This is a genomic window from Arthrobacter sp. UYEF21 (assembly GCF_040546085.1).
GTDB lineage: Bacteria > Actinomycetota > Actinomycetes > Actinomycetales > Micrococcaceae > Arthrobacter.
On sequence record NZ_JBEPNF010000008.1, the window covers coordinates 1 to 115,343 of the forward strand.

Here is a 115,343-nt window from a genome sequence, read left to right on the forward strand (position 1 = left end):
GGCATCCTCCGCGAGCTCCAACACCTCGTCGCCGCACGGACCGGATACTGCCCCTACTGCCACCCACGAGGCCCAACCTAACTAAGTACTACTAGGTAGCCCAAAAGATGGCGGCCTGGACCGAGAAAGGATTCCCGGGCGCCTACATCTTTCCCCTGGCGGGCGTCGTCCTCATCGCCGTCGCCGCCCGTAGCCAGGCTCATCATCCGGCTCGCCCTGATCCCGGCCGCTGCCCGCACCGCCGTGGCGCAGTCTGGGCGCTGGGCCTGTCCTCCTCCGCTGCGCAGTTGCAGGCCACGGCGGCGTCCCTCCCGCCCGCCTTGCTGGAGATCACCGGCGTGCTGGACTTCGGCACCACTATCTTCACCTGGCGATCCTGACGGAACTGACCACCGTGATCGCGCATTTCTCTGCACCCCAGGGCGGTGCGATCCGCACCGCAGAGGATCTCGGCGTCGAACTCGACGACGAACCCGTCGCAGCGGCACCGCAACGGGTCCCTGCTGGTGTTCCTGATCCTGGGCCTCGTGCTGCACGGAACTCCGCGGAACTTCCTGCAGGCGGTCAACAAGGCCGTCCCCCGACCGCCGGAATCCTGGTTCAGTTCCCGCTCTCCGCCATGGCAGCCATCCTGACCAGGGCCACCGGCAACGGCGGCATGACCCTGTCCTCACACCTGGCCGAGTTTTTCTCGGACATCGGCGGTGGCGGCGCGTTCGCCGTCGTCATCGCCTTGTATACGGCCCTGCTAGGCCTGCTTGTGCCCTCCGACGGCGGCAAATGGCTCGTCGAGGCGCCGTATGTCATGCAGTTAGCCACCGATGTCCAGATGAACCTTGGCCGGACCGTGCAGATCTACAACATCGCCGAGGCGCTGCCCAATCTGGGCAACCCGTTCTTTATGCTGCCGCTCCTGGCGGTGCTGAGGCTGCGCGCCCGTGACCTGATGGGATTCACGTTCCTGCAGTTTGTCTTGCACCTGCCGGTGGTGCGGCTGCTCGTGTGGCTGCTCGGGATGACGTTCAACTTCGTGCCACCTGTGCTCCCAGCCGGAACGGCCGTGCCGTAGCAGGACTTAACTGGATAGCGCCAAGTCGTTTTAAGGGTTCAAACGACTTGGCGCTACTCAGATGCGGACGGCTGGGCCGCCTGGGCCCGACAGGTCAGTCCGAGACGACCAGCGTGTCGGCCCCCTGCTGGCGGGCCGTGCCGCTTTCCAGCAAGGGCTCGACGGCGGCGCGCAGGGCCGTCATCGAATCGTCCAGTTCCAGCATGACCGGGTGCTGGTACGCGAGAAGCGCGAGGAGGTCGCGGACCGCGGCTGCGGCGTCGTCGGCGTCCAGTGCGGGTTCGTGGCCCACAAAGACGTCCGTCGCCTGATGCCCTTGGGCGGATGCGGTGGCCGCCGTCGGGTCCTGGGCCGGCTGGGCGTAGCTCACTGCAAACGCCCGGATGCGGCCCTTTTTGCTGGGCGCAACCCCGGCGCCAAAAGCGGATTCCGGCTCAGCACGCAACACAATGGCACCGTGCGCGCCGGTGAGGTCGTCCAGGAACAGCTTCTGCACCTGCCCCACCGACAACACGCCCGGCGAATCCCAGCCGTGGATGGACGTGTAGTACCGCCCCACCAGGTCGGTCAGCTCAACAGAGCCCGTGGCGAGGTCCATGACCACATCGGAACCGGCGTTCTCATCGTTCGCCGGCCGGCCGCCATCGTCCTTGCCAGGGAACACCGGCAGCTTCAGCGCGCCGGGGTCCACCACAACCAGCCGGGAGCGCTGGATGGGCGAGAGCCCGAACGACTCGGCAAACGCCGCGCCAGGGCTGCCGGGCTGCACCTTCGCGCGGAGCCTGGCAACGCCCGACGGCGCCCGCTCGGCTTCGCGGCGCAGCATGGTCAGGAGCGTGGCACCGATGCCGGAGCGCCGGTGGTCGCGCGCCACCTCAATGTACGCCCACAGCCGTTCGGGGTGCAGCGAGGCTTCGTAGACCACGCCGGCCGCTACCGGAATGCCGACGCCGTCGATCACGTCCTCGGCCACGATGGTTCGCCGCCACGGGGTCCCGTCGTTGCCGGCAGACGAGACGGTCAGGGCCCCGCGGAACTGCCGGGCCTGCTCGGTCTCCGTGCCGCCCCAGATTTCGAGCAGCGCCAGGTCATCGCCGTCGCGCCATTCGCGGTATTCGATGGCCATTCTCAGGCGCCGATCAGGCGGGCGGCCAGGTAGCCTTCCACCTTGTCCAGCGAGACGCGTTCCTGGCTCATCGTGTCCCGCTCACGGATGGTCACGGCCTGGTCCTCGAGGGTGTCGAAGTCCACGGTGATGCAGAACGGGGTGCCGATCTCATCCTGGCGGCGGTAGCGGCGGCCGATCGCGCCGGCGTCGTCGAAGTCGATGTTCCAGTTCTTGCGCAGCTTGGCGCCCAGGTCCTTGGCCTTCGGTGACAGGTCCTCGTTGCGGCTCAGCGGCAGGACGGCGGCCTTGACCGGGGCCAGGCGCGGATCAAGTTTCAGCACAGTGCGGACATCGACGCCGCCCTTGGCGTTGGGTGCCTCGTCCTCGGTGTAAGCATCCACGAGGAAGGCCATGAACGATCGAGTCAGGCCGGCGGCCGGCTCGATCACGTACGGGGTGTAGCGCTCATTGGTGGCCTGGTTGAAGTAGCTCAGGTCCTGGCCGGACGCCTTGGAATGCGTGGAGAGGTCAAAGTCGGTGCGGTTGGCGATGCCCTCCAGCTCGCCCCATTCCGAACCCTGGAAACCGAAGCGGTATTCGATGTCGGTGGTGCCCTTGGAGTAGTGGCTGAGCTTTTCCAGCGGGTGCTCGAAGAAACGCAGGTTGTCCTCGCGGATGCCCAGGCCGGTGTACCAGGACATGCGCTCCTTCATCCAGTACTGGTGCCACTCTTCGTCCGTGCCGGGCTCGACGAAGAACTCCATTTCCATCTGCTCGAACTCGCGGGTGCGGAAGATGAAGTTGCCCGGGGTGATCTCGTTCCGGAAGGACTTGCCGATCTGGCCGATGCCGAACGGCGGCTTTTTCCGGGACGTGGTGAGGACGTTGTTGAAGTTCACAAAAATGCCCTGGGCCGTTTCCGGACGCAGGTAGTGCATGCCTTCCTCGCTGGCCACCGGGCCGAGGAAGGTCTTGAGGAGGCCGGAAAATTCCTGCGGTGCGGTCCATTCGCCACGGGTGCCGCAGTTGGCGCAGGCGATGTCCTTCAGGCCGTTTTCGGCGGGGCGGCCCTTCTTTTCCTCATACTCTTCCTCAAGGTGGTCTGCACGGTAGCGCTTGTGGCAGGAGAGGCACTCCACCAGGGGGTCGGAGAAGACCTCAACGTGGCCGGAGGCTTCCCATACCTGGCGGGGCAGGATGACGGACGAGTCCAGGCCAACCACATCTTCGCGGCCGCGGACCATGGACTGCCACCACTGGCGCTTGATGTTTTCCTTCAGCTCGGCACCCAGGGGCCCGTAGTCCCAGGCAGAACGCGAACCACCGTAGATCTCACCGGCCTGGAACACGAAACCCCTCCGCTTGGAGAGGGAAATGACCTGGTCGAGTACGGACTTTGGTGCCATGGTGGAACTCCAATTTTCTACAGGGCCGCTGGGTGCGGTCCGCGGTTTATCTGGCCCCGATGCACGGGTGTGCAATCCCGCTGACTGCGGGCGGGGCGAATGAACGAAACAAGGGGCTGGGAACGGTGCTGGGAACAAGGTGCAGCGGACTGCGTGTCCTAGCCTACCGGCCACTGCGCCGGGAAAGCGCTACCGGCGGAAGGCACCCCGGGGCCAAGGCAGGGTGGCCAAGATAATAGCGCCCAGCGTCAGCAGGGTGCCCAGGACGGTGGTCAACTCCACGACAGTCCCCGGCGCCGGCACCAGGAGGTCCAAGCCCAGCGAACCCAGAAGTTGCCCCGCGATCATGCCCAGCCCTGTGACCAGCACTCCCAGGCTGCGGACCAGCAGCGCACCCAGGCCAATAAAGATGCAGCCCATGGGCCCGCCCAGGTAGTACCACCATTCGGCCGGCAACGGATTGCCCGGTCCGAGCAACGCCACTTTGATGCCCAAGGCAATCCACAGCAACACCGCACCGGCGACGAAGTTGACCAGTGTGGCCGCAATGGGCGAGCGGTAATGGACCGTGGCCGTCCCGTTCATGGCCTGCTGGAAACTCATGAGGAACCCTGCCAGGACGGGGAGGATCAGCGGCAGGACCAACTCCGGGCCGCCTGCGCCGTTCAGCGAGGTGCCGTCCAGGGAGGTGCCAGTGCCGCCCTGCAAGCCGGAGCCGGCCAGCCGCGGCGAAACAGCCCATGCCACCGCGGCCACGGTCAGCACGCAGCCCACCACCCGCATCGCGGTCACAGCCCGTTTGCCGGCAGGTCCGATGCCCAGCCGGTCCACTAGCAGGCCACTCAGCGTCTGGCCGGTCACCACTGCCACCGTAAACAGGGCCACGCCCAGGACGCCGACGGTGAAGGACTGTGCGAACACAAAAAAGGCACCGATCCCGCCGGCCAGGACATATACGGGCGGGAAGGCCCGGCTCCGAACCGCCGGCAGGATCCTCGCAAGCCCGGCGCGGCCACTGGGCATGACCAGGGAGATCACGATCATCAGCACCAGGCCGGTGCTGAACCCCACAACAGCCGCGGCGATGCCGTCGTTGAGCCTTGCCCCCAGGGCGCCGTTGATGCGCCCTTGGACGGGAATGGCCAGTCCCGCCCCGACTGCCAGCGGAAGGCCGGCGAGCAGTGGCAGCCGTGGGGTGTGGGTCATTGAATTCACCTTACGTCAGGCATTATTGCTGGTATGAGCAACCAGGACATTGAAGAGATCCCCATCCGTGACAGCATGATCCGCCTCGGCCAGCTCCTGAAGCTCGCCAGCCTGGTGGAGGACGGCGTGGAAGCCGCCGAGCTCATCAAGAACGGACTCGTCAAGGTCAACGGCGAGATCGACGAACGGCGCGGCCGCCAGCTGCACAACGGCGATACCGTGACGGTAAATGGCCAGACGGTCAGGGTCAGCGCTCCCGAAGCCTGACACCCGCACTCGCGACAACAACAACGGCGCGGCCAGCGCCACTTAGCCGCGGGCCGCCGTCGTCCGTTGCTTGTGGTGTCTGTTACTTGTTCAGCACCTCGTGGGTCAGGAACTCGGAGACGTGCCCGATCTCCTGCTGGTTGATGCCGTGCCACATCCCGGTATAGAGCACCTTGGTGAGCTTGACGTGCCCACGGACCCAGCCCATGGTGTATTCGATCTTGTCCGGAGTGATCACCGGATCCTGCTGGTCGCGGCCCCAGAACAGAGGGACGGATCCGTCCAGTTCGCTGTCCCGGAACGCGGGATCGCCGTCGGCATCAATCACAAAGCCGGAAAGCCCGACGACGGCGGCGTAGTCGGTGGGCCGCTGCCGGAGCAGCGTGGTGGCCATGGCCATGCCCATGGAAAAGCCCAGCAGGGTCACGGACGGGTGGTGGGCCTTGACGGAGTCGATCCAGCCCTGCACGTAGCCGGCCGCCTCCTTGACGGCGTCCAGGGTGTAATCGATCGAGGCCGTCAGCGGGAACCACATGAAGCCCGGACCAGTGGGCAGCGGCGCCCTGAGCGAGGCAACCACAATTTCCTCGGGCAGCAGATCCGCCAGGCTCAGCAGGTCCTGTTCGTTGGCGCCATAGCCGTGGAGCAGCACCAGCAGCGGCCGTCCGGAGCGCTGGTCCTCGGGCCGGGACCACATAACAACAGGGGCGGGAAATACTTGGGCGTCAGTCATGGTTTCCATTCTTACAGTTACCCGCCGGTAACTACCTACGGTGGCGTAGCTTACGGACGAAGGGGCAGGATAGGACGGTGAGTGACGCGAGAGCCCTGCAGAATCCGCACACGGTTACGGAATCCCACCCGTGGAGCCGCTATGTAGCCATGGGAGATTCCTTTACGGAGGGCATCGGGGACCCCGAACCTTCGAGCCCCGGCGGATACCGCGGCTGGGCTGACCGCGTAGCCGAGGAACTGGGCCGCGGCCAGGACGATTTTGCCTATGCCAACCTGGCCGTCCGCGGCCGGCTCCTGCAGCAGATCGTGGACCAGCAACTCGCCGCGTGCCTGGCTCTCAAGCCGGACCTCGTGACCCTTTCCGCCGGCGGAAACGACCTCATCAGGCCCGGCGGCGACCCCGACGCCCTCGCGGAAAAGCTCGATTCGGTGGTCCAGATCCTGGCGATGGGCGGCGCCACGGTGGTGCTGTTCAACGGCCCGGACACGGGTTCCTCTGTTTTGGGGCGGATCCGCAGCAAAGTGGCCATCTACAACGAGAACCTCCGCACCGTGGCGGCACGCCACGACGCCATCATTGCCGACATGTGGTCGCTCAAACAGCTGAATGATCCGCAGATGTGGGACGAGGACCGCCTGCATTTTTCACCGCTGGGGCACCACACCATCGCCGCCATGGTGCTGGACTCGCTCAATGTGAACCACACGCTGGAGCCGCTTCTGCCCAAGTCAATGCCACAGCGCACGTGGCGCGAAGCCCGGTCCGGGGATTTGGTGTGGGCCCGCACGCACTTTGTCCCGTGGGTGGTGCGGCGGCTGCGCAACCGCTCCTCCGGCGACGGCATTACCGCAAAACGCCCGACGCCGGGGCCGGTGTTCGGTCCGGGCGTCCCCTTGGGTTCCGGTGAGGGTCCGCTGGGCACCACCGACGTCCGCCGCTAGCCGCCGGCGCGGCGCCCGGCCCCACTCGGCGGATCGACCTGATCCAGTGCTACGACGAATACGTGATGGGCTATTCCGCCGCCGGGCATTATCTGGGCGGCATCGCTCCCGCGTTCCCGTGGACGGTGCGCCGATGCACGTGGTCCTGCTGAAAAGGCGGCTGGCCGGTTTCTGGCGGCACATCCTCTGTCCCGGTCGCTGCGAGCTGGACATCCGTGTGTTCGACGCGCCCGATCGGGCCCCTTCGCGGCACGACGCGGGGCAAAGCCGTGGAGCGTGCGGTGCAGTGCGCCGTGGACCGGGACGGGGCTTTCCTGGGAATCCGGGCCGTCTGGGTGGCTCCGGAGACTTAGGCTGGCCGGGGCTTAAGCTGGAAGGACACATATGAGAGGCGCTACACCGTGAACAGCTTGTTTTTCTGGATCATCATCCTGTCGTTCGTGATTCCGATTGCGATGCGGATGTACCGGAAATCTGTCAACAAACGGAATCAGGGGCAGGGGTTCTCCGGCGGCTACCCCGGTCAGTTTCCCGGACAGCAAAACCGGCAGCCCCGCGATGGCTACACGCAGCAGGATTACATGAGCGGCGGCTACCGCGAGATCATGAGCCCGCAGCCCCTGCCGCCGAGCCAGCCACTCCCGCCGATACAGCCTGTTCCGCCCGCCGACCAGCAGTTCCCCGGCCAGCAGTTCCCGCCGTACGGTCAGCCGCAACAGTATGGGGAGCCCCAGAACGGGCAGCAGCGCAGTGCAGAAACACCCAAGGCCCCCTCTGCCCCGGCGACTCCCCCGCCGCCGTCGGCCCCGCAGGGCTACCGCGCCCGGAAGCTAGCCGAGCTGGACCAGCAGTACAGCAATGGTGAACTGGCCATGGAGGAATACATGAAGCGCCGCTCCGACATCATGAACGGCTGATCCCCGCCCAGAACCTCGGCGGCAGGGAACCTCCGCCCTGAACCAGAACGGGCCCTAAACCTGGAACCCGTCCTAGACCAGGAACACGCTCCGCAGCTGGTTGCCGAGCTGGCCGATCTCGGTCAGGAAGCCGTCGTGGCCGATCGGAGCCTCGATGACATGGACGTCCACCTCGCCGGGGAGCGCGTCGGCCAGTTCGCGGGACTGCGACGGAAAGTACAACCGGTCGCTGTCCACGGCCGCCACGAAGAACCTGGCGGTGGCGCGGCCAAGAGCCTCGTCCAGGGAGCCCCGGCCGCGGCTGACATCGTGGCTCATCAATGCATCGGTGAGCGCGATGTAACTGTTGGCGTCAAAGCGGCTCACCAGCTTTTTCCCTTGGTGGTCCAGGTAGCTTTCCACCTGATAGCGCCCGCGCTCCCCCAACGCTGCGGCCCGAAGCGGTGATTCGGGAAGCTGCGCTGAGCGTCCGAAACGGCCGTCGAGTTCCTCTGCCGAACGGTAAGTGATGTGGGCGATGCGGCGGGCCAGCGCCAGGCCGTCCTGGGGCAACGGTCCGCCGTAGTAGTCGCCGTCGTTAAAGTTGATGTCCTGCCGGATGGCGAGGGTCTGCGCCTGGGCGAACGCGATCTGTTCGGCCGTACTCGCCGCCCCGACCGAGATCACAGCGCAGCGCTGCACCCGTTCCGGGAAGCTGACCGCCCACTCCAGCGCACGCGCGCCGCCCAACGAGCCGCCCAGCACGGCAAACCAGCTGTGAATGCCCAACTGGTCAGCCAGCCGCGCCTCAGCCTCCGTGGTGTCACGCAGCGTCACCAACGGAAAACGGGATCCCCATGGCTTTCCATCAGGGGCTTCCGACGACGGGCCGGTGGAGCCGTAGCAGCCGCCCACAATGTTGATGGAGACCACAAAGAAACGGTCAGTGTCCACCGGCGCACCGGGTCCGGCCAGCTGCTCCCACCAGCCGGGCTCGTCGCTGTCGCCGCGCGTCACGTGCGTGCTGCCGGTCAGAGCATGCTCAATCAGGACGGCATTGGAGCCGTCCGCGTTCAGCGTTCCCCACGTTTCGTATGCCAGAGTGACGTCCGGCAGGTTGCCGCCGGCTTCGAGCTGCAGGCCGCCAATGCTGGCGTAGCGGACCACGCCGTTTCCGGGAGCCGCAGTTCGGGAGATGGTGATCGTCATGGAAAGGACCTCTTCTACGCGCTTGCCCGCCGTCATTTGACCGGCTGGCCAGGTCCTCACCCGGGGCACCCCGCCACGGAAGAGGGTTGCCGGCCAGCAAGCCGGGGCTGTCGCTGACACTCATGACCTGCTTCGAGTGTACGAAACAGCCCCGGCCTCTGGCTAAGAGTGTGACTGGTTGTGACTTCGCGGGGCTTCCTGGCTCAGCTGACGGCCGCGCCCTTGGCCGCCCGGAACCCTGCTTCGAGGTCGGCGATGATGTCATCAATGTGTTCGATGCCCACCGATAGACGCACCAGCCCCGGTGTCACACCGGCGATGGCCTGCTGCTCGGGTGGGAGCTGGCTGTGCGTGGTGGACGCCGGGTGGATGACCAGCGAGCGGACGTCCCCGATGTTGGCCACGTGCGAGTGGAGATCCAGGGCGTCCACGAAGCGCTTGCCTGCTTCCGCCCCGCCGGCCAGGGTGAATCCAACCACGGCACCGGTGCCCTTGGGACCGTACTTGCGGCCCCGTTCGTACCAGGGGCTGGACGGCAGACCCGCATAGGCGACCGATTCGACGTCGTCCCTTGCCTCCAGCCAGCGCGCAACGTCGACTGCGTTGGCCACGTGCCGTTCCACCCGCAGGCTCAGCGTCTCCAGCCCCTGGGCAATCAGGAAGGCGTTGAACGGGGACACCGCCGAGCCGAGGTCACGAAGCAGCTGGACCCGCGCCTTCAGGATGTAGGACAGGTTGGCGCCGAGCGCCCCTCCGGCCCCGAGATCCCGGGCGTACACGAGCCCGTTGTACGTCGGATCCGGAGTGTTGAAGCCGGGGAACCGTTCCGGGTCCTTGCCGAAGTCGAAATTGCCGGAGTCCACGATCACGCCGGCGATGGCAGAGCCGTGCCCGCCCAGGTACTTGGTCGCCGAATGGAGCACAATGTCTGCGCCCCATTCGAGCGGGCGGATCAGGTAAGGCGTGGACAGGGTGTTGTCCACGATCAGCGGCACGCCGGCATCGTGGGCGGCCTGCGACACGCCCTCGATGTCCAGCACGTCCTGTCGCGGATTGGAGACCACCTCGGCAAAGAAGAGCTTGGTGTTGGGCTGCACGGCGTCCCGCCACTGCTCCAGGTTGTCCGGGTCCGCCACAAACGTCACGGAGATGCCGAACTTCTTCAGGGTGTGCGCCAGGAGATTGTAAGTACCGCCGTAGAGGCTGGGGCTGGCCACCACATGGTCCCCGGCCTCGGCAATGTTCAGGATGGCAAAGGTTTCCGCCGCCTGTCCGGAACTCAGCAGAAGGGCCGCCAGCCCGCCCTCCAGGCTGGCAATACGCTGCTCCACGGCATCCTGCGTGGGGTTGCCGATGCGTGTGTAGATCGGCGCGAGCTCCGCGAGGGCAAACCGGTTGGCGGCGCTTTCCGCGCTGGGGAAGACGAACGACGTCGTCTGGTAAATCGGGAGGGCACGGGCGCCTGTGGCGCTGTCCGGCTCCTGGCCAGCATGGATCTGGCGGGTTTCGAAAGACCATCCGTTCGACATTCAGGGCTCCTTTGACGAGATATGGCACTGCGCATGTGCGTTCAGTGTAGGAAGGCTTCCGGGCCGGTAACAGGATTGTGACGAAGGTGGTCAGGGGCGGTTTTCAGGGTTGTTGTGCGCGGGTGTCGATGGGCTGCCGAAACACAAAACCTGGTAAGGCAACCCTTAGCTGAGAGGCGCATCACAAAGTGCCAAGATGATGGCATGCGCATGGATCACGTCTCTTACGCCTGTGAACAAGATGGCCTCGTTGCCACCACCGAACGTATTTCGTCCGCCCTCGGCGTTGAAGCCGTGAAGGGTGGAGTGCACCCCCGTTTCGGAACCCGAAACATGATCATTCCCCTCGCCGACCACAAATACCTGGAAGTTGTAGAGGTTCTGAACCACCCGGCTTCGGACAAGGCTCCCTTCGGGCAGGCTGTCCGGGCACGGTCCGAAGCCGGCGGCGGCTGGATGGGATGGTGCGTCGAAGTGGACGACCTCGCCCCGTTCGAAGACCGCCTGGGCCGGGCCGCCGTCAACGGCAACCGCAAGTTCCCGGACGGTCGTGAGCTGGCCTGGAAGCAGATCGGCATCCTGGGCCTGATCGCGGACCCGCAGGTTCCCTACATGCTCAAGTGGGAGGGCGACCCCTCCCTCCACCCGTCCAACGCCTATGAGAGCAACGTCAAGATGAGCTGCCTGACTATCGCCGGGTCCGCCGAGCGAGTGACGGCTTGGCTGGGTGAACCGGTAGAGAAGCCGTTGGAGGACGTGGCAGTCGAGTGGGTTGCACCGAAGGGAACCCCAGGCATCCTGTCCGTGACGTTCGAAACTGCCACCGGAGCCGTCACCATCTGACGGTCCGTTTCCGACCAATATCCGATCCCCCGGGCAGCGCTGCCCGGATCACATCTTCGGCCGCCATCAGCGCGTGACAACGACGTCACCTGCCGACGGCGGCCGAATCGCTTTAACGGAACCCAGCCGCGTCACCCCAAGCCAACAGCCCGGCCGAACAAGCTAAAGCCCACAAAAGCCACAATGTCCAGCACCGCATGGGCGATGACCAGCGGCATCACCCGCTTCGTCCTGGTATAAAGCCAAGCGAACACCACCCCCATAACGACGTTGCCGAAGAACGGCCCGAATCCCTGGTACAGGTGATAGGTGCCGCGGAGCAGGGAACTGGTAAAAATTGCCAGCGGTATGCTCCAGCCGAACTTGCCGAAGCGGTCCAGGAGGTAGCCCACCACTATGACTTCCTCCACCACGGCATGCCGCAGGGCGGAGAGGATCAGCACGGGAATGGTCCACCAGTGGGCGTCGAGTGCGCTGGGAATGATGGCGGTAGTGATTCCCAGCGCCCGGCCCGCGGCATAGAGGCCCAGCGATGGAATCCCGATCAGTGCTGCGAGGCCAAGGCCCTGCAACAGGTCACGGCCCGGCCTGGCGAAATTGAATCCGAGCTTCTGGAAGGCCGAACTGCCGTGCGTGCTCACGCCCGCGCCCGCGCCCGACTGCCGTTGGTCCGTGAGGAAGTAGATAACCAGGAGCACGGGTACCAGGGCAAAGATAATATCCAGCAACTGGTACGTGAGGTCGAAGTATTCGCGGGAACTCCGCGACTGGTTCAGCGTGGAGGTTCCCTCCGCAAGCGGGGCCCGCGACATCTTGTCCAGCAGTTGAACCACTGAGTACACGGCGGACTGCCCCAGGGACAGTCCAAGCACAATCCAGACTTCGATACGCAGCCGACGGCGCGAGGGAACCAACATGGTTCCATCTTGCCGGGTTAACACCCACTTATGCTTGGGGCTTATGAGCGCGCCAGGAAAAATCATCATGGTCAGGCACGGCCAGTCCACGGCCAACGTCGATACGTCCATCTACAACAGGGTCCCGGACTATCGGATTCCACTGACTCCCCTCGGCCTGGAGCAGGCCACAGCGGCCGGCGAACGGATCCGCCGTGAGCTGGAAGGCAGGCAGGTCTGCGTGTATGTTTCGCCTTACCTGCGGGCATACCAGACCCTCGAGGCACTCAACCTGGGTAACCTGACCGAGCGGGTGATCGAGGAACCGCGCCTCCGCGAACAGGACTGGGCCAATTTCCAGATCAGCGGCGAGATCGAGGACCAAAAGGAGCTCCGCAACGCCTACGGGCATTTCTTCTACCGGTTCCGGGAGGGCGAATCCGGCTCAGACGTCTACGACCGGATCTCATCCTTCATGGAGACGCTCTACCGCCATTGGTCCAAACCGGATTACGCACCGAACACACTGTTGGTAACCCACGGACTGACCATGCGGCTATTCTGCATGCGCTGGTTCCACTGGTCGGTGGAGTACTTCGAATCGCTTAACAACCCGAACAACTCCGAGGTCCGGACCCTGGTGCGCACCGAACTCGATAAGTATGAACTGGATATGCCGTTCACCCAGTGGGTGGACCGCCGGGTGGACGCGACCGTCCTGGATGCGCCGCCGCTGATCTATTAGAGCTGATGATGGGCCGGGCCGCCTGTGGTTCAGGACACCGGCCAGCACATATTAGTGCGGCGCCACGATCACTTCCGTGCCGTTGGCTTCGAACGCTGCCTTGTCCTCGGCGGAGATACCGTGGTCCGTAATCAGCCGGTTGAAGGCGTAGCCGTCCATCGTGGCGAAAGCCCGGACTCCCACCTTGGAGGAATCCGCCAGCACGTAGGACACCCGGGCCCGGCTGGCCAGCAGGGCGTTCACTGACGCCTCGCCCTCACCGGTGTTGGTGGGGCCTACCTCCGGGTCGATACCGTTTACGCCGATGAACGCGATGTCCAGGACCACCTTCTGCATGATGATGTCCGTGTAGGGGCCCACCAGCTCGTAGGAGCGCGGGTTGAGGATGCCGCCGGTCACCATGACTTTAATGTTGGGCCGGACAGCCAGCTGCGAAGCGATATTGATGGCGTTGGTGACCACCGTCAGCGTGGACTGGTTGGCCGGGGCGTTGAGGTCTTCGCGGGTTGCCAGGATCTGCGCCAGTGCGGTGCTGGTGGTGCCGCCGCAGAGCCCGATCACGGCGCCCGGCGGAATCAGTGCCGAAGCGGCCTGGGCTATCTGTTCCTTGGCCTCGGCGTGGTCGTCGCGGTTGTATCGCCCGGGCAGGTCATATGCCAGCGCCCCGATGGTGGCGCCGCCCCTGGTCCGGGTCAGCAGCCGCCGGTTGGCCAGGCTGTCCAGGTCCCGCCGCGCCGTGGCCGGTGAGACGCCCAGCTGTGTGACGATCTCCTCCACCTCCACCTGGCCGGTCTTGGCGAGGATATCCAGGATGGCCGTCAGACGGTCAGTGCGGGTCATAGGGGCCTTTCAGAGTCAACCAATCACCAAAATGTGACGTTTATTGATCATAACAGAGGCAAACGATCACATTAAGTCACTGTGGTGGCTGTTGACCTGGGCGCTACGCAACTATCGTGCCCGTGCGCCGGCCCGCCACACAGCGTACGTGAGGGGCATGCCCGGACGGTAGGCGAGATGCGTGGCAGACGGGGCGTTCAGCATCTGCAGGTCCGCACGGTGCCCCACGGCGAGGGATCCCACCGCACGTTCGCCGTCGGCGTCGTTCCCTGCCTCCCGGTGCAGTGCGAGTGCGCCGCCGTATGTAGCGGCACGCACCGCCTCGTGGACACTGAGACGCATCTGCAGCACCGCGGTCGTCACACAGAAGGCCATGGAACTGGTGTAGGACGTGCCCGGGTTGGCGTTGGAGGCCAGCGCCACCTGCACGCCGGCATCCAGCAGCTCACGCCCAGGGGCCAGCGGCTGCCGGGTGGACAGGTCGCAGGCAGGCAGGCACGTGGCCACGGTCCCCCGTTCGCCAATCCCCGTTCCCTGATTCCAACCGGACCAGCTGTCCGCGAGCGCTGCGACATCCCCGGCCGACAAGTAATTCACGTGGTCCACGCTCGCCGCCCCCAGCTCCACCGCCAGCCGGACGCCGGGGCCGGCACCGAGCTGGTTGCCATGGACCCGGATCCCCAGTCCGGCAGCCCGGCAGGCTTCAAGGACCCGGCGGGATTGGTCAGCGTTGAAGGCACCTTCCTCGCAGAACACATCCGCCCATCGGACGTAGGGCCGGACGGCGGCCAGCATGGGGCCGCAGACGAGGCCTGTGTAGGCTTCAGCATCGGTGCCCGCGGGCACCAGGTGGGCGCCCAGGAATGTGACTTCGTCGGCCACGGTGGAAGCGATCCTTGCGCTGCGCGCCTCATGCTCAACATCCAGCCCGTACCCGGTCTTGGTTTCGAGGTAGGTGGTGCCTTGGGAGACGGCCTCAGACACGCGGGCCATGGCCAGCTTGGTGAGGTCGTAGTCGGACGTCCACCGGGTGGCGTCCACGGTCACGGCGATGCCGCCCGCAGAGTAGGGCTCCCCCGCCATCCGGGCTTCAAACTCCGCGGTGCGGTCCCCGGCGAAGACAAGGTGAGTGTGGGAATCCACCCAGCCGGGCAGCACGGCCCGGCCGCCGGCATCCACGGCATCATCGGCCGACGGGGCGTCCGCCGCGGCACCAAGCCAGGCGATCCGCTCACCCTCGATCACCACGGCGGCATTTTTCAGGACCCGGTGCTCCAGGTCCTGGGTCATCAGCTCGGCGATATTGGTGATCAGGGTACTCATGGAACCATTCTTCAGCGCCGGATGGACCAGCGCGTGGCGGCCAGCGCCTCCGCTGTCCGGGATTCCGGACGGGTGCGGGTATCCGGCGCGGCGGCGGGTTGTGCACTCCGCCCTGCGTCCTGCACTGCCTCCTGCCCTGCACGCTGCCTTGAATCCTGCCCGGTCCCCTGCCCTGCCAGGATCTGGGCGGCAGCGAGCTCGGCCATCGCTGCCGAGGTCTGAAAACCGTAACCGCCCTGTCCGGCGAGCCAGTAGAACCCGGGAGCCTCGGCGTCGAAGCCTGCCACCGGAATGCCGTCGGCCGCCTCGGTCCGGAGCCCCGTCCACGCGGTCCGGACACCGCTGATCCCGAGCGTGGTCAGCTGGTTGAGCTTGACGATGAGGCGCTCGATGTCGCCGGGCCGCGGCCGGGCGTCCTCAGGGCCGCTGGGCACCGCTTCCGACGGCGAGATCAGCACCCCGCCGCCTTCGCGGCGGAAGTAGAACGAGTTATCTGCTGCCGCGACCATGGGGCTGTCATCAGGGAGGGAACGTTCGACGTCGACAATGGCCGCAGTGCGCCGGTACGGCTGCAGCCCGAGCTTCTCCACCCCGCTGATGACGGCGAGTTCGTCGGCCCAGGCGCCGGCGGCGTTGACCAGGACGCCGGCTTGGAAGGCTTCCTGGCCAGCGCCGACCTCCCAGCCGGACCCCAGCCGCTGGCCGGAATACACCCGGGCGCCGGTGATGATGTCGGCGCCGGCGGCTTCCGCCCGCTGCCGGTGGTCAGCCAGCAGCAGCGGGGCGTCGCAGCCGAAGGATCCGGTGTCCAGACCGGCGGCGGTAAACGATTCCGGCACGAGGGCGGGACACAGTTCCAACGCCCTCGCATGTGTAACGGGCTTCATCTGGCCGCTGGCCTCGGCCCGGACGGATCCCTCGGTGCCGATGAGCATAAAACTGCGGGGCGACAGGACCGGCGTGGGCAGTTCTGCGTCCCGTGCCGCCATCAGAGCCAGCGTTCGAAGCGTCAATTCCTGGACAACTTCCGGCCCGTAACTGGGGATGAGCTGGCGGGCGGAGCGGGAGGACGTGTGGTACGCCAGCTCCTGCTCCGCTTCCACCAAAGCAACGCTGCAGCTGCCGGCGAGCGCCGACGCCAGCGACAGACCCGCTATGCCGCCGCCGACGATCAGGACGTCGTAATGTGCTGTCATGGCTCCATCCTTGCAGAGTTGCAGGGCCGCCGCGCCAGGCTTGACCCTGCACTGCAGGAGTCAGCGCACCACTGCGGCACGGCTGGCGACGAAGGCACCGACGCAGGCTTCGACGTCGTCCGCTGAATGCGAGGCCGAGAGCTGCACACGGATCCGGGCGGCGCCGCGCGGGACCACCGGGAAACTGAACGCGGTGACAAAAACACCATGCTGGAGCATCTGGTCCGCCACCTTGGCAGCCATCACGGCATCGCCGAACATGACGGGGACAATGGCGTGTTCGCCGGCCAGGAGGTCGAAGCCCTCCTGGGTCATCCGGCGGCGGAACAGCCCGGCGTTGTCGAACAGCCTGGTCCGCAGGTCCCCGGAATTCTCCACCAGGTCCAGCGCTTTGATAGTCGCGGCCACGATGGCGGGGGCGAGGGAGTTGGAGAACAGGTACGGCCGGGCCTTCTGCCGGAGCATGGCCACCACTTCGCTGCGGCCAGACACGTACCCGCCCGAGGCGCCGCCCAGCGCCTTGCCAAAGGTTCCGGTGTAAATGTCCACGCGGTGCGACACGCCGGCGTGCTCCGGAGTACCCGCTCCGGTGGCACCCATGAATCCGACAGCGTGGGAGTCATCCACCATCACCAGGGCGTCATACTTGTCCGCGAGGTCGCAAATGGCTACCAACGGCGCCAGGTAGCCGTCCATGGAGAACACGCCGTCGGTGACGATGATCTTGCGGCGGGCATCTTTCGCCTCAACAAGCTTGGCCTCGAGGTCCGCCATGTCCTGGTTGGCGTAGCGGAACCGCTGGGCCTTGCAGAGCCGGATGCCGTCGATGATGGAGGCGTGGTTCAGGGCGTCGGAGATGATGGCGTCTTCCGGCCCGAAAAGGGATTCGAACACGCCTCCGTTCGCATCAAAGCAGCTGGAGAACAGAATGGTGTCCTCCGTCCCGAGGAACCTGGAAACCCGGGCTTCCAGTTCCAGGTGCAGGTCCTGGGTGCCGCAGATGAAGCGAACGCTGGCCATGCCGAAGCCACGGGTGTCCATGGCGTCTTTGGCTGCGGCGATGATGTCCGGGTGGTCGGCGAGGCCAAGGTAATTGTTGGCGCAAAAGTTCAGGACGTCTGCGCCTGCCTCACCGATCTGGCCCGCCGTGACGTGGCTGGATTGTGGGGAGTTGATGCTGCGTTCGGTTTTGAACAGCCCGGCGGTGCGGATGTCGTCCAGCTCGGCCTGCAGCTGCTCCTTGGTGGAGGTGTACATGGTGCTCCTTAGAGTTCGGTCCAGTCGAGGACAACTTTTCCGCCGACGCCGGCGCGGGCAATATCGAAGCCCTTTTCCCACTCCAGGGCGGGGAGCCTGTCCGTCACCACGGCCGAGATGCCGGCATGCAGCACCGGGTTGGACGAGAGCATGGCGCTCATGGCGTACCAGGTCTCGTACATTTCCCGGCCGTAGATGCCTTTCAGGGTCAGCATGTGTGTGACCACCTTGCCCCAATCGATGGTGATGTCCTGGCTGGGCAGGCCGAGCATGGCAATGCGTCCGCCGTGGTTCATGTTGTCGATCATCTCAGGCAGCGCGGTGGGGTGGCCGGACATTTCCATGCCGATGTCAAAACCTTCACGCATGCCCAACTCACGCTGCGCGTCTTTGACGCGGGTGCTGGAGACATCGATTGCCAGGTCCACGCCCAGTTGGCGGGCAAGGTCCAGCCGTGGCTGGGACACGTCCGTGATGGCGATCTTGCGCGCCCCGGCGTGCCGGGCCACGGCGATGGCCATGAGGCCGATGGGACCTGCTCCGGTGATGAGCACATCCTCGCCCACCAGCGGGAAGCTGAGTGCGGTGTGCACGGCGTTGCCGAACGGATCGAAAATTGCGCCGAGCTCCGGGGTGACGGAAGGATCGTGGTGCACCCAGACATTGGTCTCGGGGATGACCACGAACTCGGCGAAGGCGCCGTCCCGCTGCACGCCGACGCTGACGGTGTGGATGCACATTTGGCGGCGTCCAGCGCGGCAGTTGCGGCAGATCCCGCAGACCACGTGGCCCTCGCCGGAGACGCGGTCCCCTACCTTGACGTCCCGCACATCCTCACCTGTTGCCACCACTTCGCCGTAGAATTCGTGGCCCGCGATCAGCGGTGCCTCGATCATTCCCTGGGCCCAGGCATCCCACGACTGGATATGCAGGTCCGTGCCGCAGATGCCGGTGGTCATTACCCGGATCTTGACGTCGTTGGGACCGGCTTCGGGCTCCGGCCGGTCAACGAGCTCGAACCCGGCGTGTGGTCCGGATTTATAAAGGGCCTTCATTGGCTTCCTGACTGTTGGTGGCCGCCCCGCTTCGCGCGGGACGGCGATCTACCTTCATTAGAGCCAGTCCAAAGCATTAGCACAAGCAGTATTTTCTCAATCGACGATAAAGCAAAACCTAATGCTTAGACTGGGTGGATGGAAATTCATCAGCTGGAAATCCTTCGGGAGCTAGGTGCCTTGGGCAGTGTGAAGGCAGTGGCCGAAACGCTGATGGTGACCCCGTCCGCCGTGTCCCAGCAGCTGTCCCTGCTGCAGCGCAACGTGGAGGTCCCGCTGACCCGGAAGGAGGGGCGGAACCTGGTGCTCACAGCGGCCGGCCAGGTGCTTGCCGACGCCGGGGCCGCCGTCGTCAGCGCCATGGCGGATGCCCGCACGGCGATCGGCGCGTATCACGGCTCACCGGTGGCGCCGGTGACGCTCAGCGGATTCCACAGCGCCGGCCAGGCGCTGTTTGCCCCGCTCGCACGGCTCCTGGACGCGCCCGGCCAGCCCAGGATCCAGCTCTCCGACGAGGACGTGGCGCAGCAGGACTTCCCGGCTCTGACTGCGCGCTACGACCTGGTGCTGGCGCACCGGATGGACCACAGTCCGCGGTGGCCGGAGGAACGGGTGGCGGTGATTCCGCTGGCGCATGAACCGCTGGACGTCGCTCTCCCGGCCTACCACCGTCTGGCCGGTCAAGGCACCGTCACAGCGGCCGACGTCGTGGGCGAACCTTGGGTGACCAGCCACACCGGTTACTCCCCCGCCGACGTGCTGTCCGCCGTCGCGGCCGTCTCCAGTAAGGAACTGAACATCGTGCACCGGATCAACGACTACTCCACGGTCGCCGCACTGGTGGCGGCCGGTGGCGTGGTGGGCCTGTTGCCGCGGCATACCGCGCGGCCGGTACTCAATCCGGCGATCGTGTTGCGGCCGCTCGAGGGCATTAGCACGCGGCGGCGGATCGACATCCTGGCCCGCCCGGAGAACCTGAAGCGCCGGTCGGTGATGATTGTGTGCGAGGCCCTGCAGTCAATCATGACCGGGCTGGTGGAGGACAGTTGACCGCACGGGCGGCCGCTCCAACTGGGTAGCAGCACATGTCGTTATGAGCGCTCAAAACGACATCTGCTGCTACCTACTTGGGGAGGGTAGCTAGCGCTGGCCGTGCCCCTTCGCGTGGCCTTTGCCCAGGCCCAGTCCCTTCCCGTGGCCTTTCCCGAGCCCCATCCCGTTCCGGAGGCCGGTTCCGGCGCCTTCAACGATCTGGCGGGCGGCGACGTCGTTGCCGCTCTTCACGCCGGAGACGCGGACCGACTCCCCCGTGGCGATTTCCCCGATGGCGGCCTCTACGGGCCCGAGCCGTTTGCCGTCGTTGCTCTTTGCCGGTGCGCCGTCCGCAGCAGGGGCAGGGAACTTCACGATCTTAGTGTCAGCGTTGACCGCGTAGCTCTGCGAAAAGCCGTCCTCGCTCTTCACGGTGACAGAGGTTCCAGTGACGGATTCCACCGTGCCCTGCTGGGTCAGGTGCGTTTCGAACGTCCCGTCCGCCTTCTTGACCACACTCTCGCTGTGCAGATGCTGTGGACGCTGGGCTTTGTCCGCCTTGTCTTTGTCCGCTTTGCCCGATTGGCCCGATTGGCCCGGGGCAGAATCCGACGGAGACGGCGAGGCAGACGGCGTGTCGGTGGCGGACCAGGCGATCGCGGTGCCCGCGCCGGTCAGCGCCAGCGCCACCACGCCGGCCAGTATTGCCTTGCGCAGCCTCAGCGGCTCCCGAACTGACATGACCAGACCTCCCACGGCACGCGCAGGGCACCGGCGCCCTGGACCCTCAGTGTAGAACCGGGGCGCCGTGCTGAACACGGGTACTTTGCAGCGGCAGTAAACGAGTACTTAAACGCCAAACTGGGTCGCAGTTAACGTCGTCAAAAGGGGTTTTCGCGACATTAACTGCGACCCAGTTGGGTTAGGCCGTGGGGTTTAGCCTTCGACGCCGAGGCGCTCCAGGATCAGCTCGCGGACGCGGGCCGCGTCGGCCTGCCCGCGGGTGGCTTTCATGACCCCGCCCACGATCGCGCCGATGGCCTGGACCTTGCCGCCGCGGATCTTGTCCGCGACGTCGGGCTGCGCGGCCAGGGCGGCGTCGATGGCTTCCAGCAGGGGGCCATCGTCGGAGACCACGGCGAGGCCGCGCTGTTCCACGATCTCCGCCGGGGTGCCTTCGCCGGCGAGCACGCCGTCCAGGACTTCGGCCGCCATCTTGTTGTTGATCTTGCCGGCTTCCACCATTTTGTTCAGTTCCACAATGGTTTCCGGCTTGACGCCCAGCTGGCCGGGGTCCACGTCGGCGTTCTTGGCGCGGCCCACGATCTCGCCCATCCACCACTTGCGGGCCACGGTGGCCGTGGCGCCAGCGGCAATGGTTTCCTCGATCTCGTCCATGACACCGGCGTTGACCACGTCGCGGAATTCGAGGTCCGAATAGCCCCAGTCGGCCTGCAGTCGCTTGCGGCGCTCGGCCGGCGGCTCGGGCAGGGTGGCACGCAGTTCCTCCACCCATTCGCGGGAAGCGACGATCGGCACCAGGTCCGGCTCCGGGAAGTAGCGGTAGTCGTCCGCGTCGGACTTTGCCCGGCCCGACGTTGTCGTACGGGTGTCCTCGTGCCAGTGGCGCGTTTCCTGGATGACCGGCTCGCCGGAGTCCAGGACGGCAGCGTGCCTGCGGATCTCATAGTTGACGGCGTGTTCGACGGCTCGCAGCGAGTTCACGTTCTTGGTCTCGGAACGGATGCCGAAGCGTTCGCGGCCGTGCGGTCGGAGCGAGACGTTGGCGTCGCAGCGCACGTTGCCGCGTTCCATCTTCGCGTCGGACACGCCAAGGTTCTTGACGATCTCCCGAACAGCGGCCACATACGCCTTGGCCAGCTCGGGAGCGCGGGAACCGGCCCCTTCGATGGGCTTGGTGACGATTTCCACCAGCGGCACGCCGGAACGGTTGTAGTCCACCAGCGAGAAGTCGGCACCCTGGATGCGGCCGGCAGACCCGCCCATATGTGTCAGCTTGCCGGCGTCCTCTTCCATGTGGGCACGCTCGATCTCGACCCGGAAGATGGTGCCGTCCGAGAGTTCGATGTCCAGGTAGCCGTCGTACGCGATCGGGTCTTCATACTGTGACGTCTGGAAGTTCTTGGGGGTGTCCGGGTAAAAGTACTGCTTCCGGGCAAACGTGCAGGACTCGGCGATCTTGCAGTTGAGCGCCAGGCCGATCTTGATCGAGGACTCGATGGCTGTCTTGTTCACCACCGGCAGCACGCCCGGCATGCCGAGGTCCACCTCGTTGACGTTGGTGTTCGGCTCATCGCCAAAAACGTTGGGCGCGGAGGAGAACATCTTGGTCCTGGTGTTGAGTTCCACGTGGACCTCGAACCCCAGGACGGGATCGTACTTCTCCATGGCCTCTTCGAAGCTCAGGGTTGCGTCGGTGCTCACTATTTTGCCTCCTGGGTTTCGATCATCGGTAATTGAGCCTGCCGAAATCCAACACGCTCAACCAGCGAAGGCGCCTGGGCCAGCAGCGGGCCACCCCATTTGGCTTCGAGGAGGGATTCCAGGACAGCGCCCACCCGGTAGAGGCGGGCGTCCTGGCGAGCCGGGGCCAGGAGCTGGATGCCGACGGGCAGGCCGTCCTCGTCCGCAAGGCCGCCCGGCAGGGTCAGGCCCGGGACGCCGGCCAGGTTGGCGGGGATGGTGGCGACGTCATTGAGGTACATGGCCAGCGGGTCGTTGAGCTTCTCGCCCAGTTTGAACGCCGTAGTGGGGGCCGTGGGCGAGATCAGCACATCGGCCTGTGCGAACGCGGCGTCGAAGTCGCGCTGGACCAGCGTGCGCACCTTTTGTGCCGAGCCGTAGTAGGCGTCGTAGTAGCCGGCGCTCAGGGCGTAGGTGCCAAGGATGATGCGGCGCTTGACTTCGTCGCCGAAGCCGGCGGCGCGGGTAGCTGCCATCACGCGTTCGATGGTCAGGGGCCCGTCCTCGGGCAGGACGCGCAGGCCGTAGCGGACGCCGTCGAACTTTGCCAGGTTGGAGGAGGCCTCCGACGGCATGATCAGGTAGTAGGCGCCGAGGGCGTACTGGAAGTTGGGGCAGGAGACCTCAACGATTTCCGCGCCCGCTTCCTTGAGCAGTTCCAGGGAGTCGTTGAAACGGTTTTCGACGCCGGCCTGGTAGCCCTCGCCGTGGAGTTCCTTGATGATGCCGATGCGCAGGCCCTCTACGTTGCCCACGCGGGCAGCGGCCACCAGGTCTTCCAGCGGGTCCGGCAGGGAGGTGGAATCGAACGGATCGTGCCCGCCGATGACCTGGTGCAGGAGCGCCGAGTCCAGCACGGTCCGGGAGACCGGGCCGATCTGGTCCAGGGAGGAGGCCATGGCGATGGCGCCGTAGCGGGAGACGCTGCCGTAGGTGGGCTTGACGCCCACGGTGCCGGTGACGGCGCCGGGCTGGCGGATGGACCCGCCGGTGTCCGTGCCGAGAGCAAGCGGCGCTTCGAACGCGGCGACGGCGGCTGCCGAGCCACCGCCGGAACCGCCCGGGATCCGGTCCAGGTCCCAGGGGTTGCGCGTGGGGCCGTATGCGGAGTGCTCCGTGGATGAACCCATGGCGAACTCGTCCAGGTTGGTTTTGCCCAGGATGGGCATTTTGGCGGCGCGGAGCCGTTTGACCACGGTGGCGTCATAGGGGCTGTGCCAGCCCTCGAGGATTTTAGACCCTGCCGTGGTGGGCTGGCCGATGGTGACGATGAGGTCCTTGACCGCAATGGGCACGCCGGCGAGTTCGTGGAGTTCCTCAGCTGCGGCGCCGCCGGCGGCGCGGATGGCGTCCACTTCGGCGGCGACGGCGAGGGCCTCTTCCGTGTTGACGTGCAGGAACGCGTGCACGCCGCGTTCGCCGCCGTCGACCGCTGCGATCCGGTTAAGGAACGCCTGGGTGACCTCGACGGAGGTGACCTCGCCGGCGCGAAGCTTCGCCGCCAGCTGGGCGGCGGAGAGGCGGATGAGTTCGTTGTTGTCAGTCATGGTTATGCCTCATCCAGGATTGCCGGGACCTTGAAACGGTTCTCATCAGAATCCGGAGCTCCCGAGAGTGCCTGCTCCGCGGTGAGCGTGTGGCCCACAACGTCCTCGCGGAACACGTTGGTCAGCGGGATCGGGTGGGAGGTTGCCGGGACGTCATCACCGGCGGCTTCACTCACGGACTTCACTGACTCAACGATGACGGCGAGTTCGCCGGCCATCCTGTCCAGCTCTTCAGCACTCATCTCGATGTGAGCGAGCTGCGCGAGGTGCGCAACGTCGTCACGGTTGATCGCAGCCATGGATCTCCCCTGCAAGTTCGGATTGTTTTCCGAACCAGTCTAGTGGGGAAACGTCAGTGCCCGTCTGACGACCCCCAGCGGGCGTCAGACGGGCACCTCGGTGCCGTGGTCCCGGTCACGTGGACCGGCCACAGGCAGCATAAGACTAACCGATACCGATGGCTCCGGTCAGCATTCCCACTGCCAACATGACGAGGGCGACCACAGCGGCGCGCCACAGGACCTTCTTATGATGGTGGCCAGGTCCACTTTGGCCAGGGGGGACCAGGAGCAGGATGGCGGGAACCAGCGGGCTCTGCATGTGGAACGGCTGTCCGGTGATCAAGGCGCGGGCCATCTCGGCGCTGCTGACGCCGTAGTGCGCAGCGGTCTCGCCCAGGACCGGCAGCACGCCGGAGTAGAAGGCGTCGTTGCTCATGGAGAACGGCATGGGGATGCTGAGTACACCGGTGATGACGGCCAGAAACGGGCCCATGTCCGACGGGATGATCTGGACCAGCCACGCCGACGTGGCCTCGACCATGCCGGTGCCCTTCGGGACGCCGGGGAGGACGGCCGCGGCCATGACCATTGCACGACGACGGCGGGACGCTGCTCATCGTCGTCGCCGACTCCGGCGACGGGCTGGCCCCGGGACGGACACCGAGGCCTTCTTCGCCGATGACTTTAACTACACCGCCGCAGCCAGGCGGTGCTGGTCTGGAGGGGGTGGCCTGGACGGGGGTGGCCTGGACGGGGGTGGCCTGGACGGGGAGGTAGCCACCCTGGTAGGGGTTTCCCGGGCCACGGCCCGGCGATACCTGTCCTCGCTGGCCGATGACGGCGCCGTCGACATCCAACTCCGATACGGGACCACCGGCCGCCCTGAAGACCGCTACGGGCGGCCAACTTCCTAACAAACCGTCGGCGGGCCAAGAGCGCCTTTAGGACACGCCAGACGGGGACAGGTATCTGGAAGCGTGCGTCTAAGCGAGGAACGTGCGAGCACGCGGAGGATGCGTGTCCCCGCGTAGCGTGCCTGCTAGCTGACGCTCTTCTGGGCGACGAGCTCGATCTCCACCAGCATTTTCGGGTCCAGGAACGGCAGGACGTGCACCAGCGACAAGGTGGGGCGGATGTCGCCGAAGACCTCGCCGTGGGCGCGGCCGGCTTCTTCCCACTTGCTGATATCCGTCAGGTACAGCTTGGACTGCACTACGTCGTCGAAGCTGAAACCGGCGTCGGCCAGGACAGTGCCAAGCTTCTGGAGGATGAACTGGGTCTGGGTATAGAAGTCCTCGCCCACGATGCCGTCTTCACCGCTGGCGGCAGTCGCCGAAATGTAGAGGGTATTGTCCACCTGGACGGCCCGGGAGTAGCCGAGGGACTGTTCCCAAACAGAGCCCGTGCCGAATGTTTTGCGCATAGTGGGCCTTTCAGTGCTGGAATGAGTCGGCACCACTTTATGGCTGCTGGACGTCGAGCCGGTAAACCATCAGCTTTATGTCGGTGCCCGGGATCAGCCAGTCGCGTTCCCTGACCCGCCGGAAGCCGGTCTTCCGGTACAGGCCATGGGCGCTCTCCCACGTCTTGCCGGTCGTCAGAGCCACTCCGTTTATCCCGTCCAGCGATCTTGCGTGCGCGATGATGGCTTCCACCATGGCCTGCCCTGCCCCGCTGCGCTGCACGGCAGGGTCCACCACCAGCATCCGGAATTCCACCTCATCATCGAGCGCTATGTCGGCGTACTGTTCGCCCGCGAGCGCCAGCGTCACAGAACCCACCACCTGCCCGTTGCGCTCGGCAACCCAGATTGTGGCCTTCGAAGCACGCGCAGCGACGTCCTGGATCTGCTGCATGTACGGGTGGTCCGCACTGTCGAAGTACCCCGCTGCGAGGTAGGAGTCCCGGGTAATCCTGGCGATGGCGTTAAAGTCTGCCTCAACGGCGGGTCTGATGGTTATTGACTGCTGCACCTGACAATGCTAGTTCCGCTGCAGGGTTACAGCGGAAACTTTCCCGAAAGCTCCAGGGTTGCAGCGCAGGTCCAGGCCGCCAGCCTGTCCGCATCGGTGGGGCCGCCGTCGAGGGGACTGTCCAGGCGGGGACGCCGCACCCAGCAGCCCGCTTCCTCCGCGATGAGCGCACCGGCAGAGAAGTCATGTTCGTTGAGGCCCCGTTCGCCGTAGGCGTCGTGGGTTCCATCAGCTACCAGGCAGAGGTCCAGCGCGGCCGAACCCAACCGCCTGACGTCGGCGAATCCTTCCATCAGGTCGCCGAGCAGCGCGGCCTGTTCGGTGCGGATCGCGGGATCGTAGCTGAAACCGGTGGCCAGGATCTGGCCGGCGCGGCCCGCTACGGGGCCCTCCAGCCGTGTCAGCCGGCCGCGCTCTTCCAGCCAGGCGCCTTGGCCGCGGGCAGCGTAATAGGTGCGGCCCAGCGCCGGTGCGTTGACGACGCCGGCCAGCCAGACGCCGTCGGAATCCGCCACTGCCACGGAAGTGGCGTAGTAAACGATGTTCCGGATGAAGTTCGTGGTGCCGTCCAGCGGGTCGATGGACCAGCGGTAGCCGCTGGGGGAAGCCGGCCGGGTGGTCCCGTGTTCCTCCCCCGTAATGGTGTCCTGCGGCCGGGCAGCGGTGATGGCTTGCCGGACTGCATCTTCCGCAGCGACGTCAAAGGCGGTGACCCAGTCACCGGCGTCACCCTTGTTGCTGACGTCCAGGGCATCGCCATTGCGCGATGCCAGCACTTCAGCGCCCGCGGCCGCCGCCTGTTTGGCCACCTTCAGCAGTTCCGAGGTGATGTCCGGGTGATTCATTCGGTTGCACTCTCCGCATCATCAGCACCCGGAGCCGTGGCCGGACCGTTCGCCAGAAGCTCCCGGAAACCGTCCTCGTCCAGCACGGGAATTCCCAGCTGCTCGGCCTTATCGAGCTTGGTGCCCGCGTTCTCGCCGGCCACCACATAGCTCGTGTTTTTGGAGACCGAGCCCGCGGCTTTGCCACCCCGGATGAGGATAGCTTCCTTCGCCTCGTCCCTGCTGAACGTGGGCAGCGAGCCGGTGACCACAATGATCAGCCCCTCCAAGGTCCGTGGCGTGGACTCATCACGTTCGTCTTCCATCCGGACCCCGGCAGCAGCCCAGCGGTCGATGATTTCCAGGTGCCAGTCCTCGGCGAACCATTCCTTGAGCGCGGCAGCGATGGTGGGCCCAACGCCATCCACGTGGGCCAGGTCTTCCTCCGAGGCCTTCCGGATGTTCTCCATGCTGCCGAAGGCCGTGGCCAGGGCCCGTGACGCCCGGGGACCCACGTGCCGGATTGATAACGCCACCAGCACCCGCCACAGTGGCTGGGTCTTGGCTTTGGTCAGTTCGTTGAACAGCTTGGTGGTGGTTGCCGTGGGCTTGGACGGCGTCTTGGCGGTGGCTCGAGTCCAGAAGTATGGGACCAGATCCCACGTCCCGGTGCCCTCGCCCTTGACGCGCTTCTCCCGCCAGACCTTCACGTCTGCCAGCTTGTTCCGCAGTTCCTCCAGTCCCGAGTCCGCAGCCAGTTCAAACAGTTCGGACTCACTTCCCAGGATGCCGTCGCCGGCGGGTTCCACCCTTCCACAGTTGGTGGCCGGATCCACACCCGGACCAGAGGTCAAAGCGATGGCGGCTTCCCCGCCGAGGGCTTCGATATCGAACCCCCCGCGGCCGGCCAGGTGGAAGACCCGCTCCCGCAGCTGCGCTGGGCAGGACCGGGCATTGGGGCAGCGGATGTCCACGTCCCCCTCCTTGCCGGGAGCAAGCGGGGTTCCGCACGAGGGGCATTCAGTGGGCATCACAAAGTCCCGCACCGGCGGTTGCTGCTGGGCGCGCAGGGCCAGCACCGGGCCAACAATCTCGGGGATGACGTCGCCGGCCTTGCGCAGCACAACAATGTCGCCGATCTTCACGCCCTTGGCCTTGACGACGTCCTGGTTGTGCAGCGTGGCCATCCCCACCGTGGACCCGGCGACTTTCACTGGTTCCATCACGCCGAACGGGGTCACCCGGCCGGTCCGCCCCACGTTGACAGCGATGTCCAGCAGTTTGGTGTGCACTTCTTCCGGCGGGTATTTGTACGCCACAGCCCACCGCGGCACACGAGTGGTGTAGCCGAGGGCGCGCTGGGTGGCGAGCTCGTCAACCTTGACCACAATGCCGTCGATCTCGTGCATGAGGCTGTGCCGTTTGTCGCCGTACCGCTTGATGAACGCCAGCACTTCCGGGAGGCTCCCGAGGACCTCGAAGTAGGGGCTGACGGGCAGACCCCATTTTTCCAGCACGGCATAGGTCTGGGACTGGCTGAGGGTTTCCAGTCCGACACGCGCACCGATGCCATGGACGAACATGCGAAGCGGACGTTTTGCCGTCTCTGCGGGGTCCTTCTGCCGGAGGGAACCGGCGGCGGCGTTCCTGGGATTGGCAAGCGGCGCCTTGCCGGCCTCGATCAGTGCCTCATTGAATTCCGCGAATGCCTTGGACGGGATGAAGACCTCGCCCCGGACCTCCATCTCCGGCGGGAAGCCGCTGCCGGTCAGTTCCTGCGGGATTTCCTTGATGGTCAGCACATTATGCGTGATGTCTTCGCCGGTGGTTCCGTCACCCCTGGTCGCGGCCCGGACCAGTTTGCCGTCGCGGTACAACAGGTTCACTGCCAGGCCGTCGATCTTGAGTTCGGTGAGCCATGCGGGCCGGGCAGTGTCCCCCAGTTTGGCAATGCCGGCCTCGGCTTTGGTGAGCCACGCCTGCAGCTCCTCCAGGGAAAAGACGTCCTCGAGGCTGTACATGCGTTGCAGATGTTCGACGGCGGCGAACGCGGCTGAGACTTCGCCGCCCACTTCCTGTGTGGGCGAGTCATTGGCAACGAGTTCCGGGTGCAGGGCCTCGATCTCTTCCAGGCGCTGGAACAGTTCGTCGAATTCCGCGTCCGAGACCAGGGGTTCGTCCTCCTGGTAATACGCGAACCGGTATTTCCTGACGAGGTCGGCCAGGTTCTCGTATTCTTCGCGGACGGACCCCGAAGGGACGGCGTCCGGTTCAGTCAAGGCGTCATTACTGGCGGCTGTTTCCCCCGCGGGGCCCGGTGCTGTGCTCACAGACCTATCTTGCCCTACGCCCCCGACATCGTGCCCACACACGGGGTCGTCGCCCCCGATCGCTCGCTGATCAACCAAGACCCGGATGCCAGAGGGCCCGGGCACTTGTGGTGTCCGGGCCCTCAGTCAAGCGGGTCAGTCAAGCGGTGCTGGCTAGCGTGAAGCCTGGTCCTGCTCGTTGGCGTTCTTGGTGGCCTTCTGGCCGGCATCCTTCAGCGCCTGGATGACCTGGTTCAGCGCACTGGTGTGGGTGCCTGACCATTCGCTGCGGAAGTTCTTCGCGTCCGGGCCTTCCCAGGTGGTGCTGTCCAGAAGGCGGGACAGGTTGGACCTCTGCTGCTCGATCTCCGAAGCACCGGCCTGCAGCTTCGTGCCAAGAGTCCTGAGCTGCTCTACATCTGCGCCCCAAATCGCCATCAGTTTCTCCTCATGCGTCGTTGGATCCGATCCAGATCGGCATCCCCAGCGGCCCCCGGCTGATCCGGAAGATCCATTACCTGAAACCTATCCCGGCCCCGGAAACCCGTCGATGGGCACCGCTGCCCATGCCGGACAGCATTTCGGTGGTTTCAGCGTGCCGAACCTGGCGCCCGACAAACTCGATCACCAAAGGGCTCACCGTCGAGTCAATGCGACGCGAGGCGGTTCCGGCCCCACCAGGCGAACGCCAGGCCGGAGATTCCCACCAGCAGCACCCCCGCCACGATGGCCAGCAGCCCAGGACTTCCGAACAGCCCTGAGTCATCGTTCCGCGAAACGGCGGCTGCCTGGGTGTGCTTTGCCGATCTCGTGACTGGTTTATCCCAGTTCGACTCAGTGGACGGGCTCGCGGTAGTCGCTGATGGTTCCGCGGTGGTGGTGGCGGCGTCCGGCGTCGGTGTCTCCTCAAGTGCAGGAACCGTGGGCTCCGGGGCGACGGCGGGAACGGGAGCGGGTGCCGGCGCTGCTGGAATGGCGGGAAATGTGGGGGCCGGGGCGGGCGCTGAAGGCGGCGGGGAAGGAGTGTCCGGCGGCGGGACACTCGGCTTCCGCTTGCCCGGTTCGTCCGGCTGTGCGCTCCCGGACGGACAGTTCAGGATGCACAATCCCGGGGTCACGCCGCCGTCGTCTGCCCGAGCCGGGACCGCCGCCGACAGGCCAACGGTGAGCGCCAGCACCGCTGTGGCCACCGCAGAGGTGACGTGGCGGAGCACGGAAGAGGATCGGATCATGTTTGCCTTTACGGAGGGCGCGCGGCACCTTTCCGCGGCGAACTAGTGGTTCCCGTAGTCTCCTACAACGCGCCGCGGGCCCGCAAATCCTCGGTTTTACGGGCCCGCGGCGATGGCTGGACTCAGTCCCTGTTTTCAGGCGGCAAAGCGATCTGCAGCTTGCGCGCCTTGCCGCGTCCCACGATGTAGCCGCGGCCCGGGATGAACTCCGGGCTGACACGGCCCAGCGAGGTGCTCAGCAGGCTGTCCCCTTCGATGTCCCCCGGGTTCAGCAGCAGCCCGCGGCGGCCTGATTTGAACGGCTGTGAGAGTGACCAGGCAGAGGACCAGGTTGATGTTTCGGATTCGCCGATAACCCACTGGTCAGCCTTGATGGACGCCGTCACGAGCTGCGACATGCCCGATTCCGCCGCCGTGTCCGTGAACTCGGTCAGGCCTTCAACGAAGATGGCCACCTTGCCGGGATTGCCGATGGAGTGCTCCACCAGGTCTTCCACCACTTCGGCAAGGTCGTCCGCCCCTACCACGGAGCGGTTCCACAGTGGCAGGGATGCCACTGCGGACCGGCGCGAGCCGATGTACACGAGTTCGGTATCCGGGTTGGTGCGGCGCAGCGCGTAGGCCAGGCTGACAAGCGCCACCGTGCGCCCTGCTCCCGGAGGCCCTGCCAGAAGCAGCGGGCCTTGGGCCGTGATCTCCGCAGGCAGGAGGGTTTCGTCGTCGACGCCGATGACAGGGAGGTCCGGGCTGCCGGCGGGCAGCAGGTCCAGGTCCACCTGCTCCGGGAGCCGCTGGATCTTTGGCGCCTGTTCCAGCCCCTGCCGCAGCATGGCCTGGCTGAGCCTGTGGACCTCGCGGGCCTGCAGGGCGAGGTTGGAGTTCCCGCCCAGGACGGCCAACTGTACTTCGAGGCCACCCAACAAGCCGCGCCCGGGGGGTGAGGAGGCACTGAGCACATCCTTGGGGACGTCCATGGACAGGTAGTCGTCTTCGGAGGACAGCCGCAGGACCAGCCGGCGCTGGATGGAGGCCAGCAATGACGCCGGCACGGAGTTGGGCCGGTCACCGGTGATGACCAGGTGGATGCCCAGGGGGCGCCCGTCCGTGGCCAGCTGCAGGAAGATGTCCCACAACGGAGACAGGCGGCTGTATTCGTACGTCTCGCGGAAAGCCGACATGCCATCGAGCAGGACAAAGATACGCTTCTCGTCGGGGCGGTCCGCCAGGGTCCGGTATTCGCCAATGGTGGAGGCCCGGACCTCGGCGAAGCGGGCAGACCGTTCATCGGCGATATCGCTGAGCAGGCGCAGCAGCCGGCCGACCCGTTCCACGTCGTCGCCGTCGATGACGTCGCCCACGTGCGGGAGCCCGTCCAGCATCTTGAGCCCGGCGGATCCGCAATCAATGCCGTAGATGTGCACGGGACCACCACGGGGCGTGACGGCGGCGGCAATCGCGATTCCGCGCAGGGCGGCGGACTTGCCGGAGCCGCCGGTGCCGTAGATGGCCATGTTGCCGTCTTTGTCCGGTTCGTAGAACACGGTGGGCTGGTCCTGGCGGGTGGGATCATCCGCTACGCCCAGGAGCAGCCGCTCGTCGGTCCGCGGGTTAGGCAGCTTGGAGAAGTCGTAGGTGGTGGCGAGCTCGTCAAGCCACGGCTTGCGCGGCGGCCGGATGGCCAGCGATTCGGCTGCACGGACAATGTTGGTGGTCATCCTGGCGATGTCGTTGGGACCGGCAGGAGCTTCCTTGACGGGTTTCTCCGGGGCGGGCGCCTCCCAGCTTTGCCCGGACCCGAACGCCATTTCCACAATGTCGATCTGCGGGCGCTGGGGCTTTTCGGTAGTCCAGCCGCCGGCGTAGCCGGTCTGGAACCCCTGGATGCGGCCAGGTCCGGTCTTCGCGGCGCCGCGTCCCGGAATGGTGGGATCGAAGTAGGCTGCGTCAGGCACCCCCAGGATGTCGGTGGCATCGTCGTCATCGGCCATTCGCAGGGCCACCCGGAGGTTCGTGTTGGCCCGCAGGCTGTCCTTGATGACCCCCGCCGGACGCTGCGTGGCCAGGATCAGGTGCAGGCCCAGGGAGCGGCCGCGGGCGGCCACGTCCACCACGCCGTCCACAAACTCCGGCACCTCGGTGGCCAGCGCCGCGAACTCATCAACGATGATGACCAGGTACGGCGGAGCCTCGGGATCGGCTTCGCGCTGGAGCGCCAGCAGGTCCTTCGCCTTCTTCCGGTTCAGCAGGTGCTCCCGGTAGTGCAGCTCCGCCCGGAGGGACGTCAGCGCGCGGCGGACCAGGTGCTGGGAGAGGTCGGTGACCAGACCCACGGTGTGGGGCAGGTTGAGGCAGTCGGCGAACGCGGCCCCGCCTTTATAGTCCACAAACAGGAAGCTCACCCGGTCCGGGCTGTAGGCCGCGGCCATGCCCATGACCCAGGACTGGAGGAACTCGGATTTGCCGGCACCGGTGGTACCGCCCACCAGCGCGTGCGGGCCCTCGTTCTTCAGGTCCAGATAGAGGGGCTCAATGCCCTTCGAACCCACCAGCGCGCGGAGGGTTCCGTTGTCCTTCCGGTTGGGCACGGCTGAGGCATGGACGGAATTGTTCTCTTCCCAGCGCTCCGCGACGGCCTGCGGGTTGTCCAGGAAGTCCTTGCCGATCAGGGTGGCGTAGGAGACCGCTCGCGGCAGGTCCGAATCGTCAGTGACCGGCTTGCCAACGTCCACCACGGGCGCCAGCATCCTTGCCAGCTGGGCAGCAAGTTCGGCGTCAAGGCTTTCGCAGCTGACAGGATAGGTGTGCCGGCCCAGCCGAACCTGACCGGTGGTGGTGCCGTTTTCACCGTCCACCACCATAAAGTCGCGGCAGGCGGCCGGGAGGGCCTGGATGTCGGTGGCAACCCACATCACGTGGACGCCGGAATCCGGGCCGCGTTCGGTGAGGCGGGTCAGCCTGCCGCGGTCAACCGGGGCGTCGTCCTCGACGATGGCCAGCACCGCCGGCAGCACCGGGGCGGGAAGCTCGTGTTTGGCGGGGTCGATGGTCCCCCTCGGCTCCGGGGCGGAACGCTTGGCCATCGCCTCGCGGGCGTCGACAAGGTCCTCAAGCCGGGCAAGGAGTGTGGAGCCGCCGGCGGAACCGGCGGCCAGGTGGTCGCCGGGAAGGGGGCTGTGGCCGGAACCGACGTGGGGCAGCCATTGCAGCCAGTCCCAGCGCTGCCGGGACTGCGCCGAGGTGATGGCCGTGACTACGGCTTCCGCGGGCGAATGGAGCCCAACGAACTGCAGCACCATGCCGCGGGCCACATCGTCGACGAGACCGCGTGCCCCGGCCACGCCGAAGGCCCCGGCCGTGCGCAGCTGGGAGACCACGGGCACGCCTTCGATGTCCCGGAACTGTTTCAGGCAGTCCTGGATCTCGCGCATGTATTCGGCTGCGGTGTCGTTGTTGTTGGGTTCCTCGAACATGATGCGGGACGGGCTGGTGCCGAGCCCGAACCGCAAGCCGAGGAAGCCGAGGTGCTCGGGGCGGTGGGTCCACAGCAGCGGGCCCAGCTTGTAGATGGAGTCCACGGTGTCGCTGACCGAGGGCGCTTCCTGCAGTCGGACTGCACGTTCCACATGCTGCAGTTCGGTGATGTCCTGCCGGAAAGCGGCCATGGACTCCCGGAACTGCTTGAGCTGCTCCTTCTGCTGCCGCCTGGTCTGCATTTTGTGGTCCACGTAGTGGCCCACAATGAACAGCGGCATCATCATCATGAAGATCACGGAGAGCATGTTCCGGGTGACCGCGAACATGATGCCGCCCATCAGGAGCGGTGCCATCAGCATGATGTACGGGAACGCTTGGTGGTCCGGCCGTTTGGGACCCGCCGGGGGCACCCGCTTGGGCGCGTCAAAGCGGGGAACCACCCGTGGGGAGCGGTTGAAATCAACAAGGGGCGACGTCGGCGCTGCCGCCTGCTTGTGTCCCAGCGGCACCACCGTGACGGTGGTCTCCCCCAGGGTGACGGTGTCCGAGGAGTTCAGGGTGGCCCGGGTGACGGGAAGGCCATCCATGAGGAGGCCGTTGGCGGAGTTGGTGTCCACGATCTCCACGCTCTCGCCCACCGTGATGCGGGCGTGGCGTTTGGAGGTCAGGGGGTCCGAAAGCCGGATGTCCACGTCCCGGTCCCGGCCGATGTAGCTGGTGCCGGAGGGCAGCGAAAACTCCTGCCCGACGTCGGGCCCTGACAGGATCCGCAGGGTGGCGGCGGCGGGGCCGCGGTTGGCGCCGGGGGCGTTGAAGTGGTCGCTGACCTCAGCCAGCGAAACCACGGATCCCGGGCGCAGTCCCGACTCCAGCAGGTTGTCCGTCCGGGTCAGGACGTTGCCGCGCATCCCACCGCCCACAAATGCCTCGTCGATGCGCAATGAGAGGTTCCCCGGCGCCATGGAGCCCTTCCTGTCGGGGTCGGCCACCCACAATTGCGTGGCGATGTCCGCCACGGTGGCCAGGCCGTCGACCGTGACGGCCAGGTCCTTGGTTTCCGCCGGATCCCGGCGGAGTGTCAGCCTGATCCTCATCCTTCGTCCACGCCCCTCATCTTTTTCAAAAGGTACAAGTCCTCGGCGGTCACCAGATGGGTGGTGACCGCGTGTTCGACGAGGCGGGCGCGCCGGTTGGTGGCCAGTTTTCCGCCGCCGCCGCGCAGTCCCATGACACCGACGCGGTCAAGCTTGTCGCAGACGTTGTCCAGCTTCCGGTTGAACCTCGTGAGTGCCCAGCCCAGGGTCTTGGCTGCGGCCGCCGACGACGGGATGGCACTGAACCCGGTCCCTTCGCGCCGCAGCATCGGCTCGGCGAGCGCCACGATGAGGGCCTTCTGGGAGTCGGTGAAAACGACAGGGCCGATCGTGGTGTCGCCGTTGCTGTCGTCTTCCCGTGATTGCTGCCGGAAGGACGGTGTCTTGAGGTGGACAGCGAACTCGTACGTGGTGGGACCGGCAGTGAAGATGATGTTCGTGTGGCTGAACACCAACGGAATGCGTGCCCCCGGCGACAGCCAGGCCTGCATGCCGCCCGAGCCGTCGGCCACCGTGGCGGAAAGCATCCTGCCGACGTTGCTCAGCCACCAGATCCCGTCGTACCGGGCCACCTGCAGGAACTGACGGTGAAGGTAGGGGTTGTCGTCCACCTCAAGATCGCCTTCGCGGCCGATGTTGAAGATTTCCTCATCGGACGGTTCGTACCATTCACCACAGAAATCTATTGCTAGATCCCCCATTTTCCGTGCCTCCTCGCCGGGCGCTGCCCGCGTTCACTGTCGTTTCCGGTATGCCGTGCCGTCACTGGCGGAGGCAGGCGATCGAGTCTTCTTTCAGGGGCGAGAAGGCGCCGTCGCTGCGCACGAGCATTACTTGAATGCAGGTGGGTTCCGCGGGGTTCAGGGCCATTTGGGCCGTTGGCGCCGTTGTGGACTGGTACTCGCCGCTTCCGCCCACGGCATAGACCCGCCATTTATAGAAGTCGCCGGACTTTGGCTGCGGGTTGGTCCAGGTGAACGTTGCCTTGCCGGAAGAGTTAACCGCCCCGGCCAGGGCCGCGACGTCGGGGACACTCCCGTTGTCCAGGGCGTCCGCCGGGGGCTTGGAGACCTGTCCGGTTTCGGCGGCCTTCGGCTCCGGTGCCGACGACGCCAGCACGATGCCCACAATGATGGCCAGCACCAGCAGCGTCCCGCCGGCGAAGGCGAGCCACAGGTTCCTTTTTCCGTGGTCCTGGACAGCCTCGGGGGCACTTTCCTCTACCGCGGCAGGCCTGCTGACCGTCGAGTCGATCCCGGGTTCTGCCCGGCCCGGGAGGCGGCCGGCCTGCTGTGCTGCCTGGGGGCCTGCAGTCTGGGCTGGCTGGAGCCGTGGGCGCTGGACAGTGGCGTCGGGTGCGGAGCCGTAGTCGGCGGGCGGCGCACTGCCGCGGAGCATCGTGGCATCGGCCCACTCCCCCGCGGGGCCGCTGGCCTGCCAGCCTCCGGCCGGGCCGCCGCTCTGTTGTCCGTCCGTCGGGCCGGAGAACAGATTTCCCGGAACCTGGGGCCGGGGCGCGGAATCCGCACCTGCGGCCGGGGGGAATGCACCAGCGGGAAACCCCGACGGCGGGGTTCCGGTTCCGGTGCCCCGGGGCCGAGTGCGTGCCGGGAAGGTGGGGGCGCTGCCGGTCCGCTCCGGATCGATGGCTGCAATGCTCCGGACCCGGGTCTCCTCGAAGCCGTCATCCGGGTGGCTGTCATCGTGGTGCGGCTCTTCGAGCACTTCAAAGGGCGTGACCGACAGGTTCAGTTCGGCCTGGATCCGCTGCAGGGCCAGGGCGAAGGCATGGGCCGAAGAGTACCTGGACGCGGCGGGTTTGGCCATGGCCGTGGAAAGCGCACGTTCCAGTGATGCCGGAACGTCGTCCCGGCCCAGGCGCGGCAGCGGAGCGCTGGTGATGCGTGAGATCAGTTCACGCTGGGAATTGTCCGTACCGGGCATCACGAACGGGGACCGTCCCGCAAGGAGTGTGTACAGTGTGGCGCCCAGCGCCCAGACGTCCACCATGACGCCGTCGACCGGGCCCCCGGTGAACTGTTCCGGCGGCGACCACGGGATGGACATGCCCGCGTCATCATCGGTGTCGCCACCCAGGGTGCCGGAGATCCCGAAGTCCGTCAGGGCCGGCCGGTTGTAGTCGGTCACCAGGATGTTGGCGGGCTTGATGTCACGGTGGGCGATGCCGGCGCGGTGGGCAGTTTCGACGGCGGAGGCCACCTGGATGCCCACGGCGAGGACCTCGTCGACGCTGAAGCGCTGGCGGCGGTAGCGGACGTCCAGGCTGGGCCGGGAGCAGTACTCCATGGCCAAGTAGGAGTGCCCGGCCTCGGTCACCTCAGCCTCGAAGATCGTCACAATATACGGGTGCGACGAAAGCTGGGCCATCAGGTTTGCCTCGGACTCGAAGCGCCGCCGGGCGCCCTCGGTCTTCAGGTCCGAGAGGAGGACCTTAACGGCCACCTTCCGCCGGGGGCGGTCCTGCTCATAGAGGTAAACGTCGGAGAACCCGCCCGAGCCGAGCATGCTGATGTAGGTAAACCCCGGAATGTGGGGCGGCGGCGCAACCGGCCGTTTGGAACTCAAAGAATCTCCTCAAAACGCAGCGAGATGTCGTCACCCAGTTCCGCGATATCGCCGTCGAGCAGGATGGCCGTCTCGTTCTGGGCCAGGCGCCGGGGCTGCTGTCCCCCGCGGACCAGGACGGTGCCGTTCGTGGCCTTCAGGTCGCACAGCATCACGTGCCAGCCCTCGAGCCGGACTTCGACGTGCGAGCGGGAAATGTCTGCGCTGGGGCTGGACACCTGGACGAGCCGTGGCATCACACCGCCCTGCACCCGGGACACGGATGGCTGGCGACCGATCACCAGCGACTGGTCAAGGTCCACCAGTTCCCCCGTGGACACGCGCATCCTGCCCAGCCGTGGCCGGGCCACCTGGACAGCGTCGGAGGGAAGCGGCAAGCTGCAGGCAGCACATTGGGCGTGGGTGGGCGGGTTGGCATGGCCGCGGTTGCAGACCCGGGCCAGCACCAGTGGTCCCGCGTCCGGCTCCGGCTCCTGTTCCGGGGCGGGGTGCGCTGCCATTCCGGCGAGATCGCTCTTCATGACGGTGTGGCCGTCATGGTCACCGTCGGGGCCGTCAGGCTCGGCGGCTGAATCCAGCGCAGGAGCTACCGGCGCAGGAACTGGTACCGGTGGCAGGAACGACGGCGGAACCTGGGTGGCCGGCGCGCTCCCCGACCCCTTCCGCCACGGGACAGAGTCGATCAGGCCGGTGGGCGGCACGGCTGCCTGCACCGGCGCGTGCGGTACAGGGGTCAGCTCGTCCGGCGCGTGCAGCGCGGCGTCCGGCAACCCCGGAGCTTCCCCTCGGGCGCTGGCTTCTGCTCGGGCGTCGGCTTCTGGTCCGGCGTCAGTTGCAGGGGCAGCGGCATGAGGCGATGCGCCGGCGTCGGCTTCCTCCGGCTCGTCGCGAACGGCGGCGTCCTCGATGCGACGGACCACAGTCTTCTCCCAGAGGTGGTCGTAGCCGCCCGTTAGTTCGTGCGCGGGCACCTGGTCGGCAGGGGACGCGGGGTCAATGTCAGCTGAAGGCTTGGACGGTGCCTCCTGCACAGGCTCGGCCTCCCGCTGCGGTCCAGGTGTTTCCGCGGCATAGCTGGATTCATCCTCCAGGAGCCCTATGACGGTCTCGGCCGAGACCTCGGGGGGGCTCTCCGGTTCCCGGTCACGTACCGGATCCAACACCACGTCAGCGTCCGTTCCCGGCTCAGTGTGGGGTGCCAGTTCGCCTTCAAGTTCAGCCTCCGGTTCAACATCCGGCTCAACGGCCTCTTCCCGTACGACGGCGCTAACCGCAGCCGCCGCCCCTGCCGGTTCGCTGGTCCGTGCCCCGCCCGGTTCAATCGCCGGCGCCCCAGCCGGTTGAGCGGTCAGCGTGACGGTCAGCGACTGCACCAGAACCACGCCCTCGGTGAGCGGCAGCACGGGCCCTAGTTGGGTGTCGCCTGCGACAGCCAGGCGGTACCACTCGGGCAGGTCGAGGCGCCGCTCCGTCCAGGTGGTGACGTCCCGCCCGTTCAGTTCCACCGGGCCGGCGGCCAACTGCACGGTCAGGTCCAGGTCACCGCGGAGGAAGACCCGGAGCGCGTCACGGTAGTCCACGATGCCAAATGACGGGATCTGCGCCAGGGAAACCCCGAAGCTGCTGGTGACGGCATGCAGCACCTCGTGCACTTCCGGAGCATCCTCGAGCAGGTCCCAGATCGACTGGACGAGGGCCGGCGGCGTCCCGGGTCCCAAGAAGACGGCCGTACGGGAGCGGAGGAGGCCCAGCCAGGGACCCGCGGTGTAGTTCGCGGTGGCCATCTCAGTTCTCCCCACGTTCGTCTTCCCCGGCAGCCGGCCGGCTGGCGTCCACAATCTGGGCCCTGGGCAGCGTGGCCTCTTCCGCGTCAGCGGAAGGGCGGGGGGCGGTGGTGGCCATGCCGGCGTCGTTCATCAAGTTCTTTGCATCCACCACAATGACGGTGACGTTATCCCGTCCGCCGTTGCGCAGTGCTGCCTGGATCAGCGCATCCACGGCGTCCTGGGGGTGGCCCACCGTGCTGAGGATGCGGTGGATGTGCTCGTCCGTCAGCTCGGCGTTGAGGCCGTCGGAGCAGACAAGGATCCGGTCGCCTTCTTCAACCGGCAGCAGCCAGTAGTCCGCCTCAGTCTCATCGCCGGTGCCCAACGCACGGGTGACTACGTGGCGGCGCGGGTGGACTGTGGCCTGCTCCGGTGTGATCTCACCGGCATCCACGAGTTCCTGGACCTCCGAGTGGTCCACGCTGACCTGGGCAAAATGCCCCTGGCTCAGACGGTACGTCCGGGAATCACCGATATTCATGACCAGCCAGTACGGCATGCCCATCTGCTCCACCACCACAGCGCCCGTCAAGGTGGTCCCGGCCCGGGCACCGGCCACTGCCCTGATGGAATTGTCGGCACGGAGCAGGTACTGCTGGAGTACGGCCGCCGTGACGCTGCGCTCTCCGCTGGCCACCTGCGGCATCGCGGCCAGCGCACGCACGCACATGCCGCTGGCGATCTCGCCGGCCTCGTGTCCGCCCATGCCGTCAGCCACTGCGAAGACAGGGTCCGAGGCGATGAAGGAGTCCTCGTTGAGCTCCCGGCGCAGTCCGCGGTCCGTGCCGTAGCCGTAACTCAGGCTGATGGCGGATCCGTTTTCTGCGTTCGGGGAATCACTGGCGGGGTGAGAGTTCATGCCTGTCCTAGGTGGAAGGAGCGGTCACCAAAGTGGACAGTGGATCCCGGGCTGACAAAGGCGGGCACGCCCGGCTGCAGTGGCGTGCGCCGGCCATCCGGCGTGGTGACGGCGCTGCCGTTGGTGGAGTTTCGGTCCGTCACCCAGATGCCCGCACCGTCGGTCAGCAGGTGAAGGTGGGTCTTGGAAATCGAGCGGCCCGGGTCGGTGATGGCCAGGAGCTGGGCCTGCTGCTCGCCTGTTTGGCCCACGGGGTTCCGGCCCACCAGGACGATGCGGTCGACCTGGAAGTCCCGGCCGTCGTCGAGCTTTATCCGCAGTACCGCGACCGGCGCCGCGTAGGCCGCACCGCCCCGCATCTGGGTGCGGTCGAGGTCATCGTCGGGATGTGCTGTACCTGGGTCGGGAAGGGTTGCCACCGGAGTCTCCGGCACCTGGAACGAAGTGGTAGCAGGAGGAGAAAACGACGGCGGTGCATACGGCTGCTGCGCGGCATACGGCTGAGCGGCGTAAGGCTGTGCCGCGGCCTGCTGTGCCGGGGCCGTGGGTGCCGGGGGTGCCGCGTACGGCAGGGCTGCGCCGGCTACGGGTGAAGCGACCGGCTGGACGGGCGGCAGGTCCAGGGGCGCGAAACTGTACGGGCCCTGGATCCCGCCGGAGGTGATGGGGTTGCGGCCGGCGTTGACGTCGAACACGAGGGCTTTGGCTGCGGAATCGTGCCAGCCGCGCTTGCCGTTGCGGTCCCACGTGTTTGAGACCACCACCAGGACAGCCCACACCGCACCGACCAGAAGCAGTGGGCCAAGAATAAACAGGGCGGTGTCGAACCACTTGACAATAACGACGAGCACTGCGGCCATGAGCGCGAGGATGATGCCGGCACCCGTGATGAGGCCGCGCAGGAAGACGCCTCCGGCGCCTGGTGCGTAGCCATCCTTGTCAGTGCTGCGGATCCCCATGACCCGATTACCGATGGTCGCACCGGAGCGGCCCTCCATGCCCAGCAGGACCACCAGGTAGACCAGCGTCAGCCCCATGCCGATGCTGCCGAAGAGGACCAGGGAGGCGGTGTTGTAGATGATGAATCCGCCGCTGAGGGTACGGGTGATTCCCGCGAAGCCGATGGTGAAGGACACCACCAGGACTGCGACGGGTGCAAGCCAGTCCAGCACTGCGGCGCCGAGTCTTTTGCCGGCCGTGGCCGGAACCAGCTCAAGATTGGCTGCCATTCCCGTTCCTCCCCCTGGAGCCGTTTGTACTACCGGGATAGTACCGGGAATCCGTGCTGCGTGCGCCGCAGCACTTTCCATCATGGCCCGCTGTGCGTGGTCCACGTTGCGTCCGCTGCGGGCAGATCTGTTGGGGAGCGGCGCGCCGCAGGCCGTACAGAACGTGGCGCCGCCGCGAATCAGTTGCTGGCACCGTTGGCAGCGCTCGGCCTCGTTCATCATGATTCAGTGTGGTTCTTCCTGCCGGGGTTCCTCAGAACGGTGGACTCATCAGCCTCGGGGGCGGCCGTGGTCGCGCCTGTTCCAGTGCCCGGCGTCGCGGGACCTGCGCCGCCGGGGAGGTCTGGGCCGGTCTCCACCCTACCGGTGGCCGGCGGCCGTCCCGCCGAACCCTTGCCGGACCGGAGCGACGGCGGCAGCAGGCCCAGCCTGGCGCTGCGCAGTTTGAGCGCAGTGCGGCCATCTGCCAGCAGCGACCGGGGCGAGAACCGGGCCCGCTGGCGGCGCCAGAAACCTACGGTCCCGGTCATCTCCTTCAGCGAGCCGTCCACGATGGTCCAGTATTCGCGGACATCTTCTTCGCTGGGCTGGCCGGCCCCGAAGATGGACGCGTCCGCCCGATGCGCCAGCATGGTGGTGGTGGGCCCTGTGACAGGGAATGCCTCGGCAACTACCGCGGCACTTTCGCGCCGGGTTGACCGCGTATCGATTCCGGCGCCCATGTCCGTGGCAAGGCTCAGGACCTCGTTCCAGCCACCGCCAACCCGCTGCGCAGGGTGCCCCTCGGTGAAACGCGCTTTCCTGCGTCGTGATTTGAGCAGCGCGATGAGCAGCAGCGGCAACGCGAGGATGGCCAGCGGAATCAGGGCAACGCCCAGGGCACCGAGCAGGGCCCCCCAGAACAGCCACGGGTTGTTCTTCTTTTCGTCCGCGTCAAGCGCATCCGGCGAAGAATCCGTGGGCAGGTCCACGGGTTCCTGCGGCGGGGGCGGCGGCTGCAGAACCTGGGGCTTGGGCTTGGACTTGTTTTCCGGGTCCGGCGGGATGGGGATGTTGTCCTTGGGCGGTGTGGGATCGAAGCTGACCCAGCCCACCCGGTCGAAGGCCACCTCAACCCAGGCGTGGACGTCCTTGCCGGTGATTTTGACTTCCCCGGCGCCGTTTTCCGGGCTGGTCGGATCAGGGTAGAAGCCCATGACCACGCGCGACGGGATACCCAGGTGGCGGAGCATCAGGGACATGGACACGGCATACTGTTCGTCGTCGCCAAGCATCTGCTTGGCGGTCAGCAGGGTCCGGATCCGCGACGAGCTGTGGCCGGACACGCTGGGCAACTGGCCCTCAGTGACCAGCCCGTTGCTGAAGGCGCCGGTCTTCTGGAAATGCGCCTCGATCTGCCGCACCCGGTCAATCGGGGTGGGCGCATCAGCCGAGAGGTCATTGGCCTGGGAGCCCACCACCGGCGGTACCTCGACGGCATCCGGGAGGCTGATATTCGCGAAGTCATACTGGGTGAGCTGGCCGTGCTCAAGCTTGACCGGATCGGATACCTGGACGCTGTAGGAATCACCCTCGGACAGGCCCTGGGTGGTGACGGCGGTGTCCGTTCCTGCATTGAAATAGAGGCCTGACGCGGCCGTTGCAGCACTCCGGTCAAAGCTCAGGCCGGTGGTCTTCCGGCCGCCCGGGACGAAGTATCCCCGGTAGTCCTCAATGGTGATGTCGATGGCGTAATCGTTCGTGGGCACCACCCTGGAGGTATCCGCCAGGGTGTTAATGGACTCGGTGTCGCCCACCTTGCTGAAGCTGCCGGAGCCGTTGGGGTCCATGTTGTAGTTGGTGCCGTTGAAGGCATCCAGGGCGCCCAGCCGGACCCTGCCGTCGCGCGGCAGTCCCTTGACCACGAAGAGGGTGTCATCCTTCTGGTCTTTGACGAAGGTCCGGAAGCTTGCCAAGGGTGTGATGTAGTCCTTGGGATCGAAGGGCGGGACCACCACGTTGCGGAGGACCTTGCGGTCGCCGCCGGCGGTCACTAACGGCGCAGCCACTGCTGTGACGGCAACGCTGGCCGCAATGACGGCCGCCGCCGTACCCAGCCTGCGGAGTCTGGCACGCTGGGCTGTGGCCGTATCCGTCTGGGGACGGTTGACCGACACTTTCCGGGTATCGCTGCGGCGCAGCGCGTCCCGGCGGAAGGTTGCCCAGGCAATCGCGACGACGGTCAGGCCAATGCCGCGGTCAACGGTGTGGAAGGCAGCGTTGGTACTGAAGGCAATGCCGGTGATAAACAGGACCAGCACCGGAAGCAGCGGCCAGTAAGGGCTCTTCAGGCGCCAGATGAGCAGCCCGGCAACGAGTGCGGTGAGCAGTGAACTCAGCAACGGGACAATCAGTACCCCGCCGGAGGAGCCAACAGGGACACCCACGGTGAGCATGTCTTTCCAGGCGAACACCACACCCAGGAGCAGGGTACGCAGTGAGTCGAGGCTGGGAACGAAGCCGGCAATCGCGGCATCCGGCACGGCGAGGACCGTACCGAACACCAGGTAGGCGCCCAGGGCGAGGGCCGTGGTGATCAGCAGGCCAAGGCGCAGGTGGGCGTTGGCGGCCGCGATGCCAAGGCCCAGGATAATGCCGCCGAACCCGGAGACCAGGTAGAAGGGGTCCCCGCCGAAACTGAGGCCGAAACCGAGGAGGCCCAGCCCGAGCAGCACGGTGAGTGCACCGGCGTCGAGCACAAAATGCCAGGCGGGCTGGCCGCCGGCGAAGGCTGACTCATCCTGCCGCCGCGGGGACGCCCGGTGCCGGAAGTCGGATGCGGAGCTCACGCGGCCGCCTTTCTGAGGACGATCGCGAGATCGGCGAGGTCGCCCAGCGTCAGTACTGTCAGGTCTGCGATGTTGGCGCCGCCGGGGGCGGCCCCGATCTGGAGGCGGACGGCCAGGCTCCGCACCCCAGGGGGCACGGATGCCGCTGCCGACCGGAGCTGGGTGGGCGTCATATTGCTGCCCACCACAAAAAAGACCACGGACGCGTTGGGGACCGTATCTGCCAGGGTCCTGGCGAGGTCGACGGCGGTGCGCCGCATGGGTGCCCCTGCGATCCGCGTCATGTCATCGAGCAGGTTCCGCCCGGTTTCGCAGCGGAGCGGCCCCTTCTGCGTGAGGACATCGAGCTCGCGCTGCTCGCGAATGGCCTGCCGCCCGATCGAAGCGGCCGCGGAGATAGCCATTTCGAATTCCTGCTCCGAGGCGTATTCGTCCGTATTGATGGACAGCGAGATGGCCAGGTGGGCGCGGCGGGTCTCCTCGAACTGGCGGACCATCAGCTTGTTGGTCCGTGCCGTGGTCTTCCAGTGGATGTGCCGCCGGTCATCGCCCGGGACATAGTCGCGAAGGGCGTGGAAGGAGACATCCGCGCTCGACAGGTCGGTCGTGGGCATGCCTTCAAGGTCGCGGATAAAGCCGGCCGCGGAACCGGCCAGGGCTACCGTGCGTGGGTGGACGAAGAGGTCTTCCGGCCCGGTCCACATCACCTGGCGGCGGAGCAGGTGCAGCGGGTCGGCACGGACGGAGCGCACAGGTCCCACCACAATGACGGCGCGGCGGGCCGTGGGGATGGTGAACAGGTCCTCATGCACCTGCTGGGGTTTCATCCTGGGCAGGTGGAAGACGGCGGTGGCATTACCCACCGGCAGCTCCAAGGCTGCAGGGAGCAGCGGGCGCGTGGAGGTGTTGGAGACTGCGATACTTCCCACCGCGCTGTCCCCTACTGCCACGCGGGTCCGGGCAAGGTCCAGGCTTACGCCGTACGAGGACCGGCCCAGGATGAACCCGATGGCGATCAGGAAAAGGACAAACGCGGCGATGGCCGCGGCTTTAGCCTCCTGCCAGCCGAAGGCCTGGCCAGCGGTCCACAGCAGGATCGAGGCGGCCAGGACAGACCAGCCCAGGACGCTGACCACCGTGAGGACGGGCCAGGCGTACCGCAGCCACAGGCCGCGGACGTTATCCCACGCCGGGGTGAGGGCGAGGGCGGCCGTGCCGGTGGCTTCGGACCAGACAGAGGACGGATGCAGCCTGGTTGGCCTGCCGTTCCGGCGGAAGGGTTGCCGGAGGCGTTCAGCAAGCCGGGTCAGCGGAGTGCTGCTGGACATAGAAGTACCTTTGTTCGCGCTGGAGGAGAGTGGTCCGGGGCTGCCGGGAGCGTCAGACGGTTGCGCGCTGCTGCGGTGCCGCGACGTCGGACAGCACTCTGGCCAGGATGGCCTCGGCCGTGGCTCCGGCGAACTCCGCTTCCGGATCCATGACAAAGCGGTGGGTCCAGACCACGGAGGCCAGGTCCTTGACGTCGTCGGGGAGGACAAAGTTCCGGCCCTGGCCTGCAGCCCAGACCTTGGCAGCCCGCACCATGGCGATGGCGCCACGCACGGAGACGCCCAAACGGCTCTCGGGCGCGTTGCGGGTCTCCTCACAGAGCCGGGAGATGTATTCCAGGACAGCCGTGTCAACGTGCACGGTGGCCGCGAGGTCAGCCATGTCCGCCACTGCCTGGGTGGTGATAACGGCGGTGATGTCGGCGGAACGGTCCTTGAGGTTGGAGCCGCCCAGCAGCTTGACGGTGGAAGCGTGGTCCGGGTAGCCGATGGAGGTCTTGATCAGGAAGCGGTCCAGCTGTGCCTCCGGGAGGCGGTAGGTACCGGCCTGCTCGATCGGGTTTTGCGTGGCCATGACCATAAACGGCCGGCCGGCCTCATACGTTACGCCGTCCACCGTGACCCGGGATTCTTCCATGACTTCCAGCAGTGCCGACTGTGTCTTGGGCGACGCCCGGTTTATTTCATCGGCCAGGACGATGTTGTTGAAGATCGGGCCCTTATGGAACTCGAACTTCTGCGTCTTCTGGTCGTAGATGGTCACGCCGGTGACGTCCGACGGGAGGAGGTCGGGGGTGAACTGGATGCGGTTGTTGGAGCCCTGGACGGTGGCGGCCATGGCACGGGCCAGCATGGTCTTGCCCGTGCCGGGCGCATCCTCGAACAGTACGTGTCCCTCAGCCAGCATGGCGGTGAAGGTCAGCCGGATGACGTGTTCCTTACCAAGCACCGCCTGCCCCACGTTGGAAACGAGCTTGTCGAAAGTGCCTGCAAACCATTCGGCCTGCTCGGTTGTCATGGTCATGAAGTTCAGTCCTTTTCTGGTGGTGCGGGGCGCTGGTCCGGTGATGATGGAGCATGTGGCTGCGTACGGGTCAGCATCTGCCGACGTCAGCGCCGCTGATGTCGATGGTTTCGAGCTTGACGTACCAGCCCTGGTGGGGGCCGCCGTCCATCCGGTACCACTTGTAGTACGACGCCGGGTTGGACGATTCACTGGAACCGTAGATGTTCATCCAGCAGGCGCTGCTAATCCAGCCGTCGGAGTAGGAAACCCAGTTAGCGTCGTTGCCGCCACAATCGGGGCTGCCGTTCCTATAGCCGAATCGATCCGGCACCCCAGGCTTCCCCGGGCAACTGTTGTTGGTTACTTGCTTGACACGGACCTTCGTTGGCGCCGGTGGCGGGGTGGGGTCGGTCCCGGACGTGGACGTGACAGGTCCGCCAATAGCACCGTCCACCACAGTCACGGCGCGGACACGCAGGGTATGGCCCTTGCTCCAGCCTCCAGCGCCGGCTGCAAAGCTGTTGGCCTGGCCCACGTTCTGCCAGCCGCCAGAGTCCATGCTCACTTCGTAGCGGTTGAGTGGGCGGCCGTTCGTGTTGGGGTTGTTCCAGGTCCAATGCACCTGGCCATCGCCCTTGGCCGAGGTTAGGCCGTCAACATTGGGCGCGCTGGGCGGTCCGTATGGGTTGCCCGTGCCGATGGCCTTGGCATCACCCGACATGTTGTTCTTCGTGGACTTAGCGATGATGGTGATGGTGATGTCAGTGCCGTTGGGAAGACCGCCGATATTTCCACCCGATGCGCTGATGCCGCCGGTCTGGCCGGTCGATGCCTGGTATGAATAGGCGATCTCATTCGCCGTGGATCCGTTGCGCTGAGCTTCGGTCAGCGGTGTGAAGGTCACCTTGAGCTGGCCACTGGTGCCGGTCTCTGTCACTGTTCCGCTGCTGACTTGGCCGGGCTTGCCCGCGGCCCGGATGGCCGCCGACTGGGCGCTGGTGCCGCTGGTGCCGGCCTTATTGGTGGCGGAGACCGTAAAGGTGTAGTTGGTCTCCGAGTTGTCCACCGTGACGTTTTGGGAGGTACCTGCCACCTGCTGGGTGGCAATTGCGGCGCCGCCTCGGAGCGTGGTTAGCGTGTACGCGGAGACGGCGTCACCATTGTTGTTCGGCGCAGCCCAGGAAACCTTCAGCTGGCTCTGGCTGCCCACCGGTTGTGTCTGGGCGGCGTTGGGCGCGGCTGGGGTGGCCGGCACGCCGGCAGGCACTTCAGCCGCCGAGTAGGCGCTCCACTCCGACGGTTCCCTGGCATCATTCCGGGCAAGGACGCGGACCTTGTAGGACACGCCGTTGTGCAAACCCTTCCAGACGTAGCTGACGGCGGTCAGGTTCTGGACCTGGGCGTTCTGTCCCGGTGGGGCCGGCGAGATTTCAAGGTCGTACGACTTGATCGGCGAGCCCTTACTGGCGGGGGCCAGCCAGTTCACGGCGAGCTGCTTGTCACCGAACTTGAGGGCCGGTGCCACCGGGGTGTCCGGCTTGACGTCTGGCCGGACGTCCGCGGAAGCGGGCGAACGGCCCGACTCACCAAATTCATTAGTGGCCGTCACTTCGAAGTGGTACTTCGTGTTGTTGACCAGCCCGTTCAGAGTGCAGGTGTTGGCAGGGCAGTCCTGCCTGAAGCCGGACTCGCCGTACACCGTGTACTTGGTGATGGGTGAACCACGGTCCGCGGGGGCCGACCAATTCAACAGCGCAGTCCGGTCACCCACGCTCTGAGTCTGCGGCGTGGTTGGTGCCAGCGGCTTGTCTTTGACGGTCAGCCGGATCCGGGCTGTCGCGTTGCGGGAATCATCGCCAGTCTTGTCCGCCACTGTATAAACCACAACCAAGGTTCCCGTGAAACCGGCCGACGGCGTCACCGTCACAAAATCACCGGACGCCGTCGCGTTTCCCTGGCCGGTTTCTGTAGATGTCGCAATGATTTTCAGCGCCGTTTCGGGGAACGGGTTGGCGTCGTTGGCGAGGACCTTGACTGTCACCGGCTTACCGGCGGCGGCGTTGGGCTCAAGGTCGTCATTGGCAACCGGTTTGGGCCGGTTGGAGGCGATGACGGACAGCTGGTAGGTGGCGGTCGCTTCCAGTCCGCGCGAATCCGTCGCCTTGACCTGAACGGCCCCCGAGGTGCCGGTGGCGGTTGATCCGTCCACCGAAGTTTTGAGGATCTGGCCGTCCATGCGGGCATTGAAGCTGGCAGGGCTGCCGCCCACCAGGTCGTACTTCATGTTGTCCACGTCGTTACGGTCAGGGTCCGAGGTCAGCCGGCTCAGGTCCAGGTCGGCGGACTCCCCCTTCGGTACTTCAATTTTCGCGCCCAGGAGTTCGGGCGGGTTGTTGCGGTTGGGGTCCGGCAGCACCTTCGTGCGGATGCTGAGGGTGGACTTCAAGCCTGCAGGATCGTCAACGGCGGTGCCGTCGGTCACTTCAAAACTCAGCGAGCCGGGCCCCACATAGTCCACGCCGGCGAAGTACTCCAGTGAGGTTCCGTCGCCCGAAACGGGATTGCTGCCGTCCGAGCCGATGAGCTTGATGCGGTCTGTCTGGGTCAGGCGGGGTGACCGTCCCTCACGGACCTTCACCCAGTCTTTGAGGTCAACGTTCACGGACTGCCCCGAGATGACCTCGATAACCTCGTCCTTGGCGAGGGTGGGGACCTGCTGCCCCAGGCCCGGCACCCAAATGATCGCGGTGGATTTCTGGCCGTCCACGTCTTCGACGAAGTACGGGATCAGCTGCGGCTGTTCAGTGAGCTCCACGATCATGTTGCCGTCGGCCCCGGGGCGTGCCGTGACGGCCTCGGTGCTGATTTTGAGGTTCTCACCCACGCCGTCGGGATCTTCATCGTTTTTGAGGACAGGCACGTCCACGGCAGTCTTTCCCCTGGCCTGGGCGGACGTTACCCGGTCATCGCGCGCAATGGGCGCCTTCAGGGGAACCTCGTTATCGACCACCACGCGGATGGTGGCCTGGGCGGATGCCCCCCGGTCATCGGCGATGGCGTAGCGGACATTAACCGTGCCGGCCGCGTTGGGGGCCAGCAGGATGATGCGTCCGCTGGTCTTGCTGACGGTGGTCTGGAGGGCTGCGTCAGCTTCGATGCCGTCCGTGAGGATGCGGATGAGGTCGCCGTCGGGGTCAGTGTCGTTGCCGGTGGCGTCGACGGCGATCTGCCGTCCCGGACGGACCTTCACCTCGTCATCGACCGGGGTGGGGTTCTGGTTTGTCTCTCCCCGCGGGGCGATGCCCACCGTCACGGTGCCGGTGTTGACGGCGCCCTGGCGGTCCACCACCTTGTAGCGGAACGTGTCGGTTCCCGCGCCGTCGCCGGCCGCGGTGAAGTCAATGAAGTTGCTGCCCACGGTGGCGGTTCCCAGGGCAGGGGTGCTGTCGATGCCGGTCAGCTGCACGGAGTCGCCGTCGGGGTCGATCCCGTCCAGGGGTACCGGTATCCGCACTGTTCCGGCGGCCACCACGCGGGCGGTGAGGTTCCGGGGCTGCGGCCGGGAATTCTCGGCGCCTTCCAGCGGAAGGATGTGGATGGTGAGAGCAGCGGCGCTCTTCTGCCCCTGCGGGTCCACTGCGTTATAGATGGCCCGGACCGTTTTGGGCTGGGCGCCAGCGATGAACCGGACGGTGTTTTCGGAGACGAAACTCTTGCCGTCCAGTGCGTCCACGGTCTGCGGCAGGACGGGGTCAACGGTCAGTTGCTGGCCCTGCGGGTGGGTGTCGTTTTCCAGCACCGGAATGGTGACGACGTCGTTGACCCGGACGTTTACTTCGTCGGGTTTGGGTTGGGGTGCTTCGACGACGGCGGGAGCCGGGACCGGGACCACGGCGACGCTGCCGGTGGCTGGCTTCCTGCCGTTGGACATGGTGTATTCGAAGCGGAAGGGCTCCTTGGTGCCCAGGACATCGGTGATGCGCAGGACGCTGTGGTCGATCACGCTCACGGACGCTGTGGTGCCCTCCGGAAGCTTCACGGATTGCAGGACCAGCACACCGCCGGACGGGTCCGAGTCATTCGCCAGGGGGTCCAGGAGGACGCTGCCGCCGGTCGGCATCAGGGCGACATCGTGCACGGCGACAGGATCGCCGGCGTCGTTACCGGATTCCACGTCAACCCGGATCAGGCCCTGGCTGCTTTGTGGGCCGTTGCTGGCGATGTAGGTCAGGTAGACCGGGCCGGGCGTGGTGCTGCGGAAGGTGAAGGTGCCGCCGTCGGTGACGGGACCCAGCTCGGCGGGACCGGTGGCCTCGACCTGCGCCAGGCGGAGCGCACCGCCGTTGGGGTCGACGTCGTTCTTCAGGGGTGAGATCACCAGGTCCTGGCCCACCACTGCCGTGACGTGGTCGGCGTTGACCACCGGCGCCAGAGCACCTGGCGGCTGGACGTTAATCACGACTTTTCCGGTGACCGTGGCGCGGCCATCCCAGATGGTGACTTGGACGTTCTTTTTTCCGGCGGTGGCGCCGGAATCCTGGAAGGTCAGGACGCCGTCGCGGCGGACTTTGACCTGGTCCTGGTCGTTGTCGGCCTTGGCGTCCATCAGGACGAGGTCGTCGCCGTCGGGATCGGTCCAGTCGGTGAGGATGTTCTGGCTAACGGTTTTGCCCTGCTCCACGAGCATGGTGGTGGCCTCACCGCCGCGTTTGAAGACGGGGGGCCGGTTTTCGTCGGGACCCACCACGTTGAGGGTGACCTGCCCGCCGGCGGAAAGCCCCCGGCCGTCGGCCGCGTTGTAGTTGAACCTTTCGGTGCCGGGCCTGGCGTCCGCGGGCACGGAGATCTGGAATGCCGTGCCGCCGTAAATGCTCTGCAGGGTTCCGGCTTTGGGTCCGGAATCGCCGACGGCGGCGGTCAGGACGTCGCCGTCGGGATCTGAGTCGTTATCCAGGACGCTGAGGATGGTGGTGCGTCCTGGACGGACGCCTATAACGTCGGGTTTTGTTTCCGGCGGCCGGTTGGGCTTGCTGCGGTCCGGCAGGACGTTGATGGTGTTGTTGTCCGCCGACTCCTGGTCCTGCTCATCGGATTCGTTTTTGGGCGGCACAACGTCGTCCCAGTTGTTCACGAGCTGCATGTTCTGGTTCACCAGCCACACATTCCCCGAGTTCACATCATTCAGGACCACCAGGTCACGGTTCACCCGGAAAACATACGACGGCGACGCACTCGCCTTGGGCACATCCACGTTCCTGTCGTCAGCATCATTTCCGCAGTCACGGACATACTTGTTCGCCCCGGCCCACGCCGCATGCACACAGCCACCCAACTGGACCGGTGCTGCCGGCACTCCCTCACCATCAAAGGTGACCGTCTTCGCCGTCGAACCATCCAACGGCTGCTCCAACAACGCCTTCCGCGTCGAAACGGCCACAAACTCACTGGCCGGCCCGCCCTGCTGCAGCTTCGCATCCCGCGCACTCGCCAACACCAGGCGCTTACCGCCCGGGAGGAACAGGTTCCCCGCCGCAGCATCCAACACCACAGGCTTATCGCCCACCACCGTGATCTGCAGATCACCCGCGCCTTTGAGCTCACTCCACGTGTTCGAATCCGAGGTCAGCACTTCGCCATTGGCGTCCACGGCGGTCACCGTCACCAGACCGGATTTCGGGTCCGCCGAGTACACCCGGTCATCAGCACCCACCGCCGACACCAGCCCCTCCGACCCCACCATCACCGGCTCGGAAGCCTCCTGGTCAAAACCATTCACCGTGGACGGCGAGAGCGCCCACACCTTCCCGGCCGCCGGATCCGTCACCGAGATCACCCCGGCACCAAAACTCACATCCGCAGACCCCGGCAACTGCTTATCCCCGCCCAGGCGCATGTTCGCAGGCGAAACCTGGTTCAACGTCGAACCCGTCTCATCATCCACAAACACATCCCCCGCACTCTGGAGAACATCGAAAGTAGTACTCGCCGGCGTCACGGCACCATCCAACACACGCGACGGATAATTCAACCGGCCCACAGCATTATTGGACTTACTGACAACCCACACACCGCCGTCGTTCAACTCCACCTCGGTGGTCTTAAACCCCGGATAGATGATCGCACCCGTCACCAACACGGCACCCACAACGGCAAAAACCGTCCCGGTGACCATCCTGTTGTGCCACTTCACGAGACCAAGCTTCCCCAGCAGACTTGTCACAGCTTTACTATTCCCCTGAAATCACAACTGCCGTGCGGCAGCTAAATTGCCCTTTTTGCTTCCGTGGGCCGGTTCCGCCGCTCCCCCACAAAGGCACCGGAATATTGCTGACAGTGCCTGACGAACCGCCATGGGAGCACTTCCCTCATGCGGGGGCCCGATCGGCCGCCACAGACGACTATAGCGTGATTCGCCAACAACTGGATAAACCCGCAGGTGAGCCAATCGGGGCCCAGCGGGCTCAGCACACGGTGCCCTGCGTATCGCCCTGGCCGGAGCCAAATCCTAGTCGACTACCAGGCCCTTGCCTTCGCCTCGGGCCAGCAGCACCGGATGGATTTCACCGAACCCGCGCACGTTTTCGGCGGGCTGCGGGACCAGGACGAAGTGTTCGTCCTGATCCAGCGCGGACGCCGTCATGGAATCGATCAGGACCGTACCCGGATCAGCCAGGGTGGTCAGTCGGGCAGCGAGGTTGACCGTGGGTCCGTAAATATCGCCGAGCCGGGACAGTATCCGCCCCCAGACCATCGCCACCCGCGCTTCGGGAAGGATCTCATCCTCGGTGAAGGCCTCTGCCAGGGCGAGCGATATTTCTGCGCCTGCAGCCGGCGTTTCCGCGATGTACAGGACTTCGTCACCCACTGTCTTAACCAGCCGGCCACCACCCACGGAGATGATCTCGGCGCATTTGTTCTCAAAGCGCTGGACCAGCCGGGCGAGGGTCTTTTCATTCATCCGGCGGGACAGGCTCGTGTAGGAGACCAGGTCGGCGAAGCCCACGGCACGTGCCAGGGGCAGCGGAGCGTCGTCTTCGTCGCCTTCGCGGCCTTCCTCGCTGGCCTGCAGGCCAGCCTCGGCGCGGACGGCAAGCCGCTGCACGCCGGCGTTCAGCTGCCGCCGCCACGAGTAGACGAGCATGTGCTCCAGCGCGTCCAGCAGTGCCGGCAGTTCCTGGACCAGTCGCTTGCGGGCCAGGGCGTCGGTGACACCCTGCTCGTGAACCATGTCCTCCACGAGGGCTTCGATCTGCCAGACCACCATCCTGTCGGTCATCTGCCCGATGGAACGGGTCACGGAGATGGCGGCCTCCTCGGTCAGAACCCCGGAGCGGACCAGGTCCACCACTGTGGAGAGCGCTGCCTGGTCACGTTCCGTGAAGGCGACGTCGTCGTCCCCGAAGTTCGGGAAGCCGAGGGCGCGCCACAGCTTCCGCGCCGACAGGAGCGACAGACCGGCCCCGGCGGCCACTTCGCGGCGCCTCAGCTTGCGCTCGCCACCGAGCAGCTTGGTCTCGAGTAATTTGGCCGCCAGCCGCTCGACGGACGACGTGCCTGTTGGGGGGTGGGCAGTCTCAGCTGCGGGGGCTGGCAGGGCCGGCTCGCCCTGTTCTTCCTCATCGTTCATCATGTCCACCTTCTCTCAATTCCCACGGCAATACGTCCCCGGCACTGTCCCACGATTCATCGGTCTCCGGATCCCTGCCCTCGGGCAGTTCGGCCATCGCATCCAGCACAAAGTCCCGGAACCGTGCGGCTTCCGGGACGTCCTGGACGGTCACCACACTTTGGTATCCGGTTTCCAAGGATATATTCCCGGAGCGCAATATGCGCTGCACCACCGACTGGTGGACCGTCACGTTGCGGACCGAGGCGAGGTTTACCTGCTCATCACGCCGCCGCAGAATTCCGTAGCGGGCCACAATCCGCTGGCTGGTGAGTATGTACCGGGTCCCCTGCCAGCGCACCAGCCGGGGCAGGCAATATGCCAACCATATCCATGCAGCGGCGAGCACGCATGCCAGGACGATCCACGGTGTCCAGTCCGCCGAGACCGCCGGCACCACGCGGCTGGCCTCACCCCGCAGAGTCCAGGCGCTGGCGAAGGCCGCGGCGGCGGGCGCGGCGATGAAGAGTGCGGCCGGGCCGGCCAGTTTCCTCGGCTGCGGACGGGTGGTGGTGATGACCTGTTCGCCCGGCACGAGGCCTTTACGCATAACCGCCTTCGGTGCCCTGGCCGGGCGGGGTCCACGGGCGCAGATGAACTACATCGCCGGCGGTCACCACATGTTCGCGGGCGTCTTTGTCCACCACGAGCAGGGATCCGTACTCGTCCAGCCTGGTGGCATGGCCGATTATCTCGTGGTCGCCGGGCAATTGCGCGCGCACCTGCCTGCCCAGCGTGACCATCACGGACTCCACCCGCTTGTGGAGCGAAGGGCCACCGGCCATCCCGGCGGTGGGGTCGCCGTCGGCATTGCAGAAACTGCGGTAGAGCACGGCGAAGTGCGCCAGATAGCTCTTAAGCAGCTGGGTCCGGTCAACAGTCAGCGGCTGCTCAAGTGCCACGGACGTGGCTGTGGGCACCGGGAGTTCGGCTTCGGTCAGCGTCACGTTTAGGCCGGTCCCCAGGACTACCGCCGGCACGGAACCGTCGCCCATGGGCCCCATCTGGGCCAAAATCCCGGCGATCTTGCGGCCACGGACCAGGACATCATTGGGCCATTTAAGCTCGGCCGGGATGCCGGCCGTCTCCCGCAGTGTCTGCCTTAGCGCCAGCGCGCCCAGCAGCGACAGCCACGAATAGGTGTGGGTGGGCAGGGGCCTGCCCGCCGCGTTGGCTGGCCGCAAAACCATGGAAACGGAGACGGAACTCAGCGGCGGCGCTTCCCAGGTCCGGTCCAGCCTGCCGCGCGCCGCGGTCTGGTACTCAGCCGTCAGCACGGACAGGTCAGGCCACTCTTTTGGCTCAACGGTGAGTCCGCGCAGGAGGTCCGCGTTGGTGGACCCGGTGGAGTCCATCACAACCACCTTCGCGATGCCGGTAGCGGCCAGGAAATCCTGGTCCGCCAGGGCTCCGCGGTTCAAAGGACTTCCTGGTGCGTGTGTGTCAGCCATGGTTGAATCCTATCGACTCACGCCGCGCCGGCGGCTGTTCCGGCGGCCACATGCCTGGAATGCGCCTCAGAGAAAAATGTCCGGAACGAGCTGCTCCTCGGCGGCCCCGAGACTGTAGGGCCGGAAGTCGGTGACGCCTGCCGCTGTGAGCACCTGTTCGTCTGTGTAAAAGTTGCCGCTGGCCCCCGCCTGGCCCGCACGCGGGGTGCCGGGCTGATTGCTGCCGGTCAGGATGGCATGGGCAGCATCGGCCATGATCTCCGGCCCGCGGGCAGCCTGCACGATGGCCCGGCCGCCGGGCATATTCCGGATGGCGGCGGTATCGATCAGTGTGCACGGCCAGAGGGAGTTGACGCTGATCCCGTCCTCCTTGAGCTCCTCGGCCAGCCCGAGGGTGGTCAGGCTCATGCCGTACTTGGCCATGGTGTAGGCAAGATGCCTGCCCGCCCACACCGGGTCGAGGTTCAGGGGCGGCGACAGGGTGAGGATGTGGCCGTTGGCCGACTTGCGCAGCGCCGGCAGTGCCAGCTTGGACAGCAGGAACGTCCCGCGGACGTTGATGTCCTGCATCAGGTCATAGCGCTTCATGTCCACCCCGTCCGTTGTGGACAGATCGATCGCGGAGGCGTTGTTGAGGACCACATCGATCCCGCCGAAGCGCTCGACGGCGGCGGCCACGGCCCCTGCGACATCCCCGTCGCGGCGGACATCGCCCACGATGGCCAACGCCTCGCCGCCGGCGGCCTCGATCTGTTCGGCGGCGCTGTGGACGGTGCCTGCCAGCGTGGCGTGCGGCTGACCCGTCTTGGCCAGCAGGACAATGTGGGCGCCGTCGCGGGCAGCACGGGTGGCAATGGCCAGCCCGATGCCGCGGCTGCCGCCGGACATCAGAATGGTGCGTCCCCGCAGCGAACCGGTGGCCTGGTAGGGCGTTGCGGCGGCGGACCGTGCATCGTTGCTGGAAGTCATGGGCTCCACTGTAGCCGAGATATGTTACTCACCAGTAACATACGTCCTGGCCGCTGGATGTGGCGGAAAATTGTAGGTTTTCTACAGCCGTCCTGCATTGATGCGTCATTAGACTAGCCAGCAGGGTTCGTCTTTTGTGTGGAGAAGCTACTTAAATGCCGCACGTGACCTGCCAGGCACCACCGCACGCAGCACCACATTGTTACAGCACCAATCTGCTATAGAGCCGGAGACACTTGATGAGCCACGATCTGACCACGACAGCGGGAAAAATCGCCGACTTCCGCGACCGCCAGGCCCGTGCAGAGCTGCCATCCGGTCCCGAAGCCGTCGAAAAGCAGCATGCCCGCGGCAAGAACACCGCCCGCGAGCGCGTTGACCTCCTGCTGGATGAAGGCTCTTTCGTGGAGCTGGATGCGCTGGCAGTCCACCGCTCCACAGCCTTTGGCATGGAAAACAAAAAGCCGCTCGGTGACGGCCTGGTCTCCGGCTACGGCACGGTTGACGGCCGCCCGGTGGCGGTCTACAGCCAGGACTTCTCCGTCTACGGCGGGTCGCTGAGCCAGGTCAACGGCGAGAAGATCGTCAAGGTCCAGGAGTTCGCCCTGCGCAACGGCTGCCCGGTGGTGGGCATCCTCGACGGCGGCGGCGCCCGCATCCAGGAAGGCGTTGCCTCGCTGGCCATGTTTGCGGACATCTTCCGCAACAACGTCCATGCTTCCGGCGTGGTCCCGCAGATTTCGCTCATTATGGGACCGTCCGCCGGCGGCGCCGCGTACTCCCCCGCGCTTACCGACTACGTGGTGATGGTGGACAAGACCTCGCACATGTTCATCACCGGCCCGGACGTCATCAAGACCGTCACCGGCGAGGATGTGGACATGGAAACGCTGGGCGGGGCCCGGCAGCACAATGCCAACACGGGCACGTCCACCTACCTGGCCTCCGACGAAGCCGATGCGATCGGCTTCGTCCGCGAACTGCTGGACTTCCTGCCGTCCAACAACCTCGCCGAGGCGCCGGTGCTGGAGCACCAGCAGGAGCTGGAGGCGGACGACGACGACCTCGCCCTGGATACGCTCGTGCCGGACTCCGCCAACCAGCCCTACGATATGCGCACGGTAATCGAGCAGATCGTGGACGACGCGCACTTCCTGGAGATGCAGTCCTTGTATGCACCCAACGTGATCATCGGCTACGGCCGGGTGGAGGGGCACACGGTTGGAATCGTGGCCAACCAGCCGATGCAGTTTGCCGGCACCCTGGACATCGCCGCCTCGGAAAAGGCCGCCCGCTTCGTCCGGAACTGCGACGCGTTCAATGTCCCCATCATCACGCTGGTGGACGTGCCGGGCTTCCTGCCCGGCAAGGACCAGGAGTTCCAGGGCATCATCCGCCGTGGCGCCAAACTGCTGTACGCGTACGCCGAGGCCACCGTCCCCAAACTGACCGTCATCACCCGCAAGGCCTACGGCGGAGCATACATCGTGATGGGATCAAAGAAACTCGGCGCGGACCTGAATCTGGCCTGGCCCACAGCCCAGATCGGCGTGATGGGCGCCCAGGGTGCAGTCAACATCCTGTACCGCCGCGACCTGGCCGCCGTTGCCGAGGCCGGCGGCGACGTTGAGGCCCGCCGTGCCGAAGTCGTCCAACAGTACGAAGAGGAGCTGCTGAACCCTTACCAGGCTGCCCAGCTGGGTTACGTGGACGCGGTCATCGCACCGTCCGAAACAAGGCTCCAGATCATCAGGGGCCTGCGCGCCCTCCGTGACAAGCGGGCCAGCCTGCCCGCCAAAAAACACGGGAACATCCCGCTGTGAGCGCGAAAAATCCGGTGCTTGAGCCTGTCGAAACCCCTGAGGCATCTTCGGCCCCGCTGATTTCTGTGGCCAAAGGCGAACCGTCTGCCGAGGAGCTCGCGGCGCTGACCGCCGTCGTGCTTTCCCTGGGCGGCACAGACCCAGCGGCGACCGCGAAGCTCCCGCTGCGTCACTGGGTGCGACGGCAGCAATTGCGGCTCGCGCCGACGCCGGGTCCCGGCGCGTGGAAGCGAAGCCGGGGCTAGGCTCGTGGGGTGACTACCGAAACCCCGCCTGCCGTCCGTCCGCCCACCGCCATCGATGCCGTGGCGAATCACTATACCGACACGCTTATCCGGCTGAATCCGAGTTTCGCCACCGAACTGGGGCTGCCCGGCCACGAGACCGAGTACCAGGACTACTCCCGTGCCGGCATCGCCGAATTCGCGGCGGAGGCCCGGAGGGCGCTGGCCGCCCTGGACGGTCTGGAACCGCAGGACGATGTGGACGGTGTCACCCTGGACTCCATGCGTGAGCGGCTGGGTCTGCAGCTGGAAATCCACGAATCCGGCTGGGACGAAGCGGGCCTGAACAACATCGCCTCGCCCGCGCAGGACATCCGGGCCATTTTTGACCTGATGCCCACGGATAGCGCCGAGCACTGGGAGCACATCGCGGCCCGCGCACTCAACGTTCCCGGCGCCATCGCGGGCTACATCGAATCCCTTCGCCGGGCCCGTGACTCGGGGAAAGTGTCAGCCGCACGCCAGGTTTCGATCGTTATCGAGCAGACCACCAAGTACGCTGCCGACGACGGCTTCTTCGCTAAGCTCGCCGCCGGTGCGCGCACCGGCGAAGGCCCGCTGGACACTGCAGGGCAGGTAAAGCTCGACGCCGGTGCTGCCGCGGCGCGGGGTGCCTACCGCGGCCTTGCAGAGTTCCTCCGCGCGGAACTGCTGCCTGCCGCCCCGGAAAAGGATGCGGTGGGCCGGGAACGCTACGCGCTGGCCTCGCGCTCGTTCCTGGGCGCCGCCGTCGACCTCGAAGAGACCTACGAGTGGGGCCTCCAGGAACTCGGCAGACTCATTTCCGAGCAGAAAAAGGTCGCCGCCACCATCAAGCCCGGAGCCAGCATCGCGGAGGCGAAGGACCTCCTCAACAATGACCCCGCCCGCCAGCTCAAGGGGACGGACGCGCTCAAGGCGTGGATGCAGGGACTCTCCGACAAGGCTGTTGCCGACCTCGCCGGTGTGCACTTCGACATCCCTGACGTGATGAAGAAGCTCGAATGCCTCATCGCCCCCACTGATGAGGGCGGCATTTACTACACAGGCCCCTCCGATGATTTCAGCCGTCCCGGCCGGATGTGGTGGTCAGTGCCTGCCGGCGAGGAGACCTTTACCACCTGGGCCGAAACCACCACCGTCTTCCACGAAGGCGTCCCCGGGCACCACCTGCAGGTAGCCACCGCCACCTACCGCCGGGAACTGCTCAACAAGTGGCGGCGCAACGTCTGCTGGACCTCCGGACATGGCGAGGGCTGGGCGCTGTACGCCGAGAAGCTGATGCAGGAACTCGGCTACCTGGCCGATCCGGGCGACCACATGGGCATGCTGGACATGCAGCGGATGCGCGCGGCCCGGGTGGTGTTCGACATCGGCGTCCACCTGGAACTTGAGATCCCCGAACGCTGGGGCACCGGGACCTGGACACCGGACAGGGGCTACGCCTTCCTCAAGGAAAACCTGCCCATCAGCGAGGGCCAGCTCAACTTCGAATTCACCCGCTACCTCGGTTGGCCAGGCCAGGCCCCCTCCTACAAGGTGGGCCAGCGTCTCTGGGAACAGATCCGCGCCGACCTCGAGAGCCGGCCCGGCTTCGACCTGAAGGCCTTCCACACCAAGGCACTCAACATCGGCTCCGTGGGCCTCGATACGCTCAGGCGCGCTCTGCTGGAACCTCCCACCCCCTGAGTTTTTGTCCAGATAATGCGCCCTGAAGCCGGTCGAGGACGCATTATCTGGACAAAAACTCTTGAGTAAGGTGAGAGTCTTGCCACATGGCCGCCGGGAATAACTTCATATTTCCCTTATATGACACCGGATTTCCGAGGATTTCAGGATGCGAACGACCATACGGCGACGTAACATTTCTCAACATCCGTTCGCCGTGATATTTGGGGTGGGCCTAGCGTGTTCTGGTGAGCACTCAAACCCGCACCCCCGACCCCGCAGGAAAGACCGGCTTCCAGCTGCCCAAGTGGGCTGGCTCGTTCGGCTTCCAGATCATCGCCGCCCTCATCGTAGGCCTGGGCCTCGGCTTACTGGCCAAATACACGGGCAGCACGAAGGCGGCCCCCAACGGTCTCGGCGCCACGTTGCAGACCGTCGGCTCCAGCTATATCTCCCTGCTGCAGACCGCTGTGGTCCCGTTGATCTTCACGGCAGTGGTCAGTTCCATCTCCAACCTGCGCCAGGTTTCCAATGCCGCCAAGCTGGCCTGGAACACCCTGCTGTGGTTTGCCATCACGTCCCTGATCGCAGTCCTGATCGGCATCGGGCTCGGCGTGCTCCTGCAGCCCGGCGCGAACACCGGAATCACCCAGGAGGCCAAGTACGCGGGCAAGACCGGCGACTGGTGGTCCTTCCTGAGCGGGCTCTTCCCCAAGAACTTCCTCGGCCTGGGTGCCAGCTCCACCGTGGCTGAATCCGGCGCCGTCACCACCGCAGTCAGCTTCAATGTGCTCCAGATCCTGGTGATCGCCATCGCCGTCGGCGTGGCCGCACTCAAGGTGGGCAAGGCCGCTGAGCCGTTCCTGAACCTCAACGCCTCCGCGCTGGCCGTCATCCAGAAGGTCCTGTGGTGGATCATCCGGATTGCCCCTGTCGGCACCGTGGGCCTGATCGGCAACGCCGTGGCCGTCTACGGCTGGGACACCATCGGTGCGCTCGGCAAGTTCACATTCGCCATCTACGTCGGCCTGGCCCTGGTGATGTTTGTTGTCTACCCGGTCCTGGTCCGCAGCCACGGGCTCTCCGTCACGCAGTACTTCTCCGGCGTCTGGCCGGCAGTACAGCTGGCCTTTGTTTCCCGCTCGTCGATCGGAACCCTGCCGCTGACCCAGCGAGTCACCGAACGGAACCTGGGCGTTCCGCGTGCGTATGCCTCCTTCGCAGTGCCCCTGGGCGCCACCACCAAGATGGATGGCTGCGCCGCAATCTACCCGGCTATCTCGGCCATCTTTGTGGCCCAGTTCTTCGGCATCCAGCTGGACTTCAGCCACTACCTGCTGATCGCGCTCGTCTCGGTCCTCGGTTCCGCCGCGACGGCCGGCACCACCGGCGCCGTGGTGATGCTCACCCTGACGCTCTCCACGCTGGGACTGCCGCTGGCCGGCGTCGGCCTCCTGCTGGCCGTCGATCCCATCCTGGACATGGGCCGCACCGCGCTCAACGTGGCGGGCCAGGCTCTCGTCCCCGCTATCGTGTCCAAGCGCCAGGGCATCCTTGACGAGACGCTCTACAACGCGCCCCGCAACGGCAACCCGTTCGCGGACGACGACGCCGACTCCCCCACCGCGGATCCGTCCGCCGCAGCCCGGGGTACTGACTCTCCTGGCGCCGGACGCGAACTGGCCGACGCGAAAGCCTGACGCCGCCGCCCGCACCACCGACGCGGCCCGCACCGCACCGCCCACCGCCCTGAGTTTTTGTCCAGATAATGCCGCCCGGAGTCACTTAAATGGGCATTATCTGGACAAAAACTCTTTAGGGGGCGGTGTTGTGGCTTAACGCCCGCCGCCGCCAATCACCCCGTTCTGGACGGCCTTGGTGACAGCGTCCGCCTCAGCCTGGGTCAGCTTGCCGTCGGTGACCGCTGTGTCCAGGCGGGTTTTCAGCGCCGCGGCATGTTCTGCCTGTTCAGCGGTGCGCAGCTCGTCCAGTGCCGCCGTCACCTTGGCTTCGTCCACTCCGAGAGCAGCCGCAAGGGACTTGGCGAGCTCAGCTTGCGTGTTTGCAGGGTCCCGCCGCGCTCCTTCAGCCGGCTTGGTGGTGGGTTTGTTGGCCTCACGGAAGGACTTCAGCGCGTCCGTCACCTTGGCCTCGTCGACGCCGAGCTTGGTGGCAAGTTCCGCGGCGTCCACGCCGCGGAAGCCGCCGTGCCCATGGCCGCCGCGCCCGCCCTTGCCGTGGGCAGGCGCAGTGCTGGTGCTGCCGTCGGCGGAGGCGCTCGAGCTGGCGCTCGGCGTAGGCGTTGTGGTTGCCGAAGCCACGCCGGCTATCCCGATCCCTGCACCGAGGGCCAGCGCGGCGGCCGTCAGGCCGACGGCAATTCTTTTCTTCCGTACCATTTCTGTCTCCTGGATCTGCCGTCAGGTGACGGCTGGTCGTATGTCCCTGATTGGGACTCTTCCAGTCTCTGTAGGCAGCATCAGGGTGAGCTGTCGGGAACCTTTCATCTTCCTGTGAATTAATTTGCGCGTCGTGCAAACTTGCACGTAGTGTAACTTCATGCCCGAACTTCTCACGCGCCGTGAACTCAACAAGGCCGCCACCCATCAGGCCATCACCGATGCTGCCCTGGCGCTGCTGCGCGGCAAAGGACAGGGGAACTTCACGGTGGAGGATATTGCCGAGCTGGCAGGGATCTCGCGGCGTACCTTCTTCAACTACTTCAGCAGCATCGAAGCGGCGCTGGCCTCGGTAACGCACGGCTTCCTGGACAGCGCCCTGCAGCAATTTCGGCAGCGTCCCGCCGATGAGCCGATCCTTGAATCCGCCCGCACCGCCCTCATGCAGCTGGCTGACCCCATGACCGTGGCCCCACTGGCTGAGCTGTTCACGCTGACACAGGACAATGCTCTCCTGTCCCGCTCCGAGCTGGAGGCCTGGGACCACTGCACCGAACAAATCATCAGCGCGGCCAGGGAACGCTTCGCGGGCGCCCCGGGTGCCGCCGTCGACGAGCTCTACCTGCGGGCCCTCGCGGGTTCGGTCATCGCCTGCGGCAAGGCCGCCATGGACGTGTGGTTCGCCCAATGCGGCGCTGACCTCTCCCCCGCCTCGCTCGCCATCCTGCGCCAACTGCTGATTGATGCCATGGGCCACCTTGGCTCCGGCTTCGGAAGCCCCACCGCTGCCGGCACCGCCCCCACTGCTGCACCCACTACCCTCCTCAAAGAACGGCTCTGACATGGCCCTGCTGCTCTACCGCCTCGGCAAGTTCTCCTACCGGCACCGCTGGCTGGTCATATCTCTCTGGCTCGCCGTATTGGTGGCCGTCGGCGGCTCCGCTGCCGCCTTCCACGGCACGCTGTCCAACAATTTCCAGATTCCCGGCACCGAGACCCAGCGCATCGCGGACAAGCTGAAGGCAGAACTGCCCGCCGCCTCTGGCGGTTCCGCGACCATCGTGTTCGAAGCCCCCGCCAGCGGCTTCACCGACGGGGGCCGCGCGGCCGTTACGGCGGTCCTCACCAGACTCGGCGAACTGCCGGAAGTCAAAGCCACCACGGATCCGTTCGCCACCCAGGCCCAGCTGGACCAGGCCGGACAGGCAATCACGGACGGTGAGCAGCAGCTCTCCGCCGGCCAGTCCCGCCTTGACGCATCGCGGGCAGAGCTCGACGCCGGTGCAGCGCAGCTGAATGCCGCAGAGCAGCAGCTCACGGCCGCCGGAGCGCCCGCCACCATCATCGAGGCCCAGCTGGGACAGCAGAAGGCAGCCGTGGCCCAGGGCCAAGTACAGCTTGCTGCCGGCACACAGGAACTCGAAGCCGCGAAGGCCAAGCTGGACCTGGGCAAACGGCAGGCTGAAGCCTCCCGCGGGATCAGGTTCGTTTCTGAGGACGGCCAGGCTGCGGTGGCCCAGGTGCGGTTCAACACTTCCATCAACGCCCTGACACCCGCAGTGCGCCAGCAGGTCCAGGACATTGCGCACGAAACATCGGCCGCCGGCGTCACGGCGCTGGCCAGCAAGGAAATCACCGAGGACATCTCTGAGCTCTTCGGTACCGCCGAAATCATCGGCATCGCCGTGGCCGCCCTGGTGCTGATCCTGATGCTCGGCACCCTGATCGCTGCCGGTCTGCCCCTCCTGATGGCCGTGATCGGCGTCGGAGTTGGCGTGGGCATCACCTTCGCCCTGTCCGGAGCGTTCGACATGAGCTCCATCTCCCCCATGCTCGCCCTGATGCTTGGCCTGGCCGTGGGCATCGACTATTCCCTCTTCCTCGTCAACCGGCACCGGACCCAGCTGCTCGCGGGCATGGATCCGGAGGAGTCCGTGGCGCGTGCCACCGGAACCTCCGGCAACGCGGTGTTCTTTGCCGGCCTGACCGTCATCATTGCCCTGGCGGCCCTCGTGGTGCCCGGCCTGCCGTTCCTGAGCGTGATGGGCCTGGCCGCGGCCGGCACCGTGGCGGTGGCCGTGCTGGTGGCGCTCTCGCTGACGCCGGCCATGCTGTCCCTGATCGGGCGGCGCATCATTTCCCGGCGGGCCTGGGCCAAGGCCGAAGCCCACAACGCGGAGGCTGGCCACGAGGCTGCCGACCGGGTCAAAGACGAAGCCAAGAGCACCCGGGGCTGGGGTGGCCTGGTAACGCGGCACCCCATCGTGGCGCTCGCGGCCGGTGTGCTCCTCCTGGGCACGCTCGCCCTGCCTGCCGCGCAGCTCCAGCTGGCACTGCCCGACGGCGGCTCCGAACCGGTCGAATCCGAGGCGTACCAGGCCTACGACGTCACCGCCCGCAGCTTCGGCGAAGGTGTCACCGGCCCCATCGTGGTGGTGGGCGAGTTCCCGGCCGGCCTGGACGAAACACAGGCCCAGGAACTGCAGTACGACGTCGCGGACCTGATCCGCGGCGTGGACAACGTGGTGGCTGCTGTGCCCGTGGCATTGAGCGTGGACCGCACCACCGCGGTGTTCCAGGTCATCCCCGAAGAGGGCCCCGCCAAGGCAGGCACTGTCCGGGTGGTCAGCGAGCTCCGCGAACGCGGCGCACAGATCAAGTCCGATACCGGAGTCACCATCGGCCTGACAGGGCAGACCGCGGGCAACATCGACGTCTCCACGAAACTCGGTGACGCCCTGCCGCCCTACCTGGCGATCGTCGTCGGACTTTCCCTCGTGCTGTTACTGCTGGTGTTCCGATCCATTGTGGTTCCGCTGCTGGCAACCGGCGGTTTCCTGCTGTCCCTGGCCGCCGCGTTCGGCCTGGTGGTGGCCGTCTACCAGTGGGGCTGGCTGGGCGGTGTGTTCGACGTCGCCAATCCCGGCGCGGTGCTGAGCTTCCTGCCGATCATCCTGATCGGTGTGCTGTTCGGCCTGGCCATGGACTACCAGGTGTTCATCGCATCCGGCATGCGCGAGTCCTATATGCATGGCGCCCAGGCGAAAAAGGCTGTACGGATCGGCTTCAGCCATGCCGGCGCCGTGGTGACCGCCGCCGCGATCATCATGGTCAGTGTGTTCGCCGGCTTCATCTTCAGCCACCTGACCATGGTCCGGCCGCTAGGCTTCGCCATGGCGTTCGGTGTGCTGCTGGATGCGTTTGTGGTCCGCATGACGATCGTCCCGGCCGTGATGTACCTGCTGGGCGAAAAGACCTGGTGGCTGCCGAAGTGGCTGGACCGCATCCTTCCCGATGTCGACGTGGAGGGGGCCAAGCTGGAACGCCGGGAATCCGGGACGCGGAAGCTCTCCGAGCCGGTCCACTAGGCTGACTCCGTGACCCGATTGATCTTGGCCTCCCAGTCCCCCGCCCGCACCAAACTCCTGGCCGACGCCGGAATCCGGCACTCGGTGCTGGTCTCCGACGTTGATGAAGACGCAGTCCAGGCCCGCTACGGGGTCACGGATCCGCACGACACAGCACTTCTGCTGGCACGCGCCAAGGCCGAGGCCGTGGCCGCGCTGCCGGAGGCGGACGGTGCGCTGGTCATCGGCTGCGACTCGGTGTTTGAGTTCGACGGCGAGGCACACGGCAAGCCGTACACCGCCGACGTCGCCCGCGAACGGATGCTCCGGATGAGCGGCAACAGCGGGGTGCTGCATACCGGGCATTGGCTGGTGGACTGCCGCGACACGGCGGCCGACGGCGGCGCCGACGACGCCGGGTCCACGGGTCCGGGCTCCGGCGCCACGCTCGGGGCGGTCACCTCCGCCGAGGTATGTTTCACGGACATGGAACCGGAGGAAATCGACGCCTACATCGCCACCGGTGAGCCGCTGAACTGCGCCGGCTCATTTACCATCGACGGCTTAGGCGGGGCGTTCATCCGGAAGGTGGACGGGGACCCGCACGCCGTCGTCGGGCTCTCCATTTCGACGCTACGGGCCCTCCTGGCGCAGGCCAACGTGCGCATCACGGAGCTTTGGCCGGCCGGGTAGTCCGGATCAATTTGCGGTGCGATTGTAGGTTCCCTACAAAGCTCCGCCCGTTTACCCACGGAATCCGCAAGTAATATCGGCGGAACCCTCAAAATCGCGCTAGGCTCCCTGAAGGAAAGAAGGAGACGCCTTGTCAGCAATTTTGCAGCAGTCCGCAAGTCCCGTGCAGTCGAACCTCACCAAGGTGCTGATCGCCAACCGCGGTGAAATCGCAGTGCGGATCATCCGCGCGGCACGTGATGAGGGCATTGCCTCCGTGGCTGTCTACGCCGACCCTGACCGCGACGCGCTGCATGTCCGGCTTGCTGATGAGGCCTACTCCCTGGGTGGCAACACCGCCGCCGAGTCCTATCTGGTGATGGACAAAATTATTGACGCTGCCCGCCAGTCCGGCGCCGACGCCATCCACCCCGGCTATGGCTTCCTGGCCGAGAACGCCGACTTCGCCGCCAAGGTGATCGACGCCGGCATCACCTGGATCGGCCCCTCCCCTGAGGCAATCTCCGCCCTGGGCGACAAGGTGCAGGCCCGCCACATCGCCGAGAAGGTGGGCGCACCCCAGGTTCCTGGCACCGCCGATCCCGTGCAGTCGGCCGAGGAAATCCTTGAGTTCGTGGACAAATTCGGCTTGCCGGTGGCCATCAAGGCTGCTTTCGGCGGTGGCGGCCGTGGCATCAAGGTGGCCCGCACCCGCGAGGAAATTCCCGAACTGTTTGAATCGGCCGTCCGCGAAGCCACTGCAGCGTTTGGCCGCGGCGAGTGCTTCATCGAACGCTTCCTGGACGCCCCGCGGCACGTGGAAACCCAATGCCTGGCGGACGCCCACGGCAACGTTGTTGTCATCTCCACCCGCGACTGCTCCCTGCAGCGCCGCAACCAGAAGCTTGTAGAGGAAGCCCCGGCCCCGTTCCTCACCGAAGAGCAGAACCGCCGGTTGTACGAATCCTCCAAGGCCATCATGAAGGAGGCCGGCTACGTAGGCGCCGGAACCTGCGAATTCCTGGTCGGCCAGGACGGCGCCATCTCCTTCCTCGAGGTCAACACCCGCCTTCAGGTGGAGCACTGCGTCTCTGAGGAAGTCACCGGAATCGACCTGGTCCGCGAACAGTTCCGGGTGGCCCGCGGCGAGGAGCTGGGCTACGGCGATCCCGAGGTCCGCGGCCACTCGTTCGAATTCCGCATCACGGGCGAGGATCCAGGCCGCAACTTCATGCCTGCTCCGGGCACCATCACCACTTTGAAGAACCCCACCGGCCCGGGAGTCCGGATCGACTCGGGCGTGGAACAGGGGGACGTCATCAGCGGCAACTTCGACTCGATGCTCTCCAAGCTGATCGTCACCGGCGCCACCCGCGCCCAGGCCCTGCAGCGTTCACGCAGGGCCTTGGAGGAAATGGTGGTGGAAGGCATCCCCACCGTGATCCCCTTCGACCTCGCCGTCGTTTCGGACCCTGCTTTCGCCCCCGTGGAAGGGCCGTTCAGCATCCACACCCGCTGGATCGAAACCGCCTTCATCAACGACATCCCTGCCTGGACGCCGAACGGCACCGAGGCTGAGGCGGCCGACGCCGAGGAACGCCAGCGCGTGGTGGTTGAAGTCGGCGGCAAACGCCTCGAAGTGGTCCTGCCGGCTTCCCTGGGATCAGTCGGCACTGGTTCCGGCAGCGGCGCGAAGGCCGGCAAGTCCAAGAAACGCCTCCGATCCGGTGGCACTGCGGCGGCCGCCACCGGCAATGCCCTCACGTCCCCCATGCAGGGCACCATCGTCAAAGTGGCCGTGGCCAACGGCGACGTTGTGGCGGAAGGCGACCTCATCGTGGTGCTGGAAGCCATGAAGATGGAACAGCCCCTGACCGCGCACCGTTCCGGCACCATTGCCGGACTCGGCGCAGTGGCCGGTGAGACGGTTTCGGCCGGCGCCGTCATCGCCACGATCGAAGACTAGACCCCGCCGGAGGCACCCCATGCTCGCACCCAGTTTCGAAGAAGAAGTGGCCAGCTACCACCTGGCCGTTCCGGAGATCACCCGCGGTAATCCCGGGCCGGTCAAGGACCTGTATTCCAGGCTTGACGACGTCACCCTGGCCAATCCTTTCGGCGGCATCGCCCGCGGCTGGGCGCAGGTGGAAGCACGCCTGGACCAGGCATCGCGGCAGTTCCAGGACGGCGAGATGCTGGGGTTCGAAACCATCACGTCCTACACCGCACGCGACACCGCCTACCTGGTGGAGACGGAACACTTCAAGGCCCGTCTGGAAGGCGCCCCGCTCACGGAGGAGTTCGCACTGCGGGTGACCAGCATCTTCCGCCGTGAAGAGGGCTATTGGAAGCTGGTCCACCGGCACGCCGACCCCGCTGCCCGCCCGCAGTCCCGGCGGTCCCTGGCCCAGCCGGCCGTTGAACCCGCCGGGCACTGAGTCCGGCCGATACTAAGTTCGGCGGACATTGAGTTCGGCAGCCATTGAGCCGCGGCACCACTTGGCATTGGCCTGTGCTCTTGGCGTGAGGGTGGGGCCCTGGGGCACACTTAGCGTGTGAAGCCTTTCCTGCTCCTGGCCTCCCGGGCCGAAGACGACGCCGCGGAGGACGAGTACGCCGCCTACCTGCGGTACGCCGGCCTGGCCCCGGCACAGCTCCGCCGCATCCGGCTGGAGGCCGCTCCCCTGCCGGACCTTGACCTGGCGGCGTACGCCGGGGTGATTGTGGGCGGCAGCCCGTTCACGTCCAGCGACCCCTCGGATCACAAAAGCGCCACCCAGCACCGCGTGGAACGGGAGCTAGCCGGGCTGCTGGACCTGATCGTGGACCAGGACTTTCCATTCCTCGGCGCCTGCTACGGGGTGGGAACGCTGGGAACACACCAGGGTGCCGTGATCGACAGGACGTTCGGCGAACCCCTGGGCGGTGTGGAGATCGAACTGACGGAGGCGGGCATCGCAGACCCTGTCCTGCGCGGAATGCCACGCCGGTTCAACGCCTTCACGGGCCACAAGGAAGCCTGCACCACACTGCCTTCGCATGCCGTGCTGCTCGCGTCCTCCCAGGCGTGCCCCGTCCAGATGTTCCGGATCAAACAGAACCTGTACGCCACGCAGTTCCATCCCGAACTGGATGTCGAGGGCCTGGTCACCCGGATAGATATCTACCGCCATGCCGGGTACTTCCCGCCGGAGTCCGCGGAGGAGCTGATGGCGAAAGCCCGCCGCTCCACTGTCACCGAACCCATGAGCATCCTGAAGAATTTCGTGGCCCGCTACCGCAGCTGAGCTCCCGGACTGTCGGGAGCCCGCCGTCGTGCGTTCCGGCCCGGCTGCTTGGTCCCGGACGCAGAAATGCCCGGCGCGCTCCCCGGACTACCAGGGAACACGCCGGGCGTTTCCGGCAGTAAGCGGGCTGGAACGTCAGGCTACGTTGTTCTCGTAGTCCGTGTCCTTGGTTTCCTTACTCAGGAACAGGGCGAACAGCGTCAGGACGGACATGACGGTCAGGTAGACACCAACCAGCACCGGGCTGCCCTTCGCCATTTCCCACAGCCAGACGGCGATGAACGGTGCCACGGCTGCGCCCAGAATGCTGGAGAAGTTGTAGCTAATGGCCGAACCGGTGTACCGGACGTTGGTGGGAAAGAGTTCCGGCAGGACGGCGCCCATGGGCCCGAACGTCAGTCCCATGAGCGAAAAGCCCAGGATCAGCAGGGCCATGGTCCCTACAAAGCCGCCGCTGAAGAGCGGAACCCACAGCAGGCCGAACACAAAGATGCCGGCGGTCACCGCCAGCAGCATCCTGCGGCGGCCGAACTTCTCGGCGAACGGCCCGGAGACCAATGTGAAAATACCGAAGAACACGACGCCGGCAATCAGCATCCAGAGGAAATCGTTGCGGCTGAAGCCCAAACCTGGAACGAATGCAGCAGCTGCTGCTTCAGACATCGGCTTGCCGGCCTTCTCAGCGGCTGCCCTAGCTGTATCCAGGCTGGCGGCGCGGGTGCCGTAGGTCAGCGTGAACGTGGTCATCAGGTAGAAGAGCACATAGGTGGCGAGCATAATGAACGTGCCCAGGATCAATTGGCGCCAGCTGGTCTTGAAGACCCGCGCCAGGGGCAGCTTGGCCACCTCTTTGGACTCGAGGACCTTGGTGAAGGCAGGCGTCTCGATCAACTTGAGACGGACGTAGAGCCCGATGATGACCATCACGGCGCTGATCAGGAACGGCACACGCCAGCCCCAGGCCAGGAAGGCTTCCGGCGACAGTGTGTAGCTGGCCACGAGGAAGATCACGTTGGCGATGATGAAGCCGATGGGCGCACCGAGCTGTGGGAACGTGCCGTAGATGGCGCGCTTGTTGGCGGGGGCGTTTTCGGTGGCCAGGAGGGCCGCACCGCTCCATTCGCCGCCGAGGGCCAGGCCCTGGGCAAAGCGCATGACCACCAGGAGGGCAGGGGCCCAGAATTGCCAGCCGGGGACGAGCGCAGTGGGCAGGCAGCCGATGAGGAACGTGGCAATACCCATGGTCAGCAGCGAAGCCACCAGGGTGCCCTTGCGGCCGAACTTGTCACCGAAGTGGCCAAAGACGATCGATCCCAAGGGTCGGGCCACGAACGCGACGCCGAATACTGCGAAGGAGCTGAGCAGCTGCGTGGTCTCGTTCTGGTTGGGGAAGAACAGTGCCGGGAAGACCAGCACAGCGGCGGTCGCATAGACGTAGAAGTCGTAGAACTCCACAGTGGTACCGATCAGGCTGGCAACAATCACGCGGCCGCGCGTGTTCACTGCCTTGGGTGATCCTTGCTCCGCGGAGGTTTGTGTGGAAGACATATGGACACACTTTCATGAGAACCGGCCGGGCATGATGAGGCCAGGCGCGCAGTAGTTAGAGTCCAATATTAGTTCCCGCCGTCCAGTCAATGGACAAGGATTCCAGCATCTGGACACGCGGGGTTTGTCTCACTTCGTGGCCCTTCACCCCGCCTCACGCCGCTTTCCAGGGGCAGACAGGGAAAAGTCACAGGGCGTTAACACACGGCGACCGTCCGCGAAACGCGCCGTCCTTAGCGTGGAGGAACAACATTCCCCCAAAGGAGGCACGCAGTGACCGCTGACCGCACTGCAGATATCCGCACCACCCGAACCGCAGCCGCCCCCGCCCTTGAATTCCGCCCGGGCCGCTGGATCGCCAACTGGAACGCCGAGAACAAAGAGCAGTGGGAGTCCGCCGGCCGCGCGATCGCCCGCCGCAACCTGAACTGGTCCATCTTCGCTGAGTTCCTCGGTTTCGTGGTCTGGCAGCTCTGGTCCATCGTGGTGGTCCAGCTCCCCGCGGCAGGCTTTACGTTCTCCACCTCGGAGATCTTCTGGCTCATCTCGATGCCCAGCCTGGTAGGCGCCACGCTCCGCATCCCCTACACCTTTATGGTTCCCCGCTTCGGCGGCCGGAACTGGACCATCGTGTCCGCGCTCCTCCTCCTGATTCCCGCGACCGGGCTGGGACTCTGTGTCTCCAACCCCGAAACCCCCTTCGGCGTCATGCTGTTCGTGGCAGCCCTGGCCGGTTTCGGCGGCGGCAACTTCGCCAGCTCGATGGCCAACATCACCTTCTTCTACCCGGCCCGGGAGAAGGGCTGGGCCCTGGGCCTGAACGCCGCCGGCGGCAACATGGGTGCAGCCGTCGCACAGCTGGCCGTGCCGATTGTCATCACGCTGCTCGCTGCGGGTACCGTCAACCTTCCGATGGCCGGCTGGATGTGGATCCCCTTCATCCTGATCGCCGCTTTCGGTGCCTGGAAGTACATGGACAACCTCACCAGCGCCAAGGGTGACGTGGCCGGCTCGGTCGCAGCGCTGAAGGAACCGCACCTGTGGATCATGGCGCTGCTGTACATCGGTACCTTCGGGTCGTTCATCGGCTTCGCCGGCGTTTTCCCGAAGCTCATCAAGGACTACTTCCCGGAGTTCTCCTCGATCGGAGTCGGCACCATGGCGCTGTCCCTTGCGTTCCTTGGCCCGCTGGTCGGTTCCCTGGCCCGTCCTTACGGCGGCCGGATGGCTGACCGGATGGGCGGCGCGCGGATGACCGTGGCGGCGTTCGCCTCGATGGCAGTCATCACGCTGACCATGATCTGGACCCTGCCGCTGAAGAACTTCTGGCTCTTCCTGGTCCTCTTCCTGATGCTCTTCACCGCCAGCGGCTTCGGAAACGGTGCCACGTACCGCATGATCCCGGTCATCTTCGCCACCTCCAGCCGCGCCGCCCGCACCGGGGCAAACTCAGTGGCCACCCAGCGGCTCGCTTCCTCAGCCCTTGGCCTTATCTCGGCCATCGGGGCCTACGGCGGGTTTGTGATCCCGCAGGTACTGAACGCATCCAACACGGCCACCGGCTCCTACACCCCGGCGTTCTACGGCTTCGTGGGAGCGTACGTCCTGATGCTGGCGGTCTGCTGGTTCTGCTACATCCGCAACGCCAACCGAAACGCGATGGGACACGTCTAACATGACCGACAGCGCCGACACGCACTGCCCTTACTGCGCCCTGCAGTGCGCCATGACGCTCACGTCTCCAACGGGCCTGGCCCCGGCCTCCAAGCCGGGGCCAGGCCCCGTGCCGGCAGAACCGCCCGCCGCCCTGGCTACCATTGAAGCCCCCGTCCTGGAAGTCAGCGGGCGGGATTTTCCCACCAACCGCGGCGGGCTTTGCCGTAAGGGCTGGACCGCAGCCACCCTCCTGAACCACCCGGGACGCGTCACAGAACCGCTCCTGAAGGGCCACGATGGCATCCACCGCCCCATCGGCTGGGACCAGGCCCTGGCCCTGGTCACCACCGCCGTCAGGGACACACGGGCCCGCTACGGGGCGGACGCCATCGGGGTTTTCGGCGGCGGCGGGCTGACCAATGAGAAGGCCTACATGCTGGGCAAGTTCGCGCGGCTGGCCCTCGGCACGTCGTGCATCGACTACAACGGCCGCTTCTGCATGTCCTCCGCAGCGGCCGCCGGGATGCGGGCGTTCGGCGTCGACCGGGGCCTGCCGTTCCCGCTGGCGGACCTGGACGGTGCCAGCACCATCATGATGCTCGGCTCCAACGTCGCCGAAACCATGCCGCCGTTTGTGCAGCACCTCAAAGGTGCCCGCGACGCCGGCGGGCTGATTGTGGTGGATCCCCGCCGTTCAGCCACGGCGGCCTTTACGTCCGACGGCGGCGGCCTCCACCTCCAGCCCCTGCCGGGCACCGACCTTACCCTCTTGCTGGGCCTGCAGCACGTAGTGATCCACGAGGGCCTGGCGGACGCCGCCTTCGTGGCGGAACGCACTTCCGGCTACGATGCCGTGGTCCGCAGCGTCAACTCCTTCTGGCCCGAACGCGTCCAGTCCATCACCGGTGTGCCGGCAGAGCTCATCCGGGAGACCGCCCGCAGGCTTGCCGACGGCGCGCGCAAGGGCGGCAGCTACATCCTCACCGGCCGCGGCGTGGAACAGCACGTGGACGGCACCGCCACCGCCACCGCCGCGATCAACCTGAGCCTGCTTCTGGGCCTGCCAGGCTCAGCCCGCAGCGGCTACGGCACCCTGACCGGGCAGGGCAACGGCCAGGGTGGGCGCGAACACGGCCAGAAAGCCGATCAGCTCCCCGGCTACCGCAAGATCACCGACCCCGCAGCCCGCGCCCACATGGCCGGCGTCTGGGGCGTCCCGGAGGAATCCATTCCCGGCCCCGGCCTTCCCGCGGTCCAACTGTTGCAATCGTTGGGACAGCCCGACGGCGTCCGGTGCCTTTTCGTCCACGCCTCCAATATCGCGGTGGCCTCCCCCGATGCCAATGCCGTGATAGCAGGCCTCCGCAGCCTGGACTTCCTGGTAGTCTGCGACTTCTTCATGTCCGAGACCGCGGCCGAGGCGGACCTCGTCCTGCCTGTCCTGCAATGGGCCGAGGAGGAAGGCACGCTCACCAACCTTGAGGGACGTGTCCTGCGCCGCCGCCGTGCCATCCAGCCGCCCGCCGGTGCCCGCAGCGAACTGTGGATCATGGCCCGGCTGGCCGAAGCCCTCGATGCCCCCTCCACGTACAGCGAGGACCCGGAAACAGTCTTCGAAGAGCTCCGCCTTGCCTCGGCCGGCGGGCTGGCCGACTACTCGGGCATCGACTACGCCATGCTGGACCGCGGCGAGGCCGCCTACTGGCCATACCCCGTGGGCAGTACCGGCACGCCACGGCTCTTCCTCGACACTTTTGCCCACGCCGACGGCAAAGCGGTCATGACCCCGGTGACGCCGCGCCGCCGTCGTACGCCAGCCGTCACCCCGGCTGGGGATGCCACAGCCCCGGCCGCGAAGACCATGACCCTCATCACCGGCCGCCTCCTGGAGCACTACCAGTCCGGCGCCCAGACGCGGCGGGTGTCCGAGCTGCTGGCCACCCAGCCCGAGGCGAAACTGCAGATCCACCCGGCTGCCGCGGGCGCGATGGGTATCGTCGACGGTGCTTTTGTCTCGGTGGCCAACGAACGCGGGGCGGTGGTCTGCCGGGCCGAGCTCAGCACCGCCATCCGCCCGGAAACGGTGTTCCTGCCCTTCCACTTCCCGGAAATCGAAAGCGCCAACCGCCTGACGGAAGCCGCGACAGACCCCATCTCCGGGATGCCCGAATTCAAGTTCAACACGGTGCTGGTCCGGGCGGCCGCACCCACCGGACTTGAGCACTGTGTTCTTCAAACGACGGAGGCCTCATGAGCGAGCAGGTTGTCATTGTCGGATTCGGCCCGGTGGCAGCCCGCCTGGTTGATGAACTGCTCCCCGCGGTCCGCGACGGACACGTCAGCCTGACGGTAGTGGGCGAGGAAGCCGAGGCGGCGTACAACCGCGTCCTGGTCGCTGACCTGGGCGTGGGCCGCACCACGGCGGACGCCCTGGCGCTTTCTGACGCGGCCGCCCTGATCGCCGAAGGTGTGGACGTCCGGCTTGGTGTGCGGGTCCGGCGCGTCGACCGGGCCCGCCAGCGTGTTCTCCTCAACGACGGCACATCGGTGCCCTACGAACGCCTGGTGTTCGCCACGGGTTCCCGTCCGGTGATCCCCAACCTCACCGGCATCAACCCGGATCCCGCTTTCCCCGTCCTTCCCGCGGGAGTCACGGCGCTCCGGGACCTGCGCGACGCTTCGGTTTTGGGCGCAGCGGTCGACGGCGGCAAGCGCGTGGTGGTGCTCGGCGGCGGTGTCCTGGGCCTGGAGACTGCCCTCGCCGCGGCGGAGGAGGGCGCCACTGTCACGGTGGTCCACAACGGCCCGCACCCGCTCGGCCGCAACATCGACCGCGGCGGCGGAGCGGTTCTCGCGGCCGCCCTGCGTCGGTGCGGTGTCCGGATGGCGGGCAACGCGCGGTCCACCGGTGTAGAGCAAAAGGCGCCCGACGGCGGCTTCTCGGCCTTGCTGCTCGATGACGGTTCCGCGATCGACGGCGACCTCCTGGTCCTGTCGTGCGGCGTGCGTCCGCGGACCGAGCTCGCCGAGGGCTCCGGCCTGTCCACCGGCACCGGGATCCTGGTGGACCACCGGCTCCGTGCGCACCACGAGCCGCACATCTTCGCCATCGGTGACTGCGCCGAGGTGCGCTGCCCTGACCCCACGTGCAATGACTGCCGCACCGCGAAGGGCCCGTCCGGGCTGGTGGGACCGGGCTGGCGGCAAGCCGAATGGCTGGCCGACTACCTAACCCTGCTGGCCACCGCCACGCCGGATGAAGCCGACGCGCTGGAGGAACTGCCCCAGGAACAGGCCGGCGTGATTGTCCTTAAGGCCCGCGGCATGAACATGGCTGTGGCCGGAGACAACGCGGCCGATCCGTGGGACGAGGAAGCCCTGACGGCCGGCGCCGTCAACGGCCGCCCGCGCCTGCAGATCGCCCAGTGGGCGGACCCCGAGCACGGCCGCTACGTCAAGATGACCACCCGCGGCGGAGTGCTGGAAGGCCTGGTGGCAGTTGGCATGCCGCGGACGGCCGCCGAACTGGTGGGACTCTTCGAACGGGGTGCTGAGCTGCCGGCAGACAGGTCCTTGTTGCTGCGGCTGGACGGTCCTGACCAGCTGGCCTCCTCCGGCCCGGCCGATCCTGCAGGTATGGTGTGCCGCTGCGCGGGAGTCAGCGGAGCCAAAATCCAGGGCGCGGTGGAGGGCGGTTGCGCCACCGTGGCCGACGTCTCCCGGGCAACCCGGGCCGGTACGGGCTGCGGCGGCTGCCACGACGACATCAAAGGGCTTATCGAAAAACACTTCCAGGCGGCCCCCGCCGCGTGAGCTGGGCTGAAGGCCGGTAGGCCTGACATGTGCGCGTAACGCGAATCGGGTGTGGTTGCCGGCGAAAGTAGCATCGGGGCCATGAATGCCGACGAAGAAGACGACATCACCGAAGAACTGCTGGCCGACGCGGCGAAGCTGACCGGGCTGGGCCTGGAACTTCTGGGCCTCGATCCCCATCCGGATGACATGACACCGGAGCAGCGGCTCCAGTTCGATCCCGATGACCTCGACGAAATGGCCGTTGTGCCGGCTGAAGAGCGCCACAAAGCAGTGAGCCAGACCCGCCTGTTGGCTGGCCTGCTGTGGAACTCGTCGGGCGTTCTCCTCGACCAGCTTTTCCGCGACCTCGGAACTTTGAGCGGGCTGGAGAATATTGGCCCGTCGGACATTGCGGGGTCCTCAGTGCTCTCCTCGCTGCCGCCCCGGTTCGCATCCAGCTACGATGCGAAGTTCACCCAAAAGTTCATTGTGGTGGCCTCCGACGTCGCGGCATCCTTGGGCCGTGGCTGGACCGCCCCCGGATGCCTGGCCGCCGAGCTGGCCGTCCGGTGCCTGCTCGACCAGGCGGAAATCACCGAGGACATCTACGAACTGGACCTGCCGGAGGACTGGCGGGCACAGGTTGAGGAAGTCCTGCTGGAGGACGCAGACAGCCAGGCGCTGTACTCGGATGATCCCGGCCCCGCGGAAAGCGCCGGCGCCCTGGGCTTTGACCAGTGGTTCGCGCCCTTGTCACCCGGCGATGTAGTCCCGGCCTTCGCCCGTTCCTGACGGGCACTATGGCTGTGCCGCGCCCGATGGTGCGGGCAGCCCAGCCAGGAAGTCTTCGGTAAACGTTTCACGCCGTCCCACTCGGTATAGGCGTCCGGGCCGCCGGGAAGGGTGTCTTCGGAATGCTCGAGGCCCACGGTTTCTGCCTCGTGCCCGTGGCTCCGGACCAGTTCGGCAATGTACTCCGCGATTTGGGCGGTCTGCCCTCCAACGCTCCCATAGCAAATGTAGATGTTGGCCGTGATTCACTGTGGCGGTCCTGTTCGTACAGGAATTAGGGCCAAACGTCCCCACCAGGTACTACATGTGGACGTGCAGGCGGCGTGCGGCCTCGGAGATGGATCCGCTGAGCGACGGGTACACCGTGAAAGTGTTGGCGACGTCGTCCACGTGGAGTTTGTGCTTCACGGCAATGGAGATGGCGAAGATCAGCTCGGACGCGTTCGGGCCCACCACAACGCCGCCGATTACCGTGCCGGAGCCCTTGCGCGCGAAGATCTTGACGAAGCCGTCCTTGTTGTTGCGCATCTTGGCGCGGGCATTGCTCTTGAGAGACAGTTTGATGACATCGCCCTGAAATTTACCCGACTCGATATCGGCCTCGGTGACACCCACGTTGGCGATTTCCGGTGACGTAAAGATGTTCGATGCCACCTGGTGCAGCTTAATGGGGGCCACGGCGTCACCTAGGAAGTGGGCAATGGCGATCCTGCCCTGCATCGCAGCGACCGAGGCCAACGCCAGCACGCCGGTGCAGTCACCGGCGGCGTAGATGTTCGGGGCCGTAGTGCGGGAGACGCCGTCGACCTTGATGTGCCCGCTCCCGGTGAGCGCGACGCCCACCTCCTCCAGACCGATGCCGGCGGTGTTGGGGATGGAACCGACGCAGACCAGGCAGTGGCTGCCCGTGACCTTCGAACCGTCACCGAGGGTCACCACCACGCCGTCGTCCGTGCGTTCAACCGTCTCCGCACGGGCCCGGGACAGGACGCGCACGCCGCGGCGCTCGAAGACTTCTTCCAGCACCTCCGCGGCGTCGGTGTCGGAACCGGGCAGCACCCGGTCGCGGCTGGAAATCAGGGTGACCTTGGAGCCCAGGCCGTTATAGGCGGAAGCGAACTCGGCACCGGTCACACCCGAGCCCACCACAATGAGTTCCTCGGGCAGTTCATCGAGGTTGTAGATCTGGGCCCAGTTCAGGATGCGTTCGCCGTCGGGCCGCGCCGTGGGCAGTTCGCGTGGATGCGCGCCGACTGCCAGCAGGATGGTGTCCGCCTCAACGGTTTCGGTGCCGTCCGCGGTCAGGACTTCAATGGTGTGGTTGTCCACCAGCTTGCCCGAACCCAGCAGGATGCGGATGTTCTCGTGCTGTTCCAGTCCGGATGTGATGTCTCGGGACTGTTGACGGGCCAGGCCAAGGACGCGGTCGTTGATGTGCTTAAGGTCCGCCCTCATCACGGGCGCAAAGTCACCGCCGTCGACGTCGAACTTCACTCCCAACTCCCCCGCCGCACTGACGCGGGTCATCAGGTCCGCCGTCGCGATCAGTGTTTTGGAAGGCACGACATCGGTGAGCACCGCCGAGCCGCCCAGGCCCGCGCGTTCGATGAGGGTGACGTGCGCTCCCAAGGAGGCTGCAACCATGGCGGCTTCGTATCCGCCAGGTCCACCTCCCAGGATTGCGATCCGGGGTGAGCTGAAGTCTGGGTGAGTAGTCACAATCAACCATTCTCTCCCCAATTGCGCCGGGACATCAATAAAGTGCCTGATTCATGGGGCGTATCACCGGCACCCGTGACGCTGTGCACAGCGGTGGCGGCACGATAGTTTTTACCAGTGAGTAATACAGACTTCCTGACACTGGACCCTTTCGATGCCGCGCGCGAGGCCGCTGCATACATTGCCGAGAAAACCGGTGTGGCCAGCCACGACGTCGCTCTGGTCCTGGGATCCGGCTGGGCCGAAGCCGCCCATCTCATCGGCGAGACCACCGCCACCCTCGCCGCGGACGATGTCCCCGGCTTCCATGCCCCGGCCGTGGCGGGACACGTAGGCACCATCCGGTCGGTGCTGACCAAGGAAGGCAAGCGCGCCCTCGTCCTGGGCGCCCGGACCCACTACTACGAAGGCAAGGGCGTCCGTGCTGTCGTCCACGGCATCCGTGCGGCGGCCGCCGCCGGCTGCAAAACCCTTGTCCTGACCAACGGGTGCGGCGGCATCAACGAAAGCTGGACTCCGGGCACACCGGTGCTCATCAAAGATCACATCAACCTCACCGGCACATCCCCGCTGGAAGGCGCCACGTTCGTGGACCTGACAGATCTCTACAGTTCACGCATCCGGGCCTTGGCCCGTCAGGTGGATACTTCGCTGGACGAGGGCGTCTACGTCCAGTTCTCCGGCCCGCATTACGAGACTCCTGCCGAGGTGCAGTTCGCCAAGCGGATCGGTGCGGATCTGGTGGGCATGTCCACGGCTTTGGAGGCGATCGCCGGCCGCCACGCGGGCATGGAGGTGTTCGGCATTTCGCTGGTGACCAACCTCGCGGCCGGCATCAGTGCCATGCCGCTCAGCCACCAGGAAGTCCTCGAATCCGGGCAGGAAGCGGGACCGCGCATCTCCAAACTGCTGGCGGGGATCATCGCCAAGCTTTAGGACAACGCGGGGTCACTTAACGCCCGTCCGAGGCCTTCCGAGGGGCGTTAGGTGAGCCCGCGTTGCTTTTTTGGGGTGGTGAGGCTGTGAGCCCGCCAGTTGATTGACCGTGTCCGCCCGGGCCTCGGGGAACCGGCGTTCCGCCCGGTGCGTCCTTGAGAATGCCTTCGCAGCGGAAGGCATTCTCGTTTCCCTCGATGGCCAGGACCACATCCAGGACGGAAATCCGGTCCGGACGCCTGGCCGGCGAGAAGCCGCCCCGGCGGACCGGAGACCGAGGCCAGGATTCGGGCCCGCACTACGTGTCCAGAAACCTGCTGTCAAGGATTTCCAGTGTTTCCGCTTTCACCTCGAGTGTTCGGGACCGTTCCGCGGGCAATAACGATAGCGTTGACCCCATGACGTCCTCCGATGCCGCCTCCTTGTTCAGCCACGCCCGTGAATGGGCGGCCAAAGATCCGGATTCCGCCACTGCCGCCGCGCTCACGGAGCTGCTGCAGCTCGCGGAGGACGGCTCCCCGGCGGCCCTGCAGGAACTGACAGACAGCTTCAACGGCACCCTGCAATTCGGCACCGCGGGACTTCGCGCCGCCCTCGGCCCCGGCCCGAAGCGGATGAACCGGGTGGTGGTGCGCCGGGCCGCCGCCGGACTCGCCGCCTTCCTGGTTGACGCCGTCGGTGCGGCATCGCCCGGAACCCGGCCCCGCGCCGTCGTCGGCTATGACGGCCGCTACAACTCGGACATCTTCGCCGAGGAAACGGCGGCCATCTTCACCGCCGCCGGGATTGATACCTTCCTGATGCCTGCCGCATTGCCCACTCCCCTGCTGGCTTTCGCAGTGCGGGCCCTGGAGTGCGACGGCGGTGTGATGGTCACCGCCAGCCACAACCCGCCGCAGGACAACGGGTACAAGGTGTACCTTGGCCGCCACTCCGTGGAGGAAAGCGGGCGCGGCGCACAGATCGTTGCGCCGTACGACGCCCGGATCGCCGAGCAGATCGATGCTGTGGGACCCGTGGAGTCCATCGCCCTGGCAACGGAGGGCTGGACGGTCCTGGGCGCCTCGGTTGCGGCCGACTACCAACGCGCGACGGCGGCACTCGCCGATCCGGTCCGCTTCCCGTCCCGCGACCTGCGGATTGTCCTGACGCCCATGCACGGCGTCGGCGGGGAAACCGCCGTGGCGGTCCTGAACGCCGCCGGCTTCGCCGATGTGACGCTCGTGGCCGAACAGGCCGAACCGGATCCGGACTTTCCCACGGTGAGCTTTCCCAACCCGGAAGAACCAGGCGCTTTGGACCTCGCACTGGAGACCGCCGCCCGTCTGGAAGCCGATATTGTGCTGGCCAACGATCCCGATGCCGACCGTGCTGCGGTGGCCGCGAAGGATCCGGCCAGTGGTGCCTGGCGAATGCTGCGCGGGGACGAGGTTGGGGCGCTGCTGGGGGCACACATCGTGGCCCGGCTCGCGGCCGGAAGTGCCGTAACACCCGACGGCGACGGCGGGGCAGCCAGCGACAGGCCGGCCGGCGACAGGGCAGGTACCGAAACTGCCGGCGTCTTCGCCAATTCCATCGTGTCCTCCCGGCTGCTGTCCCGGATTGCCGCAGCAGCCGGCTACGCGCATGAGGAGACACTGACGGGCTTTAAGTGGATTTCCCGGGTGCCAGGGTTGGTCTACGGCTACGAGGAAGCCCTGGGCTACTGCGTGGCGCCTGACATTGTGCGGGACAAGGACGGGATTTCGGCCGCTGTCCTCATCGCGGAGATGGCTGCCGCGGCCAAGGCCGACGGCAAAACAATCTTCGACACGCTGGATGAACTTTATCTCCGGCATGGGCTGCACGCCAGCGACCAGCTGAGCATCCGGGTGGCGGACCTCGGCCTGCTTGACGCCATGATGAACCGGCTGCGTGTCAGCCCGCCTGAAGCCTTTGGTTCGTCCACGGTTGAGACGTTTTCGGACCTGGCCGAAGGGAGCGACAAATTGCCGCCCACCGACGGCCTGCTGTACCTGACCCGGGACCAGACCCGCGTGATCATCCGGCCCAGCGGCACCGAGCCGAAGCTCAAGTGCTACCTCGAAGTGCTCCACCCGGTGGAATCAGCGGCCGGACTGCCCGAAGCCCGGCAGTCGGCCCGGGTCACCCTGGATGCCGTGATCAGCGATGTCCGCGAGGCCCTCGGGCTCTGAGGTTAACGGGCCGCCCGTCAGCCAAGAACGGCCCTGCCCCGCACAACGGTTGCGGGCCCGCACCGCTTATGCGGGGCAGGGCAGCGCAAGGACGGTCAGCCTAGACTTCGACTTCGATGAAGCCATCGGCGATGCGGGTGCTGAACGTTTCCAGGCGCACGGCCGCAGTTCCGAAGCATTCGCCGGTTTCCAGGTCATAGACCTCTTTGTGCAGCGGCGAGGCGATAGTGGGCCTGGTGCCGCGGGAGCCCAGGATGCCGCGGGCCATCACGTGGGCTCCGGTGGCCGGGTCCTCATGGGCTACTGCAAAGACCTCACCGGGGCCGGTCCGGAACAGCGCAACCTGGCGGCCCGCGATGAGCGCTGCTTCGCCCCAGGCGAGCTCGAGTTCTGCCACGGCGCAAACCCGGTGCCAGGTGGCAGCGCTTTCAATGGTGTCGGCGGTGGGTGCCCCAATTTCCAGTGTTGCCGTCATGTCCGGCTCCTCTCCCTGCGCCTGTTCGGCTTTTGCCTGGCCACCTCTGTGGCCGTACCAACAACCTAGGCAGCAGGTGTTTCGACGGCGTGCAGTGAATGTGTCCGGCGGGTAAAAGAGAAATCACCCGGCCGGAAACGCGTTCGTGATGCAGAAGTTAAGCCGGCGAAACAATTGGGAAACTGAAGCGAAACTGCGTCTCCGTAGTCTGAACGGACACCTCGTCAGGGAAGGTCGCAGAACACCGTCTGCGGCCCATGCGAAAGGCCCACAGTGACCGAACAGACTTCAAGCACAGAGAACCAGCGCCGCATCGTCGTCGCCGGTGGCGGCCCCGCCGCCCACCGCTTCGCCGATGCCATGCATTCCCGTGGCCTCGAAGGCTGGCATGTCACGGTCCTCACTGAGGAAGCCCACCTGCCGTATGACCGGGTGGCGCTCTCCAAGGCCCTCACCGACAGTGATGTTGACCTGACGCTGGGCGCAAAATCGATGTGGGACCACGCCTCCCTGGAGCTGAAGACCGGCGAGCGCGTAGTGAAGATCAATGCCGAAGCCAAGACGGTGGAAACCGCTGCCGGCAGCGCGTTCGAATATGACGACCTGGTGGTGGCCACCGGCTCGAACGCCGCCCGCCTGCCTATCCCCGGCAACGAGCTCACTCACCTATACCGCACGCTTGAAGACGTATGGGCCATTAGCAAGGCCATCACCCAACTCACGGAAAAGCTCGGCCGCAAGGTTAACGCCGTCACCATCGGTGGCGGCCTCCTGGGGCTCGAATCGGCCGCCGGCACGGAACAGCTCGGTGCCACGCCAATCGTCATCGACGGTTCGCAGTGGCTGATGGCCACGCAGCTCGACGAAGGAGCGGGCCAGGCAATGGGCCGGCTCATCAAGGCCAAGGGCTTTGAAGTCCACGGCGGCGTCTTCCCGTCCGAAGTCCTGTCCGACGACGAGGGCCAGGTCACGGGTGTCCTCATGGCCGACGGCCGCATTATCGATGCCGACATGGTGATCGTGGCCATCGGCGTCCGGCCCCGCGATGAACTCTTCCGCGCCCCCGAGGGCGACGAGCAGCTGTTCAGCCTGGGCCAGCGTGGCGGTGTGGTTATCAACAACTTCTGTGCCACCGAAGTACCGGGCATCTGGGCCATCGGTGAAGTGGCCAATTTTGAGGGCATGTGCCTCGGTCTGGTTGCCCCCGCGAACACCATGGCCGAGATCGTCGCCGACAGGCTGCACGGCGGCGCGGCCACTTTCCCCGGCTTCGACACCGCCACTAAACTCAAGCTCTCCGGTGTGGACGTCGCCAGCTTCGGTGACGGATTCGCCAAGACCGAGCACTCGCTCGAGATCGTCTACGCCGACCCGGCCCGCGGCGTGTACCAGAAGATCGTCACCTCCGACGACGCCAAGACCCTCCTGGGCGGCATCTTCGTCGGCGATGCCACCCCCTACTCCAGCCTCCGCCCGCTCCTGGGCCGCGAACTCAGCGCCGAGCCGGGCGCCTACCTGACGGCGGCCGCCGGCGGCGACGCCCCGGAAACCGAACTGCCGGACGCTGCCATCCTGTGCTCCTGCAACAACGTGGCCGCGGGAACCATCCGCGACACCATCAACGGCTGCGGCGCCTGCGACGGCAACGCCCCCGTACAGGAACTGGGTGAGCTGAAGGGATGCACGCGCGCCGGAACCAGTTGTGGCTCCTGTGTCCCGATGCTCAAGAAGCTGCTGGAAACCGAGCTGACCAAGTCCGGCGTCGAATTTTCCAAGGCCCTGTGCGAGCACATCGAGCTGTCCCGCCAGGAACTCTTCGACGCCATCCGTGTCCTGGAGCTGACCTCCTTCGAAGAGATCATGGCCAAGTACGGCACCGGGGCCGGCTGCGACATCTGCAAGCCGACCATCGCCAACATCCTGGCCAGCCAGAACAGCGCCTACGTCCTGGACGCAGGCCGCGGCACCCTGCAGGACACCAACGACCGCGCCCTCGCCAACATGCAGAAGGACGGCACCTACTCGGTGGTCCCCCGCATCGCCGGCGGCGAGATCACCCCGAAGAAGCTCGGCGTCATCGCCGCCGTGGCCGAGAAGTACAACCTCTACACGAAGATCACCGGCGGCCAGCGCATTGACATGTTCGGTGCCCGGCTGGAGGAGCTACCGGAAATCTGGAAGGAACTGGTGGACGCCGGTTTCGAATCCGGCCAGGCGTACGGCAAGAGCCTGCGTACGGTGAAGTCCTGCGTGGGGTCCACCTGGTGCCGCTTCGGCGTCCAGGACTCGGTGGCCATGGCCATCCAGCTGGAGCTCCGCTACCGTGGCTTGCGCAGCCCGCACAAGCTCAAGATGGGCGTCTCCGGCTGTGCCCGTGAATGCGCCGAAGCCCGCGGCAAGGACGTGGGCGTGATCGCCACCGCCGACGGGTGGAGCCTCTACGTTGGCGGCAACGGCGGTGCCACCCCGGCCCACGCGCAGCTGCTCGCCACGGACCTGGACGACGAGACGCTGATCAAGTACATCGACCGCTACTTCATGTACTACATCCGCACCGCCGACCGCCTGCAGCGCACGGCGCGCTGGCAGGAGGAGCTCGCCGGCGGCATCAAGCATGTCGAGGACGTGGTGGTCAAGGACACCCTGGGCATCGCCGAGGAACTCGAAGCGGCCATGTCCAAGCACGTTGACGCCTACGTGGACGAGTGGGCGGACACCCTGAAGGATCCCGAGCGCCTGCGCCGGTTCCGGTCCTTCGTCAACGCTCCCGACCAGAAGGACGACTCCATCACCTTCGTCTCCGACGACCGCGGCCAGATGCGCCCGGCGACGGCAGAAGAGAAAGAACGCGCCGGCCAGCAGCCGGTCCTGATCGGCGCCTCCATCCCCGTACGGCCCTCCACCCCGGAACTGACTGACGAGAACGAGGTGTAGCCATGCAGCTCAGCATTGATCTGACCGGCCGCGAAATCCTGGTCACCGGTTCCGACCATGCCGCCCGGCAGGCGGTCCGCCGCTACGAAGCCGCGGGCGCCGTCGTCTACCGACTCAGCACCCCGCAGGGTGCCGCGCATGACGGCCCGCTCCCCGAGCGTCCCTTGCTGGTGGCAGCGGTCGACGACGGCCAGCCGGGCTGGGAAGCCCTGCTGGGCCGGTGCCGGGCAACAGGCATCCCGGTAGCGGCCGAACCGGCCGCCGGCCCAATAGGCCATGTCACCCTGGTGGGCGGCGGCCCCGGCACAACCGAGCTGCTGACCGTTGGGGCCGTGAACGCCCTCCGGGACGCGGACGTGGTGTTCTACGACCGGCTGGCTCCCTGCCAGGACCTGCCAACCCTGACCTCGGCCGAATTGGTGGACGTGGGCAAGAAACCCGGGCATCACAAAGTCAGCCAGGCCGACATTGAGAAGCTCATGGTGGAAAGCGCCCAGGCGGGCAACAACGTGGTCCGGCTCAAAGGCGGCGATCCCTACGTCTTCGGCCGCGGCGGCGAGGAAGTGGCCTCCTGTGTCGAGGCGGGTGTGCCCGTCCGCGTCATCTCAGGTGTCACCAGCGCCATCTCGGTCCCGGCAGCCGCCGGCATCCCCGTCACGCACCGCGAAGTCAGCCACATGTTCACCGTGGTCTCCGGCCACGCCCCGCTGACCGGGAAGGAACACACCCACCTGTCCGGCCTGGGCGGCACGATTGTGGTCCTGATGGGCATCGGGACGCTGCACCAGCTCGCAGCCGGGCTGCGCAAAGCCGGCATGCGCCCCGACATGCCAATGGCCGTCGTCGAACGCGGTTACCGGCCCGGCCAGCGCACCACCATCGCGGACCTGGGCACTATTACCGCCGCCGCTGCCGGGTGCAGCAATCCCGCCGTGGTGGTCATTGGTGAGGTGGTCCGGGTAGCCGAAGCCAACCGCGGGCACGCGGAAGCCGCCGCCGACCTCGACAGGCTCGCGGCCTCGCTGCTGGGTTCGTGAAAGGATTGGCCCCCATGAACGCACTGGCACCGGCTGAACCCGCCCAGCTTGACGAGACGCACGCTCCTGATCAGGACACTGCAGGCCAGGACGCCGCAATGAACCCGCTGGAGGGCTTCCGTATCGGCGTCACGTCGCACCGTCGGTCCCGGGACCTTATTGAGGCGCTGGAACGCCGCGGCGCAGAGGTGCTGCACGCCCCGGCGCTAAAGATCGCGCCGGTGCAGGAAGACATCCGCCTCATTGAGGACACCAAAGCCATCATCGCGGCCCGACCCGACCTCTGCATTGCCACCACGGCGTACGGCATGCGCCGCTGGTGCGAAGCTGCCGATTCCTTCGGGATTGGCGAGGAACTGCTGGAAACGCTCGGCGCGTGCCGGATGTTCGTCCGCGGCCCCAAAGCCCGCGGTGCCGTCCGCGCGGCCGGTCTCGCCGACGTCGGAATCAGCAGCGACGAAACCACTTCAACACTGGTCGACATGCTGCTTGCCGAGGGCGTCCGCGGCAAGACAGTGGCCGTGCAGCTCCACGGCTACACGGACGTCCGGCAATTGGAACGCCTGCGCATGTCCGGTGCCGCCGTCCTCACCGTGACCCCTTACCGCTGGGTGAAGCCCGACGGCGAAGACCGGCTTCCGCGCCTGATCGAGGCCGCGTGCAGCGGCAACTTGGACGTCCTCACGTTCACGAGCGCGCCCGCCGTTGACGCGATGTGGAGCACCGCGCACGAGATGGGCGTCTACAAGGAGCTGGTCCACAGCCTCAAGACCAACGTCACCACGGCCGTGGTTGGTCCGGTGACAGCCCAGCCGCTGCTTGATGCAGGTGTGACCCCGCTCATTCCCGAGCGGTTCCGGATGGGCGCACTGATCCGGCTGGTGTGCGAGCACCTCGCCCTGAACCACGTCCGGCGCCTGGACACAGGGTCCGGCAACATCGCGCTCCGCGGCCGCAGCCTGCGGATCAACGGGCAGCCCGTTGAGCTGGCGCCCGCGCCCCTGTTGCTGCTGCGTGCGCTGCTGGGCGCCGGCGGTGCGGTCCTGTCCCGGGAGGCACTCTCGGACCTCCTGGAACTCAGGGGCTCCGTCCACGCCCTCGACATGACAGTCAGCCGGCTCCGGTCTTCACTGCCCGACGGGCGCCTGGTGGAGACGGTGGTCAAGCGGGGCTACCGCATCCGGATCTGACCCCTCCCCCTCCCAGGAGTTTTTGTCCAGATAATGCCGCCGAAGCGCAGGTTTAAGCCCATTATCTGGACAAAAACTCCGTAGTCCATAATTCGCGGGAAACACGTTGGAAAAACGAGCCCCCTACGCTGGCATCATCACGAAGTTCCGGCCGTTCCGCGGCCGCCAGCGAAAAGGCCAGCACATGTCCGCACCCGCCACATCCACCTCCGCCGCTACCCGCATTGTCATCGCCGGCGCAGGGCCTGCCGCCCAGGCGCTCGTCAGAGAGCTTAACCGGGCCCGGTTAATGGAACCGTCACGATCCTCAGCAACCGGGATGACGCATCCGCAGAACTCCTGGAACTGGCCACCCTCCCCCACGTCTCGCTCCGGCGGGGCCAGCCTGCCAGTTTCATCGACGCCGGAACCCGCACCGTGACCACAGCGGACGGCATGGAATTGGGCTACAACCACCTGGTCATCGCCACAGGTTCAGTACCTGAAGCAGCGCCTGTTGCGGGTTCCGGCCATTGCCTGAGCTACTCCTCCATTGACGACGCCGCCGGCAACGGCGGTTTCGGCTCCGGGACTCAACGCCACGGGAATAGTGTTTCCTGACGGCAGCAGCATGAACGCGGACGTCGTTGTGCTGGCGGAGGAAAGGGTTTCCCGGGACGGGCTGGCGGCGAGTGCAGGGCTCCAGACCGCCACGGGCGGCGGGATCGCCATCACCCGGGACTACCGGACCTCCGTTCCGGGCATCTGGGCGATCGGGGATGCCGCAACGTTCGACGGCGTCCGGCTGGGGCTGCTGGTTGCCGCAGCCTCTGCGGCGGGCGGCTACTTCACTGGCGACAACTTCACTGCTACCCGGGGTCAGATCCGGCCCAATCCGGGCGCTTCTTCGGGCCGGATCTGACCCCGCGTAGGGGTGCCGCGCGCTCAAGAATCTCCCGTGCAGCTGTGGCAAGATGGGTTCCGAAAGACCCATGGACGCTGCAACGTCCCCGGCCTATAAGGCCCCTGGAGAGGACCATCATGAGCAACGAAGCCACCCCTTCCGTTCAAACCGACGCTGGCGCCGTAGGAGCAGGCAACATCGCGTCCTACATCGACCACACCCTCCTGAAGCCGGAGGCCAGCGACGCGGACATCCTCAAGGTGTGTGCCGAGGCCGCCGAATACCGCTTCAAGTCGGTCTGTGTGAACCCTTTATGGGTCAAAACGGTGAAGACTGCCCTGAAGGGTTCCGGTGTGCTGACGTGCTCGGTGGTCGGCTTTCCCATGGGGGCTACGCCCAGCGACGTCAAGGCCTTCGAAGCCCGCGGCGCTGTGCTTGACGGCGCCGACGAAATCGACATGGTCATCAACATCGCCGCTGCGCGGGCCGGGGACAAGGGTGCCCTGGTGGAGGACATCTCCGCCGTCGCCGAAGCCGTCCACGCGAGCGGGGCCATGCTGAAGGTCATCATCGAAACAGTGCTGCTCACCGACGACCAAAAGGTCCTTGCCTGCCAGGCCGCCGTGGAGGCCGGGGCGGACTTCGTCAAGACCTCCACCGGGTTCAACGGCGGGGGTGCCACCGCTGAAGACATCGCTCTGATGCGCCGAACGGTAGGGCCTGACCTGGGCGTCAAGGCGTCCGGCGGAGTGCGTTCCCTTGCGGACGCTCAGGCTATGATTGCTGCAGGTGCAACACGAATTGGTGCCAGCTCCGGCATTGCGATCGTCAAGGGTGAACAGGGTTCAGCCGGCTACTGACGCCGCCCGGAGCCGCCGCAGATTGAGCCCCGCGGGGCCGAGGAGGAACGAATGTCCAGCAAGATCACACAGTCCGGCAAAAGCACGGTGCAGACCCCGGAGAACGAAAACAACCTCCCGACGAGTATCCTGCTGTTTGTCGTGATGATCGCACTGTTCCTGGGCGCCATCTACTCGCTCTCCTTCCTCACCCTTGACAACCCCTGGCCGATGGCTGTGTGCCTGGGTCTCTTTTTCCTGGCGTACTGGATCCCGCAGACCATCACGGGCCGCTCCGATTCAGCCGGCGAGAAGTAAGAACTACTCTTTACCGCAACGCGGGGTCACTTACCGGCCGTCCCCAGCGGGGACTTATTGGGCCGCATGTGACCCCGCGTTGCATTGTTTAAGGCTGAATTACCCCGCCAAGCACCGCGAGGACTCCCGGCCAGTGCGCCTTTGCCACGGCCCAGGCCGCCACACACATACCCACCATCGCGTAGGCGCTCACGGGGATCAGCACCAGCCACTCCCGCCGCGACCCCGCGCGGCCCAGCAGCGGCAAGGAAAACGCGCCGTTGGCTTTCCAGACGTCATTAACTACGGGCAGTTTCCGCAGGAACCTGGGTGGCTTGATGACGATGGGCCAGAGCAGCGGCACGCCACCGGTGGTGATCATGTCCCCCACGATATGGACCACCACACCGGTCAGCATCGACACCGGCAGCCAGGTCCACTGGTGCGGCGCGAACCACGTCACCAAGCCAGCCGTGGTCAGGGCAAAGATCCAGTTGCTGACGAACCCGGACTTGGGGAACAGCTTCAGCGCCTTGGCGGCAATGTTGATCATGAACATGCACAGCAGGCCGGCGCCGACGGACAGCAGGCCCCAGTCCGTCTGGAGCTGGATCTGCCCGGCCATCATGGCGAGCACCACAAAGAACGCCGCCCCCAGGATGGAGTGCGTGCCCTGCCGGTGCCCACCGCTGGCGTTTTCAATCCCCATGGCAATCACGTTGGACAGCGGAGGCAGCGAGTTCGCCACCGTGCTGTGGCGGTGGTCCCAGTCGCACACCAAGGCTGTTCCCGCCGTCGCCATGCCGCCGATCAGGATGCCGGCGGCGTCAAGCGGATACCAGCCCAGGGTGTACGGCCCGGTCGAGGCAATAGCTACCCACGCCGCGGCTCCCGACGCGGCGTGATGTCCTCCCATCATGGTTCAGCCGCTTACTGCCGGTGCGGCGAGTGGGGCGGCGGAGAAGATGTTGCGGATGACCCCGTTGGCCCATTCCAGGATTTCGGCGTCCTGCAGGTCACGGCCACCCATCCTGGCGGTCTTGGGCTTTGGAATCAACACCGCGTCCATGGCGGGCTTGGGCTGGGCACCGGGGTACATCCGCGTCAGGCGCATCAGCTTGGACTCCGGCAGCTGGGCCGGGGAGAACTTGATGAAGTTCCCCTGGAGCGCGACGTCGGACAGTCCGGCTTCGCGGGCGCCCACCCGGAAGCGGGCCACGGCAATCAGGTTCTGGACCGGCAGCGGCGGCTCCCCGTAACGGTCCACGAGCTCGGCCAGGACTTCCTCGATGGCTTCGTTCGTCAACGCTGAGGCGAGCTTGCGGTAGGCCTCCAGGCGCAGCCGCTCCCCCGGCACATAGTCGTGCGGCAGGTGGGCGTTCACGGGCAGCTCGATCTTCATCTCGGCAGCCTTCTCCTCGGCGTCGCCGCGGTAATCCGCCACCGCCTCACCCACCAGCCGGATGTACAGGTCAAAGCCCACGCCCTGGATGTGGCCGGACTGTTCGCCGCCCAGCAGGTTGCCGGCGCCGCGGATCTCGAGGTCCTTCATGGCCAGCTGCATGCCGGCACCAAGCTCATTGTGCGTGGCAACAGCTTTGAGCCGTTCCAGCGCCACTTCACCCAGCGGCTTCTCCGACGGGTACAGGAAGTAGGCGTAGGCACGTTCACGGCCACGGCCCACCCGGCCGCGGAGCTGATGAAGCTGGGAGAGCCCGTACTTGTCTGCACCGTCCACGATCAGGGTGTTGGCGTTGGAGATGTCCAGGCCCGTCTCGATGATGGTGGTGCACACCAGCACGTCAAAGCGCTTCTCCCAGAAGTCCACGATGATCTGCTCCAGCCGGCTCTCCGACATCTGCCCGTGCGCCACCTCCACCCGTGCCTCCGGAACCAGCTCCCGGACCTTCGCTGCGGTCCGCTCGATGGTGGACACGCGGTTGTGCACCAGGAACACCTGGCCTTCGCGCATCAGCTCACGCCGGATCGCTGCCGAGGTCTGCTTATCCGTGTAGGGACCCACATAGGTCAGCACGGGATGGCGTTCCTCAGGCGGTGTAGCCAGCGTGGACGTCTCGCGGATGCCGGTCAGGGACATCTCCAGCGTGCGCGGAATCGGCGTGGCACTCATGGCCAGGACATCCACGTTGGTGCGCATCTTCTTCAGCGCTTCTTTGTGCTCCACCCCAAAGCGCTGTTCCTCGTCCACGATCACCAGGCCCAGGTCCTTGAACGCGAAGTCCTTGGACAGCAGCCTGTGCGTGCCGATCACCACGTCCACGGAACCGCTCTTGACGCCCGCCACGGTTTCCTTGGATTCCTTGGCGCCCTGGAAGCGTGACAGGGCCTTGACGCGCAGCGGGAATCCGGAAAAGCGCTCGGTAAACGTCTCGTAGTGCTGCTGGGCCAGCAGGGTGGTGGGCACCAGCACTGCCACCTGTTTGCCGTCCTGGACCGCCTTGAACGCCGCCCGCACGGCGATCTCGGTCTTGCCGTAGCCCACGTCGCCTGAGACCAGCCGGTCCATGGGAATCTCGCGCTCCATGTCAGCCTTGACCTCGTTGATGGTGGTCAGCTGGTCCGGCGTCTCCACATACGGGAACGCTTCCTCCAGCTCGCGCTGCCAGGGAGTGTCCGGCCCGAAGGCGTGGCCGCGGGAAGCCATGCGTGCCGAGTAGAGCCGGATAAGTTCGCCGGCGATCTCCTTGACCGCCTTGCGTGCTTTTGATTTGGTGCTGGCCCAATCAGAGCCGCCCATCTTGCTCAGGACAGGCGTATCGCCGCCGACGTAGCGGGTCACCTGGTCCAGCTGGTCGGTGGGGACGAACAGCCGGTCCCCCGGAGCCCCGCGTTTGGAAGGGGCATATTCGAGGACCAGGTATTCACGGACGCCGTCGCCGCCGCCGGCTACTTTGCGCTGGATCAGTTCGATGAACCGGCCGATGCCGTGCTGTTCGTGCACCACGTGGTCCCCGTTGACCAGCTGCAGGGGATCCACGGCGTTCCGGCGTTTGGACGGCATGCGCCGCATGTCCTTGGTGGAACCTGCTGAAGTCCGTCCCAGCAGGTCCGCTTCGGTAAGCAGCCCCAGTTTGAGGTTCTCCAGGACAAAACCGCGTCCGACGGCGGCAGTGGTCACCTCGATGATGCCCGCCTGGGGCTCCTTGTCCAGGGTCTCCACCCGGGCGCACGGGATGTCCGACTCGTGGAAAAGTTCCGCCAGGCGTTGGGCCGGCCCGGGCCCCTCGGTGACCACCACAATCCGCCACTGGTCCCGGACATGCGAACCGATAAAGTCCATCATTTCGGCCACGTCGCCCTGGTAGCCGCGGGGTTCCCGGGCGTGGAGGTTCAGGACGTCGATCTCCGGCAGCAGCTCCTCGTCGGTAGCCAGCGAGGTAATGGACCACCACGACACCGCGTGCGCCAGCGAGGTACTGCGGGTTTCTGCCAGCGAGCGGAAGCTGGCCGAATGCAGGGCAGCCGAGGCCTGCGAGCTGAGGTCCAGCGGTGCCGTGCCGCCGTCCGATGCCGTGGACCACGCCGCTTCAAGGAACTCTTCGTTGGTCGCCGCGAGATCGTGCGCGCGCGTGCGGACCTTCTCCGGTTCGATCACCACGGAGATTGATCCGGCGGGCAGCTGCTCCACGAAGGGGACCATGGCGTCCACCAGCACCGGCGCCAAGGACTCCATACCTTCGACCGCGATGCCGCCGGCGATTTTCTCCAGCATGTCCGCGGCCGCGGGAAGCTGGGTCTTCAACGTCGCGGCCCGTGACATGACAGAGGGTGTGATCAGGATTTCGCGGCATGGCGGCGCGTGCAGTTCGGTGGGGTGGTGCACGCCCGGGGCTGACAGCGAGCGCTGGTCTGCAACGGCGAACCAGCGCATCTGGTCCACCTCGTCGCCGAAGAACTCCACCCGGATGGGGTGGTCCTCGGTGGGCGGGAACACGTCGAGGATGCCGCCACGTACGGCGAACTCGCCGCGATGGGTGACCATGTCCACGCGTGCGTAGGCGGCGTCGGCGAGCCGTCGCACCACGTCCGTGAATGGCACCTCCTGGCCGACCTTCAGGGTGACCGGGACCAGTTCCCCCAGGCCGGCGACAAGTGGCTGGACCACCGACCGTACCGGCGCAACGACTACCCGCAGGGGGCCCGCCGTCGAGCTTTCCGGGTGCGCGAGCCTGCGCAGGACGGACAGCCGCCGGCCGACGGTGTCCGAGCGGGGTGAGAGCCGCTCGTGCGGCAGGGTTTCCCAGCTGGGGAACTCGGCCACGGCATCGGCCGGCAGGTAGGCGCGCAGGGCTGCCGTCAGGTCTTCTGCTTCCCGTCCCGTTGCGGTGACGGCGAGCACCACGGCCGGGATCGCGCCGTCGGACGTTCCGTCTGCGGCGTCCGCGGCGCCGGCAGCGGCCAGGCCGTCTGCCATTTCGGCGAGCAGGACGGCGCGGAGTCCTGCCGGTGCACTGATCTGGTAATCCTGGCCACGGACGTCAAACCCCCGCGCTGCCTCGGCCTTGACCCGGGAGAACGTGCGGTCTTCAGCCAGGACACTGCGGAGCCCGGCAAGCGAGGGACCGGGATGGGACGGGCCGGTGGGGCTCATGGCGGAAACTCCTGTGTGGTTCAAGGGAAGCGCAGGCAACACGAAGACCCGAAATTCTCTTCGAATCCCGGGTCGTCCCAGCCTACTCCTGCCCCGGCGCACTCCCGGAACGCGTTGCTACGCTTGCTGATGAACCGCATCGCCAGATGCGGGTCCTCCGCCAGGCCTGAGGAGCTTTCCAGTGAGCGATATGAACAGTCCGAGCGCCACCCCCATCCTCGACACTGACCGGAAAACCAGGACCGTCCTGGTGACCGGGGCGACCGGCTATATCGGTGGCCGACTGGTCCCCCGGCTGCTGGAGGCCGGGCACACCGTCAAGGTCCTGGTGCGGACGCCGGCAAAGATCGCCGGCGTGCCATGGCTTGATGATGTGGTGGTGGTCCAGAGCAGCCTCGACGACGGCGGGGCCCTGCGCGACGCACTGGCCGGGGTTGACGTGCTGTACTACCTTGTCCATTCCATGGCCGCCGGGGCAGGTTTCGAGTCCAAGGAAAAGGCGATGGCGGAGACGGCCGCGCAGGCGGCAGCCGATGCCGGCGTGGACAGGATCGTCTACCTGGGCGGCCTGCACCCGGCCAACGTGGAGCTGTCCACGCACATGCGGTCCCGGGAGGCAGTGGGCAAGGTGTTCCTGGACAGTCCGGTGGACGCAGTGGTCTTCCAGGCGGGGGTGGTGATCGGGTCCGGGTCGGCGTCGTTCGAAATGATCCGGCACCTCTCCGAAACCCTCCCACTGATGCCGGCCCCGAGCTGGGTGCGGAACAGGATTGAAGCCATCGGCGTCCGGGACGTGCTGTACTATCTTGTCGGCGCCGCGTCCCTTGCCGGCCCCATAAACCGCACGTTCGACATTGGCTGCCGCCAGGTACTGAGCTACGCCGGCATGATGAAGGAGTATGCTGCCGAGGCCGGACTGCCATACCGGGTGGTGCTCGCGCTGCCCATTCCCGCCCCGAAGCTCGCCGGGCTGTGGGTGGCCCTGACCACGCCCATCCCGCTGTCCATGTCGCTGCCGCTGGTCGAGTCGCTGCAGCACGACGCCGTAACCCGGGAGCACGATATCGATTCCGTCATTCCCGTGCCGGCGGGCGGACTAACGCCCTACCGGCGTGCCGTTGCCCTCGCGCTGGGCAGAGAGCGCGACGGCCACGTGGAGACCACGTGGGCCAAAGCCGGCGCCGATGCCGATCCCCTGCCCAGCGATCCGGACTGGTCCGGCCACAAGGTCTACGTGGACGAGCGGACGTTCCACGGGGACATTGATCCGGCCCACGTGTGGACGGTCATCGAAGGTATCGGTGGCCGAAACGGCTGGTATTCCCTGCCGCTCGCCTGGCGCGTCCGTGGCTGGCTGGACAAGATCACCGGCGGTGCCGGGCTCCTGCGGGGACGCCGGCACCCCGGAAATCTCGCCCCCGGCGAGGTGGTGGACTGGTGGCGTGTGGAGCGGATTGACCGCGGGAAGCTCCTCCGCCTGCGGGCAGAGATGCGCGCCCCCGGGCGTGCCTGGCTTGAACTGTCCGTAGAGCCCGACGGCGGCGGCAGCCTCTACCGGCAGCGCGCCATTTTCTTCCCCAAAGGCCTCAGCGGCCGGCTCTACTGGCTCGCCGTGCTGCCCTTCCACAGTCTCATTTTTCCGGCGATGGCGCGGAACATTACCACTGCAGCGCAGAAGTTCGCCGATGCAGAGCGCACGGAGTCCGGTTCCAAGAACACGCCAGGCTCCCCGTAAGATGTGGGGAGCAAAAAGCGTACCGACCCCGTATCACTGGAGGATCCATGGCACTGAGTGCAACCACCACCCTTCCGCACGCCGTCGACAGCGTCGCTGCTGTTTTCATCAACGAGGACTTCCAGCGGCACACAAGTGAATATGTCGGCGGCACACTGGAGTCCTTCGCCGTGGATGGCGACGTTGCCGGGGCGTTCAGCACCACGTCGGTGCGGACCCTGCCCACCACCCGCCTGCCGGAAATCGCCCGTAAGTTCGTGGGCGAAAACCTCACGGTGACGCAGGTGGAAAACTGGGACGCCCCCGCGGCAGACGGTTCCCGCCAAAGTAACATCACGCTGAAGATTGCCGGCGCACCCATCGACGTGACCGCGGTCCAGCGGCTCGTGGCCGAGGGCGGCAGCACCCGGGTTGAGCTCGAAGGCAACGTGACCTCGTCCGTGCCGTTCCTCGGCAGCAAGATCGCCGAGGCGGCCGAACCCATGGTGGCCAAAGCCCTCAACATCCAGTCGCAGCGGGCCCAGGCCTGGCTCGAAAGCCACTGAGTCCATGCAGCTTCCCCTCTTTGCCGCCTGGCTGCTCATCATCGCCGGCGTCTGGTCGCTGGCGGTCTGGCCGCAGTTCCTGCGCCGGGTCATGAAGGATCCCCGGGCGCGCGACGGCAACGGCAAGGCCACGAAGTTCCTCACGGTCCATCTGGTCCTCGTCAGCATCTCCATGGTGCTGGGGGCGGCCACCGCCGTTATAGGGGTGATGGGCCTGCTCGGCTAGCAACTGTCAGGCTAACCGGTCTAAATATCCGGCCGAAGCTGCCGCAGTGATGCAGGCGCGCCTCCTCTGCCCCGGGCACAGGAGGCGCCTGCCTAGGCTGCCTGGTTGAGCGCGTCCTCGGCGGCTACCCAGGAAATCATGGCGCACTTCACCCGCGCTGCGTAGCGGGCCACACCCTCGAACGCGGCCGCGTCGCCAAGAATCTCGGGATCCGCGTGGATCTTCCCGCGGGAGCGCAGGACCTCCCGGAAATTGCCAATGATCGTGTGAAGTTCGTCCACGGTCAGTCCCTCCGCGAGTTCGCTGAGCACGGAGGCTGAGGCCATGGAAATGGAACACCCTGCTCCGTCCCAGGAAATCTGCGCCACCTTGCCGTCTTCCACTGCCACCCGGAGCGTGACTTCGTCCCCGCAGACGGGGTTCAGCTGATGGGACTGCCCGGTGGACGCCCCTTCGGGAGCGTCGATGCCGGCCAGGCCGCTGCCGTGGCGGGCTTTGGAATGGTCAAGGATGATCTGCTGGTACAGCTGGTCAAGGCTCATGCTGGTATACCTTCGGTGGTCGCGTCAGACGCGGAAGTAGGACCGGACACCGGCGACGGATTCCAGGAAGGCGTCGACGTCGTCGGTAGTGTTGTACAGGTAGGCGCTTGCCCTGGTGGTGGCGGTCAGGCCCAGGCGGCGGTGGAGCGGTTGCGCGCAATGGTGCCCCACCCGGACGGCGATGCCGCGGGAATCCAGGAACTGCCCGACGTCGTGTGCGTGCACACCCTCAACGTCGAATGCGGCAAGGCCGATCCGCTCCCGGCCGGCTGCGGGCCCCAGTACACGGATTCCGGGAATGGCCTCCAGCCCGGCCACCATGCGCTGGCCGAGCTCCGATTCCCAGCGGTGCACGCGGTCCAGGCCGGTTTCGGTGAGGTAAGTTGCAGCGGCAGCCAGGGCAACAGCCTGGGAGATGCGTTGGGTGCCGGCTTCGAAGCGCTGCGGCGAGGGCAGAAACTCTGCGCGTTCCATAGTCACTGTGGTGATCATGGAACCGCCGGTGAGAAACGGCGGCAGCGCGTCCAGGAGGTCCTTCTTGCCATACAGCACGCCGATTCCGGTGGGCGCCAGCATTTTGTGGCCGGAGAAGACCGCGAAGTCGATGTCGAGCTCTTTGACGTTCAGGGGCAGGTGGGGCGCTGATTGGCAGGCGTCCAGCACCACCAGCGCTCCCGCCGCCCGGCCAAGGGCCACGAGTTCGTACACGGGGTTGATGGTGCCCAGGACATTGGACGCGTGCGTAAAGGCCAGCACCTTGGTCCTGCTCCCGATGATCTCCGCCGCGACGTCCAGGCGCAGGGCTCCGGCGTCGTCAATGGGGATATAACGCAGGGTGGCGCCAGTGCGGAAGGCCAGTTCCTGCCAAGGAATCAGGTTGGCGTGGTGCTCCATTTCGGTGACCACGATCTGGTCCCCGGGTCCGACGGCAAGTTCCTTCAGCCGGGCGTCCCCGCGCCCCTGGGCAGCCCACAGGGTGGCATTGGACAGTGCGTAGCTGATCAGGTTCAGGCCTTCGGTGGCGTTGGACGTCCACACGGTCTCTTCGTAGTCGGCACCGATGAAGTCCGCGATGGTTTGGCGGGCGTCTTCGAAAACCTCGGTGGCCTCCACCGCAAGGTGGTGGGCGCCGCGGTGCACGGCGGCGTTGCGTTGTTCGTAAAACTCCTGCTCGGCCTCGATCACACTCAGGGGGTTCTGCGAGGTCGCGCCCGAATCCAGGTACACCAGCGGCTGGCCGTTCACCAGTTGGCTAAGCACCGGGAAGTCATTCCTGATTCTGAGTACCTCGGCGTTATCCATGGCAGGAACGGCATGTTCCAGCGTGGCTGGCGTTGATACGAGGGCCAAAGTAACTCCTTGAGATGCCAATGGATTGACATCTCAATTGTCCCACAACACCGCTGTGGCGGCCGCCGGGGGCGGCCGCCACAGCAGCTCCGGGCTTCACCCGCGGATAAGAGGGCCGGCGACGGCTGGGGGGAGAGCCTCGGTCTCAGAAGACTCTGACGTCGCCGGCCCAGTCTCGGTCCGGCGCTGGCGCCGGAAGTCAGTATTGAGACAAGACCTGGAAAGTCTGTTTGGCGGGAGTTGCGGCGGTTGCGGCCGCCTCTTTCTGCCTCCTTTAGTTAATCGCATGCGGTCACCTGCGGCACGAGTAGGCAGTACTCTACTTTTCAACGGCGCACCTCCGGGTTACGCCCATCTGATACGCGTATTCCCGGCCAGCGCCACTCGACGTCGCCACACACGGTGCACGGAGGGTCTGCTGTCGCCCATAGACGGCTCCTTGACGGAAGGTCCGCACACTGCGCAGGAGGCGGGGCCGGAGACAGTGCCGGTGCCAGTGCCGGGGCCGGGGCCAGGAAGGAAACAGGGCAGAAGCCAGTCCACAGTCAGGAGCAGGGCAGGAAAAGTCCAGCCAGCGCGCAGCAGGCAGTCAGGAGCCGGTTTAGGGCAGTCTCACCGCACGGCATGCGCCGCTGGCAACCTAATGGGCCAGGGCGGTGGACAGTTCGTCGCGGCTCCGCACCCCGAGTTTCACGTAGGTGCGGTACAGGTGGCCCTCCACCGTCCGCACGGACACCATGAGCCGCTGGGCAATCTCCCTATCGGTGAGGCCCTGGACAGCCAGCTCCACGATGTCCTGTTCCCGTCGGGTGAGATGCACAGTGGGCCCTGCGGCAATGAACTGCCCTTCCCGGAACCGCTCGCCCAGTTCGTGGTCGCATTTCTCCCGTAGGGCAACCGCCTGGCGGGAACGACGACGTTCACCTGCACTCTCCAAAACGGAGCTCGCCCGCGCGTAGGCTTCCCTGGCCAAGTTCACGAACCCTTCCGCTTCAAGCCTGGCAGCCGTCACCATGAGGGAATCGGCATCGGGGACCTCCCACTGGTCAGCGAGCGTGAGCATGGCCGCTGCCCAGCGTCCTTCGACCTCGCCCGCCAGGGAGTGGACCAGCGGGATCACGGAATGGTCGCCCAGGTCCCAACAAATGGCCAGAAGTTCCAGCAGTGTGCCGGCCCGTGCCGACACCTCCGGGGTGGTGGACAGGGTGTGCAGGGCTGCGATCCCCTTGCCGTCACGGGTCACGTACTCCGAAGCAGCGGCGGCGTAGGCCGTGGCCAGGAGTTCCTGGCCGGCTGGACCTGGCGGCGAGTCCTTGTAGTCCAGCTCAAGCCGGCTGGACTGAGCAGCATCACCCAGCCTCGATGCCACATAAAACGCCAGCGACGAGCCCAGCCGGAACAGTTGCAGCGGATCATTGAGCCTCAGGTGCTCCACCGCAGGAAGGAGCGTTTGGTAGGCGCGTTCAATCCGACCTTGCCGCAGCAATGAGTAGCCGCGAAGTACTTCGAGGCTGCCGCCAAAGGCAGCTGCGGCCCGCGGTTGTCCGGCCGCGTAGTTCGCCAGTTCCCCTTCCGCTGACTCCCAATCCCCCAAAGCAAGGTAGGCGCCAACCAGGCGGTTCAGGACGAATTCATTGAAGAAGAACACGCCCCCTTCCAGGGCCGGAAGTTCCGAGGCGGCCAGCAGCGCGGCGTCCAGGCTCTGGACGGAGCGACCGGATGCAGCGAGGCATTGGGCCAGCAGAGCCGCTCCCACCGCACGCAGGGCAGCATCCGCAGAGCCGGCGGGGTTGCGGGCCCGGAGTTCCTGCACCTCACTTTCCAGAGCTTCGAATTTACCTGCTTCACCGAGTACCAGCAGGCGCAGCATCTGCCCACGCCAGGCCGTGACCGGAGCAGCTTCTGCACCGGATTCAGCTTGGGCGTCAGCATTATCGCCAATGCCGGCTCCAACTTCAGCACTGGAACTGCGGAGCGCTTTCAAGGATTCGGCTGCGAACACTGCCAGCGGTGTTCCCGCGGCTTCATGGACCTTCGCCCTGAGCATCAGGACGGGGGCAGCCGCGGCGCTGTTTCCCAGTTGCAGCCAGCATTCGTCCAGGAGCTTTGCCGCACCGGCGTAGTCGCCTTCGTTGAAGAGGGCCCGCGCCTGGATTGCCCGAGCCTGTGGCACGAGGTCAGGGTTTAGCACCTTGGCTGCCATGGTCCGGCTGCTCCGGCTCCTGAAACGGGCCAGCGCGGTGCCGGCCGCTTCGAGAAGCTCGGACTCGGCTGTCTTAATTCCGCATTCCAGAGCCCACTCCACAACCCTCAACCGGCCCTCGGATCCGGCAGACGCGGTTCCCACGTTCCCGGACCCGGCTGGCGCGGCGAACCCGTTCCCGGACCCGGCTGGCGCGGCGAACCCGTTCCCGGACCCGGCTGGCGCGGTGCCTCGGTGCTCCCGGATCTTCTCCAGCAGCTGCAGGCTCCGCGAGACCGAAATGCTTTTCCGGAGGGCACGGCCGAACATCGCGTTCCAGATCCGAAGATCGGCGGGGGTCCCCTGGTTTTCGACCACCATCTGCTGGTCCAGCAGTGAGCGCACCACCTCTGCACCGCTGATGTCCTCGATCACCTTGCGGCTCACGGGCCCGGCAAGTGAAATCAGCTTCAGGGCTTCCTGTTCTTCCGGAGTTCGGCGGAGCATGTCCTTCACCACCACATTGATGAGTCTGGGTCCTTCGGCCGGAAACGGCCCCAGCAGCATCCAGATCCCGTTCCGCTTCGCGAGCTGGCCGCCCTCGGCGGCGTCATGGAGCAGGGCATCGAGGATCAGTGGATTACCACCGGAGGCGCTCCAGATCGTGTCAACGGTTCCGGCCGGGACCGTGCCGTCGAGGGCATGGGCGAGGACTTCCTCGATCTGTTCCCGGTTCAGGGGACGGAGATCCACGCGGTCGGCCAGGCCGTCATACCAGAGTTGCGCGAGGGGTTGGGGAAGCCCGGGCCGCGGTCTGCCCGCCGCCACAACACTGGCCCAACCCGCAGAAATCATGTCGGCCACGATGCTGGCCGTCGCCTCGTCCAGATGGTGGGCGTCATCCATCATGAGGAGCAACGGAGTGTCTTGGCCGGCCTTGAGCTTCTCAAAGTAACTCCAGACGGACCTCAGTACAGCCACCGGGGATACAGAATCCTCGGCGGTCAGCTCCGCCGTGTAGGGAGCAAGGATGCCGAAAGGAACGCGGGAGAGGGATGAGCTTCCATGGATCTGAACAATGATCATCTCAGCGGCAAGCCGCTCGGTGATGGTCTCAATCAACGTGGTCTTGCCGATCCCGGGGCCTGCCATGAGGAACACCGCCTGGCTGGTCCGGGTCCGGATGATATTGCAGATCCGGTCCAGCGGCTGCCGCCGGCCCGTGAGTAGGCGATGCGCGGATCCCGGTTTCGGTGAGTGGCCGTTAGACGAGTCCAGTCAGATCACCCCTGGATGTTACGCCCAGCTTGGTGAAGACCTGGTAGAGATGGCCTTCCACGGTGCGGACGGAAACGCCCATATCCAGCGCGATATCGCGGTTGGACGCACCCCGGCCGGCAAGCTGCGCGATCTGCCGCTCCCTGCCGGTCAAGAGCGGGCTGCCGCTGCTCGGCACGATGGGCAGGCTTGCCATGGTGGCCGCGAGGACGTCCAGCCGTGCCTGGGCGGTCCTGGCCGAGGCAGGATCTCCTGCCTGGCGGGCGTAGTCAACGGCCAGCGCCATGCAGCGGGCCTCAACGGCATCCAGCTCCAGCGTGGCGGCAAGCTCCCCGCCGGCGAGCAAAGTCTTCGCGTCGTGCGTCCTGCTGCCAATTGCAATGAGCCGCGAGATTTCCGCCAACGGGCCCTGGCGGTGGTCGGCCACTTCTTCGAGCAGGCGGAAGTCGGCTTCTGAACCGTGGACTGTGGCTCCGAGCAGGCTGATCCCCGCGAGGGTGTACCTTCCTGCCGCGATGTCGCGCCGGGCAGATACCTTCAGGCGGGCGGCGGCATTAATGTCGCCCAGCCATCGTCCTGCCATATCAGCGCAGAAGTCAGTGGTGCTCCGCGTGGCATGATCGGCGGCACCACCGGTCCGCTGCAGCTTGTCCAGATACTTGCGGGACTGCCCGGCATTGCCAATCTGTGCATAGGCGAAGGCAACAGCAGCGTAGGCAGCCCGGCGGATGCCCTGGGCAGGACGCAGCTCGAGCTGTGCTGCCGCTGACAACAGCGAATCGAGGGCGACAGCGCCCCTTCCCGCGTACACGTAGGCGATCCCTGCTGCGAGCTCCGCGGCGGCGCTCCGGAAGGGGAGCTGGTGAATGTCACGCATCGCTGGCGGATTAAGGAGGTCGATGCAGCGGCGCCATTGCCCGGCGGTCAACAGCACGTTGTAAGCCCGTCCAGTGAATTTCTCCCGCAGGCCTACGATCTCGCCGGCGTCGGAAATCTGCCCGCCCAGCTGCCGCATCAGGCTCAGGGCGTCCATCTCCCGCCCGGTCATGGCCAAAGCGCTCATCAGGATTAGGGCTGAATGCATCCGGAACCAGGTATCGGGGTTCAGCTCCGCGTTGGCAGCGGCTTCCAGGGCCGGTATTGCGGCGGCGTAATCTCCCACGAATGCCTGGTATTCGAATTCGGACAGTCTGATTCTGTTCCGTGCCGCAGCAACCGGGTCCGGCCACCCATTCGCGGTGCCTGGCTCCGCGCCAAGCCGCTCGCGCGCGGTCTGCAACAGCGCAGGGACCCTGTCGGCATGTTCCGGGAGCCATACCATCACCCCTGACTTAGCTGCGATGACCTGGGCGTATTCGTTGACATCCAGGTTATCCAGCTGCGGTTGTGAGATGTCATCCAGGGCCGCCATGGCCTGCAGTGGGAGGTCCAGGAGCAAGTACGCGGCGGCTCGCTGCCGCTGGCCGGGCACCCACTCTGGAACTTCCCGTCTCAGTGTCTCGGCATATTTGAGGGCGAAGTGCGGGTCAAAGAGCTGGACGGCAGCTTCGGCTGCCGCCAGCGCCATGGCCGGATTCAGCTCTGCCTCACATTCGTGGGTCCAGGCCGCGAACGCCATCAACTCTTCCACGGTCATGGTGGAAGGGTCTGGCTCCTGCCCGCCCAGGAGCAGGCCCCGGAGCTCCCGGCGCCGGGTGATGCTGAGCCAGGAGCGGACGACGTCGCCAAAGTACATCTCCCGCAACGCAACCCAGCGGTTTTCCGACACGTCGATCTCCAGCAGGCCCGCATCTTCCATGTCCGCCACGATGCCGGCTCCGTAAACGGCGGTCAGCCGGGAAAGCTCCACGCTCCGGGCGCAGGAAAGCATTTCAATGACTTCCCGCTCCTCGGGAGATTGCCGGGACCATCGCGACCGGACGATGTCCTCCAGGCTCGCCGCGCCGTCGAGCACTACCTTGTCCCGCAAGGTCCAGACCGAGTCCGATAGGACCAGGTTCCCGGATTGCTGCTGCTCGGCAACCAGCGCCTTGAGCAAGAGCGGATTTCCCCCAACCATCGTGTGGAACGTACTGACCAGGGAGGCGGAGACGCGGTGGCCCAGGAGGGAAAGCAACACCTGGCGGGTCTGCAGCTCATTCAGGTTGTCCAACCTGACCTCAGTAAGCCGGCGGTCGGTGAGGAGCCAATGGAAGTCAGCAGGAAGATCGCTGATCCTTGGCGCCACGGCCACGATGCGGGCGGTCCCGGTAAGGAGGATGTTGAGCAGGACGCCGGCGCTCATCTCATCGATGTTGCCGGCCGTATCCAAGGTGATTACGCATTGGCGCCCGGCCGCATCACTCCGGATCAATGACGTAATCCCACGCAAAATGGCGGTAGGTGAACCCATGTAAGCCTGGGGAAGGCGCGCAAGCAGAAACGCAAGGCAACCATAAGGGGTATCGCCCGTTGTGGTCCCGCAGCGCAACTGCAGCGTCCAAACATCGGGGCCAAGCTCGGACACTGCCGTCCTGGCCAGGGATGACTTACCCACCCCGCGTCCACCGGTGACCACAACGCCCAGGGAGTCTGGGCCAGTCAAGGCGGTGCGGACGGCTTCGAGGTTGGCGCTGCGTGCGGGCACAGACCATCGCTGTGGCTCCGAGGCGCCAGCAGTTTCCGTGCGCAGGTCAAGGTCGTTGAGCGGTGACCCACGTCCCCAGCTGAGTGGCTCGATTGACATGAACTTTTCCCCTACATCCCACTAAAGCGGGAACAAGCCCCATCGCCCCCCGCTTAGGAAGAAGACTACCCCTTGGCAGGGACAGGTAAACAGGGTTACGGGGAATTTGGCATTTTTTTCTACACGTCGGTCTTCGCCGGATGGAACTTCTGCTGGGCCGCCGTCAAGCCCTCCCTGACCAGCAGCTCCACCGCATCAGCGGCCTCATCCAACAGAAATGGGATGTCCTTACGCTCCGTGGCGCCAAAATCGCGCAGCACATAATCTGCGGTATCCATCCGGCCAGGTGGCCGGCCTACTCCCACCCGGACCCTGAGATAGTCCTTGGTGCCGAGCGCCTTGGAGATGTCCCTCAGACCGTTGTGGCCGCCCTCGCCGCCGCCGCATTTCAGTTTCACGGTGTTGAACGCGATATCTATCTCATCGTGTACCGCGACCACGTAAGCCGGGCCGATGCCGTAAAAGTTTGCCAGGGCCGCCACCGGTCCGCCGGACACATTCATGTATGTGAGCGGCTTGGAAAGCACCACACGGGGACCGCCGATCCCCAGGCGCCCTTCGAGGACCTGGGCCCGCGTTTTATGGGTTTTGAAGTTTCCGCCCAGCCGGCCGGCGAGTTCGTCCAGAACCATCTGGCCAACATTATGCCTGTTGCCCTTATATTCGGGCCCGGGGTTACCGAGCCCGACGATCAACCAGGTGTCAGTCATTGTTCCATCCTAAGTTGTGAATTCCGAAGTGGTCCGGACATGGCTGTGGCCGGGCCCCGTGGAGGGCCCGGCCACAGTTGTCAGCAGAGGAGTTGTTACTCGGCTGCGGCCTCGGCGGAAGCGTCGCCCTCTTCTTCAGCGGACTCAACGGCCTCGGAGATGTTGATAACCAGGGCATCGGCGTCGGCCAGCAGGACGGAGCCCTTCGGCAGAAGCAGGTCCGAAGCGTGGATGTGCTGTCCGGCGGTGCGGCCTTCGATGTCAACCTCGATGGCGGTGGGCAGGTGGGTTGCCTCGGCCTCGAGGGAGATGACGGTCAGCTCCTGGTTGTAGACGTTGCCCGGAGCCAGTTCACCCACCACGTGGACGGGGATGTCCACAGTGACCTTCTCGCCCTTGCGGACGGTCAGCAGGTCGATGTGCTCGATGATCTGCTTGATGGGGTCGCGCTGGATGTCCTTGACCAGGGCGAGGTGCTCTTCGCCGTTGATGTCCAGCGACATCAGGGCGTTGGCGGTGCGGACTGCCAGGGTGGTGGCCTTGGCGGGCAGGGTAATGTGGATCGGCTCGGCGCCGTGGCCGTAGATGACGGCGGGGATCAGGTTGGCCATGCGTGCGCGGCGGGCAAAGCCCTTGCCGAATTCAGTGCGTACTTCTGCTGCGAGCTTCTGCTCAGACATGTGTATCTCCTCGGAAGACTAAAAAGGTTTTCAGCAAGGGCGGAGGTCTGTTACGACCTTCAACGCCGGGCCACCATGTGGAGCCCTTCCAGAAGGGAGATGCAGACCCAGTCGATTACGGAGACTTCTCTCCCTCGCCAAGGTATCGTAGAAGAGCCTACCAGCACCGGAGTCGATTATCGAAAATGGCGCTGGCCTGGCTCAACCAACGGGGTCAGGCGTTGCCGTCGAACAGGCTGGTGACGGAACCGTCGTCGAACACTTCATGGATGGCGCGGGCGATGAGCGGGGCGATGGACAGCACCGTGAGCTGCGGGAAATGCTGGTGGGCGCCGAGGGGCAACGTGTTCGTGACCACAACTTCCCGGGCCCCGGAATCGGCCAGCCGCTGGGCAGCGGGTTCGGAAAACACGGCGTGCGTTGCGGCGATGATGACATCCTTCGCACCGGCGTTCATGAGGACCTGGACCGCTCCGGAAATGGTTCCGCCGGTGTCGATCATGTCATCGATCAGGACGCAGGTCCTGCCCTCGACCTGGCCCACAACGGTTTTGGAGACGGCCTGGTTGGGCACGGTGAGGTCGCGGCTCTTGTGCACAAACGCCAGCGGCGCTCCGCCCAGGCGCTCAGCCCACTGCTCGGCCACACGGACGCGGCCGGTATCCGGGGACACCACGGTGACGTTGTCAGAGCCGACCTTGGTCCGGATGTAATCGGCCAGGAGCGGGATGGCCATGAGGTGGTCCACTGGACCGTCGAAGAAGCCCTGGATCTGCGAGGTGTGCAGGTCAACACTCATGATGCGGTCGGCACCGGCGGTCTTGTACAGGTCCGCCACGAGCCGGGCGGAAATGGGTTCTCGGCCGCGGCCCTTTTTGTCCTGCCGGGCGTACGGGTAGAACGGCGATACCACGGTGATGCGCTTGGCGGAGGCCCGCTTCAGCGAATCGATCATGATCAGCTGTTCCATCAGGTGGTTGTTCAGCGGTGCCGGGTGGGCCTGGATGACAAATGCATCGGTTCCCCGGACGCTTTCGCCGGCGCGGACGTAGATCTCCCCGTTGGCGAAGTCGTAGGCGTCAATGGGCAGCAGCTCGGTCCCCAGCTCCTTGGCGATTTCCCGCGCCAGTTCGGGGTGTGCCCGCCCTGCGGCAAGCACCAGCTTCTTCTCGCCGTGTGCCGTAATTTCGCTCATTGTTACTTGCCCTCTTCTGTCGATGCTGGGGTACTTGAGGAGTCTGACGTGGCCGCCTCGGCGAGTTCTGCCGAGCGTGTACCGGGGCGGTTTGCAATAACCCAGCCCTCGGCGTTGCGCTGGGCAGCGACGGACAGGACGAGTGCCCCTGCCGGGACGTCCTTGCGGATCACCGCGCCGGCGCCGCTGTAGGCGCCGTCCCCCACGGTGACCGGTGCAACAAACACTGTGTTGGAACCTGTGCGGACGCCAGAGCCGATCACCGTGCGGTGCTTCTTCTCGCCGTCGTAATTGGCCGTGATGTTGCCACAGCCGATGTTGGTGTCCTCGCCGATTTCGGCGTCGCCGGCGTAGCCGAGGTGGGACAGTTTCGAGCCGCGGCCGATCGTGACGTTCTTGGTTTCGTAGAACGCGCCGATCTTGCCCGTGTCGCCAAGCACTGTTCCGGGCCGCAGGTACGTGAAGGGGCCGACGGCGGCTTTCGCGCCGATGACCGCGCCGGAGCCGTGGGTGCGGGTCACGGCGGCGCCCGCGCCGATGCGGACATCGGTCAGGGTGGAGTCGGGGCCGACGACGGCGTCCCTCGCCACGGTGGTGGCGCCGTGCAGCTGCGTGTTGGGGAGGATCCGGACGTCCTCGTCCAGAGTGACGGTGGAATCGATCCAGGTGGTGGCAGGGTCAACAACGGTGACACCGGCCCGCATCCAGGCTTCGACGGTCCGGCGGTTGAGTTCGGCTCCAAGGGCTGAGAGCTGCACGCGGTCGTTGGCGCCCTCCACCTGCCAGCGGTCTTCAGTGACGACGGCGGCCACCCGGCCGCCTGACTCCCGGGCGAGACCCAACACATCGGTGAGGTACTTTTCGCCCTGTGAGTTGTCAGTGGTCACGTGGACCAGCGCGTCGCGGAGGACGGCGGCGTCGAAAGCGTAAATGCCGGAATTGACCTCGCCGATCAGGCGTTCGGCGTCCGTGGCGTCCTTGTGCTCGCGGATACCGGTGACAGAGCCGTCATCGCCGCGGAGGATGCGGCCGTAGCCCGTGGCGTCATCGAGCAGCGCGGTGAGCACTGTCACGGCGTTGCCTTCGCGTTCGTGTGTTGCCACCAGATCCGCCAGGAGGCTGCCGCTGAGGAGGGGAACATCGCCGTAGGTCACCACCACGGTGCCGGCAAGTTTTTCCTGGGCGTCGAGCGCGAGCAGGGCAACCTCAACGGCGCGGCCGGTTCCGGGGGTTTCGTCCTGGTCAACGATCAGGGCTTCGGAGTCCAACTCGTTCAAGTGACTGGAAACCAGGTCGCGCTCGTGGCGGACCACCAGGGCAAGGCGCTCAGGGTTGATGCTGCGGGCCGCCAGGAGAGCGTGCCCCACCATGGAGCGGCCGCCGATTTCGTGCAGGATCTTGGGGGTACGGGATTTCATCCGGGTGCCGGCGCCTGCTGCCAGGACAATAACCGCGGCTGGGCCGGTAGTTTCGGGGCTCACGTACGGGCTCTCCTTGCATTGTTGCGCGTGGCGCTGGGCGCGGTGTCTGTCCGGCCACAAGCCTGGCGGGGCACCGACTTCATACTACTGGACGCTCTCCGCACAGCAGTTCCGCCCATAGGATTCGAACCTATACTCCACGGCTCCAAAGGCCGGGGTGCTGCCATTACACCAGGGCGGACCATGCCGGAGGCGCAAGGCCAAGGCACAAGTAGTTATTTTGCCATGGGTTCGGGGCAGCCCGCGACACGGACGGTGATCGGGGCAACCGGACCACGGCCCCGGCGCCCGTTCCGGCCCGTTTCAGAGGCCTTGGTGCGCGGCGCTAGGGCATGATGGAAATGTGAGCAACAACCCACCCCGGACACGGATGACAGGCGTGCAGCGGCGCAGCCAGCTGATCGACGTCGGCCGTGGCCTTTTCGCCGCACGCGGGCTCGACGGCACCACTATCGAGGAAATCGCGGCCTGCGCAGGTGTGTCCAAGCCGGTGATCTACGAGCACTTCGGCTCCAAAGAGGGTATGTACACGCAGGTGGTGGACTCTGAATTCCGGATCCTGCTGGACTCCATCACGGCTGCCCTGACCGAGGAAGCGAAGCCGCGTGTCATGGTGGAACGCGCCGCCCTGGCCCTGCTCACCTACATCGAGGACCATACGGAGGGCTTCCGGATCCTGATGCGGGACGCTCCCCCGTCGCAGCCCGAAGGCGCCTTCTCCACCCTGCTCTCCCACGTCACAGCCCGCGTGGAACACATCCTGTCCGACGAATTCCACCGGCGTGGGTTCAGCGCCGAAGACGGAGCCATGTACGCCCAGATGCTCGTGGGCATGGTGGCCATGACCGGCCAATGGTGGCAGGACAGCCGCCAGCCCGACAAACACACCGTCGCCGCGCACCTGGTAAACCTCGCCTGGAACGGCCTGACCGGCCTCCAAAAAGACCCGGAACTGAAGTCCGAGGGCTGAGTTCTCCCGCGCCCATCCTCCGCGGTGCAGCGGCCCTTCGCCGTCGCTTAGACACAGCGCAATGGGACTCCTGCGGTCGCTGAGCGACCTCCGGAGCCCGATGCGCCGCGATGCGCGACTACGCGAAGGTCCCCCGCACCGCTAGTGCCGACCGTTCCGTTTGGGGACTCGCACAGATCGTCAATGCCGAAGGTTCCGAGCGCGTTCGGTTCCACTTGGGAAGGTGACGTACCTCGCCGGTGGCGGTCCTTCCGAACGGAGCGCATCGCAGGGCATCGGGACGCGGAGGTCGCCCAGCGACCGGAGCGTCCCCTTTGCCCTGTGTCTAAGCGACGCGGAAGGGCCGGCTCCAGCACCCAACCCAAGTAGCGCAGGGTTACTCGCCGAGGACTTCCAGGGCTTCCATCCATTCGAGTTCCAGGGCTTCGCGTTCGCCGGCGAGGTCCTTGAGTTTTTTGTTCTGCTCGGCCAGGGCATCGAAGTCTGACTCTGCGGTGCTCTTGACCATTTGGTCGTGGACCTTCTTTTCCTGCTGCTCGAGCTTGCCCATCTGGCGTTCGATGCGGTTTTTGGCCTTGCGGGCGTCGCGCTTCTCGGCCTCGGAGGCTCCGCTGGCCGCAGGCGTGGAGCTGCCGCTCGGGCCCGTCACGGGATTGCCGCCGCCGGTGATGGTGGAGCCGGCCAGTGCGGATTCGCGGAGTTCCAGGTACTGGTCCACGCCGCGCGGCAGGGCGCGGATCTTCCCGTCGCCCAGTAGCGCCATCTGGTGGTCCGTCACGCGCTCCAGCAGGTAGCGGTCGTGGCTGACCACAACAAGGGTGCCGGGCCAGCCGTCCAGCACATCTTCGACGGCGGCGAGCGTATCGGTGTCGAGGTCGTTGGTGGGCTCGTCAAGCATCAGCACGTTGGGTTCGCCCACCAGCAGGCGCAGCAGCTGGAGGCGGCGGCGCTCACCGCCGGAGAGGTCCTTGACCGGCGTCCACTGCTTCTCGTTGGTGAACCCAAGCTGCTCAACGAGCTGGCCGGCAGTGAACTCCTTGCCGCCCACGTTGAAGGACCGCTTCTCGCGTTCAATGACCTCGATGACGCGCAGGTCCGAGACGTCGTCGAGCTCTTTGACCTCCTGGGTGAGGACCGCCGTAACCACCGTCTTGCCGCGCTTGACCTTGCCGGAGGTCGGCTGGATCTCGCCGTTCAGAAGCTTGAGCAGCGTGGTTTTGCCGGCGCCGTTGACGCCCACCAGGCCCAGCCGCTCCCCCGGGGCAAGCCGCAGGGTGATGTTGTCGAACAGCTTCTGCCCTGGGTCTCCCCCAAGGAAGTCCAGGGAGACGTTCTCAAGGTCCAGGACGTCCTTGCCGAGCCGGGCGGTGGCCATCTTGCTCAGGGCAGTCGAGTCACGCGGCTCAGGAACGTCGGCAATCAGGGCGTTAGCCGCCTCAATGCGGAACTTGGGCTTGGCCGTGCGGGCCGGGGCGCCGCGGCGCAGCCACGCAAGCTCCTTCTTCACGAGCTGCTGGCGCTTGCTTTCCATCACGGAGGCTGAGCGGTCCCGTTCGGCGCGGGCCAGCACGTAGGCGGCGTATCCGCCGTCGAACGGGTCCATGATGCCATCATGGATTTCCCAGGTCTTGGTGCAGACTTCGTCGAGGAACCACCGGTCGTGGGTGACCACCAGGAAAGCACCCTGGTTGGCACGCCAGCGGGACTTCAGGTGCCGGGACAGCCAGGCGACGCCTTCGACGTCGAGGTGGTTGGTGGGCTCGTCGAGCATGATCACGTCGTGGTCCTCGATGAGGAGTTTGGCCAGCGCCACCCGGCGCTTCTGCCCGCCGGAAAGTGCGTGGACGTTGGCGTGCCAGTCGACGTCGGACACCAGGCCGCCCATGACTTCCCGGATCTGCGGATTGCGGGCCCATTCGTAGTCGGCCTGGTCTCCGACGATCGCAGCACCGACGGTGAGGTCGCCGTCGAGCACGTCGCTTTGGTCCAGGTAGCCGATGTTAACCTCACTGCGCTTGGTCACCCGGCCGGAGTCCGGGGTGGACCGCATGGCCAGCAGGCGCATCAGCGTCGACTTGCCGTCACCGTTCCGGCCCACCATGCCGATCCGGTCACCCTCCTCGAGTCCAAGGGTGATGCCGTCCAGGACGGTGCGGGTTGCGTACGAAACCGTGAGGTTCTCGCCGCCAAGAAGGTGTGCCAAAGGGAACTGCTTTCTGCTGCTGGGTGAGGTAGTGGTGTTCTACAGGAGGGTATCGGAGATGATGCGGGCGCCATGCACGGGCCCGTGGACAGGGAATGCCGTCAGCCCGTAATGCCGAAGGTCCTCGGCCAGGCTTTCGGCGGCGGCGGGGTTGTGGGTCAACAGCGCCACCGTGGGTCCGGAACCGGAGACAATCCCGGCAAGGGCGCCGAGGGCTTCGCCCCGTCCCAGCGTAGCGCGGAGCCCTGGGGCCAGTTCAATGGAGGCCCGCTGAAGATCGTTGACCAGGACCCGGCTCAGGGCGTCGGCGTCCCCGTTGCGCAGGGCCTGCAGGATCTTGGCGTCCACGGCAGTTGGCTCGGCCGCATCGAGGCCTTCAGCTTCCCGGAGCCGGTCCAGGGTGCGGAAAACTTCCGGGGTGGGCAGCCCGTAGTCTGCGGCCACCAGGACCCAGTCCGTCTGGGCTTTGACCAGCGCCGGTGAGAGTTCATCGCCTACACCGAGCCCGACGGCGGTTCCGCCGAGGAGCGAAAACGGGACGTCGGCGCCCAGTTCAGCGGCCAGGTGTGCCAGTTCATCCCGGGACAGCCCGCTGTTCCAGAGGGCGTCGCAGGCCAAAAGGGTGGCTGCGGCATCCGCCGAGCCGCCACCCATGCCGCCAGCCACGGGGACGCGTTTGGTGACCTCCAGGTGCACCCCGGTGGAGCGCTCCGAGATGTCTGCCATCATGGCCGCGGCTTTATAAGCCAGGTTGTTTTCATCCAGCGGGATGTCCACGCCATCGAGGTCCAAGGTGCTGGCCGGGCTGATGCTGACCGTGATCCCGGGCGTCTGTGTGCTGGTAGCCGCAACCTCCTCGTAGAGGGAAACCGCGAGGTAAACGCTGGCCACAGAATGGTAGCCATCGGCCCGCAGCGGTCCCACGTCGAGGGAAACGTTGACTTTTCCAGGTGCCTTCACCCTGACCGTCCGGGCGGGAAACCGCCCGGCAGGCCCCTTCATGCGGTAGCCCCGCGGGCTTCGGCGATCCGGGAAAAGGCATGAATATCAATCACTTCGCCCCGGGCTGTTGGGTCAACGCCTGCGGCAACCAGGCAGCGTTCGGCCTCGGCCGCTCCCCCGGCCCAACCTGCCAGGGCAGCCCGCAGCGTCTTGCGGCGCTGGGCGAAAGCGGCGTCAATTACGGCGAACACCTGCTCGCGGGTGGCCGTTGTGACGGGCGGTTCCCGCCGCGTGAAGGCCACGAGGCCGGAGTGGATTTTCGGCGCTGGCCAGAAGACGTTCATGCCGATGACTCCGGCCTTGCGCATGCTGCTGTACCAGGCGGCCTTTACGGACGGCACCCCGTAGGTCTTTGACCCGGGACCGGCAGCGAGCCTGTCCGCCACTTCGTCCTGGACCATCACCAGACCATGCCGCAGGCTCGGGAAATGCTGGAGCAGGTGCAGGACCACCGGAACGGCCACGTTGTACGGGAGGTTTGCCACCAGGGCGGTGGGCTCCACCGGGAGGGACGTCACCTTCATGGCGTCGGCTTGGACGAGGTGGAAAGAGTCCGCCGCTTCCGGCCGCCATGCCTGCACGGTTTCGGGCAGCTTCGTCGCCAGGACCGGATCAATTTCGACGGCGACCACCGTCTTCGCGGCGTCCAGCAGGCCCAGTGTGAGAGAGCCGAGGCCGGGCCCGACTTCCAGAACCGTTTCTTCCGGCCCGATGGCGGCGACCGACACAATCCGGCGGATGGTGTTGCCGTCAATGACGAAGTTCTGGCCAAGTGTCTTGGTGGGCCGGATGCCTATTTCTTCTGCCAGCCGGCGTATGTCGGAGGCTCCAAAGAGGGGTGCGGGCCTGGCGGCAATCGGTTCAGTCACTTAGGTATCCTATCCCGGCGGCATTGACGGACCGGTCCTTTTGTGACAGGTACTGCGACGTCCCGGCCATTGACCGTTCCGGGTTAAGGGCCGTGGCCGGCTCCGGATTTCCGGGGCCGGCCACTGATGCGGTGTGCCTGGCGGCTGTGGTCAGCTGCCGCCTGTACAAGTGCTTGGCGGGTGCTTAGCTCGTAGCGGCCCAGCCACAGCCCCACGGCTGCAGGCCACGCTGTGCATACACACGGTTGGCGACGTCGATCTGCTGGGCCTTGGTGGCAAGGCTGGCGTTGGGGGCGTACGCGCCGCCACCGGACCCGATCCAGGTCCGGATGTCGAACTGCAAACCGCCGTAGTAGCCATTGCCCGTGTTGATGGACCAGTTTCCGCCGGCCTCGCACTGGGCGATCTTGTCCCACATGGCTTCGTTCATCATGGCCGGGGCCGCGGCGCCGGTGTTGGTACCCGCTGCGGGGGGGGCACCCGCTGCGGGGGGGGCAGCCGCCGCTGGCTTTGCCTTGCTGCCCACGGTGACCTTCTCCGTCACGGGCTGGACCGATACCGCCTCAGAGACCAGCGTCCGGGAAGCTTCACGGCCGTCCACGAGCACAAGCTTGAACGTCCTGTCGACCTTTCCTGCGACGCCGGCCTGGGTGACTTCCTTCTCACCCTTGAACAGCTCAGCGCTCTCCGTGGTCACGCTGTCGAAGGCAACGTTTTCAGTCGAAGCGGCGGTCTGCCTGGTATCCACACGCGAGACCTTGAC

General features: G+C 66.0%; 87 protein-coding genes, 1 tRNA gene, 3 pseudogenes and 1 riboswitch (1 of these 92 running past the window's edge). Of the genes and pseudogenes, 35 read left to right on the forward strand and 56 right to left on the reverse strand.

Annotation, left to right across the window (positions count from 1 at the left end; all coding sequences use genetic code 11):
- The first annotated feature begins 107 nt into the window (after positions 1 to 107).
- Both ABIB27_RS10145 and ABIB27_RS10150 read left to right on the forward strand, forming a co-directional pair.
- The gene (locus ABIB27_RS10145; RefSeq protein WP_354253851.1) at positions 108 to 380 is read left to right on the forward strand and encodes a hypothetical protein; all 273 of its coding nucleotides are present in this window, start codon (positions 108 to 110) and stop codon (positions 378 to 380) included.
- Between the two features lie 14 nt (positions 381 to 394).
- On the forward strand, positions 395 to 1,069 hold the full coding sequence (locus tag ABIB27_RS10150; protein WP_354253852.1) for a TIGR00366 family protein: 675 nt from the start codon (positions 395 to 397) through the stop codon (positions 1,067 to 1,069).
- Between the two features lie 94 nt (positions 1,070 to 1,163).
- Here ABIB27_RS10150 and ABIB27_RS10155 read toward each other — a convergent pair whose 3' ends face one another.
- The 3 genes from ABIB27_RS10155 to ABIB27_RS10165 all read right to left on the reverse strand — a co-directional run bounded on the left by ABIB27_RS10155 (position 1,164) and on the right by ABIB27_RS10165 (position 4,789).
- Positions 1,164 to 2,195, reverse strand: coding sequence for a GNAT family N-acetyltransferase (locus tag ABIB27_RS10155; RefSeq protein ID WP_354215251.1), 1,032 nt, complete (start codon positions 2,193 to 2,195; stop codon positions 1,164 to 1,166).
- 2 nt (positions 2,196 to 2,197) lie between these two features.
- The gene (locus ABIB27_RS10160; protein WP_354215250.1) at positions 2,198 to 3,583 is read right to left on the reverse strand and encodes a glycine--tRNA ligase; all 1,386 of its coding nucleotides are present in this window, start codon (positions 3,581 to 3,583) and stop codon (positions 2,198 to 2,200) included.
- A gap of 189 nt (positions 3,584 to 3,772) precedes the next feature.
- On the reverse strand, positions 3,773 to 4,789 hold the full coding sequence (locus ABIB27_RS10165) for a DMT family transporter (RefSeq protein WP_354215249.1): 1,017 nt from the start codon (positions 4,787 to 4,789) through the stop codon (positions 3,773 to 3,775).
- Positions 4,790 to 4,822: 33 nt separating this feature from the next.
- Between ABIB27_RS10165 and ABIB27_RS10170 the strand changes: the two genes are divergently transcribed.
- On the forward strand, positions 4,823 to 5,056 hold the full coding sequence (locus ABIB27_RS10170) for an RNA-binding S4 domain-containing protein (protein ID WP_354215248.1): 234 nt from the start codon (positions 4,823 to 4,825) through the stop codon (positions 5,054 to 5,056).
- 82 nt (positions 5,057 to 5,138) lie between these two features.
- Here ABIB27_RS10170 and ABIB27_RS10175 read toward each other — a convergent pair whose 3' ends face one another.
- The gene (locus tag ABIB27_RS10175; protein WP_354215247.1) at positions 5,139 to 5,789 is read right to left on the reverse strand and encodes an alpha/beta hydrolase; all 651 of its coding nucleotides are present in this window, start codon (positions 5,787 to 5,789) and stop codon (positions 5,139 to 5,141) included.
- A gap of 149 nt (positions 5,790 to 5,938) precedes the next feature.
- Between ABIB27_RS10175 and ABIB27_RS10180 the strand changes: the two genes are divergently transcribed.
- Both ABIB27_RS10180 and ABIB27_RS10185 read left to right on the forward strand, forming a co-directional pair.
- Entirely contained in the window at positions 5,939 to 6,733 is a 795-nt protein-coding gene (locus ABIB27_RS10180) for an SGNH/GDSL hydrolase family protein (protein WP_354215360.1), read from the forward strand.
- 401 nt (positions 6,734 to 7,134) lie between these two features.
- Positions 7,135 to 7,650 carry a hypothetical protein gene (locus tag ABIB27_RS10185; RefSeq protein WP_354215246.1) on the forward strand — a complete coding sequence of 172 codons (516 nt, stop codon included), beginning with the start codon at positions 7,135 to 7,137 and terminating at the stop codon, positions 7,648 to 7,650.
- 72 nt (positions 7,651 to 7,722) lie between these two features.
- On the opposite strand, the gene metX is transcribed toward ABIB27_RS10185, so the two are convergent.
- Both metX and ABIB27_RS10195 read right to left on the reverse strand, forming a co-directional pair.
- Positions 7,723 to 8,838, reverse strand: a complete 1,116-nt coding sequence (metX, locus tag ABIB27_RS10190; protein WP_354215245.1) for a homoserine O-acetyltransferase MetX — start codon at positions 8,836 to 8,838, stop codon at positions 7,723 to 7,725.
- A 13-nt stretch (positions 8,839 to 8,851) separates the two neighbouring features.
- Positions 8,852 to 8,966, reverse strand: a riboswitch (SAM riboswitch).
- Between the two features lie 75 nt (positions 8,967 to 9,041).
- The gene (locus ABIB27_RS10195) at positions 9,042 to 10,367 is read right to left on the reverse strand and encodes a bifunctional o-acetylhomoserine/o-acetylserine sulfhydrylase (protein ID WP_354215244.1); all 1,326 of its coding nucleotides are present in this window, start codon (positions 10,365 to 10,367) and stop codon (positions 9,042 to 9,044) included.
- Between the two features lie 204 nt (positions 10,368 to 10,571).
- On the opposite strand from ABIB27_RS10195, the gene ABIB27_RS10200 reads away from it, so the two are divergent.
- Positions 10,572 to 11,210 (forward strand): VOC family protein, encoded by a 639-nt coding sequence (locus tag ABIB27_RS10200; RefSeq protein WP_354215243.1) that lies wholly within the window; start codon positions 10,572 to 10,574, stop codon positions 11,208 to 11,210.
- Positions 11,211 to 11,341: 131 nt separating this feature from the next.
- Here ABIB27_RS10200 and ABIB27_RS10205 read toward each other — a convergent pair whose 3' ends face one another.
- On the reverse strand, positions 11,342 to 12,127 hold the full coding sequence (locus ABIB27_RS10205) for a CPBP family intramembrane glutamic endopeptidase (protein ID WP_354215242.1): 786 nt from the start codon (positions 12,125 to 12,127) through the stop codon (positions 11,342 to 11,344).
- A 43-nt stretch (positions 12,128 to 12,170) separates the two neighbouring features.
- Between ABIB27_RS10205 and ABIB27_RS10210 the strand changes: the two genes are divergently transcribed.
- On the forward strand, positions 12,171 to 12,851 hold the full coding sequence (locus ABIB27_RS10210) for a histidine phosphatase family protein (protein ID WP_354215241.1): 681 nt from the start codon (positions 12,171 to 12,173) through the stop codon (positions 12,849 to 12,851).
- 51 nt (positions 12,852 to 12,902) lie between these two features.
- On the opposite strand, the gene ABIB27_RS10215 is transcribed toward ABIB27_RS10210, so the two are convergent.
- From ABIB27_RS10215 to tdh, 5 genes are all read right to left on the reverse strand, one after another.
- Complete coding sequence (locus tag ABIB27_RS10215; RefSeq protein ID WP_354215240.1) at positions 12,903 to 13,691, reverse strand: DeoR/GlpR family DNA-binding transcription regulator; 789 nt, start codon at positions 13,689 to 13,691, stop codon at positions 12,903 to 12,905.
- A gap of 111 nt (positions 13,692 to 13,802) precedes the next feature.
- Positions 13,803 to 15,014 (reverse strand): imidazolonepropionase, encoded by a 1,212-nt coding sequence (gene hutI / locus ABIB27_RS10220; RefSeq protein WP_354215239.1) that lies wholly within the window; start codon positions 15,012 to 15,014, stop codon positions 13,803 to 13,805.
- Positions 15,015 to 15,025: 11 nt separating this feature from the next.
- On the reverse strand, positions 15,026 to 16,210 hold the full coding sequence (locus ABIB27_RS10225) for an NAD(P)/FAD-dependent oxidoreductase (RefSeq protein WP_354215238.1): 1,185 nt from the start codon (positions 16,208 to 16,210) through the stop codon (positions 15,026 to 15,028).
- A gap of 60 nt (positions 16,211 to 16,270) precedes the next feature.
- Entirely contained in the window at positions 16,271 to 17,467 is a 1,197-nt protein-coding gene (locus tag ABIB27_RS10230) for a glycine C-acetyltransferase (protein ID WP_354215237.1), read from the reverse strand.
- Between the two features lie 8 nt (positions 17,468 to 17,475).
- The gene (tdh, locus tag ABIB27_RS10235) at positions 17,476 to 18,522 is read right to left on the reverse strand and encodes an L-threonine 3-dehydrogenase (protein WP_354215236.1); all 1,047 of its coding nucleotides are present in this window, start codon (positions 18,520 to 18,522) and stop codon (positions 17,476 to 17,478) included.
- Positions 18,523 to 18,660: 138 nt separating this feature from the next.
- Between tdh and ABIB27_RS10240 the strand changes: the two genes are divergently transcribed.
- Positions 18,661 to 19,572, forward strand: coding sequence for a LysR family transcriptional regulator (locus ABIB27_RS10240; protein WP_354215235.1), 912 nt, complete (start codon positions 18,661 to 18,663; stop codon positions 19,570 to 19,572).
- A 90-nt stretch (positions 19,573 to 19,662) separates the two neighbouring features.
- Here the strand turns inward: ABIB27_RS10240 and ABIB27_RS10245 are convergent, their stop codons facing one another.
- The 5 genes and pseudogenes from ABIB27_RS10245 to ABIB27_RS10265 all read right to left on the reverse strand — a co-directional run.
- The gene (locus tag ABIB27_RS10245) at positions 19,663 to 20,295 is read right to left on the reverse strand and encodes a hypothetical protein (protein WP_354215234.1); all 633 of its coding nucleotides are present in this window, start codon (positions 20,293 to 20,295) and stop codon (positions 19,663 to 19,665) included.
- 195 nt (positions 20,296 to 20,490) lie between these two features.
- Positions 20,491 to 21,999, reverse strand: coding sequence for an Asp-tRNA(Asn)/Glu-tRNA(Gln) amidotransferase subunit GatB (gene gatB / locus ABIB27_RS10250; RefSeq protein WP_354215233.1), 1,509 nt, complete (start codon positions 21,997 to 21,999; stop codon positions 20,491 to 20,493).
- Entirely contained in the window at positions 21,999 to 23,585 is a 1,587-nt protein-coding gene (gatA, locus tag ABIB27_RS10255; RefSeq protein WP_354215232.1) for an Asp-tRNA(Asn)/Glu-tRNA(Gln) amidotransferase subunit GatA, read from the reverse strand. The genes gatB and gatA overlap by 1 nt, the downstream gene beginning before the upstream one ends.
- A 2-nt stretch (positions 23,586 to 23,587) precedes the next feature.
- The gene (gene gatC, locus ABIB27_RS10260) at positions 23,588 to 23,884 is read right to left on the reverse strand and encodes an Asp-tRNA(Asn)/Glu-tRNA(Gln) amidotransferase subunit GatC (RefSeq protein ID WP_354215231.1); all 297 of its coding nucleotides are present in this window, start codon (positions 23,882 to 23,884) and stop codon (positions 23,588 to 23,590) included.
- A 145-nt stretch (positions 23,885 to 24,029) separates the two neighbouring features.
- Positions 24,030 to 24,458, reverse strand: a pseudogene (locus tag ABIB27_RS10265) (citrate:proton symporter); the annotation flags it as partial.
- A 178-nt stretch (positions 24,459 to 24,636) separates the two neighbouring features.
- On the opposite strand from ABIB27_RS10265, the pseudogene ABIB27_RS10270 reads away from it, so the two are divergent.
- Positions 24,637 to 24,780, forward strand: a pseudogene (locus ABIB27_RS10270) (helix-turn-helix domain-containing protein); the annotation flags it as partial.
- A gap of 125 nt (positions 24,781 to 24,905) precedes the next feature.
- Here the strand turns inward: ABIB27_RS10270 and ABIB27_RS10275 are convergent.
- The 20 genes from ABIB27_RS10275 to ABIB27_RS10370 all read right to left on the reverse strand — a co-directional run bounded on the left by ABIB27_RS10275 (position 24,906) and on the right by ABIB27_RS10370 (position 56,520).
- The gene (locus tag ABIB27_RS10275; protein ID WP_354215230.1) at positions 24,906 to 25,289 is read right to left on the reverse strand and encodes a RidA family protein; all 384 of its coding nucleotides are present in this window, start codon (positions 25,287 to 25,289) and stop codon (positions 24,906 to 24,908) included.
- Between the two features lie 37 nt (positions 25,290 to 25,326).
- Positions 25,327 to 25,839, reverse strand: a complete 513-nt coding sequence (locus ABIB27_RS10280) for a GNAT family N-acetyltransferase (protein ID WP_354215229.1) — start codon at positions 25,837 to 25,839, stop codon at positions 25,327 to 25,329.
- Positions 25,840 to 25,865: 26 nt separating this feature from the next.
- Complete coding sequence (locus tag ABIB27_RS10285) at positions 25,866 to 26,684, reverse strand: inositol monophosphatase family protein (protein ID WP_354215228.1); 819 nt, start codon at positions 26,682 to 26,684, stop codon at positions 25,866 to 25,868.
- Complete coding sequence (gene ligA, locus ABIB27_RS10290) at positions 26,681 to 28,993, reverse strand: NAD-dependent DNA ligase LigA (RefSeq protein WP_502909168.1); 2,313 nt, start codon at positions 28,991 to 28,993, stop codon at positions 26,681 to 26,683. The genes ABIB27_RS10285 and ligA overlap by 4 nt, the downstream gene beginning before the upstream one ends.
- 153 nt (positions 28,994 to 29,146) lie before the next feature.
- A complete protein-coding gene (locus ABIB27_RS10295) occupies positions 29,147 to 29,410 on the reverse strand; it encodes a WXG100 family type VII secretion target (RefSeq protein ID WP_354215227.1) in 264 nt (87 codons plus the stop codon).
- Between the two features lie 209 nt (positions 29,411 to 29,619).
- Positions 29,620 to 30,204 carry a hypothetical protein gene (locus ABIB27_RS10300; RefSeq protein WP_354215226.1) on the reverse strand — a complete coding sequence of 195 codons (585 nt, stop codon included), beginning with the start codon at positions 30,202 to 30,204 and terminating at the stop codon, positions 29,620 to 29,622.
- A gap of 122 nt (positions 30,205 to 30,326) precedes the next feature.
- Positions 30,327 to 34,772, reverse strand: coding sequence for a type VII secretion EssC family protein (locus ABIB27_RS10305; RefSeq protein ID WP_354215225.1), 4,446 nt, complete (start codon positions 34,770 to 34,772; stop codon positions 30,327 to 30,329).
- A complete protein-coding gene (locus ABIB27_RS10310; RefSeq protein WP_354215224.1) occupies positions 34,769 to 35,473 on the reverse strand; it encodes a hypothetical protein in 705 nt (234 codons plus the stop codon). The genes ABIB27_RS10305 and ABIB27_RS10310 overlap by 4 nt, the downstream gene beginning before the upstream one ends.
- Positions 35,474 to 35,534: 61 nt before the next feature.
- The gene (locus tag ABIB27_RS10315) at positions 35,535 to 37,358 is read right to left on the reverse strand and encodes a serine/threonine-protein kinase (RefSeq protein ID WP_354215223.1); all 1,824 of its coding nucleotides are present in this window, start codon (positions 37,356 to 37,358) and stop codon (positions 35,535 to 35,537) included.
- Positions 37,355 to 39,142 carry an FHA domain-containing protein gene (locus ABIB27_RS10320; protein WP_354215222.1) on the reverse strand — a complete coding sequence of 596 codons (1,788 nt, stop codon included), beginning with the start codon at positions 39,140 to 39,142 and terminating at the stop codon, positions 37,355 to 37,357. The genes ABIB27_RS10315 and ABIB27_RS10320 overlap by 4 nt, the downstream gene beginning before the upstream one ends.
- 1 nt (position 39,143) lies before the next feature.
- Positions 39,144 to 40,043, reverse strand: coding sequence for a PP2C family protein-serine/threonine phosphatase (locus ABIB27_RS10325; RefSeq protein WP_354215221.1), 900 nt, complete (start codon positions 40,041 to 40,043; stop codon positions 39,144 to 39,146).
- Complete coding sequence (locus ABIB27_RS10330; RefSeq protein WP_354215220.1) at positions 40,040 to 41,272, reverse strand: RDD family protein; 1,233 nt, start codon at positions 41,270 to 41,272, stop codon at positions 40,040 to 40,042. Before ABIB27_RS10330 ends, ABIB27_RS10325 begins: the two co-directional genes overlap by 4 nt.
- 218 nt (positions 41,273 to 41,490) lie before the next feature.
- Positions 41,491 to 44,100 (reverse strand): transglutaminase TgpA family protein, encoded by a 2,610-nt coding sequence (locus tag ABIB27_RS10335; RefSeq protein ID WP_354253853.1) that lies wholly within the window; start codon positions 44,098 to 44,100, stop codon positions 41,491 to 41,493.
- Entirely contained in the window at positions 44,097 to 45,428 is a 1,332-nt protein-coding gene (locus tag ABIB27_RS10340; RefSeq protein ID WP_354253854.1) for a DUF58 domain-containing protein, read from the reverse strand. The genes ABIB27_RS10335 and ABIB27_RS10340 overlap by 4 nt, the downstream gene beginning before the upstream one ends.
- A 52-nt stretch (positions 45,429 to 45,480) precedes the next feature.
- A complete protein-coding gene (locus ABIB27_RS10345; RefSeq protein WP_354253855.1) occupies positions 45,481 to 46,452 on the reverse strand; it encodes an AAA family ATPase in 972 nt (323 codons plus the stop codon).
- Between the two features lie 70 nt (positions 46,453 to 46,522).
- Entirely contained in the window at positions 46,523 to 52,654 is a 6,132-nt protein-coding gene (locus ABIB27_RS10350; RefSeq protein WP_354253856.1) for an Ig-like domain-containing protein, read from the reverse strand.
- 285 nt (positions 52,655 to 52,939) lie between these two features.
- Positions 52,940 to 54,064 carry an adenylate/guanylate cyclase domain-containing protein gene (locus ABIB27_RS10355; RefSeq protein ID WP_502909171.1) on the reverse strand — a complete coding sequence of 375 codons (1,125 nt, stop codon included), beginning with the start codon at positions 54,062 to 54,064 and terminating at the stop codon, positions 52,940 to 52,942.
- Positions 54,051 to 54,650, reverse strand: coding sequence for a PH domain-containing protein (locus ABIB27_RS10360; protein WP_354215215.1), 600 nt, complete (start codon positions 54,648 to 54,650; stop codon positions 54,051 to 54,053). The genes ABIB27_RS10355 and ABIB27_RS10360 overlap by 14 nt, the downstream gene beginning before the upstream one ends.
- The gene (locus tag ABIB27_RS10365; protein WP_354215214.1) at positions 54,643 to 55,551 is read right to left on the reverse strand and encodes a biotin--[acetyl-CoA-carboxylase] ligase; all 909 of its coding nucleotides are present in this window, start codon (positions 55,549 to 55,551) and stop codon (positions 54,643 to 54,645) included. The genes ABIB27_RS10360 and ABIB27_RS10365 overlap by 8 nt, the downstream gene beginning before the upstream one ends.
- 66 nt (positions 55,552 to 55,617) lie before the next feature.
- Complete coding sequence (locus ABIB27_RS10370) at positions 55,618 to 56,520, reverse strand: SDR family oxidoreductase (RefSeq protein ID WP_354215213.1); 903 nt, start codon at positions 56,518 to 56,520, stop codon at positions 55,618 to 55,620.
- Positions 56,521 to 56,759: 239 nt separating this feature from the next.
- On the opposite strand from ABIB27_RS10370, the gene ABIB27_RS10375 reads away from it, so the two are divergent.
- From ABIB27_RS10375 to ABIB27_RS10390, 4 genes are all read left to right on the forward strand, one after another.
- Positions 56,760 to 58,343 (forward strand): acyl-CoA carboxylase subunit beta, encoded by a 1,584-nt coding sequence (locus ABIB27_RS10375; RefSeq protein ID WP_354215212.1) that lies wholly within the window; start codon positions 56,760 to 56,762, stop codon positions 58,341 to 58,343.
- Positions 58,340 to 58,588, forward strand: a complete 249-nt coding sequence (locus ABIB27_RS10380; RefSeq protein WP_354253857.1) for an acyl-CoA carboxylase subunit epsilon — start codon at positions 58,340 to 58,342, stop codon at positions 58,586 to 58,588. Before ABIB27_RS10375 ends, ABIB27_RS10380 begins: the two co-directional genes overlap by 4 nt.
- 9 nt (positions 58,589 to 58,597) lie before the next feature.
- Complete coding sequence (locus ABIB27_RS10385; RefSeq protein WP_354253858.1) at positions 58,598 to 60,295, forward strand: DUF885 domain-containing protein; 1,698 nt, start codon at positions 58,598 to 58,600, stop codon at positions 60,293 to 60,295.
- A gap of 227 nt (positions 60,296 to 60,522) precedes the next feature.
- Positions 60,523 to 61,974 (forward strand): dicarboxylate/amino acid:cation symporter, encoded by a 1,452-nt coding sequence (locus ABIB27_RS10390; protein WP_354253859.1) that lies wholly within the window; start codon positions 60,523 to 60,525, stop codon positions 61,972 to 61,974.
- 135 nt (positions 61,975 to 62,109) lie between these two features.
- On the opposite strand, the gene ABIB27_RS10395 is transcribed toward ABIB27_RS10390, so the two are convergent.
- Positions 62,110 to 62,673 (reverse strand): hypothetical protein, encoded by a 564-nt coding sequence (locus ABIB27_RS10395; protein ID WP_354215208.1) that lies wholly within the window; start codon positions 62,671 to 62,673, stop codon positions 62,110 to 62,112.
- Between the two features lie 160 nt (positions 62,674 to 62,833).
- Here ABIB27_RS10395 and ABIB27_RS10400 point away from each other — a divergent pair, with 160 nt between their 5' ends.
- The 6 genes from ABIB27_RS10400 to ABIB27_RS10425 all read left to right on the forward strand — a co-directional run bounded on the left by ABIB27_RS10400 (position 62,834) and on the right by ABIB27_RS10425 (position 69,979).
- Entirely contained in the window at positions 62,834 to 63,514 is a 681-nt protein-coding gene (locus ABIB27_RS10400) for a TetR/AcrR family transcriptional regulator (protein ID WP_354215207.1), read from the forward strand.
- Position 63,515: 1 nt separating this feature from the next.
- Positions 63,516 to 66,041 (forward strand): MMPL family transporter, encoded by a 2,526-nt coding sequence (locus ABIB27_RS10405; protein ID WP_354253860.1) that lies wholly within the window; start codon positions 63,516 to 63,518, stop codon positions 66,039 to 66,041.
- Between the two features lie 9 nt (positions 66,042 to 66,050).
- Positions 66,051 to 66,713: a Maf family protein gene (locus tag ABIB27_RS10410; protein WP_354215205.1), complete on the forward strand. Its 663-nt coding sequence runs from the start codon at positions 66,051 to 66,053 to the stop codon at positions 66,711 to 66,713.
- Between the two features lie 142 nt (positions 66,714 to 66,855).
- Positions 66,856 to 68,658, forward strand: a complete 1,803-nt coding sequence (locus tag ABIB27_RS10415) for an acetyl/propionyl/methylcrotonyl-CoA carboxylase subunit alpha (protein ID WP_502909176.1) — start codon at positions 66,856 to 66,858, stop codon at positions 68,656 to 68,658.
- Positions 68,659 to 68,677: 19 nt separating this feature from the next.
- Positions 68,678 to 69,130, forward strand: a complete 453-nt coding sequence (locus tag ABIB27_RS10420) for a YybH family protein (protein WP_354215203.1) — start codon at positions 68,678 to 68,680, stop codon at positions 69,128 to 69,130.
- Between the two features lie 117 nt (positions 69,131 to 69,247).
- Entirely contained in the window at positions 69,248 to 69,979 is a 732-nt protein-coding gene (locus ABIB27_RS10425) for a glutamine amidotransferase (RefSeq protein WP_354215202.1), read from the forward strand.
- A 135-nt stretch (positions 69,980 to 70,114) separates the two neighbouring features.
- On the opposite strand, the gene ABIB27_RS10430 is transcribed toward ABIB27_RS10425, so the two are convergent.
- Positions 70,115 to 71,527 (reverse strand): MFS transporter, encoded by a 1,413-nt coding sequence (locus ABIB27_RS10430; RefSeq protein ID WP_354215201.1) that lies wholly within the window; start codon positions 71,525 to 71,527, stop codon positions 70,115 to 70,117.
- A gap of 273 nt (positions 71,528 to 71,800) precedes the next feature.
- Here ABIB27_RS10430 and ABIB27_RS10435 point away from each other — a divergent pair, with 273 nt between their 5' ends.
- The 4 genes from ABIB27_RS10435 to ABIB27_RS10450 all read left to right on the forward strand — a co-directional run bounded on the left by ABIB27_RS10435 (position 71,801) and on the right by ABIB27_RS10450 (position 77,770).
- Positions 71,801 to 73,201, forward strand: coding sequence for an MFS transporter (locus ABIB27_RS10435; protein ID WP_354215200.1), 1,401 nt, complete (start codon positions 71,801 to 71,803; stop codon positions 73,199 to 73,201).
- Between the two features lies 1 nt (position 73,202).
- On the forward strand, positions 73,203 to 75,437 hold the full coding sequence (locus ABIB27_RS10440; protein ID WP_354253861.1) for a molybdopterin oxidoreductase family protein: 2,235 nt from the start codon (positions 73,203 to 73,205) through the stop codon (positions 75,435 to 75,437).
- Positions 75,434 to 76,996 (forward strand): FAD-dependent oxidoreductase, encoded by a 1,563-nt coding sequence (locus ABIB27_RS10445; protein ID WP_354215198.1) that lies wholly within the window; start codon positions 75,434 to 75,436, stop codon positions 76,994 to 76,996. Before ABIB27_RS10440 ends, ABIB27_RS10445 begins: the two co-directional genes overlap by 4 nt.
- An 81-nt stretch (positions 76,997 to 77,077) precedes the next feature.
- The gene (locus tag ABIB27_RS10450; protein WP_354215197.1) at positions 77,078 to 77,770 is read left to right on the forward strand and encodes a peptidylprolyl isomerase; all 693 of its coding nucleotides are present in this window, start codon (positions 77,078 to 77,080) and stop codon (positions 77,768 to 77,770) included.
- Between the two features lie 300 nt (positions 77,771 to 78,070).
- Here ABIB27_RS10450 and ABIB27_RS10455 read toward each other — a convergent pair whose 3' ends face one another.
- Positions 78,071 to 79,489 (reverse strand): NAD(P)H-quinone dehydrogenase, encoded by a 1,419-nt coding sequence (locus ABIB27_RS10455; RefSeq protein WP_354215196.1) that lies wholly within the window; start codon positions 79,487 to 79,489, stop codon positions 78,071 to 78,073.
- A gap of 117 nt (positions 79,490 to 79,606) precedes the next feature.
- Between ABIB27_RS10455 and ABIB27_RS10460 the strand changes: the two genes are divergently transcribed.
- Both ABIB27_RS10460 and ABIB27_RS10465 read left to right on the forward strand, forming a co-directional pair.
- Entirely contained in the window at positions 79,607 to 80,425 is an 819-nt protein-coding gene (locus ABIB27_RS10460) for a purine-nucleoside phosphorylase (protein WP_354215195.1), read from the forward strand.
- 398 nt (positions 80,426 to 80,823) lie between these two features.
- Complete coding sequence (locus ABIB27_RS10465) at positions 80,824 to 82,620, forward strand: phospho-sugar mutase (RefSeq protein ID WP_354215194.1); 1,797 nt, start codon at positions 80,824 to 80,826, stop codon at positions 82,618 to 82,620.
- 100 nt (positions 82,621 to 82,720) lie between these two features.
- On the opposite strand, the gene nirD is transcribed toward ABIB27_RS10465, so the two are convergent.
- Positions 82,721 to 83,095, reverse strand: coding sequence for a nitrite reductase small subunit NirD (gene nirD, locus ABIB27_RS10470; RefSeq protein WP_354215193.1), 375 nt, complete (start codon positions 83,093 to 83,095; stop codon positions 82,721 to 82,723).
- 273 nt (positions 83,096 to 83,368) lie between these two features.
- Between nirD and nirB the strand changes: the two genes are divergently transcribed.
- The 6 genes and pseudogenes from nirB to ABIB27_RS10500 all read left to right on the forward strand — a co-directional run bounded on the left by nirB (position 83,369) and on the right by ABIB27_RS10500 (position 90,296).
- Complete coding sequence (gene nirB / locus ABIB27_RS10475; protein WP_354215192.1) at positions 83,369 to 86,029, forward strand: nitrite reductase large subunit NirB; 2,661 nt, start codon at positions 83,369 to 83,371, stop codon at positions 86,027 to 86,029.
- A gap of 2 nt (positions 86,030 to 86,031) precedes the next feature.
- Positions 86,032 to 87,066 (forward strand): uroporphyrinogen-III C-methyltransferase, encoded by a 1,035-nt coding sequence (gene cobA, locus ABIB27_RS10480; RefSeq protein WP_354215191.1) that lies wholly within the window; start codon positions 86,032 to 86,034, stop codon positions 87,064 to 87,066.
- Positions 87,067 to 87,080: 14 nt separating this feature from the next.
- Positions 87,081 to 88,256, forward strand: a complete 1,176-nt coding sequence (locus ABIB27_RS10485; RefSeq protein WP_354215190.1) for a uroporphyrinogen-III synthase — start codon at positions 87,081 to 87,083, stop codon at positions 88,254 to 88,256.
- A 184-nt stretch (positions 88,257 to 88,440) separates the two neighbouring features.
- Positions 88,441 to 89,157: pseudogene (locus tag ABIB27_RS10490) on the forward strand (FAD-dependent oxidoreductase).
- 119 nt (positions 89,158 to 89,276) lie between these two features.
- Positions 89,277 to 89,999: a deoxyribose-phosphate aldolase gene (gene deoC / locus ABIB27_RS10495; RefSeq protein ID WP_354215187.1), complete on the forward strand. Its 723-nt coding sequence runs from the start codon at positions 89,277 to 89,279 to the stop codon at positions 89,997 to 89,999.
- Between the two features lie 51 nt (positions 90,000 to 90,050).
- Positions 90,051 to 90,296: a hypothetical protein gene (locus ABIB27_RS10500; protein ID WP_354215186.1), complete on the forward strand. Its 246-nt coding sequence runs from the start codon at positions 90,051 to 90,053 to the stop codon at positions 90,294 to 90,296.
- Positions 90,297 to 90,384: 88 nt separating this feature from the next.
- On the opposite strand, the gene ABIB27_RS10505 is transcribed toward ABIB27_RS10500, so the two are convergent.
- Positions 90,385 to 91,194, reverse strand: coding sequence for a metal-dependent hydrolase (locus ABIB27_RS10505; protein ID WP_354215185.1), 810 nt, complete (start codon positions 91,192 to 91,194; stop codon positions 90,385 to 90,387).
- 3 nt (positions 91,195 to 91,197) lie between these two features.
- On the reverse strand, positions 91,198 to 94,887 hold the full coding sequence (gene mfd, locus ABIB27_RS10510) for a transcription-repair coupling factor (protein WP_354215184.1): 3,690 nt from the start codon (positions 94,885 to 94,887) through the stop codon (positions 91,198 to 91,200).
- A gap of 190 nt (positions 94,888 to 95,077) precedes the next feature.
- Between mfd and ABIB27_RS10515 the strand changes: the two genes are divergently transcribed.
- Genes ABIB27_RS10515 through ABIB27_RS10525 form a run of 3 tightly spaced genes read left to right on the forward strand, consistent with a single transcriptional unit; the run spans position 95,078 to position 97,393 of the window.
- Positions 95,078 to 96,622, forward strand: coding sequence for an SDR family oxidoreductase (locus ABIB27_RS10515; protein ID WP_354253865.1), 1,545 nt, complete (start codon positions 95,078 to 95,080; stop codon positions 96,620 to 96,622).
- Positions 96,623 to 96,669: 47 nt separating this feature from the next.
- Positions 96,670 to 97,167, forward strand: a complete 498-nt coding sequence (locus ABIB27_RS10520; protein WP_354215183.1) for a DUF2505 domain-containing protein — start codon at positions 96,670 to 96,672, stop codon at positions 97,165 to 97,167.
- A gap of 4 nt (positions 97,168 to 97,171) precedes the next feature.
- Positions 97,172 to 97,393, forward strand: coding sequence for an SCO4848 family membrane protein (locus ABIB27_RS10525; protein ID WP_354215182.1), 222 nt, complete (start codon positions 97,172 to 97,174; stop codon positions 97,391 to 97,393).
- Between the two features lie 92 nt (positions 97,394 to 97,485).
- On the opposite strand, the gene sufU is transcribed toward ABIB27_RS10525, so the two are convergent.
- The 9 genes from sufU to ABIB27_RS10570 form a co-directional block, all read right to left on the reverse strand.
- Positions 97,486 to 97,935: a Fe-S cluster assembly sulfur transfer protein SufU gene (gene sufU / locus ABIB27_RS10530; RefSeq protein ID WP_354215181.1), complete on the reverse strand. Its 450-nt coding sequence runs from the start codon at positions 97,933 to 97,935 to the stop codon at positions 97,486 to 97,488.
- Between the two features lie 24 nt (positions 97,936 to 97,959).
- Positions 97,960 to 99,285 carry a SufS family cysteine desulfurase gene (locus ABIB27_RS10535; RefSeq protein WP_354215180.1) on the reverse strand — a complete coding sequence of 442 codons (1,326 nt, stop codon included), beginning with the start codon at positions 99,283 to 99,285 and terminating at the stop codon, positions 97,960 to 97,962.
- A 640-nt stretch (positions 99,286 to 99,925) separates the two neighbouring features.
- On the reverse strand, positions 99,926 to 102,745 hold the full coding sequence (locus tag ABIB27_RS10540; protein WP_354253866.1) for a LuxR C-terminal-related transcriptional regulator: 2,820 nt from the start codon (positions 102,743 to 102,745) through the stop codon (positions 99,926 to 99,928).
- Positions 102,732 to 105,470, reverse strand: a complete 2,739-nt coding sequence (locus ABIB27_RS10545) for a LuxR family transcriptional regulator (protein WP_354215179.1) — start codon at positions 105,468 to 105,470, stop codon at positions 102,732 to 102,734. Before ABIB27_RS10545 ends, ABIB27_RS10540 begins: the two co-directional genes overlap by 14 nt.
- A 119-nt stretch (positions 105,471 to 105,589) precedes the next feature.
- Entirely contained in the window at positions 105,590 to 106,180 is a 591-nt protein-coding gene (pth, locus tag ABIB27_RS10550) for an aminoacyl-tRNA hydrolase (protein ID WP_354215178.1), read from the reverse strand.
- Between the two features lie 95 nt (positions 106,181 to 106,275).
- Positions 106,276 to 106,860, reverse strand: a complete 585-nt coding sequence (locus ABIB27_RS10555) for a 50S ribosomal protein L25/general stress protein Ctc (RefSeq protein WP_354215177.1) — start codon at positions 106,858 to 106,860, stop codon at positions 106,276 to 106,278.
- 214 nt (positions 106,861 to 107,074) lie between these two features.
- Complete coding sequence (locus ABIB27_RS10560) at positions 107,075 to 108,055, reverse strand: ribose-phosphate diphosphokinase (protein ID WP_354215176.1); 981 nt, start codon at positions 108,053 to 108,055, stop codon at positions 107,075 to 107,077.
- 2 nt (positions 108,056 to 108,057) lie between these two features.
- On the reverse strand, positions 108,058 to 109,536 hold the full coding sequence (gene glmU, locus ABIB27_RS10565; RefSeq protein ID WP_354215175.1) for a bifunctional UDP-N-acetylglucosamine diphosphorylase/glucosamine-1-phosphate N-acetyltransferase GlmU: 1,479 nt from the start codon (positions 109,534 to 109,536) through the stop codon (positions 108,058 to 108,060).
- 109 nt (positions 109,537 to 109,645) lie between these two features.
- Positions 109,646 to 109,717: transfer RNA gene (locus ABIB27_RS10570), tRNA-Gln, on the reverse strand.
- Positions 109,718 to 109,879: 162 nt separating this feature from the next.
- On the opposite strand from ABIB27_RS10570, the gene ABIB27_RS10575 reads away from it, so the two are divergent.
- Positions 109,880 to 110,506 carry a TetR/AcrR family transcriptional regulator gene (locus ABIB27_RS10575; protein WP_354215174.1) on the forward strand — a complete coding sequence of 209 codons (627 nt, stop codon included), beginning with the start codon at positions 109,880 to 109,882 and terminating at the stop codon, positions 110,504 to 110,506.
- A gap of 376 nt (positions 110,507 to 110,882) precedes the next feature.
- Here ABIB27_RS10575 and ABIB27_RS10580 read toward each other — a convergent pair whose 3' ends face one another.
- The 4 genes from ABIB27_RS10580 to ABIB27_RS10595 all read right to left on the reverse strand — a co-directional run.
- Complete coding sequence (locus ABIB27_RS10580) at positions 110,883 to 112,709, reverse strand: ABC-F family ATP-binding cassette domain-containing protein (protein WP_354215173.1); 1,827 nt, start codon at positions 112,707 to 112,709, stop codon at positions 110,883 to 110,885.
- A 39-nt stretch (positions 112,710 to 112,748) separates the two neighbouring features.
- A complete protein-coding gene (locus tag ABIB27_RS10585) occupies positions 112,749 to 113,711 on the reverse strand; it encodes a 4-(cytidine 5'-diphospho)-2-C-methyl-D-erythritol kinase (RefSeq protein ID WP_354215172.1) in 963 nt (320 codons plus the stop codon).
- Positions 113,708 to 114,580, reverse strand: coding sequence for a 16S rRNA (adenine(1518)-N(6)/adenine(1519)-N(6))-dimethyltransferase RsmA (gene rsmA, locus ABIB27_RS10590; RefSeq protein WP_354215171.1), 873 nt, complete (start codon positions 114,578 to 114,580; stop codon positions 113,708 to 113,710). Before rsmA ends, ABIB27_RS10585 begins: the two co-directional genes overlap by 4 nt.
- A 184-nt stretch (positions 114,581 to 114,764) precedes the next feature.
- Positions 114,765 to 115,343, reverse strand: partial view of a resuscitation-promoting factor gene (locus ABIB27_RS10595; protein WP_354253862.1) — the 3' end only. The gene runs 627 nt beyond the window's last position; the window shows 579 of its 1,206 coding nt (coding positions 628–1,206); its start codon lies off the right edge, out of view; the stop codon is at positions 114,765 to 114,767.

Bases quoted from the DNA above. Each gene is read 5' to 3' on its own strand.
- ABIB27_RS10145 (WP_354253851.1), top strand. From the start codon at position 108: ATGGCGGCCTGGACCGAGAAAGGATTCCCGGGCGCCTACATCTTTCCC.
- ABIB27_RS10155 (WP_354215251.1), bottom strand. From the start codon at position 2,195: ATGGCCATCGAATACCGCGAATGGCGCGACGGCGATGACCTGGCGCTG.
- ABIB27_RS10160 (WP_354215250.1), bottom strand. From the start codon at position 3,583: ATGGCACCAAAGTCCGTACTCGACCAGGTCATTTCCCTCTCCAAGCGG.
- ABIB27_RS10165 (WP_354215249.1), bottom strand. From the start codon at position 4,789: ATGACCCACACCCCACGGCTGCCACTGCTCGCCGGCCTTCCGCTGGCA.
- ABIB27_RS10170 (WP_354215248.1), top strand. From the start codon at position 4,823: ATGAGCAACCAGGACATTGAAGAGATCCCCATCCGTGACAGCATGATC.
- ABIB27_RS10175 (WP_354215247.1), bottom strand. From the start codon at position 5,789: ATGACTGACGCCCAAGTATTTCCCGCCCCTGTTGTTATGTGGTCCCGG.
- ABIB27_RS10180 (WP_354215360.1), top strand. From the start codon at position 5,939: ATGGGAGATTCCTTTACGGAGGGCATCGGGGACCCCGAACCTTCGAGC.
- metX (WP_354215245.1), bottom strand. From the start codon at position 8,838: ATGACGATCACCATCTCCCGAACTGCGGCTCCCGGAAACGGCGTGGTC.
- ABIB27_RS10195 (WP_354215244.1), bottom strand. From the start codon at position 10,367: ATGTCGAACGGATGGTCTTTCGAAACCCGCCAGATCCATGCTGGCCAG.
- ABIB27_RS10200 (WP_354215243.1), top strand. From the start codon at position 10,572: ATGCGCATGGATCACGTCTCTTACGCCTGTGAACAAGATGGCCTCGTT.
- ABIB27_RS10205 (WP_354215242.1), bottom strand. From the start codon at position 12,127: ATGTTGGTTCCCTCGCGCCGTCGGCTGCGTATCGAAGTCTGGATTGTG.
- ABIB27_RS10210 (WP_354215241.1), top strand. From the start codon at position 12,171: ATGAGCGCGCCAGGAAAAATCATCATGGTCAGGCACGGCCAGTCCACG.
- ABIB27_RS10215 (WP_354215240.1), bottom strand. From the start codon at position 13,691: ATGACCCGCACTGACCGTCTGACGGCCATCCTGGATATCCTCGCCAAG.
- hutI (WP_354215239.1), bottom strand. From the start codon at position 15,014: ATGAGTACCCTGATCACCAATATCGCCGAGCTGATGACCCAGGACCTG.
- ABIB27_RS10225 (WP_354215238.1), bottom strand. From the start codon at position 16,210: ATGACAGCACATTACGACGTCCTGATCGTCGGCGGCGGCATAGCGGGT.
- ABIB27_RS10230 (WP_354215237.1), bottom strand. From the start codon at position 17,467: ATGTACACCTCCACCAAGGAGCAGCTGCAGGCCGAGCTGGACGACATC.
- tdh (WP_354215236.1), bottom strand. From the start codon at position 18,522: ATGAAGGCCCTTTATAAATCCGGACCACACGCCGGGTTCGAGCTCGTT.
- ABIB27_RS10240 (WP_354215235.1), top strand. From the start codon at position 18,661: ATGGAAATTCATCAGCTGGAAATCCTTCGGGAGCTAGGTGCCTTGGGC.
- ABIB27_RS10245 (WP_354215234.1), bottom strand. From the start codon at position 20,295: ATGTCAGTTCGGGAGCCGCTGAGGCTGCGCAAGGCAATACTGGCCGGC.
- gatA (WP_354215232.1), bottom strand. From the start codon at position 23,585: ATGACTGACAACAACGAACTCATCCGCCTCTCCGCCGCCCAGCTGGCG.
- gatC (WP_354215231.1), bottom strand. From the start codon at position 23,884: ATGGCTGCGATCAACCGTGACGACGTTGCGCACCTCGCGCAGCTCGCT.
- ABIB27_RS10275 (WP_354215230.1), bottom strand. From the start codon at position 25,289: ATGCGCAAAACATTCGGCACGGGCTCTGTTTGGGAACAGTCCCTCGGC.
- ABIB27_RS10285 (WP_354215228.1), bottom strand. From the start codon at position 26,684: ATGAATCACCCGGACATCACCTCGGAACTGCTGAAGGTGGCCAAACAG.
- ABIB27_RS10295 (WP_354215227.1), bottom strand. From the start codon at position 29,410: ATGGCGATTTGGGGCGCAGATGTAGAGCAGCTCAGGACTCTTGGCACG.
- ABIB27_RS10300 (WP_354215226.1), bottom strand. From the start codon at position 30,204: ATGATCCGATCCTCTTCCGTGCTCCGCCACGTCACCTCTGCGGTGGCC.
- ABIB27_RS10305 (WP_354215225.1), bottom strand. From the start codon at position 34,772: ATGAGGATCAGGCTGACACTCCGCCGGGATCCGGCGGAAACCAAGGAC.
- ABIB27_RS10310 (WP_354215224.1), bottom strand. From the start codon at position 35,473: ATGGGGGATCTAGCAATAGATTTCTGTGGTGAATGGTACGAACCGTCC.
- ABIB27_RS10320 (WP_354215222.1), bottom strand. From the start codon at position 39,142: ATGGCCACCGCGAACTACACCGCGGGTCCCTGGCTGGGCCTCCTCCGC.
- ABIB27_RS10325 (WP_354215221.1), bottom strand. From the start codon at position 40,043: ATGAACTCTCACCCCGCCAGTGATTCCCCGAACGCAGAAAACGGATCC.
- ABIB27_RS10330 (WP_354215220.1), bottom strand. From the start codon at position 41,272: ATGGCAGCCAATCTTGAGCTGGTTCCGGCCACGGCCGGCAAAAGACTC.
- ABIB27_RS10340 (WP_354253854.1), bottom strand. From the start codon at position 45,428: ATGTCCAGCAGCACTCCGCTGACCCGGCTTGCTGAACGCCTCCGGCAA.
- ABIB27_RS10345 (WP_354253855.1), bottom strand. From the start codon at position 46,452: ATGACCATGACAACCGAGCAGGCCGAATGGTTTGCAGGCACTTTCGAC.
- ABIB27_RS10355 (WP_502909171.1), bottom strand. From the start codon at position 54,064: ATGATGAACGATGAGGAAGAACAGGGCGAGCCGGCCCTGCCAGCCCCC.
- ABIB27_RS10360 (WP_354215215.1), bottom strand. From the start codon at position 54,650: ATGCGTAAAGGCCTCGTGCCGGGCGAACAGGTCATCACCACCACCCGT.
- ABIB27_RS10365 (WP_354215214.1), bottom strand. From the start codon at position 55,551: ATGGCTGACACACACGCACCAGGAAGTCCTTTGAACCGCGGAGCCCTG.
- ABIB27_RS10370 (WP_354215213.1), bottom strand. From the start codon at position 56,520: ATGACTTCCAGCAACGATGCACGGTCCGCCGCCGCAACGCCCTACCAG.
- ABIB27_RS10375 (WP_354215212.1), top strand. From the start codon at position 56,760: ATGAGCCACGATCTGACCACGACAGCGGGAAAAATCGCCGACTTCCGC.
- ABIB27_RS10395 (WP_354215208.1), bottom strand. From the start codon at position 62,673: ATGGTACGGAAGAAAAGAATTGCCGTCGGCCTGACGGCCGCCGCGCTG.
- ABIB27_RS10400 (WP_354215207.1), top strand. From the start codon at position 62,834: ATGCCCGAACTTCTCACGCGCCGTGAACTCAACAAGGCCGCCACCCAT.
- ABIB27_RS10405 (WP_354253860.1), top strand. From the start codon at position 63,516: ATGGCCCTGCTGCTCTACCGCCTCGGCAAGTTCTCCTACCGGCACCGC.
- ABIB27_RS10420 (WP_354215203.1), top strand. From the start codon at position 68,678: ATGCTCGCACCCAGTTTCGAAGAAGAAGTGGCCAGCTACCACCTGGCC.
- ABIB27_RS10430 (WP_354215201.1), bottom strand. From the start codon at position 71,527: ATGTCTTCCACACAAACCTCCGCGGAGCAAGGATCACCCAAGGCAGTG.
- ABIB27_RS10440 (WP_354253861.1), top strand. From the start codon at position 73,203: ATGACCGACAGCGCCGACACGCACTGCCCTTACTGCGCCCTGCAGTGC.
- ABIB27_RS10445 (WP_354215198.1), top strand. From the start codon at position 75,434: ATGAGCGAGCAGGTTGTCATTGTCGGATTCGGCCCGGTGGCAGCCCGC.
- ABIB27_RS10450 (WP_354215197.1), top strand. From the start codon at position 77,078: ATGAATGCCGACGAAGAAGACGACATCACCGAAGAACTGCTGGCCGAC.
- ABIB27_RS10465 (WP_354215194.1), top strand. From the start codon at position 80,824: ATGACGTCCTCCGATGCCGCCTCCTTGTTCAGCCACGCCCGTGAATGG.
- nirD (WP_354215193.1), bottom strand. From the start codon at position 83,095: ATGACGGCAACACTGGAAATTGGGGCACCCACCGCCGACACCATTGAA.
- cobA (WP_354215191.1), top strand. From the start codon at position 86,032: ATGCAGCTCAGCATTGATCTGACCGGCCGCGAAATCCTGGTCACCGGT.
- ABIB27_RS10485 (WP_354215190.1), top strand. From the start codon at position 87,081: ATGAACGCACTGGCACCGGCTGAACCCGCCCAGCTTGACGAGACGCAC.
- deoC (WP_354215187.1), top strand. From the start codon at position 89,277: ATGAGCAACGAAGCCACCCCTTCCGTTCAAACCGACGCTGGCGCCGTA.
- ABIB27_RS10500 (WP_354215186.1), top strand. From the start codon at position 90,051: ATGTCCAGCAAGATCACACAGTCCGGCAAAAGCACGGTGCAGACCCCG.
- ABIB27_RS10505 (WP_354215185.1), bottom strand. From the start codon at position 91,194: ATGATGGGAGGACATCACGCCGCGTCGGGAGCCGCGGCGTGGGTAGCT.
- mfd (WP_354215184.1), bottom strand. From the start codon at position 94,887: ATGAGCCCCACCGGCCCGTCCCATCCCGGTCCCTCGCTTGCCGGGCTC.
- ABIB27_RS10515 (WP_354253865.1), top strand. From the start codon at position 95,078: ATGAACAGTCCGAGCGCCACCCCCATCCTCGACACTGACCGGAAAACC.
- ABIB27_RS10520 (WP_354215183.1), top strand. From the start codon at position 96,670: ATGGCACTGAGTGCAACCACCACCCTTCCGCACGCCGTCGACAGCGTC.
- ABIB27_RS10525 (WP_354215182.1), top strand. From the start codon at position 97,172: ATGCAGCTTCCCCTCTTTGCCGCCTGGCTGCTCATCATCGCCGGCGTC.
- sufU (WP_354215181.1), bottom strand. From the start codon at position 97,935: ATGAGCCTTGACCAGCTGTACCAGCAGATCATCCTTGACCATTCCAAA.
- ABIB27_RS10545 (WP_354215179.1), bottom strand. From the start codon at position 105,470: ATGTCAATCGAGCCACTCAGCTGGGGACGTGGGTCACCGCTCAACGAC.
- pth (WP_354215178.1), bottom strand. From the start codon at position 106,180: ATGACTGACACCTGGTTGATCGTCGGGCTCGGTAACCCCGGGCCCGAA.
- ABIB27_RS10555 (WP_354215177.1), bottom strand. From the start codon at position 106,860: ATGTCTGAGCAGAAGCTCGCAGCAGAAGTACGCACTGAATTCGGCAAG.
- ABIB27_RS10560 (WP_354215176.1), bottom strand. From the start codon at position 108,055: ATGAGCGAAATTACGGCACACGGCGAGAAGAAGCTGGTGCTTGCCGCA.
- ABIB27_RS10585 (WP_354215172.1), bottom strand. From the start codon at position 113,711: ATGAAGGGGCCTGCCGGGCGGTTTCCCGCCCGGACGGTCAGGGTGAAG.